This is a genomic window from Pseudomonas sp. IPO3747, from assembly GCF_013385245.1.
GTDB classification, from domain to species: domain Bacteria; phylum Pseudomonadota; class Gammaproteobacteria; order Pseudomonadales; family Pseudomonadaceae; genus Aquipseudomonas; species Aquipseudomonas edaphica.
In genome coordinates, this window is the sequence record NZ_JACAQL010000002.1 from 616250 (window position 1) to 731592 (window position 115343).

107 protein-coding genes (2 of these 107 running past the window's edge) are annotated in these 115343 nt (G+C 60.1%); 43 read left to right on the forward strand and 64 right to left on the reverse strand.

The genetic code is table 11. From position 1 onward, the window contains the following. The 4 genes from HX790_RS04175 to dinG all read right to left on the reverse strand — a co-directional run. A protein-coding gene (locus HX790_RS04175) for an OmpA family protein (protein WP_099548575.1) crosses the window boundary here: on the reverse strand, positions 1–45 show its 5' portion. 1113 nt of this gene lie to the left of the window's left edge; only the first 45 of its 1158 coding nucleotides appear in the window; its start codon is at positions 43–45; the stop codon falls past the left edge of the window. 143 nt (positions 46–188) lie between these two features. Continuing rightward, a complete protein-coding gene (locus tag HX790_RS04180; protein WP_017137194.1) occupies positions 189–1334 on the reverse strand; it encodes an EstA family serine hydrolase in 1146 nt (381 codons plus the stop codon). 82 nt (positions 1335–1416) lie between these two features. After that, positions 1417–3714, reverse strand: a complete 2298-nt coding sequence (locus HX790_RS04185) for a beta-galactosidase (protein WP_176991271.1) — start codon at positions 3712–3714, stop codon at positions 1417–1419. A 114-nt stretch (positions 3715–3828) separates the two neighbouring features. Continuing rightward, the gene (gene dinG, locus HX790_RS04190) at positions 3829–5973 is read right to left on the reverse strand and encodes an ATP-dependent DNA helicase DinG (RefSeq protein ID WP_176991272.1); all 2145 of its coding nucleotides are present in this window, start codon (positions 5971–5973) and stop codon (positions 3829–3831) included. A gap of 99 nt (positions 5974–6072) precedes the next feature. Between dinG and HX790_RS04195 the strand changes: the two genes are divergently transcribed. Beyond that, positions 6073–6537, forward strand: coding sequence for a CopD family protein (locus tag HX790_RS04195; protein ID WP_017137191.1), 465 nt, complete (start codon positions 6073–6075; stop codon positions 6535–6537). 105 nt (positions 6538–6642) lie between these two features. On the opposite strand, the gene HX790_RS04200 is transcribed toward HX790_RS04195, so the two are convergent. From HX790_RS04200 to HX790_RS04210, 3 genes are all read right to left on the reverse strand, one after another. Next, positions 6643–7401, reverse strand: a complete 759-nt coding sequence (locus HX790_RS04200; protein ID WP_026013715.1) for a hypothetical protein — start codon at positions 7399–7401, stop codon at positions 6643–6645. Then, positions 7394–7687 carry a DUF1145 domain-containing protein gene (locus tag HX790_RS04205; RefSeq protein WP_017137189.1) on the reverse strand — a complete coding sequence of 98 codons (294 nt, stop codon included), beginning with the start codon at positions 7685–7687 and terminating at the stop codon, positions 7394–7396. The genes HX790_RS04200 and HX790_RS04205 overlap by 8 nt, the downstream gene beginning before the upstream one ends. Before the next feature lie 132 nt (positions 7688–7819). Continuing rightward, positions 7820–8515, reverse strand: a complete 696-nt coding sequence (locus tag HX790_RS04210; RefSeq protein ID WP_176991273.1) for an OmpA family protein — start codon at positions 8513–8515, stop codon at positions 7820–7822. Positions 8516–8705: 190 nt separating this feature from the next. Between HX790_RS04210 and HX790_RS04215 the strand changes: the two genes are divergently transcribed. The 4 genes from HX790_RS04215 to HX790_RS04230 are packed head-to-tail and all read left to right on the forward strand — an operon-like array spanning position 8706 to position 10390. Next, positions 8706–9203 (forward strand): DUF6231 family protein, encoded by a 498-nt coding sequence (locus HX790_RS04215; RefSeq protein WP_017137187.1) that lies wholly within the window; start codon positions 8706–8708, stop codon positions 9201–9203. Positions 9204–9207: 4 nt separating this feature from the next. Then, positions 9208–9678 carry a YchJ family protein gene (locus tag HX790_RS04220; RefSeq protein ID WP_017137186.1) on the forward strand — a complete coding sequence of 157 codons (471 nt, stop codon included), beginning with the start codon at positions 9208–9210 and terminating at the stop codon, positions 9676–9678. Positions 9679–9698: 20 nt separating this feature from the next. Continuing rightward, a complete protein-coding gene (locus HX790_RS04225) occupies positions 9699–10181 on the forward strand; it encodes an LEA type 2 family protein (RefSeq protein ID WP_017137185.1) in 483 nt (160 codons plus the stop codon). Continuing rightward, positions 10178–10390, forward strand: coding sequence for an SEC-C metal-binding domain-containing protein (locus HX790_RS04230; protein ID WP_017137184.1), 213 nt, complete (start codon positions 10178–10180; stop codon positions 10388–10390). The genes HX790_RS04225 and HX790_RS04230 overlap by 4 nt, the downstream gene beginning before the upstream one ends. Positions 10391–10515: 125 nt before the next feature. Here HX790_RS04230 and HX790_RS04235 read toward each other — a convergent pair whose 3' ends face one another. Both HX790_RS04235 and HX790_RS04240 read right to left on the reverse strand, forming a co-directional pair. Then, entirely contained in the window at positions 10516–11901 is a 1386-nt protein-coding gene (locus tag HX790_RS04235; RefSeq protein WP_099548572.1) for an ATP-binding protein, read from the reverse strand. Next, positions 11898–12608 carry a response regulator gene (locus HX790_RS04240; protein ID WP_056857506.1) on the reverse strand — a complete coding sequence of 237 codons (711 nt, stop codon included), beginning with the start codon at positions 12606–12608 and terminating at the stop codon, positions 11898–11900. The genes HX790_RS04235 and HX790_RS04240 overlap by 4 nt, the downstream gene beginning before the upstream one ends. A gap of 197 nt (positions 12609–12805) precedes the next feature. Here HX790_RS04240 and HX790_RS04245 point away from each other — a divergent pair, with 197 nt between their 5' ends. The 15 genes from HX790_RS04245 (at position 12806) to pdeM (ending at position 32318) form a co-directional block, all read left to right on the forward strand. Further along, positions 12806–15190, forward strand: a complete 2385-nt coding sequence (locus tag HX790_RS04245) for a TonB-dependent siderophore receptor (protein WP_176991274.1) — start codon at positions 12806–12808, stop codon at positions 15188–15190. Positions 15191–15215: 25 nt separating this feature from the next. Beyond that, positions 15216–16334 carry an ABC transporter substrate-binding protein gene (locus HX790_RS04250; protein ID WP_176991275.1) on the forward strand — a complete coding sequence of 373 codons (1119 nt, stop codon included), beginning with the start codon at positions 15216–15218 and terminating at the stop codon, positions 16332–16334. 188 nt (positions 16335–16522) lie between these two features. Continuing rightward, complete coding sequence (locus tag HX790_RS04255; RefSeq protein WP_176991276.1) at positions 16523–17581, forward strand: iron ABC transporter permease; 1059 nt, start codon at positions 16523–16525, stop codon at positions 17579–17581. Next, complete coding sequence (locus tag HX790_RS04260) at positions 17578–18363, forward strand: ABC transporter ATP-binding protein (RefSeq protein ID WP_176991277.1); 786 nt, start codon at positions 17578–17580, stop codon at positions 18361–18363. Before HX790_RS04255 ends, HX790_RS04260 begins: the two co-directional genes overlap by 4 nt. A gap of 93 nt (positions 18364–18456) precedes the next feature. Beyond that, positions 18457–19101, forward strand: coding sequence for a glutathione S-transferase N-terminal domain-containing protein (locus HX790_RS04265; RefSeq protein ID WP_176991278.1), 645 nt, complete (start codon positions 18457–18459; stop codon positions 19099–19101). 206 nt (positions 19102–19307) lie between these two features. After that, positions 19308–21749, forward strand: coding sequence for a penicillin acylase family protein (locus HX790_RS04270; RefSeq protein ID WP_176991279.1), 2442 nt, complete (start codon positions 19308–19310; stop codon positions 21747–21749). 235 nt (positions 21750–21984) lie between these two features. After that, complete coding sequence (locus HX790_RS04275; RefSeq protein WP_017137175.1) at positions 21985–22989, forward strand: ligase-associated DNA damage response exonuclease; 1005 nt, start codon at positions 21985–21987, stop codon at positions 22987–22989. Further along, a complete protein-coding gene (locus HX790_RS04280) occupies positions 22986–24620 on the forward strand; it encodes an ATP-dependent DNA ligase (protein ID WP_176991280.1) in 1635 nt (544 codons plus the stop codon). The genes HX790_RS04275 and HX790_RS04280 overlap by 4 nt, the downstream gene beginning before the upstream one ends. 328 nt (positions 24621–24948) lie before the next feature. Next, on the forward strand, positions 24949–25728 hold the full coding sequence (locus tag HX790_RS04285) for a transporter substrate-binding domain-containing protein (protein WP_017137173.1): 780 nt from the start codon (positions 24949–24951) through the stop codon (positions 25726–25728). 60 nt (positions 25729–25788) lie between these two features. After that, on the forward strand, positions 25789–26517 hold the full coding sequence (locus HX790_RS04290) for an ABC transporter permease (protein WP_017137172.1): 729 nt from the start codon (positions 25789–25791) through the stop codon (positions 26515–26517). After that, positions 26514–27224 carry an ABC transporter permease gene (locus HX790_RS04295; RefSeq protein WP_017137171.1) on the forward strand — a complete coding sequence of 237 codons (711 nt, stop codon included), beginning with the start codon at positions 26514–26516 and terminating at the stop codon, positions 27222–27224. The genes HX790_RS04290 and HX790_RS04295 overlap by 4 nt, the downstream gene beginning before the upstream one ends. Positions 27225–27233: 9 nt before the next feature. Continuing rightward, a complete protein-coding gene (locus HX790_RS04300; protein ID WP_169985394.1) occupies positions 27234–28352 on the forward strand; it encodes a succinylglutamate desuccinylase/aspartoacylase family protein in 1119 nt (372 codons plus the stop codon). A 13-nt stretch (positions 28353–28365) separates the two neighbouring features. Beyond that, positions 28366–29130 (forward strand): ABC transporter ATP-binding protein, encoded by a 765-nt coding sequence (locus HX790_RS04305; RefSeq protein WP_017137170.1) that lies wholly within the window; start codon positions 28366–28368, stop codon positions 29128–29130. 57 nt (positions 29131–29187) lie between these two features. Further along, positions 29188–31668: a ligase-associated DNA damage response DEXH box helicase gene (locus tag HX790_RS04310; protein ID WP_176991281.1), complete on the forward strand. Its 2481-nt coding sequence runs from the start codon at positions 29188–29190 to the stop codon at positions 31666–31668. Next, positions 31668–32318: a ligase-associated DNA damage response endonuclease PdeM gene (pdeM, locus tag HX790_RS04315; protein WP_017137168.1), complete on the forward strand. Its 651-nt coding sequence runs from the start codon at positions 31668–31670 to the stop codon at positions 32316–32318. Before HX790_RS04310 ends, pdeM begins: the two co-directional genes overlap by 1 nt. A gap of 25 nt (positions 32319–32343) precedes the next feature. Here the strand turns inward: pdeM and HX790_RS04320 are convergent, their stop codons facing one another. Further along, entirely contained in the window at positions 32344–32544 is a 201-nt protein-coding gene (locus HX790_RS04320; protein WP_017137167.1) for a hypothetical protein, read from the reverse strand. A 107-nt stretch (positions 32545–32651) separates the two neighbouring features. Next, complete coding sequence (gene dcd / locus HX790_RS04325; RefSeq protein WP_017137166.1) at positions 32652–33218, reverse strand: dCTP deaminase; 567 nt, start codon at positions 33216–33218, stop codon at positions 32652–32654. A 389-nt stretch (positions 33219–33607) separates the two neighbouring features. Here dcd and HX790_RS04330 point away from each other — a divergent pair, with 389 nt between their 5' ends. Next, positions 33608–33817, forward strand: a complete 210-nt coding sequence (locus tag HX790_RS04330) for a cold-shock protein (RefSeq protein WP_002554837.1) — start codon at positions 33608–33610, stop codon at positions 33815–33817. 235 nt (positions 33818–34052) lie between these two features. On the opposite strand, the gene rpoS is transcribed toward HX790_RS04330, so the two are convergent. The 8 genes from rpoS to HX790_RS04370 all read right to left on the reverse strand — a co-directional run bounded on the left by rpoS (position 34053) and on the right by HX790_RS04370 (position 41185). After that, complete coding sequence (gene rpoS / locus HX790_RS04335) at positions 34053–35063, reverse strand: RNA polymerase sigma factor RpoS (RefSeq protein WP_017137165.1); 1011 nt, start codon at positions 35061–35063, stop codon at positions 34053–34055. A gap of 106 nt (positions 35064–35169) precedes the next feature. Further along, on the reverse strand, positions 35170–36012 hold the full coding sequence (locus tag HX790_RS04340) for a peptidoglycan DD-metalloendopeptidase family protein (protein ID WP_017137164.1): 843 nt from the start codon (positions 36010–36012) through the stop codon (positions 35170–35172). A 209-nt stretch (positions 36013–36221) separates the two neighbouring features. Beyond that, positions 36222–36857, reverse strand: a complete 636-nt coding sequence (locus tag HX790_RS04345) for a protein-L-isoaspartate(D-aspartate) O-methyltransferase (RefSeq protein WP_169850588.1) — start codon at positions 36855–36857, stop codon at positions 36222–36224. 41 nt (positions 36858–36898) lie between these two features. Next, positions 36899–37648 carry a 5'/3'-nucleotidase SurE gene (gene surE, locus HX790_RS04350; protein ID WP_017137163.1) on the reverse strand — a complete coding sequence of 250 codons (750 nt, stop codon included), beginning with the start codon at positions 37646–37648 and terminating at the stop codon, positions 36899–36901. Further along, positions 37636–38694, reverse strand: coding sequence for a tRNA pseudouridine(13) synthase TruD (truD, locus tag HX790_RS04355; RefSeq protein ID WP_017137162.1), 1059 nt, complete (start codon positions 38692–38694; stop codon positions 37636–37638). The genes surE and truD overlap by 13 nt, the downstream gene beginning before the upstream one ends. Beyond that, the gene (ispF, locus tag HX790_RS04360; protein ID WP_012722614.1) at positions 38691–39164 is read right to left on the reverse strand and encodes a 2-C-methyl-D-erythritol 2,4-cyclodiphosphate synthase; all 474 of its coding nucleotides are present in this window, start codon (positions 39162–39164) and stop codon (positions 38691–38693) included. The genes truD and ispF overlap by 4 nt, the downstream gene beginning before the upstream one ends. 54 nt (positions 39165–39218) lie before the next feature. Continuing rightward, the gene (fghA, locus tag HX790_RS04365) at positions 39219–40064 is read right to left on the reverse strand and encodes an S-formylglutathione hydrolase (protein WP_017137161.1); all 846 of its coding nucleotides are present in this window, start codon (positions 40062–40064) and stop codon (positions 39219–39221) included. Positions 40065–40072: 8 nt separating this feature from the next. Beyond that, positions 40073–41185 (reverse strand): S-(hydroxymethyl)glutathione dehydrogenase/class III alcohol dehydrogenase, encoded by a 1113-nt coding sequence (locus HX790_RS04370; protein ID WP_176991282.1) that lies wholly within the window; start codon positions 41183–41185, stop codon positions 40073–40075. A gap of 109 nt (positions 41186–41294) precedes the next feature. Here HX790_RS04370 and HX790_RS04375 point away from each other — a divergent pair, with 109 nt between their 5' ends. Further along, on the forward strand, positions 41295–42191 hold the full coding sequence (locus HX790_RS04375; RefSeq protein ID WP_176991283.1) for a LysR substrate-binding domain-containing protein: 897 nt from the start codon (positions 41295–41297) through the stop codon (positions 42189–42191). A gap of 153 nt (positions 42192–42344) precedes the next feature. Here the strand turns inward: HX790_RS04375 and ispD are convergent, their stop codons facing one another. From ispD to rpsB, 23 genes are all read right to left on the reverse strand, one after another. Further along, on the reverse strand, positions 42345–43052 hold the full coding sequence (ispD, locus tag HX790_RS04380) for a 2-C-methyl-D-erythritol 4-phosphate cytidylyltransferase (protein ID WP_017137158.1): 708 nt from the start codon (positions 43050–43052) through the stop codon (positions 42345–42347). After that, positions 43049–43327, reverse strand: coding sequence for a cell division protein FtsB (gene ftsB, locus HX790_RS04385; RefSeq protein WP_017137157.1), 279 nt, complete (start codon positions 43325–43327; stop codon positions 43049–43051). Before ftsB ends, ispD begins: the two co-directional genes overlap by 4 nt. 170 nt (positions 43328–43497) lie before the next feature. Then, positions 43498–44787 carry a phosphopyruvate hydratase gene (gene eno / locus HX790_RS04390; protein WP_017137156.1) on the reverse strand — a complete coding sequence of 430 codons (1290 nt, stop codon included), beginning with the start codon at positions 44785–44787 and terminating at the stop codon, positions 43498–43500. A 157-nt stretch (positions 44788–44944) separates the two neighbouring features. Next, positions 44945–45790, reverse strand: coding sequence for a 3-deoxy-8-phosphooctulonate synthase (gene kdsA / locus HX790_RS04395; RefSeq protein ID WP_010212442.1), 846 nt, complete (start codon positions 45788–45790; stop codon positions 44945–44947). A gap of 5 nt (positions 45791–45795) precedes the next feature. After that, positions 45796–47427, reverse strand: coding sequence for a CTP synthase (locus HX790_RS04400; RefSeq protein ID WP_078741105.1), 1632 nt, complete (start codon positions 47425–47427; stop codon positions 45796–45798). Positions 47428–47700: 273 nt separating this feature from the next. After that, on the reverse strand, positions 47701–49020 hold the full coding sequence (gene tilS / locus HX790_RS04405) for a tRNA lysidine(34) synthetase TilS (protein ID WP_017137154.1): 1320 nt from the start codon (positions 49018–49020) through the stop codon (positions 47701–47703). Between the two features lie 190 nt (positions 49021–49210). Beyond that, entirely contained in the window at positions 49211–50158 is a 948-nt protein-coding gene (locus HX790_RS04410) for an acetyl-CoA carboxylase carboxyltransferase subunit alpha (protein ID WP_017137153.1), read from the reverse strand. A 129-nt stretch (positions 50159–50287) separates the two neighbouring features. Further along, positions 50288–53809: a DNA polymerase III subunit alpha gene (gene dnaE / locus HX790_RS04415; RefSeq protein WP_017137152.1), complete on the reverse strand. Its 3522-nt coding sequence runs from the start codon at positions 53807–53809 to the stop codon at positions 50288–50290. A gap of 78 nt (positions 53810–53887) precedes the next feature. After that, positions 53888–54520 carry a ribonuclease HII gene (gene rnhB, locus HX790_RS04420; RefSeq protein ID WP_017137151.1) on the reverse strand — a complete coding sequence of 211 codons (633 nt, stop codon included), beginning with the start codon at positions 54518–54520 and terminating at the stop codon, positions 53888–53890. Next, a complete protein-coding gene (gene lpxB / locus HX790_RS04425) occupies positions 54517–55656 on the reverse strand; it encodes a lipid-A-disaccharide synthase (protein ID WP_017137150.1) in 1140 nt (379 codons plus the stop codon). The genes rnhB and lpxB overlap by 4 nt, the downstream gene beginning before the upstream one ends. 2 nt (positions 55657–55658) lie before the next feature. Continuing rightward, positions 55659–56435, reverse strand: a complete 777-nt coding sequence (lpxA, locus tag HX790_RS04430; protein WP_017137149.1) for an acyl-ACP--UDP-N-acetylglucosamine O-acyltransferase — start codon at positions 56433–56435, stop codon at positions 55659–55661. Continuing rightward, complete coding sequence (gene fabZ, locus HX790_RS04435; protein ID WP_003172281.1) at positions 56432–56872, reverse strand: 3-hydroxyacyl-ACP dehydratase FabZ; 441 nt, start codon at positions 56870–56872, stop codon at positions 56432–56434. The genes lpxA and fabZ overlap by 4 nt, the downstream gene beginning before the upstream one ends. 111 nt (positions 56873–56983) lie before the next feature. After that, the gene (gene lpxD / locus HX790_RS04440) at positions 56984–58039 is read right to left on the reverse strand and encodes a UDP-3-O-(3-hydroxymyristoyl)glucosamine N-acyltransferase (protein ID WP_017137148.1); all 1056 of its coding nucleotides are present in this window, start codon (positions 58037–58039) and stop codon (positions 56984–56986) included. A 3-nt stretch (positions 58040–58042) separates the two neighbouring features. Beyond that, positions 58043–58546: an OmpH family outer membrane protein gene (locus HX790_RS04445; protein ID WP_003189173.1), complete on the reverse strand. Its 504-nt coding sequence runs from the start codon at positions 58544–58546 to the stop codon at positions 58043–58045. 45 nt (positions 58547–58591) lie between these two features. Further along, complete coding sequence (gene bamA, locus HX790_RS04450; protein WP_017137147.1) at positions 58592–60982, reverse strand: outer membrane protein assembly factor BamA; 2391 nt, start codon at positions 60980–60982, stop codon at positions 58592–58594. A 74-nt stretch (positions 60983–61056) separates the two neighbouring features. Next, positions 61057–62409 (reverse strand): sigma E protease regulator RseP, encoded by a 1353-nt coding sequence (rseP, locus tag HX790_RS04455; RefSeq protein WP_017137146.1) that lies wholly within the window; start codon positions 62407–62409, stop codon positions 61057–61059. 53 nt (positions 62410–62462) lie between these two features. Continuing rightward, positions 62463–63653, reverse strand: a complete 1191-nt coding sequence (gene ispC, locus HX790_RS04460; RefSeq protein WP_026013714.1) for a 1-deoxy-D-xylulose-5-phosphate reductoisomerase — start codon at positions 63651–63653, stop codon at positions 62463–62465. Next, entirely contained in the window at positions 63650–64459 is an 810-nt protein-coding gene (locus HX790_RS04465) for a phosphatidate cytidylyltransferase (protein ID WP_017137144.1), read from the reverse strand. The genes ispC and HX790_RS04465 overlap by 4 nt, the downstream gene beginning before the upstream one ends. Then, positions 64460–65215: a polyprenyl diphosphate synthase gene (gene uppS, locus HX790_RS04470; protein ID WP_017137143.1), complete on the reverse strand. Its 756-nt coding sequence runs from the start codon at positions 65213–65215 to the stop codon at positions 64460–64462. 17 nt (positions 65216–65232) lie between these two features. After that, positions 65233–65790 carry a ribosome recycling factor gene (gene frr / locus HX790_RS04475; RefSeq protein WP_017137142.1) on the reverse strand — a complete coding sequence of 186 codons (558 nt, stop codon included), beginning with the start codon at positions 65788–65790 and terminating at the stop codon, positions 65233–65235. Further along, positions 65787–66530 (reverse strand): UMP kinase, encoded by a 744-nt coding sequence (gene pyrH, locus HX790_RS04480; protein ID WP_003172271.1) that lies wholly within the window; start codon positions 66528–66530, stop codon positions 65787–65789. Before pyrH ends, frr begins: the two co-directional genes overlap by 4 nt. Positions 66531–66741: 211 nt before the next feature. Beyond that, complete coding sequence (tsf, locus tag HX790_RS04485; protein ID WP_017137141.1) at positions 66742–67605, reverse strand: translation elongation factor Ts; 864 nt, start codon at positions 67603–67605, stop codon at positions 66742–66744. 191 nt (positions 67606–67796) lie between these two features. Next, entirely contained in the window at positions 67797–68534 is a 738-nt protein-coding gene (gene rpsB, locus HX790_RS04490; protein ID WP_003189158.1) for a 30S ribosomal protein S2, read from the reverse strand. 387 nt (positions 68535–68921) lie between these two features. Between rpsB and map the strand changes: the two genes are divergently transcribed. The 4 genes from map to HX790_RS04510 all read left to right on the forward strand — a co-directional run bounded on the left by map (position 68922) and on the right by HX790_RS04510 (position 74692). Further along, positions 68922–69704, forward strand: coding sequence for a type I methionyl aminopeptidase (gene map / locus HX790_RS04495; protein ID WP_017137140.1), 783 nt, complete (start codon positions 68922–68924; stop codon positions 69702–69704). A 66-nt stretch (positions 69705–69770) separates the two neighbouring features. Continuing rightward, the gene (locus tag HX790_RS04500; protein WP_017137139.1) at positions 69771–72473 is read left to right on the forward strand and encodes a [protein-PII] uridylyltransferase; all 2703 of its coding nucleotides are present in this window, start codon (positions 69771–69773) and stop codon (positions 72471–72473) included. A 146-nt stretch (positions 72474–72619) separates the two neighbouring features. Continuing rightward, entirely contained in the window at positions 72620–73816 is a 1197-nt protein-coding gene (gene dapC, locus HX790_RS04505) for a succinyldiaminopimelate transaminase (protein WP_017137138.1), read from the forward strand. A gap of 165 nt (positions 73817–73981) precedes the next feature. Then, positions 73982–74692, forward strand: coding sequence for a M12 family metallopeptidase (locus HX790_RS04510; RefSeq protein ID WP_017137137.1), 711 nt, complete (start codon positions 73982–73984; stop codon positions 74690–74692). Positions 74693–74711: 19 nt separating this feature from the next. Here HX790_RS04510 and HX790_RS04515 read toward each other — a convergent pair whose 3' ends face one another. After that, on the reverse strand, positions 74712–76355 hold the full coding sequence (locus HX790_RS04515; RefSeq protein ID WP_017137136.1) for a Na+/H+ antiporter: 1644 nt from the start codon (positions 76353–76355) through the stop codon (positions 74712–74714). A gap of 278 nt (positions 76356–76633) precedes the next feature. Here HX790_RS04515 and HX790_RS04520 point away from each other — a divergent pair, with 278 nt between their 5' ends. The 4 genes from HX790_RS04520 (at position 76634) to HX790_RS04535 (ending at position 79687) form a co-directional block, all read left to right on the forward strand. After that, positions 76634–76942, forward strand: a complete 309-nt coding sequence (locus HX790_RS04520; protein ID WP_231982825.1) for an arsenate reductase — start codon at positions 76634–76636, stop codon at positions 76940–76942. 31 nt (positions 76943–76973) lie between these two features. Continuing rightward, positions 76974–78008 carry a 2,3,4,5-tetrahydropyridine-2,6-dicarboxylate N-succinyltransferase gene (gene dapD, locus HX790_RS04525; RefSeq protein WP_017137134.1) on the forward strand — a complete coding sequence of 345 codons (1035 nt, stop codon included), beginning with the start codon at positions 76974–76976 and terminating at the stop codon, positions 78006–78008. A gap of 63 nt (positions 78009–78071) precedes the next feature. Continuing rightward, positions 78072–79277 (forward strand): aminotransferase class V-fold PLP-dependent enzyme, encoded by a 1206-nt coding sequence (locus HX790_RS04530; protein ID WP_176991284.1) that lies wholly within the window; start codon positions 78072–78074, stop codon positions 79275–79277. Continuing rightward, positions 79274–79687, forward strand: a complete 414-nt coding sequence (locus tag HX790_RS04535; RefSeq protein ID WP_017137132.1) for a SufE family protein — start codon at positions 79274–79276, stop codon at positions 79685–79687. The genes HX790_RS04530 and HX790_RS04535 overlap by 4 nt, the downstream gene beginning before the upstream one ends. A gap of 99 nt (positions 79688–79786) precedes the next feature. Here HX790_RS04535 and tcdA read toward each other — a convergent pair whose 3' ends face one another. Continuing rightward, positions 79787–80602: a tRNA cyclic N6-threonylcarbamoyladenosine(37) synthase TcdA gene (tcdA, locus tag HX790_RS04540; protein ID WP_370589469.1), complete on the reverse strand. Its 816-nt coding sequence runs from the start codon at positions 80600–80602 to the stop codon at positions 79787–79789. 217 nt (positions 80603–80819) lie between these two features. On the opposite strand from tcdA, the gene HX790_RS04545 reads away from it, so the two are divergent. The 4 genes from HX790_RS04545 (at position 80820) to HX790_RS04560 (ending at position 86059) form a co-directional block, all read left to right on the forward strand. Further along, complete coding sequence (locus HX790_RS04545; protein WP_099548548.1) at positions 80820–83411, forward strand: glycosyltransferase; 2592 nt, start codon at positions 80820–80822, stop codon at positions 83409–83411. Positions 83412–83666: 255 nt separating this feature from the next. After that, positions 83667–84818, forward strand: coding sequence for a succinyl-diaminopimelate desuccinylase (gene dapE / locus HX790_RS04550; RefSeq protein ID WP_017137129.1), 1152 nt, complete (start codon positions 83667–83669; stop codon positions 84816–84818). After that, on the forward strand, positions 84818–85627 hold the full coding sequence (locus HX790_RS04555) for a putative RNA methyltransferase (protein WP_170036449.1): 810 nt from the start codon (positions 84818–84820) through the stop codon (positions 85625–85627). Before dapE ends, HX790_RS04555 begins: the two co-directional genes overlap by 1 nt. 54 nt (positions 85628–85681) lie before the next feature. After that, positions 85682–86059, forward strand: a complete 378-nt coding sequence (locus tag HX790_RS04560) for a hypothetical protein (protein WP_017137127.1) — start codon at positions 85682–85684, stop codon at positions 86057–86059. A 137-nt stretch (positions 86060–86196) separates the two neighbouring features. Here HX790_RS04560 and HX790_RS04565 read toward each other — a convergent pair whose 3' ends face one another. Next, positions 86197–86406: a cold-shock protein gene (locus HX790_RS04565; RefSeq protein WP_003219353.1), complete on the reverse strand. Its 210-nt coding sequence runs from the start codon at positions 86404–86406 to the stop codon at positions 86197–86199. Between the two features lie 182 nt (positions 86407–86588). On the opposite strand from HX790_RS04565, the gene plsB reads away from it, so the two are divergent. The 3 genes from plsB to HX790_RS04580 are packed head-to-tail and all read left to right on the forward strand — an operon-like array spanning position 86589 to position 90274. After that, the gene (gene plsB / locus HX790_RS04570; protein ID WP_017137126.1) at positions 86589–89093 is read left to right on the forward strand and encodes a glycerol-3-phosphate 1-O-acyltransferase PlsB; all 2505 of its coding nucleotides are present in this window, start codon (positions 86589–86591) and stop codon (positions 89091–89093) included. Between the two features lie 51 nt (positions 89094–89144). Next, a complete protein-coding gene (locus tag HX790_RS04575; RefSeq protein ID WP_176991286.1) occupies positions 89145–89546 on the forward strand; it encodes a YbaY family lipoprotein in 402 nt (133 codons plus the stop codon). 38 nt (positions 89547–89584) lie between these two features. Continuing rightward, a complete protein-coding gene (locus tag HX790_RS04580) occupies positions 89585–90274 on the forward strand; it encodes a DUF4197 domain-containing protein (RefSeq protein ID WP_017137124.1) in 690 nt (229 codons plus the stop codon). Positions 90275–90787: 513 nt separating this feature from the next. Here HX790_RS04580 and HX790_RS04585 read toward each other — a convergent pair. Continuing rightward, positions 90788–91402, reverse strand: a complete 615-nt coding sequence (locus HX790_RS04585; protein ID WP_169985366.1) for a LysE family translocator — start codon at positions 91400–91402, stop codon at positions 90788–90790. Between the two features lie 194 nt (positions 91403–91596). Between HX790_RS04585 and HX790_RS04590 the strand changes: the two genes are divergently transcribed. Then, positions 91597–92187 carry an Lrp/AsnC family transcriptional regulator gene (locus tag HX790_RS04590; protein WP_232626369.1) on the forward strand — a complete coding sequence of 197 codons (591 nt, stop codon included), beginning with the start codon at positions 91597–91599 and terminating at the stop codon, positions 92185–92187. A gap of 105 nt (positions 92188–92292) precedes the next feature. Here the strand turns inward: HX790_RS04590 and HX790_RS04595 are convergent, their stop codons facing one another. Beyond that, entirely contained in the window at positions 92293–95358 is a 3066-nt protein-coding gene (locus HX790_RS04595) for an efflux RND transporter permease subunit (protein WP_138453031.1), read from the reverse strand. Positions 95359–95364: 6 nt separating this feature from the next. Then, positions 95365–96465, reverse strand: a complete 1101-nt coding sequence (locus HX790_RS04600) for an efflux RND transporter periplasmic adaptor subunit (protein WP_176991287.1) — start codon at positions 96463–96465, stop codon at positions 95365–95367. A gap of 93 nt (positions 96466–96558) precedes the next feature. On the opposite strand from HX790_RS04600, the gene HX790_RS04605 reads away from it, so the two are divergent. Then, positions 96559–97194 carry a TetR/AcrR family transcriptional regulator gene (locus HX790_RS04605; protein ID WP_017137119.1) on the forward strand — a complete coding sequence of 212 codons (636 nt, stop codon included), beginning with the start codon at positions 96559–96561 and terminating at the stop codon, positions 97192–97194. 122 nt (positions 97195–97316) lie between these two features. Here the strand turns inward: HX790_RS04605 and HX790_RS04610 are convergent, their stop codons facing one another. Continuing rightward, positions 97317–98099 (reverse strand): class I SAM-dependent methyltransferase, encoded by a 783-nt coding sequence (locus tag HX790_RS04610; protein WP_017137118.1) that lies wholly within the window; start codon positions 98097–98099, stop codon positions 97317–97319. A gap of 96 nt (positions 98100–98195) precedes the next feature. Between HX790_RS04610 and HX790_RS04615 the strand changes: the two genes are divergently transcribed. Then, positions 98196–98816 (forward strand): energy transducer TonB, encoded by a 621-nt coding sequence (locus HX790_RS04615; protein WP_176991288.1) that lies wholly within the window; start codon positions 98196–98198, stop codon positions 98814–98816. Between the two features lies 1 nt (position 98817). On the opposite strand, the gene HX790_RS04620 is transcribed toward HX790_RS04615, so the two are convergent. From HX790_RS04620 to ppc, 6 genes are all read right to left on the reverse strand, one after another. Continuing rightward, positions 98818–99645 carry an isocitrate lyase/phosphoenolpyruvate mutase family protein gene (locus tag HX790_RS04620; protein WP_138451327.1) on the reverse strand — a complete coding sequence of 276 codons (828 nt, stop codon included), beginning with the start codon at positions 99643–99645 and terminating at the stop codon, positions 98818–98820. A 27-nt stretch (positions 99646–99672) separates the two neighbouring features. After that, the gene (locus tag HX790_RS04625) at positions 99673–100533 is read right to left on the reverse strand and encodes a DUF72 domain-containing protein (RefSeq protein ID WP_099548543.1); all 861 of its coding nucleotides are present in this window, start codon (positions 100531–100533) and stop codon (positions 99673–99675) included. Beyond that, the gene (locus HX790_RS04630; protein ID WP_176991289.1) at positions 100533–100835 is read right to left on the reverse strand and encodes a hypothetical protein; all 303 of its coding nucleotides are present in this window, start codon (positions 100833–100835) and stop codon (positions 100533–100535) included. The genes HX790_RS04625 and HX790_RS04630 overlap by 1 nt, the downstream gene beginning before the upstream one ends. Positions 100836–101089: 254 nt before the next feature. Continuing rightward, on the reverse strand, positions 101090–101773 hold the full coding sequence (tsaB, locus tag HX790_RS04635) for a tRNA (adenosine(37)-N6)-threonylcarbamoyltransferase complex dimerization subunit type 1 TsaB (protein ID WP_017137113.1): 684 nt from the start codon (positions 101771–101773) through the stop codon (positions 101090–101092). Between the two features lie 90 nt (positions 101774–101863). After that, positions 101864–102511, reverse strand: a complete 648-nt coding sequence (gene adk / locus HX790_RS04640; protein ID WP_017137112.1) for an adenylate kinase — start codon at positions 102509–102511, stop codon at positions 101864–101866. Positions 102512–102791: 280 nt separating this feature from the next. Then, a complete protein-coding gene (gene ppc, locus HX790_RS04645) occupies positions 102792–105419 on the reverse strand; it encodes a phosphoenolpyruvate carboxylase (protein WP_176991290.1) in 2628 nt (875 codons plus the stop codon). Between the two features lie 184 nt (positions 105420–105603). Between ppc and HX790_RS04650 the strand changes: the two genes are divergently transcribed. The 3 genes from HX790_RS04650 to HX790_RS04660 all read left to right on the forward strand — a co-directional run bounded on the left by HX790_RS04650 (position 105604) and on the right by HX790_RS04660 (position 107498). Continuing rightward, positions 105604–105948 carry a pilin assembly protein gene (locus tag HX790_RS04650; RefSeq protein ID WP_099548541.1) on the forward strand — a complete coding sequence of 115 codons (345 nt, stop codon included), beginning with the start codon at positions 105604–105606 and terminating at the stop codon, positions 105946–105948. A gap of 283 nt (positions 105949–106231) precedes the next feature. After that, on the forward strand, positions 106232–106657 hold the full coding sequence (locus tag HX790_RS04655) for a DUF4398 domain-containing protein (protein ID WP_017137109.1): 426 nt from the start codon (positions 106232–106234) through the stop codon (positions 106655–106657). A 55-nt stretch (positions 106658–106712) separates the two neighbouring features. After that, positions 106713–107498, forward strand: coding sequence for an OmpA family protein (locus HX790_RS04660; RefSeq protein ID WP_017137108.1), 786 nt, complete (start codon positions 106713–106715; stop codon positions 107496–107498). A gap of 50 nt (positions 107499–107548) precedes the next feature. Here the strand turns inward: HX790_RS04660 and HX790_RS04665 are convergent, their stop codons facing one another. The 9 genes from HX790_RS04665 to HX790_RS04705 all read right to left on the reverse strand — a co-directional run. Then, positions 107549–107722, reverse strand: a complete 174-nt coding sequence (locus HX790_RS04665) for a hypothetical protein (RefSeq protein ID WP_157786501.1) — start codon at positions 107720–107722, stop codon at positions 107549–107551. 118 nt (positions 107723–107840) lie between these two features. Further along, the gene (locus HX790_RS04670) at positions 107841–108167 is read right to left on the reverse strand and encodes a hypothetical protein (protein WP_017137106.1); all 327 of its coding nucleotides are present in this window, start codon (positions 108165–108167) and stop codon (positions 107841–107843) included. After that, positions 108164–109069, reverse strand: a complete 906-nt coding sequence (locus tag HX790_RS04675; protein ID WP_176991291.1) for an alpha/beta hydrolase — start codon at positions 109067–109069, stop codon at positions 108164–108166. Before HX790_RS04675 ends, HX790_RS04670 begins: the two co-directional genes overlap by 4 nt. A gap of 174 nt (positions 109070–109243) precedes the next feature. Beyond that, complete coding sequence (locus HX790_RS04680) at positions 109244–110521, reverse strand: flavohemoglobin expression-modulating QEGLA motif protein (protein ID WP_017137104.1); 1278 nt, start codon at positions 110519–110521, stop codon at positions 109244–109246. Between the two features lie 21 nt (positions 110522–110542). Further along, positions 110543–111103 carry a hypothetical protein gene (locus HX790_RS04685; RefSeq protein ID WP_017137103.1) on the reverse strand — a complete coding sequence of 187 codons (561 nt, stop codon included), beginning with the start codon at positions 111101–111103 and terminating at the stop codon, positions 110543–110545. 57 nt (positions 111104–111160) lie between these two features. Continuing rightward, the gene (locus HX790_RS04690; RefSeq protein ID WP_026013712.1) at positions 111161–111877 is read right to left on the reverse strand and encodes a TetR/AcrR family transcriptional regulator; all 717 of its coding nucleotides are present in this window, start codon (positions 111875–111877) and stop codon (positions 111161–111163) included. Between the two features lie 162 nt (positions 111878–112039). Next, positions 112040–113542: a lysine--tRNA ligase gene (gene lysS / locus HX790_RS04695; RefSeq protein ID WP_017137101.1), complete on the reverse strand. Its 1503-nt coding sequence runs from the start codon at positions 113540–113542 to the stop codon at positions 112040–112042. A gap of 71 nt (positions 113543–113613) precedes the next feature. After that, positions 113614–114709, reverse strand: a protein-coding gene (gene prfB / locus HX790_RS04700) for a peptide chain release factor 2 (protein WP_096236834.1) whose coding sequence is annotated in 2 segments (ribosomal slippage) — positions 113614–114636 and positions 114638–114709 — 1095 coding nt in all. Because the reading frame shifts where the segments join, the coding sequence is not laid out codon by codon here. 233 nt (positions 114710–114942) lie between these two features. After that, a protein-coding gene (locus HX790_RS04705) for a PleD family two-component system response regulator (RefSeq protein WP_017137099.1) crosses the window boundary here: on the reverse strand, positions 114943–115343 show its final stretch. Its footprint extends 601 nt past the window's final position; 401 of the gene's 1002 nt are visible here — the last part of the coding sequence; its start codon lies off the right edge, out of view; the stop codon is at positions 114943–114945.

A 115343-nucleotide genomic window follows, 5' to 3' on the forward strand; every position in this document is an offset into this window, starting at 1 on the left:
AATAGTGAGGCACAGCGCCAGTGCCAAGGACTTGTTCGATAACATGAGGTATCCACAAAATGAGAAAAAAACGGGGGGCCTGGTTGACCCGTTAAACAGACGCTTAGAGAACAGTAAAGTTACACAATTTCGTTCAGCGCCTTCTTATACTTGCCTTTGTAACAAAAAAACGTGAAACAGCAAGCTCTTTACAGACAACCGGCCAATATTCCGACCAACTTCTGCGCACGCGGGTCCATAAGTACATAAGGGCCCAGTGTATTAGTCACGAAACCAAATGCTACATCGCGCTCAGGGTCGGCAAACCCCACCGAACCACCGGCGCCAGGGTGGCCAAACGCACGCGGGCCAAGGCCAAAGGTCGCATTGGGCAGTTGCGGTTGATCCAACATGCACCCCAAACCGAAACGGGTTTGAGTCAATAATGTTTTGTCTGGCCCGATACTGTGTTCGCGGGTCAATTGTTCGAGCATGTCGCTCTCAAGCAAACTACCGTCCAACAATCCGCTATAAAAACCTGCCAGGCTGCGCGCATTACCGTGACCATTTGCCGCTGGCTGCTGCATCCGCCGCCATTCGGGCTTATTAGTGCTGGTCAGAATAGACGGTGGGTTGGCAAATGCACGGGTGGTCATGGCATTAGGTTCGCGCATCATTACTTGAAGTAAACGTTGCGCGGCTTCATCGCCCATATTGCCTTTGCTGCGCGCTATATGCGCAACCCGATAAAACTCTTCGTCCGCCAAACCGACATGGAAGTCCAGGCCCAGGGGCCGCGCAACCCGCGCCACAATCGACTCGCCCGGCCCGCGCCCGTCGGCACGGCGCAGCAACTCGCCGACCAACCAGCCATAAGTGATGGCCTCGTAGCCATGCCCTTCGCCCGGCGTCCACCACGGGGCTTCGGCCGCCAGGGTGTCGACCATCAGTGGCCAGTCATACAGGGCTTCGGTCGGCAGCATCTGGCGAATCGCCGGCAGCCCGGCCTGGTGGCAGAGCAACTGGCGCAGCGTGATGGTTTCTTTACCCGCCGCGGCAAACTCGGGCCAGTAGTCGGCAACTGGCGCATCCAGTTTCAGCTTGCCTTCGGCAACCAGCTGCAGGGCCGTGACGGCAGTGAAGGTCTTGGTGCAGGAGAACAGGTTGACGATGGTGTCGCTGTGCCAGGCCTCGGCACCGTCCTTATCGGCGGTACCGGCCCACAGGTCGACGACGGTTTCGCCGCCGATCTGGATACAGAGCCCGGCACCACGCTCCTGCGGGTCATCGAACAACGCGGCAAAGGCTTCACGTACCGCTTCGAACTGGAGCTCGTAATGACCCTGAATCTGCACCTAAGCCGCCTTGGAAAACACCGTAAGAAGTGGCCGACATTGTTCCAGTCATTGCAGGTTTTGTGAACCCGTCAGTGATGAATCAATGGCCATTTCCAGAGTGTCCACCCGCATGCCCGGCGCCCTGCCCCGCGCCTTTGCCTTCTTGCCCGGACTTGCCGCCTTCGTTCTCGCGAACCTTGCTGGCCGCCTTGGCTTTTTCGGCCTCCTTGCCCAGTTGGTCGACCGCCGCCAGGTTGCTTTTACGCACACTCTCGACAAAGCCCTGGAACGGCACATCGGTGATGCCCACCAGCCCGAAGTGGCCGTTCTCACCATCCAGCAGACGCCCGGTGACCGGCTGGTCCAGGTACTGGAACCAATGCACGCCGACAATCGATGGCTCGGCCATGGCCTGCTTGAGGAAGTTGCTGTACGCCACGCCACGGTCTTCTTCACGGGCCAACTGTGTCACGCCGCCCCAGAACGGGCCACGGTCGGCCGAGCCGAAGTTGAACTCGGTGATCAGCACCGGCTTGTCCAGCGCGCGCAAGGCAGCAAAGTCATAACCGTCCTGCGGCTTCAGGGTGTACATGTTGAAACTCAGCACGTCGCAATACTGGGCGCAGGACGCCACGGCCTCGGGCGTGCTGACGGCATACCGACCACCTAGCAGCAACTGGTTGGGCGCGTGCCATTTCAACGCATCGGAGATGGTTTTGAAGTAGGCATCAGCGAAGGTCTTCTGGAAATATTTGAAGTCAGCTTCGATTTCCGGGTGTTCGGGGCTCGGCATCGGCGGCTCGAAGCCTGGGTCTTCCATCAGCTCCCAACCCGCCAGGTGGATGCCCCAGGCTTTCGACAGGCCTTCTTCGTTACGGTACTTGTCGCGCAGTTGTTTGAGGAATGCGCGTTTGGCCGGTACGTCGGTGGTCATGCGCAACGTGCCATAGGCCAAGGCGTAACGGGATTTTGGATCATCGCCGGGGCCGGCCCAGGCCAGCTCGTTGTCGGCAAAGTAGCCGATCAGCCACGGGTCATCACGGTGGTCGCGGGCGGCAATGGCCACGGCGCGTTCGGTGGCCATGGCAAAGCGCGGGTCGAACGGGTCCGGCATGCCGCCCCACCAGTCGGTGCCAGTGCTGATGCTGGCGTAGTCACCGACAATCGACAGCGGCAAGGTGTAGGGCACACGGTCGGCGCGGGCCAGGTCCTCATCACTCCAGTTGCCCACGGTGTTGAAGCCCCAGGCTTGCAGGCGGTCGAGGGTGTGGCTGACCCAGCGCTTCTGGTCGAAACCTTCGCCGCCATAAGTACGCTGCAAGTTGGCGCCGTAAAAATCGTACCAACGCCCGACATTGAAGCCGCGGCCCTGATCGGCACCGTTGCCGCCCCGGTTATCGCCACTGCCGTAGTACTTGTCGAACGGTTCGCCAGCCTTGGGCAGCGCGGCGAACATCCACTCGCGGCCGGCCACGTAGGTCTGGTTGTTGTCCGGTGCCACGGTGTTAACACCCAACGAATAGAACGGATGGCCTTGCGGCGTCACCAGGTACCAGCGGCCGTCACGCTTCTCGGTACGGAAAAAACCACTGGCGTCGAACGCCGGGCCTTTGTTCCAGCCACCGTATTGGTCCAGAGCGGATTTGTCACGCTCGGCCAGCCAGCCCTTGAGCTGTTGCTGCTCCTTGGCCGCTGCGGCTTTGAGTTGCTCGTCAGTGCTGACCTTTTCCGGCCAGCGCGCACGGGTGGACTGGCCATAAGCGTCCACCAGCTCACTGTAGACCGCCTTCAGCACCGGCTCGCTGTCCTGCACGCCAAAACGCTCAAGCAAAATGCTTTGGGCGACGTTGGGCTTGAGCATCGACAAGGTGACCGAGGCCACTTGGCTGCGGTCGATCTCGCCAGCACTGGCGGCCAGCAATACACGCTGGCCGTCCAGGGTGATCGGCATGGGCGGGCCGGCCTTCATGCCCTGGCTCAGCGGCGAGTTGGCTTGCAACGGGATCAACAGGGTCTGGGCCGGGCCGGCCGGCAGGTCGATACGGCTGAACAGAGTCTTGCCGTCGACGCTCTGTACTTTGACATAGAGGGTCAACGCCCAGTCCATGGCGCTCTGGATACGCAGGCTCATGGCGCCGGATTGCGACCAGTCCCAGCTCCCGGCCTGCGGGCTGAGCACCAGGCTCGGTTCGGCCGCCGGGTTGAAGGTGATGCGGCGCAACACCTCGCCTTCGGGGGTTTGTTCGGCGTTGTATTGCGGCAGGCTGGCGTCCTGAGTCGCCACCTTGACCACATCGGCAGGTCGGACGAAGTTGAACAGCGTTTGTTGCCCGGCAGGCGCGGCCATCAAGGGCGCAGCGAATAACAGGGCAAAAAGAGCAGGCAGCGTGCGAATCATACGAACAAGGTTCTCCCAATCGGCCGATAACTGGCCTGATGACATAAAGCGTTGGCAGTGAGATAGACCACGAAGTGGGCGACTTCGCCCACAGCAGCTTAATAAATGAGTGGCTTAAGAAATTTCGCGCCTGAACGGCGGCAAGGCATTGAGGATAGCTTTGCCATAGCGCTGCGTGACCAAACGGCGGTCGAGCAAGGTGATAGTGCCGCGGTCTTCCTCGGTACGCAGCAAGCGACCGCAGGCCTGGACCAGCTTCAAGGACGCATCCGGCACCGAGATTTCCATGAACGGGTTACCGCCCCGCGCCTCGATCCACTCGGCCAAGGCTGCCTCGACCGGGTCATCCGGTACCGAGAACGGGATCTTGGCAATCACCACGTGCTCGCAATAGGCGCCGGGCAAGTCCACGCCTTCGGCAAAACTGGCCAGGCCGAACAGCACGCTGGAATCGCCGCCATCAACCCGCGCCTTGTGTTTGTTGAGGGTTTCCTGCTTGGACAGGTTGCCCTGGATAAACACCTGTTTGCGCCAGTCACGGTCGAGGCCGTCAAACACGTCCTGCATCTGTTTACGTGACGAAAACAGTACCAGTGTGCCGCGCGAACCTTCGACCAATTCGGGCAGGTCGCGGATGATCGCCGCCGTGTGCGCGGCCGCATCCCGTGGGTCGGCCTTGAGGTCCGGTACGCGCAGCACGCCAGCATCGGCATGGTGGAACGGGCTCGGCACCACGGCCGTCACTGCTTTTTTCGGCAGCCCGGCGCGCATGCGGAAACGGTCGAAAGTGCCCAGGGCCGTCAGCGTGGCCGAGGTCACCAGGCAGCCATAAGCCACGTTCCACAGGTTGCGACGCAGCATTTCGGCGGCGAGGATGGGGCTGGCGTTAACCTCGATATCGAACAGCGCACCGCTTTCCGACAGGGTCAGCCAACGCGCCATCGGCGGGTTGTCTTCCGGGTCTTCGACGGTGAAGGCGGTCCACAGCTCCCAGTTGCCCTGGGAGCGTGACAACAGGCTGCCGAACAGTGGGTACCACTCCTCGGCCTGTTTGCTGGCGATGCCGATATTGACCTCGCCATCCATGCCTTCCTTGAGCAAGTCGGTGAGGCGTGTGAACAGGTCGGTGAGGCGTGAAAAGCCCTTCTTCAGCTCAATACCCATTTCGCGCATATGCTCGGGGATCAACCCGCCAACAAACCGATGGCGCGGCCGCTCACGGCCCTCCACGTCTTCGCCGGGTTTGAAGTCGGCGACCTGTTCACAGGCGCTGAACATGAACTGCTGCTGAGTCTTGATCTCCCGCGCCAGCTCCGGCACTTGCTCGATCAACTTGCCCAAATCGCCGGGCAGCGGATGCTGGGCCAGCAGTTTGGTGAGGTTCTTGGCAGTGGTTTCCAGCCAGTCGGCCGTGGAACGCAGGCGCGTGTAATGGGCGAAGTGGCCAATTGCCTTATCCGGCAGGTGGTGGCCTTCGTCGAATACGTAGAGGGTGTCGCGCGGGTCCGGCAACACCGCGCCGCCGCCCAGGGCCAGGTCGGCCAGTACCATGTCGTGGTTGGTGACGATCACGTCGACCTTGCCCATGCCTTCGCGGGCCTTGTAAAAGGCGCACTGGCCGAAGTTGGGGCAATGGCGGTTGGTGCACTGGCTGTGGTCGGTGGTCAGGCGTGCCCAGTCCGAATCTTCAAGAGCGGTGGGCCAGCTGTCGCGGTCGCCGTCCCATTTATTGCCGGCCAGCTTCTCGATCATGCTGGTAAACAGCTTCTGGCTGACTTCATCCACCTCGATCTTGAAGCCTTCTTCTTCGAACAAGGAGGCAGTGGCGGTTTGCGCATGGCCTTCCTGCAGCAACACGTCGAGCTTGGACAGGCACATGTAGCGCCCACGCCCCTTGGCCAGGGCGAAAGTGAAGTTCAGACCGCTGTTGCGCATCAGGTCGGGCAGGTCTTTGTAGACGATCTGCTCTTGCAGGGCGACAGTGGCGGTGGCGATCACCAGGCGCTTGCCGGCAGCCTTGGCGGTAGGGATCGCGGCCAGGCTGTAGGCCACGGTCTTGCCGGTGCCGGTGCCGGCCTCGACAGCCACAATCGCAGGGTCGCCACTGCGCCGCCCTTCGTCGTCGGTGTCGATATCCCCGAGGACCTTGGCCACTTCGGCGATCATCAGGCGTTGGCCGTAGCGCGGTTTCAAGCTCTTGGCTTCGAGAAAACGCGAATAGGCGCCCTGGATCGTGGTTTTGAGTTCAGTGCTGATCATGGATAGTCGGGCGCAAAAAACGCTGGATAAATTTTCAGTGGTTCGGATCGGCCGCTATCATACCCCGCTAATTAATCCCGCGCAGAACGGAGTACCACAATGACCGCGTTTAGCCTCGCTTACACCCTGCATGTATTGGCCGCCCTGGTTTGGGTCGGCGGTATGTTTTTCGCCTGGATGATCCTGCGCCCCGCCGCCATGGCGGCACTTGAAGGCCCTGCCCGGCTCAAGCTGTGGGCAAATGTGTTTCAGCGTTTTTTTGTGTGGGTCTGGGTCGCGGTGCTGATTTTGCCGATCAGCGGCATCGGCCTGTTGCAACTGCGCTTCAGTGGTTTTGAGACTGCGCCGCGCTATGTGCAGGTGATGATGGGTCTGTATCTGGTGATGACGGCGCTGTTTATCCGCATCCAGGCACTGAAGTTCCCGGAACTGCGCACAGCGGTGGCGGCTGAGGATTGGCCGGCGGGCGCGGCTGCGCTGGGGCAGATCCGCAAATTGGTGGGGATTAATTTGATCGTGGGGTTGGTGGTGGTGGCGATTGCTTCGGCGCGGCCGATGTTCTGAGGCGGCTGTTAGTCCGCCATCGCGGGCAAGCCCGGCTCCCACATATGGAACGCATTCCAACCTGTGGGAGCCGGGCTTGCCCGCGATGGCGTCAGCCCAAACGACTCACAACCGCTGAATGGTCACAGCACCCGCAGCCCCAGCCGGCCCCGGCTGGCCTTCCAGCCCTGGCCGGCCTTTATCACCACCGTCGGCGCGGTACACCAGGCACCCTTTGGACTGCCCGCCTTTGCCCGGTTTGCCCGCCGTACCGGCCAAGCCACCCGGCCCGCCGTCGACCCACACTTTGATCTGCTCGGCCGGGAAGCTCTGTGGCAGCTCGACCCGCACAGTCGCCCCCGACGCGCCCGGCAGGCCGTCGCCGCCGTTATCGCCATTGGCACCACGCCCGGCGGAACCCCAGGTGCAGCCTGGGTCCACACCGTTGGCGCCATCGAGGCCGGCATAACCTTGGGCACCGGCGCCGCCACGCGCGTCCACCGACAGCTCTTCGGCGGTCAGCGCGTTAATGCGCAGCACCAGGTCACGCCCGGCCTTGGCCGGCTTTTCGTGGGTACCGGGGGCGCCGCGCGACGTGATCTGGCTGCCATGTTCCAGTTGCGCATTACGCACCTGCAATTGCAGCGCGGTATTGCCGGGGGCGATGGTGATACGCGCCTCGCGACCCAGGTGCAACTCATCCACGGTCACTTGGCTGATGGTCGCCGGCACCAGCAACGTGCCGTAGTCCGCCACATCCAGGCGCTCCAGTTGTAACACGCTGGTGCTGCTGGGCAGGCGCATCAGCGAGTTGGTTTCAACACTGACGCTCTGCGCCATAGCAATGGGGCTGACCAACAGGGCCAACAGAAAAACCTTACGCATGATTGGCCTCCTCGTTCGTTTCATTAACCGCAGCAGGCGCCGACAGGCCCCGCACATGGAACATCCCCACCAGCAGAATCTGCAAGCGGTCACGCCAAGGGTGGGCACGGTGTTTCAAGCTGCTGTTGAACAACAGCAATTCAAGCAGGTGGGTAAGCATCAACAGACTGCCGGCCAGGCTGACCAACAGGTGAAACGGATTCGTCAGCGGCCGGAACAGGTTGACCAGCACCACTACCCAGAACAACAACGTCAGAAACTTTCCCAGCCCCCAAAACACCTTCATCCCGCATGCCCCTGCCTATTATTCTTTGGGCGCACAGTACCGACTTCTGCAGGCGATTTGCCAGTGAAGGATGAAAAAACTTGCCAGGGCTCGCCGGCAATGCCCCTGCGGTGCCCGCAGGGGCAAGGGCTGTCAGCGGTTGATCTGGATTTCCACGCGACGGTTCAACGTACGCCCTTCAGCGGTTTTGTTGTCGGCCACTGGGTGGCTTTCGCCAGCACCGGTCACCGAGACAAAGTTGCTGCGAGGCACACCGGAGCTGACCAGGTAATCCGTCACCGAATGAGCGCGTTTTTCCGAGAGTTTCTGGTTGTAGGCATCTTTACCGACGCTGTCGGTATGCCCACTGACCCGCAGTTGCGCGCCTGGGGCTTCTTTTTTCAGGCGAGTGGCAATGATGTCGAGCTTGGTTTTGTCCGCTGCCGTCAACTTGGCCGAATCGAACTGGAAGTGCACATCGCGAATCACGATGGTTTCTTCCTTGACCACCACCACTTCCTCAACCACGGCGGCCGGCGGTGCGGGTGGGCAACCATTGGCATCGACCTGCACGCCTTTTGGCGTGCCAGGGCACTTGTCGCGGCTGTCCGGCACACCGTCACCATCTTCGTCGCCATCGCCATGCACCCAGCAATAGGCGCCGGCCATGCCGCCGATCAACAGCGCGCCTGCGCCCGCATAGGCTGAACTTTCAGTGGCGCCAATGGCAGCGCCCGTCACACCACCGACTGCTGCACAGGTGGGCCAATCGGTTTTTTGCAACCCTGCGCAACCTGTCAATACTCCGGTTAGCAGAACCAAGGGTAGAGCTGTCCGCATGATGCTCATGTGATTTCTCCTGAGGGGATCGGCGGGGGCCGACAGGTGGAGTAAAGACCGCTCTTTTCATCTGCGCCAGTACGCCACACCCCCGGTTTCATTGAGGATCGCCGCATTTGTAGGACTTTTCGCTGCCGCCCGCTCTAGGCCCGCACGCTCAGCCGCGCTAGTCTCTAGGGTTCTGATGTGAGGATCTGTGATGACCGCTGGTATTTCTTCCCGTACACCCCAGCAAGCCCTGGCCGCTTTGCTCGACTTGCACCAGCCCAAACGCCTGTTGTTGTTGGGCGCCAGCCAGTTTCCGGCGCTGGAGGCGTTCCAGGCCGAGCACCCGGACACCATCGTGGCCATCGCCCCGCCCGGGCCGTTGCCGGCAGAACTGGCGGCGCAGCGTTTTGACCTGGCGCTGGTGGTCGACTGCCTGGAGCACCTGTCAAAACCGCAAGGCCTGACCTTGCTCGGCGGCATTCGCAACCTTAATAGCAGCCGCATTGCGGTGCTGGTGGACCTGGGCGCCTGCGGCTGGAAAGACACCGACTTCTTCTCCCTGGCCCTGCAAGCCGGCGAGCGTTTCCAGCGCGACGAGCAGGTACTGACACTGTTTACCTATGATCTGCTTGACTACAAACAGGTGCCCGACTGGCTCAACGCCCGTTTCTGGGCCAACCCGGAAAATTTTGGAAAGTATTGGTGGTAACCCGATGAGTACATCCATTTGCCCCTGCGGCAGCGGCAACCTGTTGGATGCCTGCTGCGGCCACTATCACGCCGGCCACCCGGCGCCGTGCGCCACCGCGCTGATGCGCTCGCGCTACAGCGCCTATGTGCTGGGCCTGGTGGACTACCTGGTGGCCACAACCTTGCCCGCGCAGCAAGCCGGCCTGGACCGCATTGCGATCAGCGCCTGGAGCGCGCAGAGCACCTGGCTGGGCCTGGAGGTGGAAAGTTCGGAAGTGTTCGGCGGCCAGCCGGAACATGCATTCGTGACCTTTACCGCACGCTGGCATGACAGCACCGGCGAACACAGCCACCGTGAGCAGTCGTCTTTCGTACAGAATGACGGGCGCTGGTACTTCATCGATCCGACGGTTGAGTTCAAGGCCGGGCGCAATGATGTATGTTTGTGCGGCAGTGGCCAAAAATTCAAGAAGTGCTGTTCCAGCTACCTCTAATCGCCCACAGGGAAAACGCCATGCTTCGGATGTACAGCTTGATGCTGGCGTTGACCTTGAGTCTCAGCGGCTGCGCGTCGTGGTTTGAAGACGATGCGCCTACGCCCCACGTCGCCCTGGTGAAAGTCGAGGTGGTACGGGCCAAACTGCTGGAGCAGAAATTCAAACTGTGGTTTCGCGTCGATAACCGCGACGACGCCGACCTCACGGTGCGCGGCCTGATCTATAAGGTCAGCCTGGGCGGTTTTGTGTTGACCGAAGGCGAGTCCAACGAATGGCTGACCATACCGCCGCGCAGTCATGGTTTTTTTCGGGTGAAGGTGCGCACCAACCTCTGGCCGAAGATCCGCGATGTGGTGCAAATGCTCAAAAACCCGACCAAACCCGTGCCCTATCGCCTGGAAGGCGAGCTGAAAACCGGATTATTCATCGGTAATGACGTGCAGGTCGCCCACAATGGCGAGATAATCCCCGGTGATTTTATTCCGGAGCGACATCGATGACTCAGCAACCCCATGTCCATGGTCCTGACTGCAACCACGATCACGATCAGCATGATCACGGCCATGATCACGACCACGGCCATGTCCACGGCCCGAACTGCGGCCACGCTCACCAGGAGCCGGTGCGCAACGCGTTGAAGGACGTGGGTCGCAACGATCCGTGCCCGTGCGGCAGTGAGAAGAAATTCAAGAAGTGCCACGGGGCCTGATGCCCTGAATGCAGTCAGTGTGGGAGCTGGCTTGCCTGCGATGGCGGTCTGACAGTTAACAATGTGTCAGCTGACCCACCGCCATCGCAGGCAAGCCAGCTCCCACATTTGCTCCGTATTTCAGATCAGAGCTTTCTCTGAAACTGCAACACTACCTCCAACCCCCCGCCTTCCCGATTACTCAAACTCAACCGCCCCTCATGCGCCCGCGCAATCGTGTGCGCAATGCTCAGCCCCAACCCGTAACCGCCCGTGTCGGCATTGCGTGAGCCTTCGATGCGGTAAAACGGTTCCATCACCTGCTCCAGTTGCTCCTGGGGAATCCCTGGGCCACGGTCACTGATGACGATTTTCAAACTGTCCACCTGATCCTCAACCCGCACCACCACTTCTCGGCCATAACGCACCGCATTTTCCAGCAGGTTCTGCACGCAACGCTTGAGGCTGCGTGCATAGCCCGGCAGCGGTTGCCGGGCGCGACCGACAATGGTCACGCTTTCGCCCACGTCTTCAAGGTCGGCCTGCAGGCTTTGCAGCAAGGCATTGATGTCGATGTTCTGCCGCGTCTCGTTGATTTCGCCGCTGCTGACAAAATCCAGGGTGCTGGACACCATGTGTTCCATTTCTTCCAGGTCACTGCGAAACCGCTCCTTGGTGCGCGTGTCTTCGAGCATTTCGGTGCGCAGGCGCAGGCGTGTGATCGGCGAGCGCAGGTCGTGGGAAATCGCCGCCAGAAAGCGCGTGCGCTCGGCAATATTGGCTATCAACCGTTGCTGCATCGCATTAAACGCCTGGGCGGCGCGGCGCACTTCGGTGGGGCCGTCCAACGCTAACGGCGGGCGCTGGATATCCCGGCCCAGGGCTTCGGCGGCCTTGGCCAAGGCATTGAGCGGGCGGATGGCCAGGCGCACCGCCACCAACGCGATGATCACCAGCACCAGCACGCGCAGCAAATAGATGCGCATCACGTAGTCGAACAGCAAGTCCAGCGGCGACGTGCTGGTCCAGCCCTGCTCCTCACTGGCGTCCACCTGCAACCAGCGCCCATCGGGCAGGCGCAGGTCGATCAGGAACTGCCCGATGACCGGCTTGGAACTGAGCAGGGTCGAGAGCCCGGCGCCTTGCCCTTCGCCATCAACCAGAGACAGGCGCAGCAACATCAGGGTCTGGGCAGAACCGGTTTTCTCCGTCAGCACCTGCTTGATCAGCCGCTCGGTGGGCCGGTCACTGTCGGTCAACGTGCTCGGCGTGTTGCTGGCCTGATCGCTCAAGGTCAATTGAAAATGCGGGGTGTTGAGCAGTTTGATCAACTGGTCGGCCTGCTGCGGGTCGCTGTGTACCAGGCGCACCACGTCTGCCAGGCGTGTGGCGATCAACCGCGCAGGAATCTCCAGCACCTGGCCATGCCGACGGTCGTACCAGATGCTGCTGGTCAGCGCCTGGGCCGCGAGCATGCCGCTGACCAGAATCAGCACCAGCCGCCCGAACAGCGAACGCGGCAGCAGTCTCACGACTCCAGCACCACATCATCGGCAGTCAGCATGTAACCCTCGTTGCGCACGGTTTTGATCAGCCCCGCCGGCAGCTGCGAGCGCAGGCGGCTGACACACACGTCGATGGAGCGGTCGAACGGCGTGCTGTCCTTGTCGAAGACATGGTTAAGCAAAAAGTCGCGACTCAACGGCCGGTTGGGGTGCTGCAACAGCAGGCGCAGCACACGGTAATCCGAGTTGCCCAGGCTCACCACCACGCCCTCGGGCGTGAGCAATTGCCGCGCCCGTGTGTCGAGTTGCCAGCCGGCAAAACGAATACTCGGTGCTTCATCCAGGCGTGCTCGATCGGGAAAGCTCTGCACCCGGCGCAACACCACCTTGATTCGCACCAGCAACTCACGCGGGTCGAACGGCTTGGGCAGGTAGTCGTCGGCGCCGATTTCCAGGCCGACGATGCGGTCGATCAACGAGCCTTTGGCGGTGAGCATCACCACCGGCGTGTTGGAACTGACGCGCAGTTCGCGGCACAGGCTCAAGCCGTCTTCGCCAGGCAGCATCAGGTCAAGCACGATCAGGTCGATCACATTCAGCGCCAGGCGGCGGCGCATTTCCTTGCCGTCGGCGGCGGTGGACACCTGAAACCCCGCGTCACTCAAGTAGTCGCAAAGCAACTGACGGATTTGCGGGTCATCATCAACGATCAGCAGGTGGTCAAGCTTGGCCATGGGCAGTCAATCCGAAAACTCAAAACGCAGGAGATAGCCGAAAGTTCATCCAGCGATACACGCAAATGTAATGGAATGTTGTGGGAAACCATAATCACGCATCAGCGATACAAAGCCAGGGTATGGCAGGCGGAATCGCTCTTTAGACTACCGAACCTGAATGAGAGTAATTGTAATTTAGACTCGGATCATCACCTATGTCATTGCCCACGCCCCAACGTCACACGCTGCACACAACCCTGGCACCGATGTTCGGTTTCCTCGCCGCCGGCAGTGTTGCGCCGACCGCCTGGGCCGATGCGCCGGCCGCCACGCCGAATGATTCGGTGGTAAGCCTGCCGCAAATCAAGGTCGACGGCCAGGAAGCCACCTCCACCTTCAAAGTCGACCGCGTGACCTCGGCCAAAATCAGCCAGCCGCTGCTCGACGCCCCGCAAAGCGTGACCATCGTGCCGCAGCAGGTGCTCAAGGAGCAGAACGCGCAGACCTTGCAGGAAGTGTTGCGCAACGTGCCCGGCATCACCTTCATGTCCGGCGAAGGCAACCTGGGCTGGGGCGATCTGTTTTCGATCCGTGGGTTTTCCTCCGAGCAAAGCCTGACCGTCGACGGCGTGCGCGACGCGGGCATGTCCACACGCACCGACACTTTCAACCTGCAACAGGCCGAAGTGTTCAAGGGCACGGGTTCGATCGAGTCCGGCGTTTCCGCCGTGGGCGGCAGCGTCAACCTGGTGAGCAAAGAAGCGCACCTGGGCGATGCCAACAAGGTGTCCGCCGGGATCGGCACCGACAGCTACCGTCGCCTCACCGCCGACCTCAATAAACAGCTGACCGACACCGCCGCCGTACGTATCAACCTGATGAAGCACTACAACCAAGTGGCCGACCGCGACGACGTGGACTACGACCGCTGGGGCATCGCCACCTCGTTCGGCTTCGGCCTGGGCACCGACACGCGCTTTTTCGTCGACACCTTTTACCAGAAAGACACCAACACCCCGGACGGCGGCGTGCCGATCCAGCGCGGCACCGACGGCCACCGCATGCCCGGCGTCAAACGCTCCGACTGGTACGGCGACTCCAGCCTTTATACCCAGGAGAACGAAACCACCTCGCTGACCGCCCGCTTCGAGCATGACTTTGACTGGCACGACGCCCACCTGCGCAACCAGACGCGCTGGGAACGCAGCGACAACTTCGCCGTGCTGTCGCCGGCACGCTTCTTCGTCGCCGATGCCAGCGGTAAAAAAACCTGCACCGGCGCCCGCTGTGCGACCTTGGGCTACACCGGCGTAGGGCCTATCAGCCAAGTGCCCGGCAGCACGGTGAATGCCTACACCGACTACGTGAACAACAGCAACACCGGCTACGGCATCCTGCGGGGCAGCGATTTTGGCCTGTCCAAGCGCTACACCATCCTGGATAACCAGACCGACTTCAGCTTCACGTTCAACACCGGCAGCCTGCAGCACGCCGTGGTCAGCGGCCTGGAGTTCTATCACGAGACCTACGGCGGCCTGAAACGCAACGCCGAAGTGCCGGCCGGCGATCTGCTCTTCAACATGAACGACCCCAGCCACAGCTTCGCCAGCACCTACGTGACCAAAGGCGAAGGCGACCCGCGCTCGGTGATCGATAACGCCGGTGTCTACGCGGGCGACACCGTCACCCTCAACGAGCAATGGCAAGTGCTCGGCTCGCTGCGCTACGACAACTGGCGCGCGCAAACCAGCCAGCGCGGCCAAGCCGACATCAGCAGCACCGACGGCGCAGTGAGCGGTCGCGTCGGCGCGGTGTACAAGCCATTGCCGAACGGCAGCATCTACGTGTCCTACAGCGAGGCGGCGCAACCGTCGGCGCTGGGCGCGTCCACCAACAACCAGATCTACGGCGCGTCCACCACCAGCAACTACAGCCCGGCCAAGTCGAAAACCTACGAGATCGGCACCAAGTGGGACATTGCCCACGACAGGCTCAATGTCACGGCGGCGATCTTCCGCACCGAACTGGACAACGCCTGGGAATACCAGGACGGCGAATCCGCCCCGGTGCGCGCCCTGCCCGCCAAGCGTGTGGACGGCATCGAACTCGGCCTGCAAGGCAACATCACCCCGCGCTGGACCGTCTACACCGGCTTCTCGGCGCTCAAAAGCACGCAGACCAAAGGTATCAATAAAGGCGCGGAAGCCAAGAACGTCCCCGACCTGACCGCCAACCTGTGGACCACCTACGCCGTCACCGACGCCCTGAGCCTCAGCTACGGCGAGCAATACGTGGGCCGTCGCCGCTACAGCGACAACAAGGATGTCGGCGGTTTGAACAACAACAGCAGCTACGCCAACGGCCCGTCCGGCGTGTATGCGATCTACACCCGCGACCACGAAAAAGCCCCGGGTTACTGGCTGAGCAACCTGGCGGCGCAATACAAGGTGAACAAGGACACCACGGTCAACCTCAACCTCAACAATGTGTTCAACACGTTCTATTACAGCCAGGTCGGCGCGTCCCTCGACGGCTTCCAGCTCTACGGCATCCCAGGTGCCGGTCGCACGCTCACCGCCAGTGTCGATTATGAATTCTGATTGCCCCTCACCCGGAGTCCTTTCCATGTTCAAACCTCGTAACGTGCTTAAGCTCGGCGTGCTGTGCGCCGCGCTGGTCCTCGGCCACGCCGAAACTGCCGCTGCCCATGAAGTCACCGACGTGTTGGGCCGCAAGGTCGAGGTCAAAGACCACGTCAAACGTGTGGTGCTGGGCGAAGGCCGCTTGATTTCGGCGTTTGCCTTGCTCGACAAGGACGCGCCGTTCCAGCGCATCGTCGGCTGGCAGAACGATTTGAAGCTGCTGGACCAGCACACTTACAACGCCTATGTGGCGAAGTTTCCTACGGTCAAAGACATCCCGTTGATCGGGCAAGCGTCGGAGCAGAGTGTCAGTGCTGAGGAGATTCTCTCGCTGAAACCGGATCTGGCGGTGTTCAGCATTTCCGGCCACGGCCCGACCGAACACAGCGCGGTGGCAGACGTGCTGGCCAAAGCCGGCATCCCGGTGTTGTTCGTCGACTTTCGCATCAACCCGGTGCAAGGCACCCACACCAGCATGAACGCGCTGGGCCAGGCCTTGGGCCGCGAAGCCCAGGCCAAGGCGTTCCTGGGTTTCTATGACCAGCACATCAAGGCTATCACCGACGCCGTTGCCACCTTGCCTGCCGCCGGCCCGCGCCCGAGTGTGTTCCTCGAATTGCTCGCCGGTGCCTGGCAGGCACCGGGGCACACCACCGGCAAAAGCGGCATGGGTGAAGTGATCAAGCTGGTCGGCGGGCGCAATATCGCCGCCGAGGTGGTGCCGGGTGCGCTGGGGGATATCAGCGTTGAATACGCGCTCAAGGCCGACCCGGATGTGTACGTGGCCACCGGCAACCACAAGCCTGGGCTGATTCTCGGCGCTGGAGTGAGCACCGATGAAGCCCGTGAGGCGTTTGATCATGTGCTGGCGCGGCCGGAGTTCGCCAACCTGCGTGCCATCCGCCAAGGCAATGCCCACGGCCTGTGGCACGATTTCTACAACTCGCCATACAACCTGCTGGCGATTGAAGTATTGGCCAAATGGGTACACCCGGAACTGTTCGCCAAGCTCGACCCGCAAGCGACTATGAAACAGATCAACCAACAGTTTTTGGGGATGCCGCTGCAGGGTGCTTACTGGATTGACGCCAAAACCAAGTAACCCCAATCGCCATGCACAAATGCAGGAATGCAGGAATGCAGGAATGCAGGAATGCAGTCAGTGTGGGAGCTGGCTTGCCTGCGATAGCGGTGTGTCAGTCACTGAATTAATCGACTGGCACACCGCTATCGCAGGCAAGCCAGCTCCCACATGTGGATGTTCATTGTTTTTAAGACCTTGTGAGCCCCATGACCACTCAAACCCTCGACCTTGCCAGCGCCACTCATGGCTATCGCCGTTTGCTGGCCCGGCGTACCTGGCTGCTGGCGCTGCTCGGCATCGCGCTGGTCTGCGCCATTCTGGTGGACCTGGCCAGCGGCCCGTCGGGCATGGGCCTGCTGGCGTTGCTCGACGGCATCCTGCATCCGTCGCACCTGAGCACCACCGACCAGGTGATCATCTGGAACGTGCGCCTGCCCTACGCGCTGATGGCGGTGCTGGTGGGTTGCGCGCTGTCGCTGGCCGGGGCCGAGATGCAGGCGATCCTCAATAACCCGCTGGCCAGCCCGTTTACGTTGGGCGTGTCGTCGGCGGCGGCCTTGGGCGCCTCGCTGGTCATCGTGTTTCCGGTGACCACGCTGTGGGTGTCGGCCAACACCGCGATTTCCATCTCGGCGTTTATCTTTGCCGCCGCCTCGGTGTTTTTGCTGCAAGCCATGTCACGCCTGCGCGGTGCGGGGGTGGAAAGTTTGGTGTTGTTCGGCATCGCGCTGGTGTTCAGTTGCAACGCCGTGGTGGCCTTGCTGCAACTGGTGGCCACCGAAGACGTGTTGCAACAGTTGGTGTTCTGGACCTTGGGCAGCGTGACCCGCGCCAACTGGGACAAGCTCGGCATCCTCGCCTTTGTCGTTACCGTGGTGCTGCCGTTTTCCTTCGCCGCCGCGCCGCGCCTGACCCTGCTGCGCATGGGCGAGGACCGCGCACAAAGCTTTGGCGTGGATGTGAAGCGCCTGCGGTTTTTCTCGTTGCTGCGCATCAGCCTGCTGTCGGCCACTGCCGTGGCGTTTGTCGGCACCATCGGCTTTATCGGCTTGGTGGGGCCGCATATCGCGCGGATTCTGGTGGGTGAGGATCAACGCTTCCTGCTGCCGGCCAGTGCGTTGACCGGCGCGTTGCTGCTGGCGCTGTCGTCGATTGCCAGCAAACTGATCATGCCCGGCGTGATTGTGCCGGTGGGCATTGTCACCGCCTTGGTGGGCGTACCGATTTTTGTGGTGTTGGTGTTCAAGCGCGGGAGGCAGTTATGAGTGCGGGGTTATCGGTACACAACGCCACGGTCAGCTACGGGCGTCGGCAGATTGTGCATGAGCTGAGCTTGCCGACCCTGCCCCACGGCAGCCTCACCGCCTTGATCGGCCCGAATGGCGCGGGTAAATCCACGCTGCTGCGGGCCATCGCCGGGCTGGAAAAGATGCAAGGCGTGGTCAGACTGGGTGACCTCGACCTGTCAGCCATGTCGGTGGCCGAGCGTGCGCGCCGCGTGACTTACATGCCGCAAAACCTGCCGCCGGGCCTGAGCCTCAGCGTGATGGAAAGCGTGATCGCCGCGCTACGTGTGGCCAATGTGGCCGGCATTGCGCTGTCCAGCGAGGCCTGCCTGGGCGAAGCCTTCGAAGCGTTGCAGCGTATCGGCATCGCGCATTTGGCCGATCAGCTGCTGAGCACGTTGTCCGGCGGCCAGCGCCAATTGGTCGGCCTCGCCCAGCTGATTGCGCGTCGCCCGCAAGTGATGCTGCTCGACGAACCCACCAGCGCGCTCGACCTCAATTACCAATTAAAAGTCATGGACTGCGTGCGCGCGCTGGTGCGCGAACACAATTTGATCGCCGTGGTGGTGCTGCACGATATCAATCTGGCTGCACGCTTCGCCGACCATATTGCCGTGCTGCGCCAGGGCAGGTTGTACGCCAGCGGCGTGGCGGATGAGGTGCTCGACCCGGCGTTGTTTGCGCAGGTCTATGGCGTACAGGTGCGCATTGAGCGCTGCTCGCAGCAGTCATTGCAGGTGTTGGTCGATAGCGCGGTGTGATTGGCTTCTAAGGTTAGACGCAAATGTTTGATTGAATTATTGCCCCTTGATCATCACCTATAGAGACAGGCATTCGCTCATTTGGAGAGCTTCATGATCGACCTGTACTACTGGACCACCCCCAACGGTCACAAAGTATCGCTGTTCCTGGAAGAAGCCGGCCTGCCCTACGAGGTGAACCCGGTCAACATTGGCCAGGGCGAGCAGTTCAAGCCGGACTTCCTGAAGATCGCTCCCAACAACCGCATCCCGGCCATCGTCGATCACAGCCCGACCGACGGCGGCGCGCCGATTTCGCTGTTCGAATCCGGCGCGATCTTGCTGTACCTCGCGGAAAAAACCGGCCAATTCATTCCAAAAGACCTGCGCGGCCGCCAGGAAGCGCTGCAATGGCTGTTCTGGCAAATGGGCGGGCTGGGGCCGATGGCGGGTCAGAATCATCACTTCAGCCAATTCGCACCGGAAAAGATTCCTTACGCGATCAAGCGCTATGTGGACGAAACCGCGCGCCTGTACGGCGTGTTGGACCGACGCCTGGCGGACCGCGCGTTCGTGGCGGGTGAGGACTACAGCATCGCCGACATGGCGATCTACCCATGGATCGTTTCCCACAAGTGGCAGAGCCAGCGTCTGGAGGACTTCCCGCACGTGCAGCGCTGGTTCAACAGCATCAAGGAACGGCCGGCGACGGTGCGGGCGTATGAACTGGTGCAGAAAGTGAATCCGCCAAAATCCTGATCTATGTGGGAGCTGGCTTGCCTGCGATAGCATCACCTCGGTGTAACTGACACACCGAGGCGTCAGCATCGCAGGCAAGCCAGCTCCCACATTGTTCTCTACCGGTCTCAAGATCTCACGCTTAACCCAAACTCCTGCTTGCGTCGTTTCGCCGCGCTCACTAACGTAGCGCCTTTAATGACGCTACCCCCCGCAGGAGCTTTGCCATGGCCTCGCCAGCCCTCTCACACTTTATCCCCCGGTTCGGCGTTGCCGCGGCAGTGGCCAGTGCTTTAAGCCTGGCCGGTTGCCAGCTCCAGAGCACCCAGGACACCCTGCCGCCGGTGGCCGGTGTGCAACCGATCAAAGGCCTGGCACAGAATGTGTCGGTGCGCCGCAATGCCCAGGGCATGCCGTTGATCGAAAGCAACACCTTCCATGACGCGCTGTTCAGCCTCGGTTATGTACACGCCAGCGACCGCATCACGCAGATGGTCACTTTGCGCCTGTTGGCCCAGGGCCGCCTGGCGGAAATGTCCGGCCCGCAAGTGCTGGATGTCGACCGTTTCATGCGCGCGGTCAACCTGAAAAAAAGCGCCGGCGAGCTGTATAACGCTTCGTCGCCGCGCCTCAAGCGCTTCTTTGAAGTGTATGCCCGTGGCGTCAACGCCTACCTGTTCCGCTACCGCGACAAGCTGCCGCCGGACCTGGCCCAGACCGGCTTCAAGCCCGAGTACTGGAAGCCGGAAGATTCGGCGCTGCTGTTCTGCCTGCTGAATTTCAGCGAGTCGAGCAACCTGCAGGAAGAACTCTCGTCGCTGGTGCTGGCGCAGAAAGTCGGGGCCGACAAGCTCGCCTGGCTGACGCCGAGTGCGCCGGACGAGCCGATCCCGATGGACGAAGCCGACAAGCTCAAGGGCGTGAACCTCAGCCAGATCACCGGCCTTGCGGGGCTCGAAAGCATCGGCCAGCAGTTGAACAGCCTCAACGCACTGGCCGTCACCACCTCTAACAACTGGGCCATCGGCCCGCAACGCAGCCGCAGTGGCAAAAGCCTGTTGGCCAACGACCTGGCAGCCCAGCCACAAGCACCGTCGCCATGGAACTACGTGCAGATCCGTGCCCCGAAATACCAGGCGGTCGGCGTCTCGATTGCCGGTTTACCGACCCTGCTGTCCGGCTTCAACGGCAAAGTGGCGTGGAGCATGAGCGCGGTAAAAGGCGACACCCAGGACCTGTTCCTGGAGAAGGTCAAACGCCAAGGCAGCGCGTTGTACTACGAGAACAACGGCAAATGGCTACCGGCCGTCGTGCGCAACGAAACCTACTTCGCCAAGGGCCAGCGGCCGATTCGCGAAGTGGTGTACGAAACCCGCCACGGCGCCCTGCTCAACAGCAGCCAGGCACTCACCACCGGGTTCGGCCTGGCCCTGCAAGCCGCCGACCTCAAGGACGACAAGAGCCTGGACGCGTTCTTCGACCTGTCCCGCGCCCAAAGCGCCGGCAAGGCCTCGGACGCGACCCGGGAAATCCGCGCCATCGCCCTCAACATGATCTTTGCCGACGCGAGCAGCATTGGCTGGCAAGTCACTGGCCGCTTCCCCAACCGTCGCGAAGGCGAAGGCCTGCTGCCCTCGCCGGGCTGGGACGCGCGCTTTGACTGGGACGGCTACGCCGACGCGATGCTGCACCCTTACGATCAGGACCCGGCCCAAGGCTGGATCGGCACGGCCAACCAGCGCACCGCGCCACGCGGTTATGGCATGCAGTTGTCCAATTCCTGGGACGCCCCGGAGCGCAGCGAGCGCCTGGCACAACTGGCCAACGCCGGCAAGCATGACAGCCGCAGCATGATCGCCATGCAGTACGACCAGACCACCACGTTTGCCGCCAAGCTCAAGACCATGTTCCAGGCGCCGGGTATGGCCCAGCCACTGAAACAGGCAATCGATGCGCTGCCGGCAACCGAAGCTGTGAAGGCACGCGAAGCGCTCAGTCGCTTGATGGCGTTTGATGGCCGCCTGGCACCGACCTCCGCAGACGCGGCGATCTATGAGTTGTTCCTGCAGGAAAGCACCAAGCAGATCTTCCTCGACGAACTCGGCCCGGAAACCAGCGCCAGCTGGAAAGCCTTTGTCAGCAACGCCAACCTGTCCTATTCCGCCAACGCCGACCACCTGCTGGGCCGCGAAGACAGCCCCTTCTGGGACGACGTGCGCACCGCGCAAAAAGAAGACAAACCGGCGATCCTCGCCCGCAGCCTTGCCGCCGCCATCACCGCTGGCGACAGCCAATTGGGTGGTGATCACAAGGCCTGGCAGTGGGGCAAACTGCACACCACCACCTGGAAAAACACCAATGGCCAGGTGATCCGCGGGCCGTTTGCCAGTGGCGGCGACCACAACACCCTGAACCCGGCGCCGTACAGCTGGGGGCAGGATTTTGTCACCACCCAAGTGCCGGCGCTGCGCATGATCGTCGACTTCAGCCAAATCGAACCGATGATGGGTCAAGGTGGCATCGGCCAATCCGGCAACCCGGCCAGCCCGAGTTATGCGAACGGCATCGATGCGTCGCTCAAGGCGCAATACCTGAGCTTCCCGATGCAGCCGCAGAACTTTGACAAGGTGTACGGGAAAACCCGCTTGACCCTCACACCCGGCAAGTAACCCGGTGATCGTTCCCACGCTCTGCGTGGGAATGCATCCTGTGACGCTCCGCGTCACGCCATCAAAATGTGGGAGCTGGCTTGCCTGCGATAACAGTGTGTCAGTCACTAATTAATCGACTGACACACCGCAATCGCAGGCAAGCCAGCTCCCACATTTGATCGCCTGCATTTAGATAGAACTTCTCAAGTCTCGCTCCCCTCATACCTGATAAGCCCACTGCCCCGGCACGCCCATGGACCTTGTCATCGCCCGCCCCGAAGGCCTCTATTGTACTGCGGGAGATTTCTACATCGACCCATGGCGCCCGGTGGACCGCGCCGTCATCACCCACGCCCATGGGGACCACGCCCGCACCGGCAACCAGCATTACCTGGCCGCCGCTCCCGGCGAAGGCATCCTGCGTTCGCGACTGGGCCAGGACATCAACCTGCAAACCCTGGCCTACGGCGAAAAACTCATCCACCACGGCGTCACCCTGAGTTTCCATCCCGCCGGGCATGTGCTCGGTTCCGCGCAGGTGCGCCTGGAATACCAGGGCGAAGTCTGGGTAGCCTCCGGCGACTACAAAGTCGAACCCGATGGCACCTGTGCGCCCTTTGAGCCGGTGCGTTGCCACACCTTTATTACTGAATCCACCTTCGGCCTGCCGATTTACCGCTGGCAACCCCAGGCGCAGATTTTTGCCGGCATCAATGATTGGTGGCAGGCCAATATCGCGGTCGGCAAAGCCAGCGTGTTGTTCTGTTATTCCTTTGGCAAAGCCCAGCGCATCCTGCATGGCATCGATGCCAGCATCGGCCCGATTCTCAGCCATGGCGCGGTGGAACCGCTGAACCGCGTGTACCGCGAGGCCGGCATCTATATCCCCGAAACCTTATATGCCGGGGACTTTAAAAAGACTGACCCATTGCTGCGTCAGGCACTGATCATTGCGCCGCCGTCCGCCGGTGGCAGCAGTTGGATCAAGCGCTTCGGCGACTACAGCGACGCCTTCGCCAGCGGCTGGATGCGCCTGCGTGGCACGCGACGGCGGCGCGGTGTGGACCGAGGCTTTGTGCTCTCGGACCACGCCGATTGGCCCGGACTGCTGTGGGCCATCGCACAGACCGGCGCCGAACGGGTGATGGTCACCCATGGCTCTGTCGGCGTATTGGTGCGCCACTTGCGGGAAAAAGGCCTGGATGCCCAGGGTTTCACCACCGAATACGGCGATGACGAAGAAGAGGCCACGGCATGAAAGCCTTCGCCGAGCTGTACGCCAACCTCGACGCCACCACCTCCAGCAACGCCAAGCTGGCCGCGCTGCAAGCCTACTTCCGCCAGGCGCCACCCGAAGATGCGGCCTGGGCGGTGTACTTCCTCTCCGGCGGGCGGCCCCGGCAATTGGTGCCGACCCGTCTGCTGCGCGACATGGCCACCGCAGCATCGGGCATAGAACCTTGGTTATTCGAAGAAAGTTACCAGTCGGTAGGCGACCTGGCCGAGACCATTTCCCTGTTGTTGCCCGAATCCTCCTATACCTCGGAAGACGGGCTTGCAGTATGGCTGGAGGAAAAGCTGCTGCCCCTGCGTGGCCTGCCGCCGCTGGAATTGGCCGAACGCCTGCCGGCGTTATGGGCGCAGCTCGATCAGCCGAGCCTGATGGTGTGCATCAAATTGATCACCGGCAGTTTTCGTGTCGGCGTGTCCAAACTGCTGGTCACCCGCGCCCTCGCCGCCATGGCCGACCTGGACAGCAAACGTGTGGCACAACGCTTGGTGGGCTACACCGATTTGTCCAACCGGCCTACGGCCGAAGGCTACCTCAAGCTGATCGCCGCCGAATCGTCCGACGAGCATGCGCAACGCGGCGGTCAGCCGTATCCGTTTTTTCTGGCCCATGGGCTGGCGCAACCGGTGGAGCAGTTCGACGCCTTGCTCGGCGCACCCGCCGACTGGCAGGTGGAATGGAAGTGGGACGGCATTCGCGCGCAACTGGTCAAGCGCGACGGTCGCCTGTGGGTCTGGTCGCGCGGTGAAGAGTTGGTCACCGAGCGCTTCCCCGAACTGCACAGCCTGGTCAGCGGCCTGCCGGATGGCACGGTAATCGATGGCGAAATTGTTGTGTGGAAAGACGCGGTGCAACCCTTCGCGCTGTTGCAACAGCGCATCGGCCGCAAAACCTTGAGCAAAAAGGTCCTGGAGGATGCGCCAGTCGCGGTCCTGGCCTATGACCTGCTGGAACATCAGGGCGACGATTGGCGCAACCACACCCAGGCCGAGCGCCGCGTCCAGCTTGAGCAAGTGATCGCGCAGTGCAACCAGCCCGTGCTGTTGCCATCTCCCTTGCTGACGGGCAAGAGCTGGAAGGACCTGGCGGAGCAACGCGAAGACTCTCGCCGCCTCGGCGTGGAAGGCATGATGCTAAAAGCCCGCGATGGCCTGTACGGCGTGGGCCGCACCAAGGACATGGGCGTGTGGTGGAAGTGGAAAGTCGACCCGTTCAGTGTCGATGCCGTACTGATTTACGCCCAGCGCGGCCATGGCCGCCGCGCCAGTCTGTACAGCGACTACACCTTTGCAGTGTGGGACGGCCCGCCCGGCACTGAACGCACGCTGGTGCCATTCGCCAAGGCTTATTCAGGGCTGACTGACGAAGAAATGCGCAAGGTCGACGCCATCGTGCGCAAGACCACGGTGGAAAAATTCGGCCCGGTCAGCAGCGTAACGCCGAGCATGGTGTTTGAGCTGGGGTTTGAGGGGATTGCCTTGTCCAAACGCCACAAGAGCGGGATTGCCGTACGGTTTCCCAGGATGTTGCGGTGGCGGCAGGATAAGACAGTGGAAGAAGCCGACAACCTCGGCACGTTGCAGGATTTGTTGACCTGACCCCTTCCCCCCAAACACTGCAAAACCCTGTGGGAGCCGGGCTTGCCCGCGATGGCGGTGGGTCAGCTTAGAGAGATTGGGCAGACACACCGCTATCGCGGGCAAGCCCGCTCCCGCATTTTGAATTTCATTTGCTTCAAAATGGTGCGCTGAATTTTCCATGCCCATTTTCGGGCATCTCCTACACTCACATCTCCCTTATCCCACCTTTTAAAACACTCATTCGGAACTATGGTGCAGAAATTGCTACTTGTGATCCGTCTGACACCGTTCAGTAACAGTCCTAACCGCGCCACAAGCGCTTATCTTGGTTTCCAGGGATTACATAATGAAAAAAGCATTGCTGACCCTTTCTGCACTGGCTCTGTGCATGGCTGCTGGTACCGCGCTGGCCAAGGAATACAAGGAATTGCGTTTTGGTGTCGATCCTTCCTACGCGCCATTCGAGTCCAAGGCCGCCGACGGCAGCCTCGTAGGCTTCGATATCGACCTGGGCAATGCGATCTGTGCCGAGCTGAAAGTGAAGTGCAAGTGGGTTGAAAGCGACTTCGACGGCATGATTCCAGGCCTCAACGCCAACAAGTTCGACGGTGTGATTTCCTCGATGACCGTGACCGAAGCCCGTGAAAAGGCGATCGATTTCTCCAGCGAGCTGTTCTCCGGCCCGACGTCCCTGGTGTTCAAAAAGGGCGCGAACTTCTCCACGCCTGAGTCCCTCAAGGGCAAATCCGTGGGCTACGAGCAAGGCACCATCCAGGAAGCCTACGCCAAGGCCGTGCTGGACAAAGCCGGTGTGACCACCAAGGCCTACGCCAACCAGGACCAGGTCTACGCCGACCTGACCTCAGGCCGCCTGGATGCTTCCGTACAGGACATGCTGCAAGCCGAACTGGGCTTTTTGAAGTCGCCAGCCGGCGCTGACTACGAAGTCAGCAAGGCCATCGATGACCCACTGCTGCCATCCAAAACTGCGGTCGGTATCAAAAAAGGTAACAAAGACCTCAAGGCCTTGCTCGATAAAGGTATCAAAGCGTTACACGATGATGGCACCTACGCCACCATCCAGAAGAAACACTTCGGCGACCTGAACCTCTACAGCGGTAAATAACACCCCGGCGCCCACCGGTTTGCGGCGGGCGCTTTTTTATCGCCATTAGGTCCTGAATTCATGTTTGAAGATCTTTTGCAAACCCTGGGGCTGGGTGCCTTCAGTCTGAAGGGGTTCGGCCCGCTGTTGCTGCAAGGTACGTGGATGACCGTGAAACTGTCGGTCGCCTCCCTGGCCGTCAGCGTCTTGCTGGGCCTGCTCGGCGCCAGCGCCAAACTGTCCAGCGTCAGCCTGATCCGCATCCCTGCCCAGCTCTACACCACCTTGATTCGCGGCGTGCCCGACCTGGTGCTGATGCTGCTGATTTTCTACAGCCTGCAAATCTGGCTGACCGGCTTTACCGACTTTATGGAATGGGACTACATCGAGATCGACCCATTCAGCGCCGGGGTCATCACCCTGGGCTTCATCTATGGCGCCTACTTCACCGAGACCTTTCGCGGCGCGATCCTCGCCGTGCCGCGTGGCCAGCTGGAAGCGGCGACCGCCTACGGGCTCACGCGCGGGCAGCGGTTTCGCTTCGTGACCTTCCCGCAGATGATGCGCTTTGCCTTGCCGGGCATCGGCAACAACTGGATGGTGATGCTCAAGGCCACCGCGCTGGTGTCGATCATCGGTCTGGCGGACCTGGTCAAGGCCGCGCAGGATGCGGGCAAGAGTACTTATCAGCTGTTCTATTTTCTGGTCATCGCGGCGCTGATCTACCTGCTGATCACCAGTGCATCCAACGTCGTCCTGCGCTGGCTTGAGCGCCGCTACTCCGCTGGGTCCCGGGAGGCCGTGCGATGATCGAACTTATCCAGCAATACTGGCGGCCTTTCCTTTATAGCGACGGTCAGCACATCACCGGGCTGGCGATGACCATGTGGCTGCTCAGCGCGGCGCTGGTGATCGGCTTTCTGGTCTCGATTCCGCTGTCCATCGCCCGCGTTTCGCGCAAACGCTCCATACGCTGGCCGGTGCAGTTCTACACCTACCTGTTTCGTGGCACGCCGCTGTATATCCAACTGTTGATTTGCTACACCGGCATCTACAGCATCGCCGCCGTGCGCGCGCAACCGGTGCTGGATGCGTTCTTTCGCGATGCGATGAACTGCACCATTCTGGCCTTCGCCCTCAACACCTGCGCATACACCACGGAAATTTTCGCCGGCGCGATCCGCAGCATGGCTCATGGCGAAGTCGAAGCGGCCAAGGCTTACGGCCTGAGCGGTTGGAAGCTGTATGCCTATGTGATCATGCCCTCGGCCCTACGCCGCTCGCTGCCCTACTACAGCAACGAAGTGATCCTGATGCTGCACTCGACCACGGTGGCGTTTACCGCGACGGTGCCGGACATTCTCAAGGTGGCGCGGGATGCCAACTCGGCCACCTACATGACCTTTCAATCATTCGGCATCGCCGCGCTGATCTACCTGACCGTGACCTTCGCGCTGGTCGGGCTGTTTCGTCTGGCGGAACGTCGCTGGCTGGCCTTTCTCGGGCCGAGCCACTAAGGAGTCGTCATGCGTCATCAGGTGCATGAACTGATCGCGCCGGTGCCGGGCACGGCGCGGCAGGTTCACAGTTTCCACTTCGGCCCGGAACAGGCTGAAGGCAAGATCTATATCCAGTCATCACTGCATGCCGATGAGCTGCCGGGCATGCTGGTGGCCTGGCACCTGAAGCTGCGCCTGGCGGAGCTGGCGGCGGCTGGGCGCCTGCGCAGTGAGATCGTGCTGGTGCCCATCGCCAATCCGGTGGGACTTGAGCAGGTGTTGATGGACATTCCGTTGGGCCGCTACGAGCTGGAAAGCGGGCAAAATTTCAATCGCCTGTTTGTCGACCTCAGTGAGGAGGTCGGCAATCAGGTCGAAGACCTGCTGGGCGACGACCCCACGCACAACGTCGAGCTTATTCGCGACGCCCTGAGCCTGGCCCTTGCGGCGCAAACGCCTGCTACCCAGCTGCAATCCCAACGCCTGGTGTTGCAACGCCTGGCCTGCGATGCCGACATGGTGTTGGACCTGCATTGCGACTTTGAAGCCGTGGCGCACCTGTACACCACCCCCGAGGCCTGGCCGCAGGTGGAGCCGCTGGCGCGCTATATCGGCTCGGAAGCCAACTTGCTGGCGACCGACTCCGGCGGGCAGTCGTTCGACGAGTGCTTCACGCTGGTGTGGTGGCAGTTACAGCAACGCTTCGGCGAGCGCTTCCCGATCCCGATGGGCAGCTTTTCGGTGACCGTCGAACTGCGCGGCCAGGGCGACGTCAACCACGGCCTCGCGGCGCTGGATTGCCAGGCGATCATCGATTACCTGACTCACTTCGGTGCCATTAAAGGTGACGCGGCGCCCCTGCCCGAGCTGCCCTACCCGGCCACGCCGCTGGCGGGCGTGGAACCGGTGACCACGCCGGTCGGCGGCTTGCTGGTGTTCAGCGCCCTGCCCGGTGAATACCTGGAAGCCGGGCAACTGATCGCCGAAATCATCGACCCCATTACTGACCGCGTAACGCCTGTGCACTGCCAACATGCCGGCCTGCTTTACGCCCGTTCGCTGCGGCGCATGGCCACTGCCGGCATGGTGATCAGCCATGTTGCAGGCACGCAAGCCTACCGCAGCGGCTACCTACTTTCGCCTTGAGGATGCACGCCCCATGTACAAATTGACCGTTGAAGGCCTGCATAAAAGCTATGGCGACAATGAAGTGCTCAAAGGTGTCTCGCTCAAGGCCAACACCGGTGATGTGATCAGCCTGATCGGCGCCAGCGGCTCGGGCAAAAGCACCTTTTTGCGCTGCATCAACTTTCTGGAAACGCCCAACGACGGCGCCATGACCCTAGATGGTCAGCAGATCCGCATGGTCAGCGATCGCCATGGCATGCGCGTGGCCGACGACGCCGAATTGCAACGCCTGCGTACGCGGCTGGCGATGGTGTTCCAGCACTTCAACCTGTGGAGCCATATGAGCGTGCTGGAAAACATCACCATGGCACCGCGCCGGGTACTGGGTTGCAGCAAGAAGGACGCCGAAGACCGTGCCCGTCGCTACCTGGATAAGGTCGGGTTGCCGGCACGCGTGGCCGATCAATACCCGGCGTTCCTTTCTGGTGGCCAACAGCAACGGGTGGCCATCGCCCGCGCCCTGGCCATGGAGCCGGAGGTGATGCTGTTTGACGAACCCACCTCGGCCCTCGACCCGGAACTGGTCGGCGAAGTGTTGAAAGTGATCCAGGGCCTGGCCGAGGAAGGCCGCACCATGATCATGGTCACCCACGAGATGAGCTTTGCGCGCAAGGTGTCGAACCAGGTGCTGTTCCTGCACAAGGGTCTGGTGGAAGAGCAAGGCACGCCCGAAGATGTGTTGGGCAACCCGAAGAGCGAGCGCCTGCAGCAATTTCTGAGCGGTAACTTGAAGTAAACCTTTGCGACGCCTGGAGGGTCTCTGACATAGAGCCTCCAGAGCGTCAGCTGCCGAATGGCAAAACCCCTCGATTTCGCCAAAACATGGTTTGCCACCAAGGGCTGGAAGCCGTTCGCCTTTCAAAAAGCCGTGTGGGCGGCGGTTAAAGACGGCCAATCAGGCCTGCTGCACGCCAGCACCGGCGCGGGTAAAACCTATGCACTGTGGTTTGCCGCCCTCAACCGCTTCGCCGTCACTCGCCCGCCCGCCACCGGTAAACGCAAAGCGCCCGCTGAGCCACTGACGGTGTTGTGGATCACGCCCATGCGAGCTTTGGCCGCCGACACGGCGCGCGCCCTGGAGGCGCCACTGGCGGCACTGGAGATTCCATGGAGTGTCGGCCTGCGTACCGGCGACACCAGCAGCAGCGAACGCGCGCGCCAGACCCGGCGTCAGCCCACCGCGCTGGTGACCACCCTGGAAAGCCTGACGCTGATGCTTGCGCGCGCCGACAGTGAGACCAGCCTGGCGCACCTGCGCATGGTGATCGTGGATGAGTGGCACGAACTGATCGGCAACAAGCGTGGCGTGCAACTGCAACTGGCGTTGGCGCGCTTGCGGCGTTGGCATCCGGATTTGATGGTGTGGGGGATTTCCGCGACCTTGGGCAATCAGTCTCACGCCCTTGAGGTTCTTGTCCCACAAGGCGGTGGGATCAATGTGCAGGGGCAGACGGCTAAAGAACTGAAGGTCGACACCTTGTTACCGCCGACCACCGAGCGATTTCCCTGGGCTGGCCATATCGGCTTGAAGATGCTCCCGCAAGTGGTGGCCGAAGTGGACGCCAGCAGCAGTTGCCTGGTGTTTACCAATACGCGGGCACAGTCGGAGATCTGCTACCAGGCGTTGCTGGAGGCGCGTCCGGACTGGGCGGGCGTGATTGCCCTGCACCATGGCTCGCTGTCGCGTGAAACACGCGACTGGGTGGAGCGGGCCCTGAAAGACGGCCAGCTCAAGGCCGTGGTGTGTACCTCGAGCCTGGACCTGGGTGTGGATTTCCTGCCGGTGGAGCGCGTGCTGCAAATCGGCTCGGCCAAAGGCGTGGCACGCCTGATGCAGCGCGCCGGGCGCTCTGGTCATGCGCCAGGCAAGCCATCACGGGTGACGTTGGTGCCAACCCATAGCCTGGAACTGGTGGAAGCCGCCGCCGCCCAGGACGCGATAGCGCAGCGGCGCATCGAAGCTCGCGAATCGCCCTACAAGCCATTGGATGTGCTCGTACAACACTTGGTGAGCATGGCCCTGGGCGGTGGTTTTACCCCGGATGCGCTGTTGGCGGAGGTGCGTGATGCCTGGGCTTATCGTGACCTTACTGACGCCGACTGGGCCTGGGCGCTGGGGTTTGTGCGCCATGGCGGCCTGTCGTTGACGGCCTATCCGGATTACCGCCGAGTGGAACCCGACGAGCATGGCGTGTGGCGCGTGCCGGATGCACGCCTGGCGCGGCGTCATCGCATGAGCGTGGGCACTATCGTCAGCGATGCGAGTATCCAGTTGAAATTCTGGAGCAAGGGCGGCGGCGGCAAGAATCTGGGCAGTGTCGAGGAAGGTTTTATCGCCCGGCTCAAGCCTGGCGACGGTTTTTTGTTTGCAGGGCGTTTGCTGGAGTTGGTGCGCGTGGAAAACATGACCGCGTATGTACGGCGCAGCACCGCGAAAAAGGCTGCCGTGCCGCGCTGGAATGGTGGGCGCATGCCGCTATCCAATGAATTGGCGCAGGCGGTGGTCGAGCGCTTTGATGCAGCGGCCCACGGGCACTTCGATGGCCCGGAGATGCGGGCGGTGCAACCCCTGTTACAAACCCAGTTGCGCTGGTCTGGCCTGCCGACACGTGCGTACTTGCTGGCGGAAGCCCTGAAGTCGCGGGAAGGCTGGCACCTGTTTCTCTACCCGTTCGCCGGTCGCCAGGTGCATCTGGGGCTGGCGAGCCTGCTGGCGTGGAGGGTCAGCCAAGGCCAGCCGGTGACCTTTTCGATTGCGGTGAATGATTACGGGCTGGAACTATTGAGCGCTACGCCGGTGGACTGGCCGGTTGTGTTGAATCAAGCGTTGCTGAGCCCAACGAACTTACTGTTGGACGTGGCGGCCAGCTTGAATGCCGGTGAGCTGGCGCTGCGCCGCTTTCGCGAAATCGCCCGCATCGCCGGGCTGGTGTTTGCCGGTTACCCTGGCGCGCCGAAAAGCACACGGCAGGTGCAGGCTTCCAGCGGCTTGTTCTTTGAGGTGTTCAAACAATACGACCCAGAGAACCTTTTGCTGACCCAGGCCGGAGAAGAAGTCCTGCGTGATGAGTTGGATATTCGTCGGCTGGAAGAGACATTGCGTCATTTGTCGGCGCTGAAACTCGACCTGCACATGATCGAACGGCCGACGCCGCTGGCTTTTCCACTGCTGGTTGAGCGAATGCGCGAGAGCATGAGTTCGGAGAAGCTGTCCGAGCGTATTGCACGCATGGTCAAGGACCTGGAAAAAGTCGCGGATACCGGGAAACGTTGATGCATTATTCGCTGACGCTTGAGGGTGAGGAGTTGTGGCTGCTGGCGGAAAAGGCGATTTACTGGCCCGCCCGCCAGTGCCTGCTGATCGCCGATGCGCATTTTGGCAAGGCCTCGGCGTATCGCAGCCTCGGGCAACCGGTGCCGCAGGGCACCACTACCGACAACCTGCAGCGCCTGGACCGCCTGTTATCGGCCCTACCGTGCGCGCAGGTGATCTTTCTCGGTGACTTCCTGCACGGCCCGGGTTCGCACGCCAGCGGCACCCTGAGCGCCTTGAGAACCTGGCGCGAGCGCAATCACGCACTGAACCTGACCTTGATTCGCGGCAATCACGATAAACGCGCTGGCGACCCGCCTGCCGACTTGAGGATTGAAGTGGTGGCCGAGCCGCTATTGATGGGGCCATTTGCATTGCAGCATGAGCCGGATGCCCATCCCAGCCAGCATGTGCTGGCCGGGCATGTGCATCCTGTGTACCGGTTGCGCGGCAAAGGTCGGCAGAGTTTGCGTTTGCCGTGCTTCCAGATCGGCTCGAAGATCAGCTTGCTGCCGGCATTCGGAGCTTTTACCGGCGGTTACTCCGTAGAGAAAAGCGACGATCGGCAAGTATTTGTGATCGGCGATCAAGACGTATGGCCGGTGTGCTGAAGCGCCAGCCATGTCTTTTGATAAGTCAGGCGACAGGCGCGGGAGGCGGCTCATCGGGAAGGACTGGCTCACCGGGCTCGGTGGGCTGCTGCGGCCAATCTTCGTCAGGTTGGCCAGGGATGCCACCCGCATACGCTGGGTCGGCCATCAGGGACCAGGCCAGAACACCAATCTGGTTGGGTTCAAGCCGGGCGAGTTCGGCGCTGATTCGCGGGTCGATCTTCATAAAGTACTCCTCAAGCGTGGCTCGGCGCGTTTTGCACGCACCGAGGCAGTACACCCAATAGAGTCACTTCACGCAGACTAATTCCCTTTGCGTGTAAGACCTTTCGATCAAGCGCGTGGGAGAGTAACGCCACGCTGGCCCTGATACTTGCCGGCGCGGTCTTTATAAGACACTTCACAGGCTTCGTCGGACTGCAGGAACAGCATCTGCGCCACGCCTTCGTTGGCGTAGATCTTTGCCGGCAAGGTGGTGGTGTTGGAGAACTCCAGGGTCACGTGGCCTTCCCACTCCGGCTCAAGCGGCGTCACGTTAACGATGATGCCGCAGCGCGCGTAGGTGCTTTTACCCAGGCAGATGGTCAACACGTCACGTGGAATACGGAAGAACTCCACGGTGCGCGCCAGGGCAAAGGAGTTTGGCGGAATGATGCACACGTCGCTTTTAACGTCGACGAAGCTCTTTTCGTCGAAGTTTTTCGGATCGACGATCGCCGAGTTGATGTTGGTGAACACCTTGAATTCATCGGCACAGCGTACGTCGTAGCCGTAGCTGGAAACACCGTAGGAAATCACGGGAGCCGCGCCTTCGCCACGGATCTGGCGTTCAACGAAAGGTTCGATCATGCCGTGTTCTTGCGCCATGCGGCGAATCCACTTGTCCGATTTGATGCTCATGGCGGGTGTCCTGAATAGCGAGGTGGAAAAATTCTGTTGGGCATCTTACCGGGGCTGGCCCTGGGGTTCAAAGGGCGCAGGGCATTTGTTGATGAATGTGCAGCCGTCTATAAGCGGCAGCCAGCGGGGCCGGGCCCCACATTACAGTGCCAGGTGACTGTAAATACCACCGCCAGTCACGAAAATAGAGAAACCTTCGGAAATACCATTGGCACGTCCCGGAAAAAGGGTTAAGGTGGCGCCACTGTGCTGCTTGTGTCACTGAGAATCTCTACACGATATGTTGAATTTCGATCCAACCATCTCCAAGAATTTTTCCTGCTCTTTGCACTCAGTCTCGGCCAGGGCTTTTCCTGAGTCGCAGTTAACTTTGTCCAAGGAGATACACCATGTCTAATCGCCAAACTGGTACCGTTAAGTGGTTCAACGATGAAAAAGGCTTCGGCTTCATCACTCCACAATCCGGTGACGACCTGTTCGTTCACTTCAAAGCTATCCAATCCGACGGCTTCAAAAGCCTGAAAGAAGGCCAACAGGTTTCTTTCATCGCTACCCGCGGTCAGAAAGGCATGCAAGCTGAAGAAGTTCAAGTTATCTAACTTGTACTGACTTAGTCGAAAAAACCCCGCCTTTAAAAGCGGGGTTTTTTTATGCCTGGGATTTAGTCCCGGCACCCAGGTAATACCAGGCACAAAAAAATGTGGGAGCGAGCTTTATGTGGGAGCTGGCTTGCCTGCGATACTGACACCTCGGTGTATCAGGTACACCGAGGTGATGCTATCGCAGGCAAGCCAGCTCCCACACAAGCCCGCTCCCACATTTTGTACTGCGTCTTTATTGGAACAACGACTCACTCGACAAGCCGTTCTTCTCGAGGATCTCACGCAAGCGCTTGAGGCCCTCCACCTGAATCTGCCGCACCCGCTCACGGGTCAAGCCGATCTCCAGGCCTACATCCTCCAGGGTGCTGCTCTCATGGCCGCGCAAGCCGAAACGGCGAATCACCACCTCGCGCTGCTTGTCCGTGAGTTCGGACAGCCACTGGTCAATGCTTTGGGAAAGATCATCGTCCTGCAACAGCTCACAAGGATCTGTCGGGCGATCATCTGTCAGGGTGTCCAGCAGGGTTTTATCCGAATCCGGACCCAGCGAGACATCGACCGAAGACACGCGCTCGTTCAAGCCGAGCATGCGTTTAACCTCGCCCACTGGCTTTTCCAGCAGGTTGGCGATTTCCTCAGGCGAAGGTTCATGATCGAGTTTTTGTGTCAGCTCACGTGCCGCCCGCAGGTAGACGTTGAGCTCCTTGACCACATGGATCGGCAACCGGATCGTACGGGTCTGATTCATGATCGCCCGTTCGATGGTCTGGCGAATCCACCAGGTGGCATAGGTAGAGAAGCGGAAGCCCCGCTCAGGGTCGAACTTCTCCACTGCCCGGATCAAGCCCAGGTTGCCCTCCTCGATCAGGTCCAACAGCGACAGGCCACGATTGACGTAGCGTCGGGCGATTTTCACCACCAGCCGCAAGTTACTTTCAATCATGCGCTTGCGCCCAGCCGGATCGCCCTTTTGCGACAAGCGCGCAAAATGGACTTCTTCTTCGGGAGTCAGCAAAGGGGAAAAGCCAATTTCATTGAGGTACAACTGCGTAGCGTCGAGCGCCCGCGTGTAGTCAATGTACTTGTGCTGCTTTAACGCGGTGGCGTTTTTGGATTTGGTGCGAACTGAAGGTTTAGCAGCTCCTTCATCATTCGACATCGATTCCTTTTCGGTGAGGATCTCCATTTCAAGGAGAACCTCATCGTCGATGTCAAACTCCGGCGCTTCTTTACTGAGAGCCATTGTTATAGTCCTTTGGTGAGTTCGACCTCAAGCTCAAGCGACGCCTTTATCCTTGGCAACGCTGGAGCCTGTTCCTTCTACGTGAGGGAACAGGCTGTGCAACACATCAACGACGGGGTAGGAATTGCAGCGGATCTACAGGCTTCCCTTGGCGGCGAATCTCAAAGTGCAGTTTCACCCGGTCTGTACCAGTTGACCCCATTTCGGCAATTGTCTGTCCGACTTTGACCTGCTGCCCCTCCCGAACCAACAGCCTGCGGTTATGACCGTAGGCACTGACGTAGGTATCGCTATGTTTGATGATGACCAGCTCGCCGTAGCCCCGTAAACCACTCCCGGCGTAAACCACTGTCCCATCAGACGCAGCTAAAACAGGCTGTCCCAAATCCCCGGCGATATCAATGCCTTTATTCAAACTACCGTTTGAAGAGAATTTTCCAATCAGCACCCCGTTTGAAGGCCATCCCCAACCGGTCGGCGCCGGCCCGGCAGGTGGCAACGGCGTGGCTGCCGGCTTGCTCGCAACCGTAGGCGCAGCGGTGCCTGCAGGCCTGGTGATGATTGTGGTTTTGCTTGAGGACGAGGCCGAAGATCCGGACTTTGTCACAACTGCCGTAGATGCCGAACCGGTACGCCCATCGAAACGGATGGTTTGCCCGGGATGTATCGTATACGGCACAGGAATATTGTTACGAGCTGCGAGCGCCTTGTAATCCCAGCCGTAACGGAAGGCGATTGAGAACATCGTGTCCCCCTTTCGCACTACATATTGCCCGGTGGTGACTGTCGGTTTTTGCGGCACGGCGCTGGCACCGTTTCGGTCGACAACCCGAGCGCCGCTGGACGGAGAGCTTGAGCAACCCACCAATAAGGAACTCAAGACAAGGCCAAGCACCAGTCGCTGAAAACTTGTTTTACTCATACGCTGCGCTAGACCTGTGAGACTCACCCGCCGCTCCCTTTGTGCTGGCCGAACATGAATGCCTGTATCAGGCTTGAAATATGTCGCAAGTATAACTGGGCATTGGCTTTTTACCGGTACACGACTGAAACGAAAAATTCATCGCGTTTAAACCCGGCTTCCAATCATGTTGACTCAATAAGCCCCGCCGTAAGACACATCCCCATCAACAGAATTCACTGTTTGCAAAGAAATGATCAGGCCAGCGGGCCATTGAGCAGCGGAACGAAGCGCACAGCACCCAGTACATGCCGGGAAAAGCCTTCGTCCTCGCGAATAATGAGCATCAATTGTTGCACTTCGCCAGAGCCCACCGGGATGACCAAGCGCCCGCCAGGGGCGAGCTGATCGAGCAACGCCTGGGGCACATCGGTGGCGACCGCCGTGACGATAATGCCGTTATACGGCGCCAGCGCCGGCCAGCCTTCCCAACCGTCGCCCCAACGGAACACCACGTTGCGCAGGTTGAGCTCCACCAGGCGCTCCTTGGCGCGGTCCTGCAGGACCTTGATGCGCTCCACCGAGAACACCCGTTCCACCAGCTGCGAGAGCACGGCGGTCTGGTAACCCGAACCGGTGCCGATCTCCAGCACCTTGTCCAACGGCCCCGCCGCCAGCAGCAGTTCACTCATGCGCGCGACCATATAAGGTTGCGAGATGGTCTGGTTATGGCCGATTGGCAACGCAGTGTCTTCATAGGCACGATGCGCCAGCGCCTCATCCACGAACAGATGCCGAGGCGTGCGCCGGATGACTTCCAGCACCTGGGCGTTGGACAGGCCTTCTTCATACAGACGCTGGATCAAACGCTCGCGGGTACGCTGGGAGGTCATCCCGATACCACGACGCAACAGGTCGTCTTGTTCACGCGCCATTAACGCAACCCCTCAAGCCAGCCATCCAGACTACTGAAGGCATCACTGAAGGTGCGATCGAGCTGCAACGGGGTAATCGAAACATAACCTTGCATCACCGCATGAAAGTCGGTGCCGGGGCCGCCGTCTTCGGCATCGCCGGCGGCGGCAATCCAGTAACCTTCCTTGCCACGCGGGTCGACCACCTTCAACGGTGCTGCCGCACGAGCGCGATGGCCCAGGCGCGTCAACTGGATGCCGCGGATATGGTCGAGGGGCAAATTGGGGATATTAACGTTGAGCACCGTGCGCGGTGGCAAGTCCAGCGAGCCGTGGGCCTCCACCAGCTTGCGGGCGAAATACGCCGCCGTCGCCAGGTTATCCAGTTGCCGTGAGGCAAACGAAAAAGCGAATGAGGTGCGCCCCAGGAAACGCCCTTCAAGGGCCGCCGCCACGGTGCCGGAATACAGCACGTCATCGCCCAGGTTGGCGCCCAGGTTGATGCCCGACACCACCAGATCCGGCTCCTGGTCCAACAAGCTGTTGATTGCCAGGTGCACGCAGTCGGTGGGGGTGCCGTTCACGCTGATAAAGCCATTGGCCAGAACCTGCGGGTGCAGCGGACGGTCGAGCGTCAGCGAACTGCTGGCGCCGCTCTTGTCCTGGTCCGGGGCAACCACCACACACTCGGCGTAATCCTGCAGCGCAGCATAAAGCGCGGCAAGACCGGGTGCGGTGGCACCGTCATCGTTTGATATCAGAATACGCATGGGTTGTCCGTCGGCCCCACCGGCACCAGATCAACAAGCTCGCGCACCAACACAGTGGCGAAGCATCCGGCCGGCAGGACGAATTCCAATTGCAGAATGTCAGGACCGGGATAATGCCACGTCAACCCGCCAATGGGCAGTCGCAGAATGCGACGTTCCTGGCTCATGCCGGCGTTCACCAGCCAATCGCGCAGCTCTGGCTCGCTCGCGGCAATGGTTTGCTCAAGCGTGTGGGTCGCGCCGCCGGCCGGTGAATCACCCTCGCCCCACTGTGGGCCGGTGGGGTGCAGATCCAGAATCGCCAGGCGCGGGTCGCTGCATTCAGCCTCACCCGCCGGAAAAAAACTGCGACTGTCGGTAAACGCCAGCAGGTCACCGACCTGGGCACGTTGCCAGGAGCCGTCCGCGACCCGCGCCGCCAACACTTTGTTAAACAGAAAGCTGCGCGCGGTCGACAGCAGCCGCGAACGCACATTGCGCTGCTCGGGCAACGCCTTGCGCGCCGCCCACTCACGGGCATCCACCACGTTGCCGCCGTTATGCCCGAAACGCTGGGCACCGAAGTAGTTCGGGATGCCGTGCTGGGCGATCAGTTGCAAGCGTGCGTCGATGGCGGCGGTATCGCCGGCCAATTGGGTCAGGCGCAGGGTAAACCCGTTGGCCGAATGCGCGCCGCGTTGCAGCTTGCGCTTGTGGCGGCCCATTTTGAGGATCTTGAGGGTGTCGTTTTCGGCGCCGCTCATGTCCGGGTCGGCCTTGCCCGGCAGTTGCACGCTGAACCACTGACGGGTCAACGCCTGACGGTCCTTGAGCCCGGCATAGCTGACGGTGCGCAAGGGCACGCCAGCAGCCTTGGCGATACGGCGCGCAGCCTCTTCGGTATTCAGGCCGCGCTTTTCTACCCACAGCCACAGGTGCTCACCGTCGCCGCTCAGGGGAATGTCCAGCACTTCGTCGACCTGGAAATCTTCAGCCGTCGCTTTCAAAACCGCGCGGCCCAGAGCCTCGCCATAGGCACGCGGGCCCAGCAATTGCAGATCATTCATGCGCGCAGCAACAAGGCGACGGAGTGCACCGCGATGCCTTCTTCCCGGCCGGTAAACCCGAGCTTTTCGGTGGTGGTGGCTTTCACGTTGACTTGATCCAATTCAATTTGCAGGTCGGCGGCAATCAGCGCGCGCATCGATTCGATGTGGGGTGCCATTTTCGGTGCCTGGGCCACGATGGTGTTGTCGACGTTGCCGACCTTCCAGCCCTTGGCATGGATCAGGCCGACCACGTGGCGCAGCAAGACACGGCTGTCCGCGCCCTTGAAGGTCGGGTCGGTGTCTGGAAAGTGCTTGCCGATATCGCCCAACGCAGCCGCGCCGAGCAAGGCATCGCTCAAGGCATGCAGCACAACGTCGCCGTCGGAATGAGCCAGCAACCCATGGTGGTGTGCAATGCGCACGCCGCCCAAGGTGATGAAATCGCCTTCAGCGAAACGGTGCACATCGTAGCCGTGGCCAATACGCATAAAAAAACGCCCCGATTTAATTCAGGGCGTGATTCTACCTACTTTTGCCTCACATTAACCGAGCAAAGCACGACCATGATGTCGCAAATGATCTTCGATGAAGCTGGCGATAAAGAAGTAACTGTGGTCATAACCCGGCTGCAGGCGCAGTTCAAGCGGATGGTTGGCAGCCTTGGCCGCTTGCTGCAACGCCTCAGGCTTAAGCTGCACGGCAAGGAAATCGTCGCGATCGCCCTGATCCACCAGCAGCGGCAGTTTTTCCGAGGCTTCGCTGATCAGCACGCAGGCATCCCACTCGCGCCATTTGGAGCGCTCTTCGCCCAGGTAACGGGAGAAAGCTTTCTGGCCCCACGGGCAATCCATCGGATTGTTGATCGGCGAAAACGCCGACACCGATTGGTAACGCCCCGGGTTGCGCAAGGCACACACCAGCGCACCGTGACCGCCCATGGAGTGGCCGCTGATGCCGCGCTTGTCTGAAGCCGGGAAATGCGCTTCAACCAAGGCAGGCAATTCCTGCACGACATAATCATGCATCCGATAGTGCTTGGCCCACGGTTCCTGCGTGGCATTCAGATAGAAGCCGGCACCCAGGCCAAAATCCCAGGCGTTGTCCGGGTCGCCCGGCACACCCGGCCCACGCGGGCTGGTGTCGGGTGCGACAATGATCAACCCAAGCTCGGCGGCCATGCGCTGGGCGCCGGCCTTTTGCATGAAGTTCTCATCGGTGCAGGTAAGCCCCGACAGCCAGTACAGCACTGGCAACTTGCCGCCCTGCTCCGCTTGCGGCGGCAGGTAGACGGCGAAAGTCATGTCGCAACCGAGCACATCGGAATGGTGCTTGTAGCGTTTATGCCAGCCGCCGAAGCTCTTCTGGCACGACAGGTTTTCCAGGTTCATGGCCGACCTCAGAAGTGGATGACGGTACGAATGCTCTTGCCTTCATGCATCAGATCAAACGCTTTGTTGATGTCTTCCAGGCCCATGGTGTGAGTGATAAAGGTGTCCAGCGGGATTTCGCCGGTCTGGGCCATTTCCACATAGCTTGGCAATTCGGTACGACCGCGCACACCGCCGAACGCCGAACCGCGCCAGACGCGACCGGTGACCAGTTGAAATGGGCGGGTGGAGATTTCCTGGCCGGCACCGGCCACACCGATGATGACCGACTCGCCCCAACCTTTGTGGCAGCACTCGAGGGCGGCGCGCATCAGTTGTACGTTGCCGATGCACTCGAAGGAGAAGTCCACGCCGCCGTCGGTCAAGTCGACAATCACGTCCTGGATCGGGCGGTCGTAGTCTTTCGGGTTAATACAGTCGGTGGCGCCCAGTTGCTTGGCGATTTCGAACTTGGCCGGGTTGATGTCGATGGCAATGATGCGACCGGCCTTGGCTTTCACCGCGCCAATCACCGCCGACAGGCCGATGCCGCCGAGGCCGAAGATGGCCACGGTGTCGCCCGGCTTGACCTTGGCAGTGTTGATCACTGCACCAATGCCGGTGGTGACACCGCAGCCCAGCAGGCAGACTTTTTCCAGCGGCGCTTCTTTAGGGATCTTGGCCACGGCGATTTCCGGCAACACGGTGTACTCGGAGAAGGTCGAGGTGCCCATGTAGTGGAAAATCGGCTGGCCCTTGTAGGAGAAACGCGTGGTGCCGTCGGGCATCAGGCCTTTGCCCTGGGTGGAGCGAATGGCCTGGCACAGGTTGGTCTTGCCCGACAGGCAGAATTTGCACTTGCCGCATTCCGGGGTGTACAGCGGGATCACGTGGTCGCCAACCGCTACCGAGGTCACGCCTTCGCCGATCGCTTCAACCACCGCACCGCCTTCGTGGCCGAGGATCGACGGGAAGATGCCTTCCGGGTCGGCGCCCGACAAGGTGTAGGCGTCGGTATGGCACACGCCGGACGCAACCACACGCAACAGCACCTCGCCGGCCTTGGGCATGGCGACATCCACTTCAACGATCTCAAGGGGCTTTTTAGCTTCAAAGGCTACGGCGGCGCGGGACTTGATCATCCGGGTTTCTCCAGGGAGTTAAAAACTGAGGCAGTGAGTGTAAAACATGGCTCACTGATGAATAATCCAGGCAAAAGCAAAACATTATTGCTGCACAGGGACAATCAACATGCTGGAAAACCGCTGGGAAGGCATAGATGAGTTCGTCGCCGTGGCTGAATGCAGCCAGTTCACCGCGGCGGCCGAGCGGCTTGGCGTGTCTTCATCGCATATCAGCCGGCAGGTGGCGCGCCTGGAAGAACGGCTGCAAACGCGCTTGCTGTATCGCAGTACGCGCAAGGTGACGCTCACCGAAGCTGGCCAGACCTTTCTGCAACATTGCCAGCGCTTGCAAGATGGTCGTGAAGAAGCGTTGCGCGCGGTGAGCGACCTCACCAGCGAACCCAAGGGCATGTTGCGCATGACCTGCGCGGTGGCTTACGGCGAGCGCTTCATCGTGCCGTTGGTCACGCGGTTCATGGGGCTGTACCCGCAGTTGCGCGTGGATATCGAATTGAGTAATCGCCAGTTGGACCTGGTGCACGAGGGGCTGGACCTGGCGATTCGCCTGGGGCGCTTGCAAGACTCACGCATGGTCGCCAGCCGCCTGGCACCTCGGCGCATGTACCTGTGCGCATCGCCGTCCTACTTAGCGCGGTATGGTCGGCCACATAGTTTGTCGGAATTGAGTCGGCATAACTGTCTGATCGGCAGCTCGGATATCTGGCAACTGGCTCAGGATGGACGGGAATTTTCCCAGCGAGTGCAGGGAAACTGGCGCTGTAACAGTGGGCAGGCGGTACTGGATGCGGCGCTGCAAGGGGTTGGGTTGTGCCAACTGCCGGATTATTACGTGCTGGAACATTTGCACACTGGCGCGCTGGTGTCGTTGCTGGAGGCGCATCAGCCGCCGAATACGGCGGTGTGGGCGTTGTATCCGCAGCAGCGGCATTTGTCGCCGAAGGTCAGGAAGCTGGTGGACTTTTTGAAGGCTGGGTTGGCTGAAAGGCCGGAGTACTGTGGCTGATTATTCGGCGCCTGTACCGGCCTCATCGCGGGCAAGCCCGGCTCCCACAGGGGAATGCATTTCAAAGGTAGAGCTAACTTGCTTCCCACAGGGGAATGCATTTCAAAGGTGGGAGCTGGCTTGCCTGCGATGAAGTCGACACGGTTTAACTGACTACCTGCGGTTAGCCCACCGTAACCTGAGCCATTCAAGATCCTCTGGCCGGGTCACCTTGATGTTGTCCGCACGCCCCTCGATCAAGCGCGGCGCTTGACCGGACCATTCCATGGCCGAGGCTTCATCAGTGATCACCGCATCGGCCACCAGGCTATCGGCCAAGGCACGATGCAACGCACCCAGACGAAACATCTGCGGCGTATACGCCTGCCAGATCAGGCTGCGGTCGACGGTTTCAACCACACGTCCATGTTTGTCGACGCGCTTGAGGGTGTCGCGCGCCGGCACCGCCAGCAGGCCGCCGATCGGATCATCCGCCAGTTCAGCCAGGAGTGTGTCGAGGTCATCCCGGCTCAGGTTTGGCCGCGCGGCATCGTGCACCAGCACCCAATCATCATCACTGGCGCCCAGGGCATTGAGTTGCAACAGCGCATTGAGCACCGAGCCCGAGCGCTCGTCGCCGCCTTCCGCACGCACGATGCGAGGGTCGTTGGCACACGACAGGTTTGGCCAATAGGGATCATCGACAGCAAGGCTGACCACCAGCCCCTTGAGGCCTGGATGGTCGAGAAAACAGCCAAGGCTGTGTTCCAGAATAGTGCGCCCGCCCAGTTGCAGATACTGCTTGGGACGGTCCGCAGCCATACGGGCACCGACGCCCGCGGCAGGAATCACGGCCCAGAAGGCCGGTAAATCGTTACTCATTGGGCCAACTGGTAGAGGGTTTCACCCTCCTTGACCATGCCCAACTCATGGCGAGCCCGTTCTTCAACGGTCTCCGTACCTTTTTTCAGCTCAAGCACTTCGGCATCGAGGACGCGGTTGCGCTCCAGCAGACGTTCGTTTTCGGCATGCTGGTCGGCAATCTGCTGGGTCAACTCTTTTACCTGCGCAAAGCTGCCATTACCCACCCATAGGCGGTATTGCAGGCCAGCCAGCAACAAGAGCAAGACGAGGAACAACCAATTGGGACTGCGCATCGAAATCCGGGTATCCAGTAAAAAAAGACAGCCATGCAAAACTTCTACAGCAACTGATAGCACGAAGCCTGGAAGACCCAGGCTTGTGCTTGATAGCCATCAGATTAGCGCCGAAATACACACTGTCGTGAACTTTCCGACACAATCCTTAGACTTTTACCACTTAACAATCAGCCGCGAAACTCGCTACGACCGTTGTACTTGGCTTTACCCGCCAGTTGCTCTTCGATACGCAGCAATTGGTTGTACTTGGACACACGATCGGAACGGCACAGGGAGCCGGTCTTGATCTGGCCTGCCGAAGTGCCCACAGCCAAGTCGGCAATGGTCGAATCTTCGGTTTCGCCGGAGCGGTGCGAGATCACGGCAGTGTAGCCCGCAGCCTTGGCCATCTGGATGGCTTCCAGGGTTTCGGTCAGGGTGCCGATCTGGTTGAACTTGATCAGGATCGAGTTGGCGATCTTTTTATCGATGCCTTCTTTCAGGATCTTGGTGTTGGTGACGAACAGGTCGTCGCCCACCAGCTGGATTTTCTCGCCGATCTTGTCGGTGAGGACTTTCCAGCCATCCCAGTCGGACTCGTCCAGGCCGTCTTCGATCGAGATGATCGGGTAGCGCTCGGTGAGGCCTTTGAGGTAATCAGCAAAACCTTCCGACGTAAACACGTGGCCTTCGCCGGACAGGTTGTACTTGCCGTCTTCGTAGAATTCGCTGGCCGCGCAGTCCAGGGCCAGGGTCACGTCGGTGCCCAGCTTGTAGCCAGCGTTGGCCACAGCTTCGGAGATGACTTTGAGTGCATCTTCGTTGGACGCCAGGTTCGGTGCAAAGCCACCTTCGTCACCCACCGCAGTGCTAAGGCCACGGGCCTTCAGCACAGCCTTGAGGTGATGGAAAATCTCGGTGCCCATGCGCAGGCCTTCGGAGAAGGTCTTGGCGCCAACCGGCTGCACCATGAATTCCTGGATGTCGACGTTGTTATCGGCGTGCTCGCCACCGTTGATGATGTTCATCATCGGCACCGGCATCGAGTAAACACCCGGGGTACCGTTCAGGTTGGCGATGTGTGCGTACAGCGGCAGGTCCTGGTCCTGCGCAGCCGCCTTGGCAGCGGCCAGGGACACGGCGAGGATGGCGTTGGCGCCCAGGCTGCCTTTGTTGTCGGTGCCGTCGAGCTTGATCATCGCGTGGTCCAGGGCTTTCTGGTCCAGCGGGTCTTTGCCCAGCAACAGGTCACGGATCGGGCCGTTGATGTTGGCTACAGCTTTGAGTACACCTTTGCCCAGGTAACGGCTCTTGTCGCCATCACGCAGTTCCAGCGCTTCGCGCGAACCGGTAGACGCACCGGACGGCGCGCAAGCGCTGCCGATGATGCCGTTATCGAGAAGCACGTCGGCTTCGACGGTGGGGTTGCCACGGGAGTCGAGAACTTCACGACCTTTGATGTCGACGATTTTTGCCATTGTTGTAAACACTCCAAAGTTGACGAAAACGACGCAGCTGTAGGAAATCTTTTGACCGACCGCAAGGGTGGAACAACAGGGCAGACTTGCAGGCGACAAGGCTCAGGCCCGCAGGCCTGAGCGTTTAGCGTGGGATACTTTACCGGAGAAACGCGGCTTACGCGGTCTCTACCGTCGGAAAACTCTTGACCAGTTCGTCCAACTGCTTCAACTGGGCCAAAAACGGCTCCAGCTTGTCCAGGCGCAGGGCGCAAGGGCCGTCGCACTTGGCGTTGTCCGGGTCCGGGTGAGCTTCCAGGAACAGGCCCGCCAGCGACTGGCTGATGCCCGCCTTGGCCAGGTCCAGCACCTGGGCACGTCGCCCGCCAGCAGAATCGGCGCGACCACCGGGCATTTGCAGCGCGTGGGTCACGTCGAAGAATACCGGGTATTCGAACTGTTTCATGATGCCGAAACCGAGCATGTCCACCACGAGGTTGTTGTAGCCGAAGCTCGAACCACGCTCGCAGAGGATCAACTGGTCGTTACCCGCTTCCACGCACTTGTTCAGGATGTGTTTCATTTCCTGAGGCGCGAGGAACTGGGCTTTTTTGATATTGATCACAGCGCCGGTCTTGGCCATCGCAACGACCAGATCGGTCTGGCGCGACAGGAAGGCCGGCAACTGGATGATGTCGCACACCTCGGCGACCACGGCAGCCTGTTCAGGCTCGTGGACGTCGGTGATGATCGGCACGCCAAAGGCTTGCTTGATGTCCTGGAAGATCCGCATGCCTTCTTCAAGGCCGGGGCCACGATAGGAGGTCACGGACGAACGGTTGGCCTTGTCGAAGCTGGCCTTGAACACGTAAGGGATACCGAGTTTCTCGGTCACTTTTACGTACTCTTCACAGACCTGCATCGCCATGTCGCGGCTTTCCAGCACGTTCATGCCGCCGAACAGCACCATGGGCTTGTCGTTGGCAATCTCGATGTCGCCTACGCGAATGATCTTCTGGGCCATCAGGTTTACGCCTTCTTCTGATGTTGCGTCAGTGCTGCTTTAACGAAACCGCTGAACAACGGGTGACCATCGCGCGGCGTCGAGGTGAACTCAGGGTGGAACTGGCAGGCCACGAACCACGGATGATCCGGCGCCTCGACCACTTCAACCAGCTTGCCATCACCGGAGCGACCGGAGATTTTCAGGCCGGCTTCTTTGATCTGCGGCAGCAGGTTGTTGTTCACTTCGTAGCGGTGACGGTGACGCTCGACGATCACGTCCTTGCCGTAGCAGTCGTGAACCAGCGAGCCCGGCTCCAGCAGGCAGTCCTGTGCGCCAAGGCGCATGGTGCCGCCCAGGTCGGAGGTTTCGGTACGGGTTTCAACGGCGCCGGTGGCGTCTTCCCACTCGGTGATCAGGCCCACGACCGGGTGGCCGCTGGTGTGATCGAACTCGGTGGAGTTGGCGTCTTTCCAGCCCAGCACGTTACGGGCGAACTCGATAACGGCCACTTGCATGCCCAGGCAGATACCCAGGTACGGCACTTTGTTTTCACGAGCGTATTGAACCGCGGTGATCTTGCCTTCCACGCCACGCAGGCCGAAACCGCCTGGCACGAGGATCGCGTCAACACCTTCGAGCAGTGCAGTGCCCTGGTTCTCGATGTCTTCGGAATCAATGTAGCGCAGGTTGACCTTGGTACGGTTGCTGATACCCGCGTGGCTCATCGCTTCGATCAGCGACTTGTACGCATCCAGCAGTTCCATGTACTTGCCGACCATGGCGATGGTGACTTCGTGCTCAGGGTTGAGCTTGGCGTCAACCACGGCTTCCCACTCGGACAGGTCTGCGCCATTGCACTGCAGGCCGAAACGCTCGACCACAAAATCGTCCAGGCCTTGCGAGTGCAGGATGCCCGGGATCTTGTAGATGGTGTCGGCGTCTTCCAGCGCGATGACCGCACGTTCTTCAACGTTGGTGAATTGCGCGATCTTGCGACGCGAGGAAATGTCGATCGGGTGATCGGAGCGGCACACCAGCACGTCCGGCTGCAGGCCAATCGAACGCAGCTCTTTTACCGAGTGCTGGGTTGGCTTGGTCTTGGTCTCGCCGGCGGTGGCGATGTACGGCACCAACGTGAGGTGCATCAGCATCGCGCGCTTGGCGCCGACTTCGAAACGCAGCTGGCGGATGGCTTCGAGGAACGGTTGGGATTCGATGTCACCCACGGTGCCACCGATCTCGACCATTGCCACGTCGGCATCGCCTGCACCCTTGATGATGCGGCGTTTGATTTCGTCGGTAATGTGCGGGATCACCTGGATGGTTGCACCCAGGTAGTCACCACGGCGCTCTTTGCGCAGCACGTGCTCGTAGACACGACCGGTGGTGAAGTTGTTGTTCTGGGTCATGGTCGTGCGGATGAACCGCTCGTAGTGGCCCAGGTCCAGGTCGGTTTCGGCGCCGTCGTGGGTGACGAACACTTCACCGTGCTGGAACGGGCTCATGGTGCCCGGGTCAACGTTGATGTACGGGTCCAGCTTGAGCATGGTGACCTTAAGTCCCCGCGCCTCCAGGATGGCCGCCAATGAAGCGGAGGCAATGCCTTTCCCCAATGAAGAAACAACACCGCCCGTGACGAATATGTAGCGCGTCATGAAAAACCCTAGAAGTCTGCGTTAAAGCGGTCCGAGCCGCCGGGGAAAGCGAAGGAAGGCCGAAGCCCCCGATCACCTGCATTAATCACAGTGCACCTTTCAAAAAAACCGCCGCGTGGTGACAGACCAGCAATGAAACACCGGTACGTTGATCGCTACACATTTTTTGGAATCGCCCAGCAAAGACTGCTTGGTAATCGGCAACTGCTGCGATTCAGTTGAATCCACAGAAGTTGTATCAAGAAGGGAGCGTAGTCTACCGGAAAGCCTCTATCAGCTCAAACCTTGATCGCACGTCTGTGGCATCCAATGTAATTGCCACTTGCCAGTCGAGCAGGCCCATAGCCCCGCAAGGGTTGGGACAGCCAGCAATTGCTCGCCCTGATAGAGCAGCGGCAATCTGCCACGGATGAAGCCCGGCAAGCTACTTTCATTCAGCAGGCGCTTCAAGTCCCGCCGGCCCCGACCAGGCACATCGATGATTTCGCCGCCCTGGCGATAACGAATCGCCAACGGGCCTGCAGGCGCCTCTCCGATAAATTCAAGCTGACCATTACCCGGTAACTCTAGTGGGTTTTGCGGATGGGGCCAGCTCACCGGCGTGTCGGAAAACGCTGAATAGGTGGAAGGCAGCCACCACACACGCTCGCCGCAGCGGTGCAATTGACCATCGGCCAGGCGCCACAGCGGTTGCGCATCACCCTTGGCATCCCGCAAGGAATACCAACCGGCCCAGTGGTCGCTGTCGGGCAAGCGCGTCAGCGGCGTGAGCCAGTGGCGCAGGGCATTGCGTTGGCGGGCATCGGAAAGTTCGCGCAAGGGAGCGAGGGCCAATGACGGCAAGGCCAGCCAGGGAAACGGCGAAGGCTGGTCGGCGGTTTGCAGGTCAATGACGGCCAATTCGTCGAGCAAGCCCTGGGCTTCGCTCAAATGCTCGGCAGCGCGGGCCAGGCTGGCGACCGCTTGGGGCCAACGCTCGCTCAGCAGCGGAAACACACGATTGCGCAGGTAATTGCGCGAAAATCGGGAATCGGCGTTGGATGGGTCTTCGATCCACTGCAACTGGTGCTGGTGCGCATAGGCTTGCAGCTCGACGCGTGAGACATCCAGCAAGGGCCGCAGCAAGTGCCCTCCCCCCAATGGGCGATGCACCGGCATGGCCGCCAAGCCTCGCACCCCCGCGCCACGCAACAGGCGAAACAACAGGGTTTCGGCTTGATCGTCACGATGCTGGCCGGTGAGCATCACCTGCCCTGCCCCGGTCACTTCGGTAAACGCCCGGTAGCGCGCCTCCCGCGCTGCGCGCTCAACGCTGGCACCCGACTGGATTTGCACACGCACCACCTGCAAGGGCACGTCCAGCTCGTCACATACGCCCTGGCAATGACTTGGCCAGGCATCGGCGGCAGCTTGCAGACCATGATGGACATGGATTGCGCTGAGGGGCGGCAGGGTTTCGGTGCTTGCCAGGGAGGCCAGGAGGTGCAGCAGGACGGTGGAATCAAGGCCGCCAGAGAAGGCAATATGCCAGGCGGGGGCGTTGCGCCAAGGGGCGAGGTTTCGCAGAAGTTTGGCGGGTAAAGTAGGGCTCATCAAAAATACCGGCGCAGAACTGGAATACGGCAGCCAAGCATACACAAAGCAAATGTGGGAGCGGGCATGTGTGGGAGCCGGGCCTGCCCGCGATGCAGACAACTCGGTTCATCTGTTACACCGAGTTGATGCTATCGCAGGCAAGCCAGCTCCCACACAAGCCAGCTCCCACATAGGGTACTGCGAGGACTTAGAGGCCGTAGCTCATCAGGCGCTCATAACGACGCTTGAGCAGCGCTTCGTTGTCCAGCTTCTTGAGCATCGCCAGTTGCGAACCCAGCTCGGCACGGATAGTCGCAGCAGCGGCAGCCGGATCGCGGTGGGCGCCGCCCAATGGCTCGGCGATAACCTTGTCAACGATGCCCAGGCCTTTCAGGCGATCGGCGGTGATGCCCATGGCTTCGGCAGCGTCCGGCGCTTTTTCGGCGGTTTTCCACAGGATCGAGGCGCAACCTTCCGGCGAAATCACCGCGTAGGTCGAATATTGCAGCATGTTCAGTTGGTCGCAGACGCCAATGGCCAGTGCACCGCCGGAACCACCCTCACCAATCACGGTGGCGATGATCGGGGTTTTCAGACGGGACATGACGCGCAGGTTCCACGCGATCGCTTCGCTCTGGTTGCGCTCTTCGGCATCGATACCGGGGTAAGCACCCGGGGTGTCGATGAAGGTCAGGATCGGCATCTTGAAGCGCTCGGCCATTTCCATCAGACGGCACGCCTTGCGGTAGCCTTCCGGGCGCGGCATGCCGAAGTTACGGCGAACCTTTTCACGCACTTCACGGCCTTTCTGGTGACCGATCACCATCACTGGCTGGTCGTCCAGGCGGGCAATACCGCCCACGATGGCCGCGTCGTCGGAAAAGTGGCGATCGCCATGCAACTCGTCGAATTCGGTGAAAATGTGCTGAATATAATCCAGGGTGTACGGACGGCGCGGGTGGCGGGCCAGGCGCGCGATCTGCCAGCTGGTCAGCTTGCCGAAAATGTCTTCGGTGAGCGTGCTGCTCTTGTCTTGCAGGCGAGCGATCTCATCGCCGATATTCAGCGAATTGTCATTGCCGACCAGGCGCAGTTCTTCAATCTTGGCTTGCAGGTCAGCGATCGGCTGTTCGAAATCAAGAAAATTCGGGTTCATAAGCGTCCGTCTTGGGTCGACGGCCAAGGAGTGCCTGGCCAGCCGGTTGTCTATTCGCGCCCTACCTTAAGGGAGAGGCGCGTTTAGGTCGAGATTAAATGTTCAGCCGAGATCAGACGTATCTGACCGTCAGCGGTATTGGAGGAAGACGTTGTCTCGCCCGAACTGGTCACGCAAAGCTTGAATCAAGCCATCAGCGGGATCAATTCGCCACGTCTCACCAAACTGCAACATCGCCTTGGCGTCATTGCCGGTGTATTCCATGGTCACCGGGCACGCGCCACGGTGACGTTTGAGCAAGTCACCCAACCAGCGTAGCTGATCGCCTTTAAGGGCTTCGGTCTTGACCTTCAAGCGCAGGCTTTCGGCCAGGTTGGTGCGCGCATCTTCCATGCTCATCACCCGCTTGATCCGCAGGCGCAGGCCGCCGGAGAAGTCATCGTTGCTGACCTCGCCTTCCACCACCACCATGGCATCGGTCTGCAGCAGTGACTGCGCGGAGTGAAACGCATCGGCAAACAGCGACGCCTCGATGCGGCCCGAGCGGTCATCGAGGGTGATAAAGCCCATCTTGTCGCCCTTCTTATTTTTCATCACGCGCAGGGCGATGATCATGCCGGCGACGGTCTGGGTATCGCGCGCTGGCTTCAGGTCGATGATGCGCTGACGGGCGAAACGGCGTATTTCACCTTCGTACTCGTCGATCGGGTGACCGGTCAGGTACAGGCCCAGGGTGTCTTTCTCACCTTTGAGACGCTCCTTGAGGGTCAGCTCCTTGGCCTTGCGATGGTTGGCATAAACGTCGGCATCTTCCTCGACAAACAGCCCGCCAAACAGGTCGGCGTGGCCACTGTCATGAGTGCGGGCGGTCTGTTCGGCGGCCTTGATCGCTTCTTCCATGGCTGTGAGCAGCACCGCCCGGTTGCGGTCGATGTTCGCCTGGTAAGCCTTCGGTTCATCATGGAAATACGGGCCGAGACGATCGAGCGCGCCACTGCGGATCAAACCATCGAGGGTGCGCTTGTTGATACGCTTGAGGTCAACCCGTGCGCAGAAGTCGAACAAATCCTCGAACGGCCCATGCTGACGCGCTTCGGTGATTGCTTCAACCGGCCCTTCGCCCACGCCCTTGATGGCGCCCAGGCCATAGATGATGCGGCCTTCGTCGTTCACCGTGAACTTGAACTCCGAGGCGTTCACGTCCGGCGCGTCGAGGCGCAGCTTCATGGTGCGCACTTCCTCGATCAAGGTCACGACCTTGTCGGTGTTGTGCATATCCGCCGAGAGTACCGCTGCCATGAACGGCGCCGGGTAGTGGGCTTTCAGCCAGGCAGTCTGGTACGACACCAGGCCGTAGGCGGCGGAGTGGGATTTGTTGAAGCCGTAACCGGCGAACTTCTCTACCAGGTCGAAAATGTTACCGGCCAGGTCCGCGTCGATATTGTTGGTGGCGCAACCCTCAATGAAACCGCCGCGTTGCTTGGCCATTTCCTCGGGCTTTTTCTTACCCATGGCGCGACGCAGCATGTCCGCACCGCCAAGGGTGTAACCGGCCATGACCTGGGCAATCTGCATCACCTGTTCTTGATACAAGATGATGCCGTAGGTCGGCGCCAGTACCGGTTTTAGGCCTTCATACTGGTAATCGGAGTGCGGGTACGCCAGTTCGGCGCGGCCGTGCTTACGGTTGATAAAGTCATCCACCATGCCCGACTGCAGCGGGCCTGGGCGGAACAAGGCCACCAGTGCGATCAAGTCTTCCAGGCAGTCGGGCTTGAGCTTTTTGATCAGCTCTTTCATGCCGCGCGACTCAAGCTGGAACACCGCGGTGGTTTCGGCTTTTTGCAGCAGCTGGTAGGTAGGTTTGTCATCCAGCGGGATAAACGCGATATCCAGCGGTTCTTCGTCGACCTTGGCGCGCTCGCGGTTAATGGTCTTGAGCGCCCAGTCGATGATCGTCAGGGTTCGCAGGCCGAGGAAGTCGAACTTCACCAGGCCGGCTGCCTCCACGTCATCCTTGTCGAACTGGGTGACCAGGCCATCGCCTTCTTCATCGCAATAAATCGGCGAAAAGTCGGTGAGCTTGGTTGGCGCAATCACCACACCACCGGCGTGTTTGCCGACGTTACGCACCACGCCTTCGAGTTTGCGTGCCATGTCCCAGATTTCGGCGGCTTCTTCATCGATCTTGATGAAGTCGCGCAGGATTTCTTCCTGCTCGTAAGCCTTCTCAAGGGTCATGCCGACTTCAAACGGAATCATCTTCGATAGACGGTCCGCCAAACCGTAGGACTTGCCTTGCACCCGCGCCACGTCACGGATTACTGCCTTGGCCGCCATGGAACCGAAGGTGATGATCTGGCTCACGGCGTTGCGGCCGTATTTCTCGGCCACGTACTCGATCACACGGTCGCGACCGTCCATGCAGAAGTCGACGTCGAAGTCGGGCATGGAAACCCGTTCCGGGTTCAGGAACCGTTCGAACAGCAGGTCGTATTCCAGCGGGTCAAGGTCGGTGATCTTCTGCACATAGGCCACCAGCGACCCGGCACCCGAACCCCGCCCTGGGCCTACCGGCACGCCGTTGCTCTTGGCCCACTGGATAAAGTCCATTACGATCAGGAAGTAACCGGGGAACCCCATCTGGATAATGATATCCAGCTCGAAATTCAGCCGGTCGACGTAGACCTGGCGCTTGGCGTCGTAGTCTTCGGTGGTGTCCTTGGGCAGCAGAACGCTCAATCGCTCTTCCAGACCGTCGAACGACACCTTGCGGAAATACTCATCGATGGTCATGCCATCGGGAATCGGGAAGTTGGGCAGAAAGTGCTTGCCCAGCTTCACTTCGATATTGCAGCGCTTGGCGATTTCGACCGAGTTTTCCAGCGCCTCAGGCAGGTCGCTGAACAGCTCGGCCATTTCATCGGCGCTTTTGAGGTACTGCTCTTCGCTGTAGTTCTTGGAGCGGCGCGGGTCATCCAGTGCCCGGCCTTCGCCAATGCACACGCGGGTTTCGTGGGCCTCGAAATCTTCTTTCTTGATAAAGCGCACATCGTTGGTCGCAACCAGCGGCGCGCCCAGCTTGTCGGCCAGGGCCACGGCGGCGTGCAGGTGTTCTTCGTCATTGGGGCGATTGGTGCGCTGGACTTCCAGATAGAAGCGGTCGGGAAACACGTCCATCCACTCGCGGGCCAACACTTCGGCTTCCTGGGGGTTGCCGCCCAGCAGCGCGATACCGATCTCGCCCTCTTTGGCGGCCGAGAGCATGATCACGCCCTCACTCGCCTCAGCCACCCACTCACGCTCAATGATGATCGAGCCGTTGCGCTGGCCGTCGATAAAACCGCGCGAGATCAATTCGGTGAGGTTGCGATAACCCACGCCATTCATCGCCAGCAGGCTGATGCGGCTCAGGGGGTTATCCGGGTCTTTGTTCGACAGCCACAGGTCGGCGCCGCAAATCGGCTTGATGCCGGCGCCCATGGCGTTCTTGTAAAACTTGACCAGGGAACACATGTTGTTCTGGTCGGTAACCGCCACCGCAGGCATGTTCATGCCCACCAGGGTTTTGACCAGCGGTTTGATCCGTACCAGGCCGTCGACCAGGGAGTATTCAGTGTGCAGGCGCAGGTGAACGAATGAAGCCGGCATAGTGATCCTGTCTAAAAAACTTAGAAACAACAAGGCCCGGGATTGTACCGGGCCTTGAGCAAAACATCAGCCTCGCGACTAAACCTCGCTGAGACTCTCACGCGCCTCGTAAGCCTGACGGACCGGGGCGAACGAACGACGGTGGATCGGCGTAGGGCCCAGGCGAGCCAAGGCTTCCAGATGAACGGGCGTCGGGTAACCTTTATGACCACCGATGCCGTAGCCCGGATAGATCAATTCAAACGCCGCCATTTCGCGGTCGCGGCTGACTTTGGCCAGGATCGAGGCGGCGGCAATCGCCGGGACCTTGCTATCCCCCTTGACCACGGCTTCTGAAGGCATCGCCAGTTTGGGGCAGCGGTTGCCGTCGATCATCGCCATTTTCGGTGTGATGTGCAGCCCTTCGACGGCGCGCTGCATGGCCAGCATGGTGGCGTGAAGGATGTTCAGCTCATCGATCTCTTCGACTTCGGCCCGGGCGATGTGCCAGCTCAACGCTTTTTCGCAGATCTCGTCGTAGAGCTTTTCACGGCGCGCTTCGGTGAGTTTTTTCGAGTCATTGAGACCGAGGATCGGGCGATTTGGGTCGAGGATCACCGCCGCCGTCACCACCGCGCCACACAACGGGCCACGCCCCACTTCATCAACACCGGCGACCAGTGCGTCGGCGTGTGCGACCAGACTGAAATCCAGGCCCATTTGCGTGGTCATAAAGCGTCCTCTTTTTGCCCGATCAAGGTCAGTACGGCATCGGCTGCCTGGTTCGATGCATCACGCCGCAGGGTGCGGTGGATGTCGTCAAAACCACGGGTCTGCTCTTCGCCGCCGTCGATCAAGGGTAGTAGGGTTTGTGCCAGGGCTTCGGGCGTTGCATCGTCCTGCAACAACTCCGGCACCAGCAGGCGTTGGGCCAGCAGGTTAGGCAAGGAGATGTAAGGGCTCTTGACCATGCGCTTGAGAATCCAGAACGTCAGCGGCGCCAGGCGATAAGCCACGACCATCGGGCGTTTGTACAGCAGCGCCTCCAGGGTCGCGGTGCCCGAGGCAATCAATACCGCATCACAGGCGGCTAGAGCCAGGTGCGACTGGCCGTCGAGCAAGGTCAACGGCAGATTGCGGCCTTCGAGCAACGTCTCGATTTGCGCACGCCGTTGCGGGCTGGCGCAAGGTAATACGAAACGCACGCCTGGCTTCAAGGCTTGAAGGCGTTCGGCAGCCTCGAAAAACACACTGGCCAGACGCCCGACTTCACCGCCTCGACTGCCCGGCATCAATGCCACCAGCGGACCGTCAGGCAAGCCCAGTTGGGCGCGCGCGGCGGCGCGGTCAGCTTGTAGCGGGATGGTGTCGGCCAAGGTATGCCCGACAAACCGCACCGGTACGCCCTTCTCTTCGTAAAACCTGGCTTCGAACGGCAGCAAGGTCAGCATCAAGTCGCAGCCTTCGCGGATCTTCAGCACACGCTTCTGCCGCCACGCCCATACGGACGGGCTGACGTAATGCACGGTCTTGATGCCGGCCTGACGCAACTTGAGTTCGATATTGAGGGTGAAGTCCGGCGCATCGATGCCAATAAAGACGTCGGGCTTTTCTTCGATCAGGGTTTGAATCAGCAGCTTGCGGCGCGCCAGCAACTCACGCAGTCGGCCCAGCACCTCCACCAGCCCCATGACCGACAGGCGCTCCATGGGAAAGTAGGATGTCAGACCTTCGGCCTGCATGAGCGGGCCGCCCACGCCAATAAACTCCACCGCTGGATGCTGGGCCTTGAGCGCCCGCATCAGCCCAGCGCCCAGGATATCGCCGGAAGCCTCACCGGCCACCAGCGCAATACGCAGAGTAGCCATGATCAGCGGGTGATGCCGCGCGTCGATGCCTGGATAGAGTCGCGGAACACCGCGACTTCCGGGAACAACGCTGCTGGCTCGGTCAGTTCAGTCAGTGCCTGCTCAACCGTCAGCCCCTGACGGTAAACCGTCTTATAGGCGCGGCGCAGAGCGTGAATCGCGTCTTCACTGAAACCGCGACGGCGCATGCCTTCGAAGTTCATGCTGCGGGCTTCGGCAGGGTTGCCGAACACCGTGACAAATGCCGGAACATCCTTGCCAATCGCCGTGCCCATGCCGGAAAAGCTGTGGGCGCCGATATGGCAGTACTGGTGGACCAGGGTGAAGCCGGACAGGATCGCCCAATCGTCAACGTGCACATGGCCGGCCAGCGCCGTGTTGTTGACCAGGATGCAATGGTTGCCGATCACACTGTCATGGCCGATATGCGCATAGGCCATGATCAGATTGTGATCACCCAGCGTGGTTTCGGCACGATCCTGCACAGTGCCACGGTGAATGGTCACACCTTCACGGATGATGTTGTGATCACCGATTACCAGGCGTGTTTCTTCACCCTTGTACTTCATGTCCGGGGTGTCTTCGCCTACCGAGGAAAACTGGTAGATACGATTGTGTTTGCCAATGCGGGTCGGACCTTTGAGGATCACGTGTGGCCCGATGACAGTCCCCTCGCCGATTTCAACACCTGCGCCGATGATCGACCAAGGGCCGACCTCAACGTCGGCGGCCAGAACGGCCGACGGATCGATGATTGCGCGAGGGTCAATCAAACTCATAGTTTGCGTTCCGCACAGATGATCTCAGCGGAACACACCGGCTTGCCGTCCACCGAGGCCTGGCATTCGAACTTCCAGATCTGGCGCTTGCAGCTGATGAACTTGGCTTCCAGGATCAACTGGTCACCCGGAGTGACCGGGTTGCGAAAGCGCAGTTTGTCGGAGCCCACGAAATAGTAAAGCGTGCCGTCGGCAGGCTTGAGGTCGAGCATTTTGAAACCAAGGATACCGGCAGCCTGGGCCATCGCTTCGATAATCAGCACGCCCGGCATGATCGGATGCGCGGGGAAGTGACCATTGAAGAACGGTTCGTTGATGCTGACATTCTTGTAGGCACGAATGCGCTTTTCCTCGACATTGAGGTCCACTACACGATCCACCAGCAGGAACGGGTAACGGTGAGGCAGGTATTCGCGAATCTCGTTGATGTCCATCATTTCGGGGGGAAGCCTGTAATAAAGATTGGGGGCGGGCGAACTAAACGCACGCCCCGCTAGCAAATCAAGGAGGCAGTCTAGCGGCTGTGCACACTTGATATGGAAATGGTATCAGCCTTCTGATGAAGCATTACCGCCAGGGGTCACGTCCTCGACACGCTTTTCGACCTGCTTGAGGCGTCGGGCCATGTCGTCGATCTTGCGCAAACGTGCCGCACTTTTGCGCCATTCAGCCGCAGGCTGCATGGCCGTACCGGAAGAGTAGGCACCCGGCTCGGTAATCGAGTGGGTCACCATGGTCATGCCGGTGATGAAGACGTTGTCGCAAACTTCAATATGCCCCACCAGCCCAACGCCACCGGCGAGCATGCAATGCTTGCCGATCTTGGTACTGCCGGAGATACCCACGCACGCCGCCATGGCGGTGTGATCGCCAATCTGCACGTTGTGGGCGATCTGGATCTGGTTGTCGAGCTTCACGCCGTTACCGAGTACGGTATCGGCCAAGGCCCCGCGATCCACAGCGGTGTTGACACCGATTTCCACGTCGTCGCCGATCAATACGCCGCCGACCTGGGCAATTTTGTGCCAGATGCCTTTGGCGTTGGCAAAACCGAAACCTTCGCCACCGATCACTGCGCCTGACTGAATGACAACCCGCTCACCAATACGCACGTCGTGGTAAAGGGTGACGCGAGGCGCCAGCCAACCATCGGCGCCGATTTCGCAGCGCGCACCGATAAAGCAATGAGCCCCCACCGTGACACCGGCAGCAATGCGCGCACCACTCTCGATCACGGCAAACGCGCCAATGCTGGCCGCAGGGTCAACCTGGGCATCATCGGCAATCACGGCCGACGGGTGAATACCAGCCGCCGCCCTGGGTTTCGGATCGAACAGGTGCGACGCCCGGGCATACGCCAGGTAAGGGTCGGCAACCACCAGCGCATCCCCGTTAAACCCTTCGGCGTCAGCGGCCTTCAGCAACACGGCTGCGGCTTGGCTGTCGACCAGGTATTTACGGTATTGGGGATTTGCGAGGAAGCTCAACTGAGCTGGGCCAGCCTCCTGCAAGGTGGCTAGCCCAGTAATTTCTTTCTCCTTGGAGCCACGCAAGGTGGCCCCCAGGAACTCGGCCAACTCGCCGAGCTTGATAGTCGCGGTCATGGCTTACTTCAGCTGGTTCATGCGCTCGATCACCTGGCGGGTGATGTCGTATTGAGGCTTGACGTCAATCACGGCGCCGCGCTCGAACACCAGGTCAAAGGCACCTTTCTTGATGACTTCTTCCACGGCGCTGTCGAGCTTAGGCTTGAGCTGCTTGAGCATTTCACGGTCAGCAACGGCTTTGGCTTCGTTCAGCTCCTTGGACTGGAACTGGTAGTCGCGGGCCTTTTGCTTGAATTCAAGCTCCAGACGCTCACGCTCGCCTTGCTGCATTTTGTCGCCACCGGCTACCAGACGATCCTGGATACCCTTGGCACTGCTTTCCAGAGTCTTGAGCTTGGTCAGTTGCGGACCGAACTTCTTCTCGGCATCCACGGCGTAACGCTTGGCCGCGTCGGATTCCAGCAGGGCCATCTGATAGTTCAGGACGGCGATTTTCATTTCGGCGAAGGCCGGGGTGGTTACCAGCACGGTGGCCAGCAGAACCAATTGAGTCAACTTACGCACGATGTACTCCTACAGAATCCGTTGTCGTTATCTTGGGTCAGACGCTTAGAACGTCTGGCCGAGGGAGAATTGGAAAATCTGGGTTTCAGCGTTATCCGGTTTCTTGATCGGCATGGCCAGAGCAAAGCTCAATGGGCCAAGTGCAGTCACCCACGTCACACCTACACCTACGGAACTGGCGAGGTTGGTCAGACTGACGTCATTGCACTGGGTGTTGGACACAGAACCAGGAGTCGGGTTGTTGACCTGTTGGCACTTGGAGTCAAACACGTTACCCACGTCCCAGAAGACCGAAGTACGCAGCGAACGCTGATCCTTGACGAATGGCAGCGGGAACAGAAGCTCGGCACCACCCTGGATCAGTACGTTACCACCGAATGCCAGAGCGTCATTGTTGGAGTCAGGGAGCGTGCCTTGGTTACCGGTTACCGCTTGACCACGACTCGGCGTACCACGCGGGCCCAAGGTACTGTCCTTGAAGCCACGAACCGAGTTGAAACCGCCTGCATAGTAGTTCTCATAGAACGGCAGACCACTGGTCGAACCATAACCGTCGCCATAACCCAATTCGGTGTGCAGGCGCACGGTGTAGTTGTCGCTCAGCGGCTGGAACAACTGGCCACGGTAGTCGAGCTTGAAGAACGACAGGTCGCTGCCCGGCGTGGTGGCTTCAGCAGTCAGGCTTTGGGAATGGCCACGTGTCGCCAGCACACCTTTGTTCAGGGTCGATTCCGACCAGCCAACCGACGCCTTGAAGTTCAGGAACTGGTCACCTTCACGGCGCACGAAGTCGAAAATCTCATCCGTGGTGTACACACCGGTCTTGATTTTGTCCTGTTGCGCAGTAAAACCGAAGGTCAGACGCGAAGTCTCGCTGATCGGGTAACCGATGTTGACACCGGCGCCGAGGCTGTCGATCGCGTAGCTGGCAACGTCAACGTTCAGGTCTTTGTAGTCGGTGGTGCGGTAGAAGGCGTTGTAGCCCAGGCTCACACCGTCAGCTGTCCAGTAGGGGTCGACATAACCGAAGTTATAGCGGCTCTGGTATTCGCTTCGGGTCAGGCCGATGGAGACCTTGTTACCGGTACCGAGGAAGTTGTTCTGGGTGATCGAACCACCGAGGATCAGACCGGCACTCTGTGCAAAGCCGACGCTGGCAGTGATCGAACCCGAGGCCTGCTCTTCAACGGCGTAGTTCACGTCAACCTGGTCATCCACACCCGGTACGGCCGGGGTTTCGACGTTGACTTCCTTAAAGAAGCCCAGGCGCTCAAGACGGGTCTTGGACTGGTCGATCAGGTAAGTCGACGCCCAGCCACCTTCCATCTGACGCATCTCACGACGCAGCACTTCGTCCGCAGACTTGGTGTTGCCACGGAAGTTGATGCGGTTCACGTAGGCACGCTTGCCTGGGTCGACAACGAAGGTGATGTCCACGGTGTGGTCTTCGTCGTGCGGGGTCGGCACGCCGTTGACGTTGGCGAAGGTATAGCCTTCGTTACCCAGGCGACGGGTGATCAGTTCGGACGTGGTGGTCATCAGCTTGCGCGAGAACACCTGGTCTTTCTGCACCAGCAACAGCGACTTCACCTGGTCTTCAGGGACTTTCAGGTCGCCGCTGAGCTTGACGTCACGCACGGTGTATTTCTCACCTTCGTTGACGTTGACGGTGATGTAGACGTGTTTCTTGTCCGGGGTGATGGACACCTGGGTCGAAGCGATATCCATGTTGATATAGCCACGGTCCAGGTAGTAGGAACGCAGACGTTCCAGGTCACCGGAGAGTTTTTCACGGGCGTACTTGTCATCGTTCTTGAAGAACGACAGCCAGTTGGTGGTCTTGAGTTCGAACAGGTCGATCAGGTCGTCATCAGCAAACTTGGTGTTACCCACCACGTTGATGTGCTGGATCGCCGCCACGGTGCCTTCGTTGATCTTGACCTTGAGGCCAACACGGTTACGAGGCTGCGGAATCACTTCGGTTTCCACGGACGCGGAATAGCGACCCTGGGCGACGTACTGACGTTGCAGTTCGTTACGCACACCCTCGAGGGTGGCGCGCTGGAAGATCTCGCCTTCGGCCAGGCCGGATTGCTTGAGACCCTTCATCAAGTCTTCAGTGGAGATCGCCTTGTTACCCTCGATCTCGATACTGGCGACGGAAGGTCGCTCAACGACAGTGATGACCAGGACGTTACCTTCGCGACCCAGTTGGATATCTTGAAAGAACCCGGTTTTGAACAGCGCACGAGTGGATTCCACCAGGCGACGATCATCCGCCTGTTCCCCGACGTTCAACGGCAAGGCACCAAAGACGCTACCGGCGGAAACCCGCTGGAGGCCGTTGACGCGAATATCGGAGATAGTGAAGGACTCGGCGTGAACTTCGGCGATCATCAATACGGTGAGAACCGCAGTTAGCAGCAGACGTTTCATGAAGTCCTTTCTTATTCCAACTGGCAATAAACAAACTGCCGCAAAATGCGGCAGATTCGCAATTCAGCGAAGCGTTACAGTCGTCCCAGATCGTTGACCAGAGCTAACAACATCACTCCAACCACCAAACTGATACCGATCTGTATCCCCCAACCCTGCACCCGATCCGACAAGGGGCGACCACGCACCCACTCGACCAGATAAAACAACAGATGCCCCCCATCCAATACTGGAATGGGCAGCAAATTCAGAACTCCAAGGCTAATACTCAGATAAGCCAGGAAATTCAGGAAATCCGCGACACCCGACTGGGCAGAAGCGCCCGCCACTTTAGCAATGGTTATCGGTCCACTCAAGTTTTTTACCGAGAGCTCGCCGAACAACATTTTCTTGAGCGATTCGAGGGTCAGCACACTCATGGTCCAAGTGCGTTTTGCACCCTCGCCAATCGCCGCCAACGGCCCGAAGCTGACCTCCCGCACCATCGAGGGTGGCCAGTCGACACCTTTCACCCCGGCACCCAGGTAGCCCCCAGCGGCCTTGGCTTCCCCGCGTACCGCCAGGGTCACAGGGACGTCGATTTGAGCACCATCGCGCTCAACTTTCAGCACAATTTTGGTATCAGGGCGTACACGCACCAGATCAACCACTTGCTGCCAGTCGCCCAGCGCCTGGCCATCAAGGGCCAACAAACGATCGCCGGTTTTCAGACCTGCGGCTTGCGCCGGGCCTTTCGGATCCAGCTCGGCCAGTACCGGCGGCAAGGCCGGGCGCCAAGGCCGAATCCCCAGCGACTTGATCGGATCAGGCTCATCTGCGCCCTTGAGCCAGTGATCCAGGGCCAGGGCGCGAGGCGTCTCGGCGGTGGAATCCTGTTCGCGCACCACCACATTAATGGTGCCGCTTTCACCCATGCGGCGTACCAGCTGTAAATTGACCGCGCCCCACCCTGTGGTCGGTTCGCCATCAATGGAAACAATTTCCTGCCCTGCGACCAGGCCGGCCTTGGCCGCCATGCTGTCCGCTTCGACCGCGCCGATGACCGGGCGCACCTGCTGGCTGCCCATCATGGCCAAGACCCAGAAGAACACCATCGCCAAGAGGAAGTTGGCGATCGGACCGGCAGCCACAATCGCGATACGCTGACGAACGGTCTTGCGATTAAAGGACTGGTCCAATTGATCAGCCGGCACTTCGCCTTCACGCTCATCGAGCATTTTGACGTAGCCACCCAGCGGAATGGCCGCAATTACGAATTCGGTGCCACGACGATCGTGCCAACGCAGCAACGGCATGCCGAAACCGACGGAAAAGCGCAGTACCTTGACGCCGCAACGACGCGCCACCCAAAAGTGGCCGAATTCGTGGAAGGTGACCAGCACACCCAGAGCAACCAGGGTGCCGACAATCATGTAGAGCGCACTCATCTAATTTCTCCGCATTCCAATCCAGTGCCTGAAGGCTCAAACCTGCCCACAGGCTAACGCGCGTTGCGGTTCAACCATTGCTCGGCCAGGGCACGGGCCTTTGCATCGGCCTCGAACACTGCACCCAAATCTTCCACTGCCACAACGGGCTCAAGGCTCAAAACTTCCTCGATGATACTCGGGATCTGCGGGAAGCGAATACGCCCGTCAAGAAACGCCGCCACAGCCACCTCGTTAGCCGCATTAAGCATCGCCGGCGCACTGTTGCCCGCCTCTGCTGCTTGCCGCGCCAAACGCAGGCACGGGAAGCGTTGTTCGTCCGGCGCCTCGAAGTCCAGGCGCGCAACGGCGAACAGGTCCAACGGCGCGACCCCCGAGTCAATCCGCTCCGGCCAGGCCAGGGCATTGGCGATCGGCGTGCGCATGTCCGGGTTACCCAACTGCGCCAGCACCGAGCCGTCCACATAGTCGACCAGGGAATGAATCACACTTTGCGGATGGATCACCACTTCAACCTGATCCGGCCGAGCGTCGAACAACCAGCACGCCTCGATCAACTCCAGGCCTTTGTTCATCATGCTCGCCGAGTCCACGGAAATCTTGCGCCCCATGGACCAGTTCGGGTGTGCACAGGCCTGATCAGGCGACACGTGCTCCAGATCAGCCAGTGGAGTTTGCCGGAACGGGCCACCGGATGCCGTAAGAAGAATCCGTCGTACACCCACCTGGCTCAAGCCGCGGGCAAAATCACCGGGCATGCACTGGAAGATTGCGTTGTGTTCGCTGTCGAGGGGCAGCAACACTGCGCCGCTCTTGCGTACTGCCTGCATAAAGAGCGTGCCGGACATGACCAGCGCTTCTTTATTGGCCAGCAGGATCTTCTTGCCAGCACCCACCGCTGCCAGCGTCGGGCGCAAACCCGCTGCGCCGACGATGGCCGCCACCACGGTGTCTACCTCGGCATCGGCCGACACCTGGCACAGCCCTTCCTCACCCACCAGCACCTGCGTAGCCAGCCCGACAGCCTGCAACTGTTGCTGCAAGCCACGTGCTGCCGCCACTTCAGGCACTACGGCAAAGCGCGGCGTATGACGCACGCACAGGGCCAGCAGCTCGGCCAAACGGGTGAACCCGGTCAAGGCAAACACCTGATAACGGTCAGGATGGCGAGCGATCACATCCAGGGTGCTCAACCCCACCGAGCCGGTTGCACCCAGCACGGTCACCTGTTGCAGGCGGCTCACGAAGCCGTCATCCACAACAGCACTGCAAAGATCGGGATAGCAGCGGTAAGGCTATCGATACGATCCAGCACGCCGCCATGGCCCGGCAGCAGGTTGCTGCTGTCCTTGATCCCGGCCTGGCGCTTGAACATGCTTTCAGTCAGGTCGCCCACCACCGAGATGAACACCACGACCGCCGTACCCAGCAGGGCCAGGAGTATTTCCTTCACCGACCAGTCGCGCACAACACCCACTACGAGCGTGATCAGCAAGGTCAACGCCAAGCCGCCGTAGACGCCTTCCCAGCTCTTGCCAGGACTGACAGCCGAGGCCAGCTTGCGCTTGCCGAAGGCGCGACCAGAGAAGTAGGCGCCAATATCGGCGCCCCACACCAATACCATCACCGCCATGATCAGCCAGTTGCCCATCGGTGCATTCTTGATTTCCACCAGGCCTTGCCAGGCCGGCAGCAAAATCAACAAGCCAATCACCAATTTGCTGGCAACACTGGACCACTGGCCACTGGTGCGCGGAAAGGTCAGCACCAGGAAGGTCGCGAGCGCCCACCACAGCACCGCAGCGCCCAATACCCAAGGCACCACGATGCTCGACAGGGTATGCATCAGAAACAGCAACAGCGCTACAACAGCGGCGTAGACCACGCGTGGCAATTGCGCATTAAAGCCCGCCAGACGCGCCCACTCCCAGGCACCCAGGGTCACGACCACGCCGATAAACAGCGCAAAGCCGGAACCATCGAGCAGGAAAAACCCACACAAGGCGACCGGCAGCAGGATCAGTGCGGTGATGATTCGTTGTTTAAGCATTTAAACCCGGGCTCCAGCTTCGATCTGCTCGCTCGTTTTACCGAAGCGGCGCTGACGGGAAGCGAAATCGGCCAGTGCATTACGCATGGCATCGTGTTTGAAGTCCGGCCAGAACAGGTCGGAGAAGTACAGCTCGGTGTAGGCCAACTGCCACAACAGGAAGTTGCTGATGCGGTGCTCGCCACCGGTGCGGATACACAGGTCCGGCAACGGCAGGTCACCGGTCACCAGGCAGGTTTGCAACAATTCGGGCGTGATGTCGTCGGGCCGCAGGTGCCCGGCCTGTACCTCGCGAGCCAGGCGCTGCGCGGCCTGGGCGATATCCCACTGGCCGCCATAGTTGGCCGCGATCTGCAGTACAAAACGGTTGCTGCCAGCGGTGATGGCTTCAGCTTCGCGCATGGCCGCCTGCAGCTCCGGATGAAACCGCGAACGGTCACCGATGATACGCAGGCTGATGTTGTTGTCGTTGAGGCGCTTGGCCTCACGACGCAAAGCCTTGAAGAACAGGTCCATCAAGGCGCTGACTTCTTCGGCCGGCCGTTGCCAGTTCTCACTGGAGAAGGCAAACAGGGTCAACACTTCGACCTTGGCCTCGGCACATACCTCAATCACCGCGCGCACTGCATCGACACCCGCTTTATGCCCGGCGACACCCGGCATAAAGCGTTTTTTCGCCCAGCGATTATTCCCATCCATGATAATCGCGACATGGCGCGGCACCACAGAGGGCACAGTCTGCTTGGTCTTTTCCATGAAGGTGTCCTGACCCCTTATACGGCCATCAGGTCCTTTTCTTTCTCCTCGAAGGCCTTGGTGATCTTGCCTTCGAAATCCTTGATCAGCTTGTCGATATCAGCAGCAGCACGACGCTCTTCGTCTTCACTGATTTCTTTATCCTTGACCAGCTTCTTCAGCTCACCCATGGCATCACGGCGAATGTTTCGCATGGCAACCCGTGCATCCTCAGCCGCAGCGCTCGCCTGCTTGGTGAAGCCCTTACGGGTTTCTTCGGTCAGGGCCGGCATGGAGATCAACAGCAACTCGCCCAGGTTGGTCGGGTTGAGGTTCAAGCCAGCGCTCTGGATGGCCTTGTCGACAGCGCCGAGCATGTTGCGCTCAAAAGCCACGACTTGCAGGGTGCGCGAGTCTTTTACGGTGATGTTGGCCACCTGGGTGATGGAGGTATCTGCGCCGTAGTACGGCACCATCACACTACCCAGGATGCTTGGGTGAGCCTTGCCGGTACGAATCTGGCCAAATGCATGGGCCAGAGACTCCAGGGATTTCTGCATACGCTCTTGAGCGTCTTTCTTGATTTCGTTGATCATTGTTGGCCTTCCTCGATCAGAGTCCCTTCCGCGCCGCCGTGTACGATATTCAGCAGGGCGCCGGGCTTGTTCATGTTAAATACGCGCAGCGGCATCTTGTGGTCGCGGCACAGGCAAATAGCCGTCAGGTCCATCACACCCAGCTTGCGATCCAGCACTTCATCGTAGGTCAGATGATCGAACTTCTCGGCATGCGGGTCTTTGAATGGGTCGGCAGTATAGACGCCGTCTACCTTGGTGGCCTTGAGCACCACGTCAGCATCGATTTCGATGGCACGCAGGCAGGCAGCCGAATCGGTCGTGAAGAACGGGTTACCCGTGCCTGCGGCAAAGATCACGACTTCCTTGGCGTTCAGGTGGCGCATGGCTTTGCGACGATCATAATGATCAGTCACGCCAACCATGGAAATAGCCGACATCACGATGGCCGAGATATTGGCGCGCTCCAGGGCGTCGCGCATGGCCAGGGCGTTCATCACAGTGGCCAGCATGCCCATGTGGTCGCCAGTGACCCGGTCCATACCGGCAGCACTCAGTGCCGCGCCACGGAACAGGTTACCGCCGCCAATCACCAGGCCGACTTGAACGCCGATGCCGACCAGTTGGCCGACTTCGAGCGCCATGCGGTCGAGCACCTTGGGATCGATCCCGAACTCTTCCGAGCCCATCAGGGCCTCGCCGCTGAGCTTGAGTAGAATGCGTTTATAGCGAGCCTGATAACCACTGCCCTGCTGAGCCATTGCGAATCTCTCCTGCGGCGTATTTTTTAAAAATTCTTGGCGAGCCGTTTACGGCTTGCATTCACTCTAGCTGGACGCTATTACAGCGCCATCGGAACACGGCTTTGTAAGCCAGTTCCGAAAGGAAGCCAAATAAAAATTGGCCTTCCCATTTGAAAAGAGGCTGCGCGCGTGAGCGGGCAGCCTCTTTCGGCGACAGTTGAAAACTGTCTTACTGCTTGGCGGCAGCCAGCTGGGCAGCAACTTCTTCAGCGAAGTTGTCGACCGGCTTCTCGATGCCCTCGCCTACTTTGTAGTAGGTGAAGGAAACGATTTCAGCACCGGCTTTCTTGGCCAGTTCGCCAACCTTGATTTCAGGGTTCTTGACGAACGCCTGCTCAACCAGGCTCGCTTCAGCCAGGAACTTGCTGATACGGCCCTTGATCATGTTTTCAACGATGTTTTCCGGCTTGCCGGCGATCTTGTCAGCGTTGAGGCTCAGGAACACGGCTTTTTCGCGTTCAATTGCGTCAGCGGACACTTCCGATGGCAGCAGGAATTCCGGGTTGCTGGCCGCTACGTGCATAGCGATGTCTTTTGCCAGCTCAACGTCGCCGCCTTTCAGGGCAACCACGACGCCGATTTTGTTACCGTGCAGGTAACCACCAACCACATCGCCTTCAACGCGGGCCAGGCGACGGATGTTGACGTTTTCGCCAACCTTGCCGACCAGTACCAGGCGATCAGCTTCTTGAGCTTCGATCAACGGCTCAACGGTAGTGAGCTTGTCGTCGAATGCTTTCTTGACGCTGGCAGCAACGAATGCCTTGAAGTCGTCCTGCAGAGCCAGGAAGTCGGTCTGGGAGTTCACTTCCAGCAGAACGGCAGCCTTGCCGTCTTCAACCAGAGCGATAGCGCCTTCAGCAGCAACGTTGCCTGCTTTCTTGGCAGCCTTGATGGCGCCGGAAGCACGCATGTCATCAATGGCTTTTTCGATGTCGCCGCCAGCCTTGGTCAAGGCCTTTTTGCAATCCATCATGCCTTCGCCGGTACGCTCACGCAGTTCTTTAACCAACGCTGCAGTAATCTCTGCCATTTCAAAATCCTCTTGGATAGGTTTTCAACCATTCCACCCGATCAAACGGGCGATCAATTCTTCCCGAATCACCCTTGTAGGCCGCTGCACGTTACAGAAGTTGTAGCTGCGCTGCCGACAAATGGTTTTCGAGGTGGCAAAAAGGGGGCCAAGCCCCCTTTTTGCTTACTGAGTCAACGCCAGGGCGCTAATTACTCAGCGGCAGCTACCGGAGCTTCTTCAACGAACTGCTCGGTACCACCAGCAACGTGGTTGCGACCACGGATTACAGCGTCAGCCATCGAACCCATGTACAGCTGGATAGCGCGGATTGCGTCATCGTTGCCTGGGATGATGTAGTCAACGCCTTCCGGGCTGCTGTTGGTATCGACTACGCCGATAACCGGGATGCCCAGCTTGTTGGCTTCGGTGATCGCGATGCGCTCGTGATCAACGTCGATAACGAACAGTGCGTCAGGCAGACCGCCCATGTCCTTGATACCACCCAGGGAACGATCGAGCTTTTCCAGGTCACGGGAGCGCATCAGCGCTTCTTTCTTGGTCAGCTTGGCGAAAGTACCGTCTTCGGCTTGCACTTCAAGGTCACGCAGACGCTTGATGGAAGCACGGATGGTTTTGAAGTTGGTCAGCATGCCGCCCAACCAGCGGTGATCGACGTACGGCGAACCGCAACGTGCTGCTTCTTCAGCAACGATCTTGCCAGCGGAACGCTTGGTGCCGACGAACAGGATCTTGTTTTTGCCCTGGGCCAGACGCTCTACGAAAGTCAGAGCTTCGTTGAACATTGGCAGGGTTTTTTCAAGGTTGATAATGTGGATCTTGTTACGCGCGCCGAAAATGTATTTACCCATTTTCGGGTTCCAGTAACGGGTCTGGTGACCGAAGTGCACACCGGCCTTCAGCATATCGCGCATGTTGACTTGGGACATGATAGTTCCTTAATAAGTCGGGTTTGGCCTCCACGTATCCCAATGACCAACCAGCGGCATCAAGGCCTCCGGCACCCAGGTCATCGTGTCGACACGTGTGTGGATTTAAGCTTTGCGGGGTATCCCCGGAAAGCGGCGCATTTTATACCACACGAAGGACGAAAACGAAACCTGCAATCACATTTGCCAGCAACCGTGTTCGTGTAACCCCTTGAATAGAGCCGACATACCCCTACTCTATAGAGAGATGCGATTATCAGAGGATCATGATTTGACGCCATCGTCTGTTAGAATCGCGTTTTTTGAGGCTTGTGCGAATTTCGTAACCATTTGTCGCACGCCCGTAAACCGTATTGATTTCAGCGCGTCGCGCTAGAGAGAGCCTGTATGACCGTTAGTTTGAAAACCGCCGAAGACATCGCCGGCATGCGCATTGCCGGCAAACTGGCTGCCGACGTGCTGGAAATGATTGCCGAGCATGTCAAGCCAGGCGTCACCACCGACACTCTGAACCAGATCTGCCACGACTATATAGTCAACGTGCAAAAGGCCATCCCTGCCCCACTGAACTACAAGGGCTTCCCCAAATCGATCTGCACCTCGGTCAACCACGTGGTCTGCCACGGGATTCCAGGCGACAAGCCGTTGAAGGACGGCGACACCCTGAACATCGACGTCACCGTGATCAAGGACCGCTATTTCGGCGATACCAGCCGTATGTTCCACGTCGGCAACGTGCCGGTCTGGGCTGAGCGCCTGTCCCAGGTCACCCAGGAATGCATGTACAAGGCCATCGAGATCGTAAAACCTGGCTGCCGCCTGGGCGATATCGGTGAAGTGATCCAGAAGCACGCAGAAAAGAACGGCTTTTCGGTGGTGCGCGAATTCTGCGGCCACGGTATCGGCACCGTATTCCATGAAGAACCACAGATCCTGCACTACGGCCGCGCCGGCACCGGCATGGAGCTCAAGGCAGGCATGACCTTCACCATCGAGCCAATGATCAACCAGGGCAAAGCCGACACCAAGGTGCTGGGCGACGGTTGGACCGCTATCACCAAGGACCGCAAGCTCTCGGCCCAGTGGGAACATACCCTGCTGGTCACCGAAACCGGCTACGAGATCTTCACCCTGCGCGCAGACGACACCATCCCTCGCGTTTCGGCGTGATGGTTGCCTCGGTTTTCCAGCTACACCGTTGTGACTGACTCAATAGACAGATAGGAAAGCCGATCGATGCCCCAGGTGGACCCCGAACTCTTCGACCGTGGCCAGTTCCAGGCCGAACTGGCCCTGAAGGCAAGCCCCATCGCCGCCTTCAAGAAGGCTATCCGCCAGGCCCGCGAGGTGCTCGATGAGCGCTTTCGCAGCGGCCGGGACATTCGTCGGCTGATCGAGGACCGCGCCTGGTTCGTCGACAATATCCTGCAAAAGGCCTGGGAGCAGTTCAGTTGGAGTGAAGACGCCGACATCGCCCTGGTAGCGGTCGGAGGCTACGGTCGAGGTGAGTTGCACCCCTACTCCGACATCGACCTGCTGATCCTGCTGGACAGTGCCGATCATGAGATCTTTCGCGATTCCATCGAGCGTTTTCTGACGCTGTTGTGGGACATCGGCCTGGAGGTCGGCCAGAGCGTGCGCTCGGTGGACGAATGCGCCGAAGAGGCACGCGCCGACCTCACCGTCATCACTAACCTGATGGAAAGCCGCACCATCGCCGGGCCGGAACGCCTGCGCCAGCGCATGCTGGAGGTCACCAGCACCGCGCATATGTGGCCAAGCAAGGAGTTCTTCCTGGCCAAGCGTGCCGAGCAAAAAGCCCGGCACCACAAGTACAACGACACCGAATACAACCTGGAACCCAACGTCAAAGGCTCTCCGGGCGGGCTGCGCGACATCCAGACCATCTTATGGGTGGCCCGCCGCCAGTACGGCACCCTCAACCTGCGCGCCTTGGCCGGTGAAGGCTTTCTGGTCGAGAGCGAAAATGCGCTGCTGGCCTCGTCCCAGGAGTTCCTGTGGAAGGTGCGTTACGCCCTGCACATGCTCGCCGGGCGCTCCGAAGACCGCCTGCTGTTCGACCACCAGCGCTCCATCGCCACCCTGCTGGGGTTTGAAGGCGAGGACGCGAAAACCAGCATCGAAAGCTTCATGCAGCAGTATTACCGCGTGGTCATGAGCATTGCCCAGCTCAGCGACCTGATCATCCAGCACTTCGAAGAGGTGATCCTGGCGCCGGAAGACGAAGCCCCGCCGCAGCCGATCAACTCGCGCTTCCAACTGCACGACGGCTATATCGAGGCGCGCAACGACAATGTGTTCCGTCGCACGCCGTTCGCCATGCTGGAAATCTTTGTGCTGATGGCCCAGCAGCCGGAAATCAAAGGCGTGCGCGCCGATACCATCCGCCTGCTGCGGGAAAACCGTCACCTGATCGACGATGATTTTCGCAACGACATCCGTAACACCAGCCTGTTTATCGAACTGTTCAAGTGCAAGATCGGCATTCACCGCAACCTGCGGCGCATGAACCGTTACGGCATCCTCGGCCGCTACCTGCCGGAGTTCGGCTTTATCGTCGGGCAGATGCAGCACGACCTGTTCCACATCTATACCGTCGACGCCCACACCCTCAATTTGATCAAACACCTGCGCAAGTTGCAGTACACCCAGGTGTCAGAAAAATTCCCGCTGGCCAGTAAACTCATGGCCAAGCTACCCAAACCCGAACTGATCTATCTGGCCGGCCTGTACCACGACATCGGCAAAGGCCGGCATGGCGACCACTCTGAAGTCGGCGCGGTCGATGCCGAAGCCTTCTGCCAGCGCCACCAATTGCCGCAGTGGGACAGCCGCCTGATCGTGTGGCTGGTGCAGAACCACCTGGTGATGTCGACGACCGCGCAGCGCAAGGACCTCTCCGACCCGCAGGTGATCCACGACTTTGCCGGGATCGTCGGTGATGAAACCCGCCTCGACTATCTTTACGTGCTGACCGTCTCCGACATCAACGCCACCAACCCGACACTGTGGAATTCCTGGCGCGCCAGCCTGTTGCGCCAGCTCTACACCGAGACCAAGCGCGCGCTGCGCCGTGGCCTGGAAAACCCGGTGGACCGCGAGGAGCAGATCCGCCGCACCCAAAGCGCGGCCCTGGATATCCTCGTGCGCGGCGGCAACGACCCGGATGACGTCGAGCAGCTATGGTCGCAACTGGGCGATGATTACTTCCTGCGCCACACCGCCGGCGACGTGGCCTGGCACAGTGACGCGATCCTGCAACAGCCGGCCGACGGCGGCCCACTGGTGCTGATCAAGGAAACCACCCAGCGCGAATTCGAGGGCGGCACGCAGATCTTCATCTACGCGCCGGACCAGCACGACTTCTTCGCCGTGACCGTGGCCGCCATGGACCAGCTCAACCTGAACATCCATGATGCGCGGGTTATCACCTCCAGCAGCCAGTTCACCCTCGACACCTACATTGTGCTCGACACCGACGGTGACTCGATCGGCGACAACCCGGTGCGCGTGAAAAAGATCCGCGAAGGCCTTACCGAGGCCCTGCGCAACCCTGATGACTACCCAACCATCATCCAGCGCCGGGTGCCGCGCCAGCTCAAGCACTTTGCGTTTGCGCCCCAGGTGACCATTTCCAACGACGCCCAGCGCCCAGTGACCGTGCTGGAACTCAGCGCACCGGACCGCCCAGGCTTGCTGGCGCGCATCGGCGGGATCTTCCTGGAGTTCGACCTGTCGCTGCAAAACGCCAAGATTGCGACCCTGGGGGAACGCGTGGAAGACGTGTTCTTCATTACCGACGCCGACAACCAGCCGCTGTCCGACCCGCAGCTGTGCCTGCGCTTGCAGGAAGCCATCGTGCAGCAATTGAGCGTGAGCCAGGAACCGGGTGTCGAGCTGACCAGACTGACCATTTGATTTTTAACTTCCCAGTGGGCACGGTCCCTGTGGGAGCTGGCTTGCCTGCGATGCGGGCGCCGCGGTGCATCTGGTACACCGCAGCGATGTGATCGCAGGCAAGCCAGCTCCCACAAAAGGCCGCACTCATCTTGATCGAGGCTTACATGAACAACGCCCTGAACCAGCTCCAGCCCTACCCGTTCGAAAAACTGCGCGCCCTGCTCGGCAGCGTTACACCGAACCCGGATAAGCGCCCGATCGCGCTGTCCATCGGCGAGCCGAAGCACAAATCCCCGGCCTTCGTAGCCAAGGCCCTGGCGGATAACCTCGACCAGATGGCGGTGTACCCGACCACCCTGGGCATCCCGGCCCTGCGCGAGGCCATCGGCGCCTGGTGCGAACGGCGCTTCAACGTGCCCAAAGGTTGGCTCGACCCGGCGCGCAACATTTTGCCGGTCAACGGCACCCGCGAGGCGCTGTTTGCCTTCACACAAACCGTGGTCAACCGCGCTGACGATGCACTGGTGGTCAGCCCCAACCCGTTCTATCAGATCTATGAAGGCGCTGCGTTCCTGGCCGGGGCCAAGCCGCATTACCTGCCGTGCCTGAACAGCAATGGTTTCAACCCGGACTTCGACGCCGTTTCGCCAGACATCTGGAAACGCTGCCAGATCCTGTTCCTGTGCTCACCCGGCAACCCGACCGGCGCGCTGATCCCGGTCGAGACCCTGAAAAAGCTCATCGCCCTGGCCGACGAATATGACTTCGTGATCGCCGCCGACGAGTGCTACAGCGAGCTGTACTTCGACGAACAAACCCCGCCGCCAGGCCTGCTCAGCGCCTGTGTGGAACTGGGCCGCCAGGACTTCAAGCGTTGCGTGGTGTTCCACAGCCTGTCCAAGCGCTCCAACCTGCCAGGCCTGCGCTCGGGCTTCGTGGCCGGCGATGCCGATATCCTCAAGGCCTTCCTGCTGTACCGCACCTATCACGGCTGCGCGATGCCGGTGCAAACCCAGCTGGCCAGCATTGCTGCCTGGCAGGATGAGCCCCACGTATTGGCCAACCGTGACATGTATCGGGAGAAATTCGACGCCGTGCTGGCGATTCTCAAGCCGGTGCTGGATGTACAAGCCCCAGACGGCGGCTTCTATCTGTGGCCGAATGTGAAGGGCGACGATGCCGCGTTCTGCCGTGACTTGTTCGTGGAAGAACACGTGACCGTAGTGCCGGGTTCGTACCTGTCGCGCGAAGTCGACGGCTTCAACCCTGGCGCCGGTCGCGTACGCCTGGCGCTGGTTGCGCCGTTGTCGGAGTGTGTGGAAGCGGCGGAACGGATTCGGGACTTCATAAACCGTCGCTGAACACCCCACAATGCCCGCACTGTAATAAAGTGCGGGCAGCGCCACACGATCGACACTGCGCTGCATAAGTAGCCATTTGCTTAAAAACGATAATCGGTGGAATCCTATCAACGACAAGTGCCACTCAATGTTCATTAACGTCTTGAACAATGTAGACATGGCACGATGACAAACCTGAGCACAGCAACTCTCGGTTTCACCTCCACACGCACTCACGACATTGATATATATCAAGCGCCCCCGGATAAATCCCACTCAAGAAAAACCCGTGCTGTTTCAGCACCCGACAAATACTGGCCGCAAAATTCCACGCTGAAGATTGCTGTCTATGATGCCGACGAAGAAGCACTGGAGCACATAAAAAAGGCTGCGAATCTTTGGCTGTCGCATATCAACCTGACCTTTGAATTTGTTTCAGGGGAAGAGGGAGATATACGCATCGCGCTGGACTATGGGGAGACTCAATCAGGCAGCTCTGCACTTGGAACCGACGCGCAAAAAGTGCCCCTCTACCTACCGACCATGGTGTTGCCAAACCCTTACGACAACCCAAGATTCGAAGCCATTGCAGCCCATGAGTTCGGGCATGCCCTAGGGTTGCATCACGAACATAAACACCCCAATAGAACGATTGATTTTAATACGCCAACCATCTACAGGCACTTTAAAGGCCATGGATCGAATGAAGCCATCCATAAAGACATTCTCCAGCGCCTCACTGGAAAAAACGTCGCTGCCTCCAAATACGATAGAAACTCAATCATGCATTACGGCTTCACCAGAGACGAACTATGGAAGCAGCCGGCAATCCCTTGGCCCACCCGATTGACAGAACTGGATAAGTCTTTCATAGCCGAGCAGTACCCCAAACTTTAAGGCACCGCGGTGTGGACAACTACTTCATCACACCCAGATTCGCCTCACTCATATCCAGATCCGCCAAGACCTCGCGCAACACGTCATCACCAATCTGGTGATGACGGCTCAGGCTGTACAACTCCAAGCGCTGCGCGCGCAGGGCCTTGAGGCGCAATTTGCGTTCAAGCAGGTCCATCTGATGCGCCAGTGCCTGGGCTTCGGCTGAATCGTTGAATACTTCCAACTGATGACGGTATTCCGACATCAGCCGCGCCTTTAACTCGGTCGCGAGTGCTGCCTGGGCGGCGTCTGGGGTTTCGGTTTCGGCAGGCTCGTCCGCTTCCAGCGCGTGGATGGCGGCTACGGCGGTTTTTTTCCACGCCTCACGCACTTCGTTATGGCGCTTTTCATCGGGGCTCTGCTCGATGCCACGCAATAGCAGCGGCAACGCAATGCAGGCCGCCACCAGCGACAGTAGGATCACGCCGGCGGCGATAAAGATCAGCAGGTCGCGCTCGGGAAAATCCTGGCCAGGCGCCAGCAATAAAGGCACCGACATCACACCCGCCAAAGTGACCGCACCGCGCACGCCACCCACGGTCAATAGCCAGCAGGACCGGGCCGTAGGCACGAGTGTCAGCTCGCTTTTCCCACGCAGCCGCCGTAACAGGCCCGACAAACGCCAGATGCTTTGCACCCAGATAAAGCGCAGCACCACCAGCACCAGGAAGATCGCAACCACATCCAGGCAGCGATACAACAGCGTTGGCCACAGTGTCGGTTCGTGACTGACCACGGCCTTGATGATGTCCGGCAGTTGCAGGCCCAGTAGCAGGAAGATCAGGCCATTAAACGCAAACTCCAGCAGCGACCACACACTGCGGTTAAGCAAACGCGTGCTGGTCTGGCGTGGCAGCAAGTCGAGCCAGCTTTGCATCATGCCCGCCGCCACCGCCGACAGGATGCCGGATGCACCCAGGCGCTCGGCCAGCACGTAGGCTGCGAACGGCAGCAGCAACATAAACACCACGTGGGTGGCCGGGTCGTCCCAACCACGGGCAATCATCCAGGCGCGTAAACGGCCGACCAACCAGCTCAGCGCCACGCCTACCGCGAGGCCGCCCACCGCCACCAGCACAAAAGTCAGGCTGGCATCGGCCAGGGAAAACACGCCGGTCAACGCCGCCGCCAGGGCGAACTTGAAGGTCACCAGGCCCGAGGCATCATTCATCAATGCCTCGCCTTGAAGCATATGCATCAAAGGTTTTGGCAGGCGATTTTGGGAAATGGCCGACACCGCCACGGCGTCAGTCGGGGACAATACGGCCGCCAAGGCGAAGGCCACCGGCAACGGGATCGTAGGCAATATCCAATGGATGAAGTAACCGGCACCGACCACGGTAAACAACACCAGCCCCACCGCCAACGTCAGGATCGGGCCTCTGAGCCGCCACAATTCGCGCTTGGGCATGCGCCAGCCATCGGAGAACAGCAACGGCGGCAGGAACAAAAACAGGAACAGCTCCGGGTCCAGCGCCACGTGCAACCCCAGCGTAGGCCAGGCCAGCAAGGCGCCGGCGGCGATCTGCACCAAGGGCAACGGCAGGGGAATAATGCGCCCGACAAGGCGCGAAACGCTGACCAGCATCAGCAGGATAAGAACGGTATAGGCGGTTTGCATAACGCGGGTTTCCCGGACAATCGACTTGCTATGACACCGATCTGGCAACAACTGGCCGTTGAAGTGCCATATTAACCGGCTATGTTACCCGCTTGGCTGCGCAACGGCTTTTGCACATAAGTCGCACTGAATCATCGGCAAGTATGACGAGCGGCACCCAAACCCGCTGGTCGTGGCATAATCCGTGACCTTTAACTTTCATACGTCCAAAGGGGGGCAATTCCTTGACCGCTTCAAGCACAACCTTGCACCTTTTCGGCATCAAAGCCTGCGACACCATGAAAAAGGCGCGCACCTGGCTCGATGAGCACGCTGTGAGCTATGAGTTCCACGACTACAAAACAGCCGGTATCGACCGCGAACACTTGACCCAATGGTGCAACGAGCACGGTTGGCAGGTGGTTTTGAACCGTGCGGGCACCACCTTTCGCAAACTCGAAGACGAACGCAAAGCCGATCTCGATCAGTCGAAAGCCATTGAATTGATGCTCGCACAACCCTCGATGATCAAGCGCCCGGTGCTCGATCTCGGTGACAGAACCCTGATTGGCTTCAAGCCAGATAGTTATTCGGCGGCCCTCAAGTAGGCCAGCCTTCCATTTTTGTAGAGGTAACAGCATGTCCAATTCCCTGTTCAGCCTGGGCTTCGGCGTCGGCACTCAGAACCGCCAAGGTGCTTGGCTGGAAGTGTTTTACGCACAACCGCTGCTCAACCCGTCGGCCGAGATCGTTGCCGCCATCGCGCCGATCCTCGGTTATACCGAGGGCAACCAGGCCATTACTTTCACCGTGAGCCAGGCGCTGCAACTGGCTGACGCGCTCAAAGGTGTCGACACGGCCCAGGCCGCGCTGCTCAGCCGCCTGGCTGAAAGCCACACCCCGTTGGTCGCCACCCTGTTGGCCGAAGACGCCGCACTGACCTCCACGCCTGAGGCCTACCTCAAGCTGCACCTGCTGTCCCACCGCCTGGTCAAGCCCCACGGCCTGAGCCTGGCCGGTGTGTTCCCGCAGTTGCCGAACGTGGCGTGGACCAGCCAGGGCGCAATCGACATCAACGAGCTGGCCGAGCGCCAACTGGAAGCACGCCTGCGTGGCGAGCTGCTGGAAGTGTTCTCGGTGGACAAGTTCCCGAAAATGACTGACTACGTAGTGCCGGCTGGCGTGCGTATCGCTGATGCCGCGCGCATCCGCCTGGGCGCCTACGTGGGCGAAGGCACCACCGTGATGCACGAAGGTTTCGTCAACTTCAACGGTGGCACCGAAGGCCCGGGCATGATCGAAGGCCGTGTATCGGCAGGTGTATTCGTCGGCAAGGGTTCGGACCTGGGCGGCGGTTGCTCCACCATGGGCACCCTGTCGGGCGGCGGCAACATCGTGATCAAGGTGGGCGAAGGCTGCCTGATCGGCGCCAACGCCGGTATCGGTATCCCGTTGGGCGACCGCAATACCGTGGAGTCGGGCCTGTACGTGACTGCCGGTACCAAGGTTGCTCTGCTAGACGAGCACAACCAACTGGTCAAAGTGGTCAAGGCGCGCGAACTGGCTGGCCAGCCGGACCTGCTGTTCCGCCGCAATTCCCAGACCGGTGCCGTGGAGTGCAAAACCCACAAATCGGCGATCGAACTGAACGAAGCGCTGCACGCTCACAACTAAGCAGCCACTCGATGCCACTAGCGAGCCCCAAACCTGGGGCTCGCTTATACGAGTCTTAAGACCATGCTTGTGCCCTCCCCCTGGCGCGCCGATTTTCCGGCCATCGCCACCCTGCAACGGCAAGACCAGACCTACCTGGACAACGCCGCCACCACGCAAAAACCCCAAGCCCTGTTGGATGCCATCAGCCATTACTACGCCAATGGCGCAGCCAATGTGCACCGTGCCCAGCATTTGCCGGGTGCCCACGCGACCCAGGCGTTTGAAGACAGTCGCAGCAAGGTCGCGCAGTGGTTGAATGCAGGTGACAGCGGGCAGATCGTGTTTACCCACGGCGCGACGTCTGCGCTGAACCTCCTGGCCTATGGCCTTGAGCACTTATTCAATGCGGGTGATGAAATTGTCCTCAGCGCCCTGGAACACCACGCCAACCTGCTGCCCTGGCAGCAACTGGCCAAACGTCGCGCGCTGACGCTGGTGGTCTTGCCCCTTGGCGAGGATGGCGTGATTGACCTGCAAGCCGCCGCCGAATTGATCAGCCCGCGTACGCGCTTGCTGGCAGTGAGCCAGCTGTCCAACGTACTCGGCGCCTGGCAACCTTTGGAGGTCTTGCTGCCAATGGCCAAGGCCCACGGTGCCTTGACCGTGGTCGATGGCGCCCAAGGCATTGTCCATGGTCGCCACGACGTACAGGCGCTGGGTTGCGACTTCTACGTGTTTTCCAGTCATAAGCTCTACGGCCCGGACGGCGTCGGCGTGCTGTATGGCCGCAACGAAGCGCTGCATCACCTGCGCCACTGGCAGTTTGGCGGCGAGATGGTGCAGCAGGCCGAGTATCAAAGTGCGAGCTTTCGCCCTGCCCCGCTGGGTTTCGAAGCGGGCACGCCGCCGATTGCAAGTGTGATCGGCCTGGGTGCCACGCTGGACTACCTGAACTCTCTGGACCAGCCGGCCGTGGTCGCCCATGAAGCAGCCCTGCATGACTACCTGCTGCGCGGCCTGAAAGCACGCAATGGCGTGCGCGTACTGGGCTCGCCCCAGGTGGCACTCGCCAGTTTCGTGGTGGAGGGCGTGCATAACGCCGACCTGGCTCATCTGTTGACCGAACAAGGCATTGCCGTGCGAGCTGGCCATCATTGCGCCATGCCGTTGCTCAAGGCCATGCACTTGTCCGGAGCGATCCGTGTGTCCCTGGCGCTGTATAACGACTCCGATGACCTGGAGCGCTTCTTTGAAGCGCTGGATCAGGCGCTGGATATGTTGCGATGAGCTTGCCTGCGGATGCCATCAGCGCGCTTGAGTCGTTTCAGGCAGTAGGCAGTTGGGAACAACGCGCCCGCATGCTGATGCAGTGGGGCGAGCGGCTGCCGGCGTTGGCGGCTGACGAAAAGGTCGAGGCCAACCTCGTGCAGGGCTGTGAAAGCCTGGTGTGGTTGGTCGGCCGTTTACAGGACGGCCATTGGCAGTTTGCCGCGAGCAGCGATGCGCGAATGATCCGGGGGTTGGTGGCGTTGCTGCTGGCACGGGTCAATGGGTTGTCGGCAAGTGAGTTGCAGGCGGTTGACTTGCCGGACTGGTTCAATCAACTGGGGCTTTCGCGCCAGCTGTCGCCGTCGCGCAGCAATGGGCTTAATGCTGTACTGCAGCGCATGCAAGAGCTGACCTGTACGCAAAACTAATGTGGGAGCTGGCTTGTGTGGGAGCTGGCTTGCCTGCGATGCAGGCACCTCGGTCTATCAGTCAAAGCCAGCTCCCACATTTTGTTTTGTGCAGGACAGCTAGATCTGGGTAGGTTTAACCCGCTCCGACGGCCTGCGCACCCCGGCCACAATTTTGTCCACCGCCTTGGTCGCCGCCACCATGCCAAACGTGGCCGTGACCATCATCACCGCGCCAAACCCGCCCGCACAGTCCAGCTTCACGCCGTCACCGACAAAACTTTTCTGCAAACAAATGCTGCCGTCCGGCTTGGGATAGCGCAGCTGCTCGGTAGAGAACACACACGGCACGCTGTAATGGCGGGTCACGGTGCGCGAAAAGCCGTAGTCGCGGCGTAGCGTGGAGCGCACTGTCGAGGCCAGCGGGTCATTGAAGGTACGGTTCAAGTCGCAGACCTGGATCAACGTCGGGTCGATCTGCCCGCCGGCACCGCCGGTGGTGATGATCTGGATCTTGCGGCGCTTGCACCAGGCGATCAGCGCGGCCTTGGCGTTCACGGCGTCGATGCAGTCGATCACGCAATCGATATTCGGCGTGATGTACTCAGCCATGGTGTCACGGGTTACGAAGTCCGCCACCGCGTGCACCGTGCAATCCGGGTTGATACCGCGCAGGCGTTCGGCCATTACCTCGACCTTGGGCTTGCCCACGGTGCTGTCCAGGGCGTGCAACTGGCGGTTGCTGTTGCTGACGCAGACATCGTCCAGGTCAAACAGCGAAATCTCGCCCACGCCGCAACGGGCCATGGCTTCCGCCGCCCAAGAGCCCACGCCGCCGACGCCGACGATCGCCACATGGGCCGCTTTCAAGCGTTCCAGGCCTTCAATGCCATACAAGCGGGCGACGCCTGCAAACCGCGGATCTTCTGTGCTCATGACCATTACCCCAAAAACCGGCGCGCATTATGGACTACACAGCGACAAGTTCGAAGCTTCCAGCTACAAGTAAAGAACTTAGAGGGTCTTTCGCTGACTAACGTCCGGCTTTTCTCTGTCTGCTGTACGCTCAGTTAAAGGCCGGTGTAGGATGCGCGCCGTTCGGCGTAGGCCGACACCTCTTTTCGTTCCACACCCTTTGGAACCCGAAATAGCCATGTCATCGCGTAAATTTGGACTCAACCTGGTGGTAGTGCTGGCAATTGCCGCGCTGTTTACCGGCTTCTGGGCGCTGATAAACCGCCCGGTCACCACCCCTAACTGGCCTGAACAGATCTCCGGGTTCTCCTACTCGCCGTTCCAACAAGGCCAGTTCCCGCAGAAAGACCAGTACCCCACCGACGACCAGATGCGCCAGGACCTGGCGATCATGAGCAAGCTGACGGACAACATCCGTACTTACTCAGTCGACGGCACCTTGGGCGATATTCCCAAACTGGCCGAAGAGTTCGGCCTGCGCGTGACCCTGGGGATCTGGATCAGCCCGGACCTGGAACGCAACGAGCGTGAAATCCAGCGCGCCATCGAGATCGCCAACAACTCGCGCAGTGTCGTGCGCGTGGTGGTCGGTAACGAGGCATTGTTCCGCGAAGAAATCACCCCGGAGGCGCTGATCGTGCTGCTGGACCGGGTGCGCGCCGCCGTGAAAGTGCCGGTGACCACCTCCGAGCAATGGCACATCTGGGAAAAGAACCCGCAACTGGCCAAGCACGTCGACCTGATCGCCGCGCACATCCTGCCGTTCTGGGAGTTCATCCCGATGGACAAGGCCGGCCAGTACGTACTGGACCGTGCACGGGATCTGAAAAAGCTGTTCCCGAAAAAACCGCTGCTGCTCTCGGAAGTGGGCTGGCCGAGCAACGGCCGTATGCGCGGTGGCAATGAAAGCTCGCCGGCAGACCAGGCGATTTACCTGCGTACGCTGGTGAACAAACTGAACCGCCAGGGTTACAACTACTTCGTAATCGAGGCCTTCGACCAGCCGTGGAAAGTCAGCGACGAAGGCTCGGCGGGCGCTTATTGGGGCGTGTACAACGCCGCACGCCAGCAGAAATTCAACTTTGAAGGACCGGTCGTCGCGATCCCGCAATGGCGCGTGCTGGCCATCGGCTCGGTGGTGCTGGCGCTGCTGTCGCTGACCCTGCTGATGATCGACGGCTCGGCCCTGCGCCAGCGTGGCCGCACCTTCCTGACCTTTATCGCGTTCCTCTGTGGTTCGGTATTGGTCTGGATCGGTTACGACTACAGCCAGCAATACAGCACCTGGTTCAGCGTCACCGTCGGCATTTTGCTGGCCCTCGGCGCGTTGGGCGTGTTTATCGTATTGCTCACCGAAGCCCACGAACTGGCTGAAGCGGTGTGGACCCACAAGCGCCGGCGTGAATTCCTGCCGGTGGAAGGCGATTCGGACTACCGCCCGAAAGTCTCGATCCATGTGCCGTGCTACAACGAGCCGCCGGAGATGGTCAAACAGACCCTCGACGCCCTGGCCGCCCTCGATTACCCGGACTTCGAAGTCCTGATCATCGACAACAACACCAAGGACCCAGCCGTCTGGGAGCCGGTGCGCGACTACTGCGAAACCCTCGGCCCGCGCTTCAAGTTCTTCCACGTCTCGCCCCTCGCCGGTTTCAAGGGCGGCGCGCTGAACTACCTGATCCCGCATACCGCCAAGGATGCCGAAGTGATCGCGGTGATCGACTCGGACTACTGCGTGTCGCCAAACTGGCTCAAGCACATGGTGCCGCACTTCGCCGACCCGAAAATCGCCGTGGTGCAGTCGCCGCAGGACTACCGCGACCAGAACGAGAGCACTTTCAAGAAGCTCTGCTACGCCGAATACAAAGGCTTCTTCCATATCGGCATGGTCACCCGCAACGACCGTGACGCGATCATCCAGCACGGCACCATGACCATGACCCGTCGCTCGGTACTCGAGGAGCTGGGCTGGGCCGACTGGTGCATCTGTGAAGACGCCGAACTCGGCCTGCGGGTATTCGAGAAAGGCCTGTCGGCCGCGTATTACCACGACAGCTACGGCAAGGGCTTGATGCCGGATACCTTTATCGACTTCAAGAAGCAGCGTTTCCGCTGGGCCTACGGCGCGATCCAGATCATCAAGCGCCACACCGCCAGCCTGTTGCGCGGCAAGGGCACCGAGCTGACCCGCGGCCAGCGCTACCACTTCCTCGCGGGCTGGTTGCCGTGGGTGGCGGATGGCATGAACATCTTCTTCACCGTCGGCGCCCTGTTGTGGTCGGCGGCGATGATCATCGTGCCGACCCGTGTTGACCCGCCGCTGCTGATTTTCGCGATCCCGCCGTTGGCGTTGTTTGTGTTCAAGGTCGGCAAGATCATCTTCCTCTACCGCCGTGCGGTGGGTGTGAACTTGAAAGACGCATTCTGCGCGGCGCTGGCCGGGCTGGCGTTGTCACACACCATCGCCAAGGCGGTGCTGTATGGCTTCTTCACCACCAGTATTCCGTTCTTTCGCACACCGAAAAACGCCGATAACCACGGCTTCTGGGTAGCCATTTCCGAAGCCCGCGAAGAGATGTTCATCATGTTGCTGTTGTGGGGCGCCGCACTCGGGATTTACCTGGTGCAGGGCCTGCCGAGCAATGACATACGCTTCTGGGTGGTGATGCTGCTGGTGCAATCGCTGCCGTATGTGGCGGCGCTGATCATGGCGTTCCTGTCGTCGCTGCCAAAACCTGCACCTAAGGTTGAGCCGGCAACCGCTGAGTAAAAACTTGCGCAATGCACTAAACGGCGGCCTCTGGCCGCCGTTTTGCTATAAGATAACGGCCGTTTTACGAGACTTGGCCAGGCCCTGCTTTCTGTGGGAGCTGGCTTGCCTGCGATAGCAGCGCCGCGGTGTAGCTGCCAGACCGAGGCGTCTGTATCGCAGGCAAGCCAGCTCCCACATTAGATTTGCGCCGATTCAGGTTCTGTATTCCACATTCGTCCTGCGCGCCCATTACACGCTTCCCGGAGTTTTCCCATGACGGCCCATGCCGACCTTTCGCCGACCCTTCAACTTGCCATCGACTTGATCCGTCGCCCCTCAGTGACGCCGATTGATGCCGACTGCCAGAAGCTGATGATGCAGCGCCTGGGCGACGCAGGTTTTGCACTTGAGCCGATGCGTATCGAAGATGTGGACAACTTCTGGGCCACCCATGGCAAGCACGAAGGCCCGGTGCTGTGCTTTGCCGGCCACACCGACGTGGTGCCAACCGGCCCGGTGCAGGCCTGGCAGAACGACCCGTTCGATGCGTTGATCGACGAGCACGGCATGCTCTGCGGGCGTGGCGCAGCGGACATGAAAGGCAGCCTGGCGGCAATGCTGGTGGCTTCGGAGCGTTTTGTCACCGACTACCCGGACCACAAGGGCTCGGTGGCTTTTCTGATCACCAGTGATGAAGAAGGCCCGGCGCACCACGGCACCAAAGCGGTGATTGAGCGTCTGGCGGCACGCAAGGAGCGTCTGGACTGGTGCATCGTCGGCGAACCGTCGAGCACCACGCTGGTGGGCGATGTTGTGAAGAACGGCCGTCGCGGCTCCCTCGGCGCCACCTTGACCGTGCGCGGCGTGCAGGGCCACGTGGCATACCCGCACCTGGCGAAAAACCCGATCCACCTGGCAGCACCGGCGCTGGCGGAACTGGCTGCCGAGCATTGGGACGATGGCAACACCTTCTTCCCACCGACCAGCTTTCAAATCTCCAACCTCAATTCCGGCACCGGCGCCACCAACGTGATTCCGGGTGACCTGACAGCAGTGTTCAACTTCCGTTTCTCCACCGAATCCACCGTCGAAGGCCTGCAACAGCGGGTTGCGGCGATTCTGGATAAACACGGCCTGGACTGGCACGTTGATTGGGCCTTGTCTGGCCTGCCATTCCTCACCGAGCCGGGCGCGTTGCTGGATGCTGTCTCGGCCAGCATCAAGGCAATTACCGGCCGCGAGACCAAGGCGTCCACCAGCGGCGGCACGTCCGACGGGCGCTTCATTGCCACCCTCGGCACTCAGGTGGTGGAGCTGGGCCCGGTCAACGCGACGATTCATCAGGTCAACGAACGCATTCTGGCCAGCGACCTCGATGTGCTGACCGAAATCTACTACCAAACCCTGATCAAGTTGCTCGCCTGATGCTCGCGTGCCCCCTTTGCAGCGCACCGCTCAACGCGGTGGATAATGGCGTGGCGTGCCCCGCTGGGCACCGTTTCGACCGTGCGCGCCAGGGTTACCTGAACCTGTTGCCGGTGCAGCACAAGAACAGCCGCGACCCAGGCGACAACCTCGCCATGGTCGAGGCACGCCGCGACTTTCTCAATGCCGGGCACTATGCGCCAGTGGCCAGGCGCCTGGCCGAACTGGCCGCCGAGCGCGCGCCGCAGCGCTGGGTGGACATCGGGTGTGGCGAGGGTTACTACACCGCGCAAATCGCCGACGCCCTGCCCCACGCTGACGGTTATGCGCTGGATATCTCCAAGGAAGCGGTGAAACGCGCGTGCAAACGCAACCCGGCGCTGACCTGGTTGATCGCCAGCATGGCCCGCGTGCCGTTGGCGTCGGGCAGTTGCCAGTTTCTCGCCAGCGTGTTCAGCCCTTTGGACTGGGAAGAGGCCAAGCGCCTGCTCAGCCCCGGCGGCGGTTTGATGAAGGTTGGCCCGACTGCCGGCCACCTGATGGAATTGCGCGAACGCCTGTACGACGAAGTGCGTGAATACACCGACGACAAGCATTTGGCTTTGGTGCCGCAAGGCATGCGCCTGGCGCACAGTGAAACGCTGGAGTTCACCCTGAGCCTGATCGAGCCCCAGGACCGCGCCAACCTGCTGGCGATGACGCCCCATGGCTGGCGCGCGAGTGCCGAGCGCCGTGCTGAAGTGATCGAGGCCGCCGAGCCGCTGCTGGTCACCGTGTCGATGCGCTACGATTATTTCGTGCTTCAATAACTGACTTTTAAGTATCCGCGAATGGATTTTCGAATCCCGCAACGAGGAACATCCATGCGCCAACCTGATATCGAGATTTACCTGAAAGACGCCGAGGTCGACTACAAGGCCATCGCCGCCTGGCTGGGTGCCGCCCTGGGCCCATGCACCGACTGGGTCCAGAAAGGCCAGACCTACAAGTGCAAGGCCGGCACTGTACCGGTCACTTGGTTGCCAAAAGCCGTGGGCAAGTGGAACAGCCTGTACCTGGAAAGCGACCAGACGCCGTGGGACGACGACATCGCCTGCGCCCGCGCCGCCTTTGCCGCGCTGAACGTCGAAGTGCGCTGCGCGCCGGGTACCTGGGTTGAGGAGGAAGGCGAGGAAAGCGCTGATAGCTGGATTCGCATCAGTGCTGACGGCGAAGAGCAGATCACCTGGAAAACTGCCTGATCCAAACCTGAAAACCCAATCAATGTGGGAGCTGGCTTGCCTGCGATAGCATCACCGCGGTCCGACTGTTAGACCGAGGTGTCTGCATCGCAGGCAAGCCAGCTCCCACAGTTGATTGGGTTGGCAGGACAAGGGTGTTACAGACCCACCACATCCTCAGCCTGCAAGCCCTTCTCGCCGGTCACCACGGCGTATTCCACCTGCTGGCCCTCGGCCAATGAGCGGTGGCCCTCACCGCGAATGGCGCGGTAGTGCACAAACACATCCTTGCCGTCTTCACGCTGGATAAAGCCATAGCCCTTTGCATCGTTGAACCACTTCACATTGCCGGTTTCACGCGTTGCCATCTGTCTTACTCCCACATGCATTTTTATTGTTGAGTCGCTCGCATTGAACTGCCGAGTATAAGACAGGCTCAAAAACGATCAACTCAAGTTTACATCGCTGCTTTTTTGCCGATTTTCGGCGAATACGGCACACTACCCGCCCGAGCACCTGCTCGGTTTTTTCCACTTGAAGCAGCATGCCTATGACCCGCTCCCCGTTCCGCCGTCTGGTGTTTGGCACCTTGCGCCGACTGTTGTACCTCTGGGTTCGCTCGGAGACGATCAATCAGTCGTCCCTAACCCTTAACCTGGACCGCAGCCGGCCGGTGTTCTACGTCCTGCAATCGCCCTCTCTCACCGAATTGGCGGTGGTCGACAAGGAATGCACCAAGGCCGGCCTGCCGCGCCCGGTGCTGCCGGTGTCAGTGGGTTCGTTGATCGAACCCGCCGCGTTCTTCTACCTCACGCCCGAACCCGACTGGCTCGGCCGCCAGGACAAGCGCGGCGCGCCGCCAACCCTGACCCGCCTGGTCAACACCCTGACCGAGCACGCCGAAGAGAATGCACAAATCATTCCGGTCAGCGTGTTCTGGGGGCAGTCGCCCGAAAGCGAGTCCAGCCCGTGGAAACTGCTGTTTGCCGACAGCTGGGCCGTCACCGGCCGCCTGCGCCGGTTGCTGAGCATCCTGATCCTGGGCCGCAAGACACGTGTGCAATTCTCCGCGCCTATCAACCTGCGTGAATTGATCGAGCACAATAAAGGCCACGAACGTACCGTGCGCATGGCCCAGCGCATCCTGCGCGTGCACTTTCGTAACCTGAAGACTGCGGTCATCGGCCCCGACCTGTCTCACCGCCGTAACCTGGTCAAAGGCCTGGTCAACATGCCGCTGGTGCGCCAGGCCATCGCCGATGAAGCCGAGCGCGAGAAAATCACCCCGGAAAAAGCCAAGGCCCAGGCCCTGCGCTACGGCAACGAGATCGCTTCGGACTACACCTACACCGCGATTCGCTTTCTGGAAGTGGTATTGAGCTGGTTCTGGAACAAGATCTACGACGGCATCAAGGTCAACAATATCGAAGGTGTGCAAAAGGTTGCCCAGGGTTACGAGGTGATCTACGTGCCTTGCCACCGCAGCCATATCGACTACCTGCTGCTTTCGTACCTGCTGTTCAAAAACGGCCTGACTCCGCCGCACATTGCCGCCGGCATCAACCTGAACATGCCGGTGATCGGCAGCCTGTTGCGCCGGGGCGGTGCATTTTTCATGCGCCGCACCTTTAAGGGCAACCCGCTGTACACCTCGGTGTTCAACGAGTACCTGCACACCCTGTTCACCAAGGGCTTCCCGGTGGAGTACTTCGTCGAAGGCGGACGCTCGCGCACCGGGCGCATGCTGCAACCGAAAACCGGCATGCTGGCGATCACCCTGCGCAGCTTTTTGCGTTCCTCACGCATGCCGATCGTGTTCGTGCCGGTGTATATCGGCTATGAACGCGTACTCGAAGGCCGTACCTACCTGGGCGAGTTGCGCGGGGCGAGCAAGAAGAAAGAATCGATCTTCGATATTTTCAAAGTGGTCGGCGCGCTCAAGCAGCGCTTTGGTCAGGTCGCGGTCAACTTCGGCGAGCCGATCAAGCTGGCCGAGTTCCTCGACGCCGAGCAGCCGGACTGGCGTGCCCAAGAGCTGGGCCCGAACTACAAACCGGCGTGGCTCAATGAAACCACCAACCGCCTCGGCGAACAGGTGGCACGCCACCTCAACGAAGCCGCAGCGGTCAACCCGGTAAACCTGGTGGCCCTGGCGCTGCTTTCGACCACACGCCTGGCCCTCGATGAACAGGCCATGGCCCGCCAGTTGGACCTGTACCTGGCACTGCTACGCCGTGTGCCCTACTCGCCGCACACCACCTTGCCGGAAGGCGATGGGCTGGCGCTGATCAAGCACGTCAAGGACATGAACCTGCTCTCGGAGCAGAGTGACGCCCTGGGCAAAATTGTGTATCTGGATGAGCAGAACGCCGTCCTGATGACCTATTACCGCAACAACGTGCTGCATATTTTTGCCCTGCCGGCGCTGCTGGCGAGCTTCTTCCAGAGCAGCTCGCGCATGAGCCGCGAGCAGATCCTGCGCTTTACTCGCGCGCTCTACCCTTACCTGCAATCGGAGTTGTTTATCCGCTGGTCGCTGGAAGAGTTGGACGCCGTCGTCGACCGATGGCTGGAAGCCTTTGTCGAGCAAGGCCTGCTGCGTTTTGAAAACAACGTGTACCTGCGCCCGGCCCCGAGTTCGCGGCACTTTGTGCTGCTGACGCTGTTGTCCAAGAGCATCGCCCAGACCCTGCAACGCTTCTACATGGCGATCTCGCTGCTGCTTAACAGCGGCCAGAACAGCATCAGCGCCGAAGAGCTGGAAGACCTGTGCACGATCATGGCCCAGCGCCTGTCGATCCTGCATGGCCTGAACGCGCCGGAGTTCTTCGACAAGAGTCTTTTCCGACATTTTATCCAGACATTGCTGGAGCAAGATGTGCTGCGCCGCGACGAGGCCGGGAAATTGAGTTACCACGACCTGCTGGGTGAACTGGCGGAAGGCGCGGCCAAACGCGTGCTGCCTGCCGAGATTCGTCTGTCGATTCGCCAGGTGGCCTTGCATCGCGTCGACGGCGCAGCTGAAGCGCCTGTGGAACCGGCAGAAAGCCGCTAGATTGACTGAGGCGCCGGGCTGTTTCCGGCGCCGTTGAAAAGGAGCTGTACCATGAAAAAGATCATCCTCCTGGGCCTTACCGCCCTGCTCGGAGCCTGCCAATCCATGACCCCAGCCCCCAAGGCCAGCCTCGACGGCGAAGTGTTCTACCTGCAACGCATCGCCTTGCCGTCCGCCGCCACCCTGAGTGTCAGCCTGCAGGATGTGTCGTTGATGGACGCCCCGGCGGTGACCCTCGCCGAACAGAAAGGCCCGGTCAAAGGCCAGGTGCCGCTGCCGTTTCACCTGAGCTACGACCCGGCCCAAATCAAGCCAGGCCACACTTATTCGGTGAGTGCTCGCATCGAGCTGGACGGCAAGCTACTGTTTATTACCACCGAACGCCACGCGGTGCAGCTCGACGGCAAGGACGAACAGCCACTGCGTCTGCGCGTTGATGCTGTCGCACACTGACCTTTCCAGACCATAAGCCCGAACATAAGGAAGCGCTCATGCTCCGTCACTCCCTTCGCCTCACTGCCCTGTGTGCCGGCTTGCTGCTCGGTGCCAACGCCATGGCCCTGGACCTTGGCAGCCTGTCCCAGGGCGACGCCAGCGGCGGTCTCAAAGACGCCCTGACCCAAGGCGCGCAGATCGCCGTGAAACAACTGGGCGTGCCCGGTGGCTTCAGCAACAACCCCGAAGTGAAGATCGGCTTACCAGGCAAACTCGGCAAAGTCGCCGACAAGCTGAAGATGTTCGGCATGGGCGACCAGGTCACGCAGCTGGAAACCAGCATGAACAAGGCCGCCGAAACGGCCGTGACCCAGGCGCAACCGATCCTGGTCAATGCCGTCAAAAACATGAGCGTGACTGACGCCAAGGGCATTCTCAGCGGCGGCCAGGACTCGGCGACGCAGTACTTGAACAAAAGCAGCCGCGAGCAGATCCGCGCCAAGTTCCTGCCGATCGTCAAGGCCGCTACCGACAAGGTTGGGGTTGCGCAGCAGTACAACGCCCTGGCCGGCAAGGCGGCAGCATTTGGCGCAGTGGATGCCAAAAGTGCCAACGTTGAAAACTACGTGACCGAACAGGCGCTGGACGGCTTGTTCAAGATGATCGCGCAGCAGGAAGAAACCATTCGCAAAAACCCGGCGGCCGCGGCCACCAGCCTGGCCAAGAAGGTGTTTGGGGCACTATAAGCTTCTCAAACACACTGGTCCCACTGCGCCAAGACCGCTTACCACGGGCCTTGGCGCAGTTGTTTCAGGCCAAGCCCATTAACGATTCAGCGTAAAAAGCGGATAGCTAGGCCTGTAGGGTGAAGGTTGCTCGTAGACCGTGTGCTGCTGTGGATACGGCCTGCCATGGTTGGTCTGGGTTGGATAGGTGTGGCCCACGTTCGGCCGGACTGTATGAGGACGATGTTGGGGATAGTGGTGATTGTTTGTTGCGTGCCCCGACCTATACCCATTTCCAAAATTGTTGCGCGGTGCATTATTGCCCAACAGGGCTCCGAGCAGCGCACTTTTGAAAGCAATTACAGCATCAAAAAAAGCCATGTAACTCTCCATAAACTCATTGAATAGGTCGGACTGCCAACTCAGGGAAGTCGAAACCTGCGCCTGTCCATCAGGCAATTCTGAGTGGAGTAAAAAAGGCAAACGTTCCAAAGGCGCAGACGCCTGTTTGCATCAGGATGTGAGTCAGTGCTACTACGTCAGCGTGAATGACCAGGCGACCGTCACTACCATCAAAATCGCGAAGCTTACGTTAAGTCGTCGACTCCAAACGGGGTGGATGAACAACTTGCGCATCCGGCTGCCTGCAAAAAGCCACAAAAAATCGAATACCACGCAAACCAATAAACAAATAAGCGCTTTTGTGCCCTGCTCCCAGCCCGGCGTCGTGCCCAAGGTGAAACTGCCCAGTAACGCTGCAAACGCGGCATACGCCTTGATATTTGCAACCCCCAGCACAAAACCGGCACCCCAGCCCGGCGTGACCACGGCTTGCTGATCCTGAATGGGCGGTGCCGTACCAATGCGGTAAGCCAACCAAAAAATATAAACAATGGAGATGATCGTCAGTGCCACCGCCAACCCGGGAAAGCTGTGCAAGACCACATACAGCCCAGAAACAACCAACGCCATGGCAATCACTAAACCCAGGGTGATCCCGACAAAAAACTGAAACGAGCGTTGCATGCCATACGCCGCGCCGCTGGCAGCCAGCGCCAGAGTCGCGGGGCCGGGGCTGGCCAGTAAGGCGATAGCTGCGAGAGTAAAGGTGAATATCGCCTGGTAAACACTTAGCGTGACATCAAACATGTGAAGCGCCTCGGTAGCCTTATTCAAAACTTAATGAAACCGCACCGCCTTGTAGTTGTAACTCGACGTTAGCACCCCTCACAACCACCACGCACTGGACCGCTTTGCACTTTCATACACCCATTCAATAAAATTTATAGCAAGTTAAAAACACTCACTCAAACACAGCCGCATCGTTTAGCCGGCGGTAACTTTTGAACGCAGCTGTAATTCGCACATTCAAGAATAAAAAAATAGATGGAAAGCTTTTAAAAATCCATTCTTTTGTCAGGGATCTGTGGTATGTAAGATTTTCACGCTATTTCATCAATGTTCGTAAGGTCCATCTAATGAAAAGGCTTACAAAAAACGATCAGACACTCGATGCCATTGATCGCGCGCTGCTGGTCGCCCTGCATCAGAATGCCCGTGCCTCTATCCGCGCGCTCAGCCGGCAGGTGGGATTGTCCGCTCCTGGTTGCAGTGAGCGTCTCAAACGCCTGGAAGTGGCAGGGGTTATAAGTGGGTTCAGCGTAGCGTTGGACGCGCAGGCACTGGGGTTTGCGCTGCAGGCACTGGTGCGGGTAAAACCGCTGACGGGAAATTTTCAAACAGTGGAGCAGCTACTGTCAGACATGCCTGAATGTATTGTCTGTTACAAGATCACCGGGGAAGACAGTTTCGTCTGCCATCTGTACACACATTCCGTTAACCACCTTGATCAAACCTTGCAAAAAATAACGCCGTTGGCCGACACCAACACTTCCATTATAAAAACCGTCGAGAAGAAACTGCCAATATTCTAAATAAACAAGTGGGAGACATTCAGGCTTAAACAGCAGTTATCGAATTTCAGGCTTTTCCCACACCCGTCAATACTATCGATACGCCTTCACGCCTCCCGTTATGAACTAGTGCGCCTCCTTCTTAATGCGAAACCATGCCGCATACAGGGCTGGCAAGAACAATAACGTCAACGCGGTCGCCACAATCAACCCGCCCATGATTGCCACCGCCATCGGCCCGAAGAACACGCTGCGCGACAGCGGAATCATTGCCAATACCGCCGCAAGCGCCGTCAGTACAATCGGGCGGAAGCGTCGGACGGTGGCTTCGATGATCGCCTGCCAGGGCGCCAGTCCCGCCTTGATGTCTTGTTCAATCTGGTCCACCAGGATCACCGAGTTACGCATGATCATGCCCGACAGCGCGATGGTGCCGAGCATGGCGACAAAGCCGAAGGGCTGGCGGAACACCAGCAGGAACAAGGTCACGCCGATCAAGCCCAGCGGCGCCGTCAGAAACACCATTGCAGTGCGTGAGAAACTGCGCAGTTGCAGCATCAGCAAGGTCAGCACTACCACGATAAACAGCGGCACGCCGGCCTTGACCGAGTTCTGGCCACGGGCCGAATCCTCGACGGTGCCGCCCACTTCGAGCAGGTAGCCGTCCGGCAGTTCGGCGCGCACGCCTTCCAGGGTCGGCAGGATCTGCTGGACCAAGGTTGCCGGTTGTTCCTTGCCGTAGATATCGGCACGCACGGTCACCGTCGGCAGGCGATTGCGGTGCCAGATGATGCCTTCTTCAAAGCCATATTCGAGGGTCGCAATCTGCGACAGCGCTACGCTTTTGCCGTTGTCGGTCGGCACCGCCAGGCTCGGCAGCAGCGACAACTCGGTACGTTCATGCACGGTGCCGCGTAGCAGGATCTCGATCAACTCGTTGTCCTCGCGGTACTGGCTGACGCTGGAGCCGGTCAAGGAACTTTGCAGGAACTTCGACAGGTTGGCAGTGCTGACGCCCAGCGCACGGGCACGGTCCTGGTCGATATTCAGGTAGACGATCTTGCTCGGTTCCTCCCAGTCCAGGTGCACGTTGACCACGTGGGTATTTTCGCGAACCTTGGCCGCGACCTTGCGCGCCAGGGCACGGACTTCTTCGATGTGCTCGCCGGTCACGCGAAACTGCACCGGGTAGCCCACGGGCGGGCCGTTTTCCAGGCGCGTGACGCGTGAACGCAGGTCGGGGAATTGTTCGTTAAGGGTCTCGATCAGCCAGGTGCGCAGGCTTTCGCGTTCCTCGATGGTTTTGGCCAGTACCACAAACTGCGCAAAGCTGGCGGCCGGCAGTTGTTGGTCCAGCGGCAGGTAGAAGCGCGGCGAACCGGTGCCCACATAGGCCACATAGTTGTCGATGCCAGCATGTTCCTTGAGCAAGGCTTCCAGGCGCTTGACCTGGTCGGCGGTGTTGCTCAGCGAAGCACCTTCAGCCAGTTTCAGGTCGACCATCAGCTCCAGGCGACCGGAGGCCGGAAAGAACTGCTGAGGTACAAAACGGAACAGCGCCACCGAGCCGATAAACAACAACAAGGTCAACACGATCACAGTTTTGCGCCGACGCACACACCATTCGACCAAGCGTCTTACACGTTGATAGAACGGCGTGCCGTAGGGATCAGGCCCATCGGTGCCGTGTTTGGCCGCATGAATCTTCGCCAGGTCCGGCAGGAGCTTTTCCCCCAGGTACGGCACAAACACCACCGCCGCAACCCACGAGGCCAGCAGGGCAATGGTCACCACTTGGAAAATCGAACGGGTGTATTCACCGGTACTCGATTGCGCGGTGGCAATCGGCAGGAAACCTGCGGCGGTGATCAATGTGCCGGTGAGCATCGGGAACGCGGTGCTGGTCCAGGCAAAACTCGCGGCCTTGAGCCGGTCGTAGCCCTGCTCCATTTTGATCGCCATCATTTCCACGGCGATGATCGCATCGTCCACCAACAAGCCCAGGGCCAACACCAAGGCACCGAGGGAGATTTTGTGCAGGCCGATGCCCAGGTAATACATGGTCGCAAAGGTCATCGCCAGTACTAGCGGAATCGCCAGGGCGACCACCATGCCGGTGCGTACACCAAGGGAGAAGAAGCTCACCAGCAGCACGATGGCCAAGGCTTCAGCGAGTACCTGGACGAATTCACCGACGCTGGTTTTCACCGCCGCCGGTTGGTCCGAGACCTTGCGCAGTTCCATGCCTGCCGGAAGGTTCTTCTGCAGGCGTGCGAATTCGCCTTCAAGGGCCTTGCCCAGTACCAGAATGTCGCCGCCGTCACGCATCGCCACGGCCAGGCCGATGGCGTCCGCGCCCATATAGCGCATGCGCGGCGCCGGTGGATCGTTGAAGCCGCGATGGATTTGCGCCACATCACCGATGCGGAAGGTGCGGTCACCGACGCGGATCGGGAAGTTACGGATCTCATCGACCGTTTTGAAGTTACCCGAGACGCGCAGTTGCACGCGTTCCGTCGGGGTTTCAAAGAAACCGGCGGTGGAGACGGCGTTCTGCTCCTGCAGTGCCTGCTGCACTGCAGCCAATGGCAGGCCGAGGGTGGCGAGCTTGAGGTTGGACAGTTCGATCCAGATCTTCTCGTCCTGCAGGCCCAGTAACTCGACCTTGCCCACATCCGGCACGCGTTGCAGTTGAATCTGGATGCGGTCGGCGTAGTCCTTGAGCACCGCGTAGTCAAAACCGTCACCGGTCAGGGCGTAGATATTGCCGAAGGTGGTGCCGAATTCATCGTTGAAAAACGGCCCCTGGATATCCGGCGGCAAGGTCTGGCGAATATCGCTGATCTTCTTGCGCACCTGGTACCACAGCTCCGGGATTTGTGCCGAGTGCATCGAATCGCGGGCCATGAAGGTGACCTGGGACTCACCGGGCCGGGAGAACGAGACAATGCGCTCGTACTCGCCCGTCTCCATCAGCTTCTTCTCGATACGTTCGGTGACTTGGCGCGAAACTTCCTGGGCCGTGGCGCCCGGCCAGTTGGTCTTGATGACCATGGCCTTGAAGGTAAACGGCGGGTCTTCACTTTGCCCCAGCTTGGTGTAGGACAACGTGCCGACCACTGCCAGCAGGATCATCAGGAACAGTACGATCTGGCGATTACGCAACGCCCATTCGGAAAGATTGAAACCCATCGGGGACTACTCCTTGGCCGCCAGATTCACTACTCGGTTGGCGCGATCCACCGGGCGCACTTGCTGGCCCTCATGGAGCACATGCACACCCGCCGCGATCACCCAATCGGTGGGGGCCAAGCCTTCAAGCACCGGCACGGTTTTTTCACCGAAAGCACCGATGCGCACCGGCGTTCGTTTGAGCGTGTTGTCCGGCTGTACCCGCCAGACGTAGGACGCACCGTTCTCCGCGCTCAGGGCCGACAGCGGCACTGACAGTGGGACGATCCCATCAGCCTGGATGAAGACGCGGGCGCTCTGGCCCAACTCGGCGGGGACTTTGCCGCCGGTGAAGGCAACGCGCGCAGCGAAGGTGCGGGATTTTGGGTCGGCTGCCGGTGAGAGCTCACGAATGCGCCCGGCAAAACGTTGGTCGGGCTGGCTCCACAACTCCACCGATACCGGTTGGCCGATCTTGAAGCGGCCAAAGCCTTGCTCGGGCAGGCTGATCAACACTTCGCGCTCGCCATCGGTGGCCAGGGTAAACACCGTTTGGCCGGCGGCCACCACTTGGCCGACTTCCACCGCACGCTTGGCCACTACACCGTCCTGGGGCGCACGCAGCACGGCATAGCCGGCCTGGTTGCTCGATACGTCGAACTCGGCCTTGATCTGCTTAAGACGTGCAACACCTGCTCGGTAGAGGTTTTCGGAATTGTCGTACTGCGAGCGGCTGACCATCTGACGGTCCATCAGGGTCTTGTAGCGGTCGCGTTCGGCGCGCACCAGGCTCAGGTTGGCTTCGGCGGCGGCAACCTGGGCGCGGGTGGCTTCCAGTTGCAGGCGCACGTCCTGTGGGTCGAGCTCTGCCAATGGTTGGTTGGCCTTGACCCGCTCGCCCTCCTCCACCAGGCGCTTACTGACTTTGCCGCCGATGCGAAAGGCCAGGTCCGGCTCATAACGGGCGCGTACTTCCCCCGGAAAACTGTCCATCGCCAGCGCCGACGGCTGCGGTTGCACCACCATGGCCGGGCGGATGGTGGTTTGGGCCGCTTCTTCATGACCGCAGGCGGTCAACAGGAAGATCAGGCTGACAGGCAACGCAAGGGGCAGGAAAGTACTGCGCATGCTGAAGGACCTTTCGCAAATGGAGCTAGGAATAATTATACTGGCCGGTATGTTATTAATACCAAACTCACCAGTCCAGTATTAAAGGTGAAAATGTCCGACAATCCTGTAAACACCAATAGCCCCGGGCGTCCCAAGGACATGGCAAAACGCCAGGCAATCCTCGAAGCAGCCAAAATCCTGTTTTTGAGCAATGGCTACGCCAGCACCAGCATGGATGCCGTGGCCCTTGAGGCCGGCGTGTCAAAACTGACGGTCTACAGCCACTTCACGGATAAAGAGACCTTGTTCACCGCCGCCGTCGTGGCCAAGTGCGAGGAGCAGTTGCCGGTGATGTATTTCGAGTTGCCCGAGGGCATGCCGGTGCACACCGTACTGCTGAACATCGCGCGCGGCTTTCATCGGCTGATCAACAGCGAAGAATCGGTGAACCTGCACCGCCTGATGATGACCACCGGCAACCAGGACGTGAAACTCTCGCAGATCTTCTTTGAAGCCGGGCCTATGCGCATGCTGCAAGGCATGGAGCGCCTGCTCAGCCGCATTGACCAGAGCGGCGCCTTGAGCATCGACAAACCATTTACGGCGGCTGAGCACTTCTTTTGCCTGCTCAAGGGCACGGCAAATTTTTGCTTGTTGTATGGGTGTGGCGGGCAGCTGAGTGAAGAAGCTGCCGAAGCGCATGTGCAGGAGGTGGTGGGGTTGTTTATGCGGGCGTATCGGCCTTGAGGGTTTGAGCTGCCTGATCGGGCACTATCGCAGGCAAGCCAGCTCCCACCTTTGACTGTGTTTGCAAATCAAAAGGTGGGAGCTGGCTTGCCTGCGATGAGGCCCGATAGAACAACAATGATTCAGGACTTGAGCGCTTTCTTTGGATAGATGTCATACCGGCTGGACTTTCCATCCAACGCATGGCTCGGTTTCGGCCCGTCAATGCACGGCGCCTTGCGCGGGCGCTTGACCACCACGCGGTGGCTGGCCAACGCCAAGGCGGCAGCGAGTAAGGCCGGTGCGTCCGGATCATCACCCACTAAGGGGCGAAACAGGCGCATTTCCTTCTTCACCAGCGCCGTTTTCTCACGGTGCGGGAACATCGGGTCCAGGTAGATCACCTGCGGCGGCTCGCCCTCCCAGTTGCGCATCACCTCGATCGAGTTGCCTTTGAGCAACTGCATGCGCGCCACAATCGGCGCCACTTCAAAGTCGTCCGCACCACGGGCCAGGCCGTCTTCGAGCAAGGCGCCGATCAACGGCTGACGCTCGATCAGGCTCATCTCGCAGCCCAGGCTGGCGAGTACGAACGCGTCCTTGCCCAAGCCCGCCGTAGCGTCCAGCACCCGTGGACGCACGCCTTGGGCAACACCGACCGCCTTGGCGATCATCTGCCCGCTGCCACCGCCGTAGAGACGCCGATGCGCCGCGCCGCCTTCGACGAAGTCCACGCGCACCGGCCCCGGCGCGTCAGGCCCGAGCTGTTGCAGTTGCAGGCCGTGTTCCCCGACTTGCAGGGAAAAGTCCGCCTCCTCCAGCTGTAAAGGCAGGCCAAGCTGCGCGGCCCAGTGCTCGGCGCGGGCCTTGAAACCGTCGGCCAAAGCCTCGACCCGAATGCGGCTGGCCGCTGGTTGTTCGCTCATCAATCGCTACGCTCAAAAATATTAAGGATCGGCAAACAACGGCCGATAAAAACAACAGTCAGGTATTTTGCCAGAGCTGAGCGTCGACCGAGAAAAATGTCAGACATTCTTCCCCTAACCATCGGTGTACTGCCGACCCACAACCACTACGGCCTGCGCAATACTCAAGCGCTGGCTGGGGTGAGCCATGTGTGGCAGGACTTCTTCGCCCGTGCGTTGGCCGAGCAGCTTGGCGATACGCCGGGTGCGCTGGCGGCCAAAGCCCCGGCGCCGAGGGACCCGGCGGTAGAACCCAGCGAAGGCGCCGACCTGTTGTCACAGATCCTCACCCAGCGTGAATGCGACGTACACGACACCGAGGTTGCCCCGCCGGAGCCGCTGTTCCTGCCCATCGCCGAATTTGAAACCGAGCTGCTGCCGCCGCCTGCCACGCCGTTCCCGGCAGAAGAAATCATCGCCCAGCAGCGCCAGCAAAACTTCGAAAGCGGCTGGGTCCGCCCGATTGTGCTCAATGCCGGCAAACCGCCGCCTGAGCCTGGCCCGGCGCCGCAGCCCCAGCCGCTGCACCTGCCGATTGCCGAATTCGAACTGGACCTGCTGCCACCGCCTGCCACGCCTTACCCGGCCGAGGAGCTGGTGGCGCAACAGAAGGCGCTGGACTTCGATTATCACTGGGCGCGCCCGCTGATCCTCAACAACCTGCGCCTGGCGGCCTGATTCAGTCTTTGAAAAAACCGTTGGCCTGGCTGAACGGCATCTTGCGTTCAGTGAAGGTAAAAGTGCCCAGCTCATACACCTCCTGCGCCGCCCGATAGAACTCGCCATACGCCGCCAGCGCCATGGCTGAGCCGACACTGATGCGGCGCACGCCCATTTCGCTCAACTGCGCCACGCTCAGGTTCAAACCACCGGACATCAGCACATTTACCGGTTTGGGCGCCACCGCCTTGACCACCGCGAGCACTTCTTCGGCACTGCGCAAGGCGGGAGCGTAGAGCACGTCCGCCCCGGCTTCGGCGTAGGCTTGCAGGCGGCGAATAGTGTCAGGCAAATCCGGGCGACCATGCAGGAGGTTTTCTGCACGGGCGGTGAGCGTAAAGGCAAACGGCAAGCTGCGGGCAGCGGCGACGGCGGCTTCCACGCGCTCCACCGACAGGTCAAACGGATAGATCGGGTCGACCGCAATGCCCGTGGCGTCTTCGATAGAGCCACCCACAATACCGCTGGCCGCGGCGCGCAGGATGGTCTGGGCGCAGCCTTCGGGGGTGTCGCTGAAGCCGTTCTCCAGGTCAGCCGCCACCGGCAGCGCAGTGGCCCGCACGATCGATGACGCATTGGCCAAGGTGTCTTCAAGGGATAATGCGCCTTCCGCATCCGGTCGCCCGAGGCTGAACGCATAGCCCGCACTGGTCGTGGCCAACGCCTCAAAACCCAGGCTGGCGAGCATGATGGCGGAGCCGGCGTCCCACGGGTTGGGCATCACGAATGCGCGGTCACGCTCATGCAAGGCCTTGAAGGTTTCGGCGCGAAGGGTTTGGGCATCCATGGCTGACTCCTGTCGGAAAAAGGAGCCCTAGAGTAACCCCAGTTGCTCCGCTGCGGGTTCCCGATGCAAGGTTGGCAGCGCTGGCAACCCCGGCAAACGCAGCATCAACTGTTGGTGAAAGCGCAGCGCCAGTTGCGCGGCGAGGCGGTTATCCGAGGTGTGCAGGAACACATAAGGCGTGCGCCCCTCTTCGATCCAGCCAGCAATTTTTTCTACCCACGGGACCAGGAACGGGTCATTGGCCTCCAGTTCCGGATGGCCGATGAAGCGCACCTGGGGAAATTGAGTCAACGCCGCCGGCCGTGTTGGTACCTTGGGCTTTTTCGATTGGGCGTGCAGCACGGCCGCCGACGTTGAAGTGCAACTGAACAGCGCACGTGGATCGAGGCAAATACGCTCCACGCCACGGTCGCGCAACAGCCGGTTGAGCCTGCGCTCGGCATCGCCCTTGGCGAAGAACTCAGGGTGACGCACTTCCACGGCCAGCGGGCGTTCCAGGCCGTCAATGAAACCCGCCAGTTCGCCCAGGCGTTGCGGCGAAAAGCTCGCCGACAATTGCAACCACAGCGGCGAAACCCGCTCGCCCAAAGGGCTCATCAAGCCGACAAAACTTTCCGCTGCCGGCAATTGCTCGCGCAAGTCGCCGCCGTGGCTGATATCTCCGGGGAATTTGGCGGTGAAACGAAAACCCTCAGGCATGATTTCAGCCCAGCGCTGCACCGTGGCGGCCGAGGGGCGGGCATAAAAGGTGGTGTTGCCTTCAACGGCGTTAAAGACCTGGGAATACAGGGCAAGGTAGTCGCTGGAACGGGCATCGGCCGGGTACAGGTACTCGCGCCAGGCGTTTTCACTCCAGGACGGGCAGCCGATGTAGTAAGGCAGGCGCATCAGATGTGGATGTCGAGACCCAGCACTTCCATATCCCATTCGACAAAGCCGGCGGTGGTCAGGTAGCTGGCCAGGGCGGTGGCAACGCTTTTGCTCATGGAACGGGGGAAGACCATGTCTTGCTGACGGGCAGGAAGGCCTCTGATGCGTGCAGCGCCAGAACCTTGGGCACTGGGTTGCGACTCTGACTGAACCTCGATGAAGTCCGGCGAATCTTCGACGGACTCGTCTACCGTGACGTTCGCCTTGCGCGGCTTACGCTTGAGTGGGTAGGACTGTGAGGAAAAGCCGTCTATACGCATACATGCAGACTCGGTATCAATGATGGCAATTTAGCGGCACTTTCCGTAGCGCGCAAATGCTCTGGTGATAACTAGAACACATAATTTGTAAAAGGTTTACAAACCGAGGCAAATTCTGACGATTGGGGATTTTTGCCGGTGCGCTGCACTTACTGTGGCGAGGGAGCTTGCTCCCGTTGGACTGCGCAGCAGTCCCGATCTATTAACAGCGGGGCCGCTTCGCGGCCCGACGGGAGCAAGCTCCCTCGCCACACTTAAAGGCCGCGCTCAGCCTTGGTTTGCGCAACTTTATCGCGCAGGTAAACCGGTGCAGCCTGGTCAGCAGGAATCGCTTCGCCGCGCTCGAAAGCAAAGCGCGCCAAGGTCAGCAAGTCTTCGGCATGCGGCAACATTGTTGCATCCTGGCCAGCCAGCTTTACGTCGATGCGCTCACCGTAACCCCAACCCGTGCCGGCGCCGAACCACTCGCCGCTGGCATCAGCAGGCAACACCGACGATTCCGGAGGCTGTACGGCTTCCACGCCCACTAGACGCATTTCGCCAGCAGTTTCGCGGTAGCAGCCCCAATACACTTCATCCATGCGCGCATCAATCGCCGCCGCCACCTGCGAGGCGCCGTGTTCACGCAATGCACGCTGGGCCAATACCGCAAGGTTGGACACCGGCAACACCGGGCGCTCCAGCGCAAAGGCCAGGCCCTGCACCACACCAATGGCAATACGCACGCCGGTAAAGGCGCCCGGGCCACGCCCGAAAGCAATCGCGTCCACGGCAGACAGCGTGGTGCCCGCCTCTTCCAGCAGTTGCTTGATCATCGGCAACAGCTTCTGCGCATGCAGACGCGGGATCACCTCGTAGTGGCTCGTTACCTTGCCATCGTGCAGCAAGGCGACGGAGCAAGCTTCAGTCGCGGTGTCCAGGGCCAGCAGGGTGCTCATCGGTGTAGGTGTCCAAGTCGAAAAAAAGTGCGCCAGTATAAACAACAACGGCCCGCAAGCGGGCCGTTGTACGCAAAGCCGATCGAAGGATCAGCTCAGTGCTTCAAGCACCTTGGCAGTGATGGATTCTACCGAACCCACGCCAGGGATGTGGCTGTACTTCGGCTTGCCTTGGGCAGCCGAAAGCTTCTGGTAGAAATCCACCAGCGGCTTGGTCTGCGAATGGTAGACCGACAGGCGATGGCGCACGGTTTCTTCGGTGTCGTCCTTACGCTGTACCAGGTCTTCACCGGTCACATCGTCTTTACCTTCAACCTTTGGCGGGTTGTAGACGATGTGGTACACGCGGCCCGAGCCTTCGTGAACGCGACGGCCCGCAATACGCTGAACGATTTCTTCGTCTTCAACTGCGATTTCAACCACAGCGTCCAGCTCAACGCCGGCTTTCACCAAGGCTTCAGCCTGGGGAATGGTGCGTGGGAAACCGTCGAACAGGAAACCGTTCGTGCAGTCTTCCTGGCTGATGCGTTCCTTGACCAGGTTGATGATCAGGTCATCGGAGACCAGGCCGCCGCTGTCCATTACGCTCTTGGCGATCAGGCCCAGCTCGGTGCCGGCCTTGACGGCGGCACGCAGCATGTCACCGGTGGAGATTTGTGGAATGCCGAATTTTTCAGTGATGAACTTTGCCTGAGTACCTTTACCGGCCCCGGGAGCTCCCAGCAGAATGACGCGCATCGATGTGCTCCTCAATTTTTTATAGAGATGACGCTCGGATTCGCCGCGTGGGGCCAATCTCGTAAAAATGTGGGTCCTGGCCGATCAAACGGCCAAAGGCTGATCAAGATACACAGCGGGCTCTATCCATACAAGCCGCCAAAAGTCGCAAGAACCGCGCCCGCCATGCAGTCATAGGTAGGGTGTGCCTGAGTGCAACCCCGCCTCCTAAACGCCGACCGCCCGTTTCCGGGCGGCCGTCGTTGTTTATCTGCAAGCCATTGAGAACACGCAGAAAACCTCAGCCAGTGTTGCGCAAACCGGCGGCAATACCGGCTACAGACACCAGCAGCGCCTGTTCCAGAGGGCTGTCCTGCGCCGCCTCCTGCTGGCGCGAGCGTGCCAGTAATTCGGCCTGCAACAGGTGCAGCGGGTCGAGGTAGGTGTTGCGCAGGCGAATGAACTCAAGCGTGTCCGGGCTATGGGCCAGCAGTTGCGACTGGCCGGTCAGGCCAAGTACCACGTCGCACGCCTGCGACAATAGGTCGCGTAAGTGCGCACCCAATGGCAGCAGGTCCGGCTGCACCAAACGCTCGTCATACAGCCGCGCAATATCGGCATCTGCCTTGGCCAGCACCATTTCCAGCATATCAATGCGGGTGCGAAAGAACGGCCATTGCTCGCGCATCTGGCCGAGCAACTCACCTTCGCCACGCTCCAGCGCCTTGCTTAATGCCGCTTCCCAACCAAGCCAGGCGGGCAGCATCAGGCGGGTTTGGGTCCAGCCGAAGATCCACGGAATCGCGCGCAGGCTCTCGATACCGCCCGCACGGCGCTTGGCCGGGCGACTGCCCAATGGCAAGCGGCCCAGCTCCTGCTCGGGTGTGGACTGGCGGAAGTACTCGACGAACTGCGGATTTTCCCGCACCACGGCGCGGTAAGCACTGACACCGTCTGCTGCCAATTCATCCATCAGATGCCGCCAGGCCGGCTCAGGTGGCGGCGGTGGCAGCAGCGTGGCTTCGAGCACGGCAGCCAGATAAAGGTTGAGGTTCTGCTCGGCAATGTCCGGCAGGCCGAACTTGAAGCGGATCATCTCGCCTTGTTCGGTCGTACGGAAACGCCCCGCCACCGAGCCTGGCGGCTGCGACAGGATCGCCGCATGCGCCGGGCCGCCGCCACGACCAACGGTGCCGCCGCGACCATGGAACAACAGCAACTCCACCTGTTGCTCGCGACAGATATCCACCAGCCGTTCCTGCGCCCGGTACTGTGCCCAGGCAGCGGCGGTGGTGCCGGCGTCCTTGGCCGAGTCCGAATAGCCAATCATCACTTCCTGCGGGCCTTGCAAGCGCGCGCGATAACCCGGCAATTGCAGCAGACGCTCCATCACCGGCCCGGCGTTATCCAGGTCGGCCAGGGTTTCAAACAGCGGCACCACGCGCATCGGCCGTTGCACGCCCGACTCTTTAAGCAACAGTTGCACGGCCAGCACATCCGACGCGGCACCCGCCATGGAAATGACATAAGAACCGAGTGATGCAGCCGGTGCGGCGGCGACTTCCTTGCAGGTGTTCAACACTTCGGCGGTGTCTGCCGACGGTTTGAAATAACCCGGCAGCAGCGGTCGGCGATTGGTCAGCTCTTTGCTCAGGAAGCTGATGCGCGCTTCTTCGTCCCAGTCTTCATAACGGCCCAAGCCCAGGTAATCAGTGATTTCGGTCATGGCCGCCGAGTGACGACTGGAATCCTGACGCACGTCCAGGCGCACCAGGAACAAACCGAAGGTCACGGCACGGCGCAGGCAGTCGAGCAACGGGCCATCAGCGATCACGCCCATGCCGCACTCATGCAGCGACTGGTAGCACAGCTCCAACGGGTCGAGCAGGTCGCGGTTGTTTTGCAACACATCGGCAGGCGCAGGCGTGCTGGCGGTAAGTGAGGTATGCGCCCATTGGCGCGTGGCGCGCAGGCGTTCGCGCAGTTGCTTGAGCAAGGCACGGTAAGGTTCGACGCTATCACCGACCTTGGCCTGCAATGCAGGGCTGGCCTGCTGCATCGACAGCTCAGAGGCCAGATGATCGACATCTCGCAGGTACAGATCCGCCGCCATCCAGCGCGCCAGCAGCAACACTTCGCGGGTGACCGGCGCGGTGACATTCGGGTTGCCGTCACGGTCGCCGCCCATCCACGAAGCAAAGCGGATCGGCGCCGCCTCAAGTGGCAGGCGCAGGCCCGTGGCGGCGTGCAAGGCCTGGTCGGCCTTGCGCAAATAATTGGGAATGGCATGCCACAGCGAATGCTCGATCACCGCAAAGCCCCACTTGGCTTCGTCTACCGGCGTGGGCCGGATGCGGCGGATCTCTTCAGTGTGCCAGGCTTCGGCGATCAGCCGCTGCAAGCGCTGGCGGATCTGCTCGCGCTCGGCGCTGGTGAGGTCGCGGTGATCCTGCAACGCCAGCTGTGCGGCAATCGCATCGTATTTCTGGATCAAGGTGCGGCGCGCCACTTCGGTCGGGTGGGCGGTGAGCACCAGCTCAATCTCCAGGCGCGCCAACTGACGGGCCAGGGACTCATTGCTGTGACCTTCGCTTTGCAGGCGCGCCAGCAACTCCGGTAATACGCGAGACTCGAAGGGCGCTGGTTGCGATTCATCGCGCCGATGGATCAGTTGGTACTGCTCGGCGATATTGGCCAGGTTGAGAAACTGGTTGAAGGCCCGGGCCACGGGCAGCAATTCATCTTCCTGTAACTGATTGAGGCGGGTGCTCAGCTCATCGCCAGCACCTCGTCTGTCAGCCTTGGCGCCTTTACGGATCTGCTCGATCTTGTCGAGAAAAGCATCGCCGTACTGTTCTCGAATGGTGTTGCCCAGCAGCTCACCCAGCAGGTGAACATCCTCACGCAAGCGTGCATCGATATCACTCATCAGCCAATCTCCAGCCAGAAATCCGGGACGCGCAGGCCTTCCAGAGTGCCGCCCGCGTCAGTTTCTGACAAGACACTTTAAACCTTGCGACTTGCAGCTAGTCTCAACAGTGAGTCGTCGTGTTACCCACGCAGGCGACTGGACACCCATCACCGCCTGCCATCGCGGGCTTATTGAGGTTGCCATGAAAATTCGAGAACTGGCCCAACATTGGGAAGAGAACGCGAAGGGTCGCCTGACCAAAACCGAGTACGCGATCCACTTGGACGTCGAGTCCGCTGCGCGCCTGGCCGCTATCGCCGAGATGTACCCCAAGCGCAGCACCGAAGAATTGCTCGGCGAACTGATCGGCGCGGCCCTTGAAGAGCTGGAAGCGAGCTTCCCCTACATCAAGGGCCAGCATGTGATCGCCACCGATGAAGAGGGTGACCCACTGTACGAGGACGTCGGCCCGACGCCGCGCTTTCTGACTCTGTCACGCCGCTATCTGCATGATTTATCAGCCACCGCCGATAAACAGCAACACTGACAAACCTTCGACACCCCCCGTTTAACCCCTGTATTCCGGGCCTCACAGAGGCTCGGAGTACCTCTGCGCAACGCGAAAGTTCAAACTTTTAAACGCTGACCAAACAGTCAGATATTTTTTTAGGCAAATCGCCATCTCCGCTGAACTTTTGAAAAAACGCTCCGGTCACAACCAGTAAGCCATCACTTGGAACGGCCGTTTGAAAAGGGCATTAGGTGCTTTACCGCCGAGCCTGCAACCGCCAACCAATGAAGTGGATTTTGATTTTTTCAGGAGTTATCCAATGGAGTTGAAGACGATGAAGACCAGCACTGCCAAATCCTCGTTTAACCATCTGCGCGGGCTGAAATTGGCCGCGCTGGCAATCGGCACCAGCTTCGTTCTGGCGGGCTGCGCCGGCAACCCTCCGACCGAGCAATACGCCGTGACCCAGTCCGCCGTAAACAGCGCAGTCAGCGCCGGCGGCACCGAGTACGCAGCGGTAGAAATGAAGTCGGCCCAGGACAAGCTCAAAGCTGCCGAACTGGCCATGCATGACAAAAACTACGACAAAGCGCGTCAACTGGCTGAGCAAGCCGAGTGGGATGCCCGAGTCGCAGAGCGCAAGGCCCAGGCTGCCAAGGCTGACCAGGCTGTGAAGGATTCCCAGAAAGCTGTGCAGGAACTGCGTCAGGAAGGCATGCGCCCGGCTGTTATCAAACAGCAATAAGCCGCCGCCACTGATTGCACTGCACCCGATATCGAATTGAAAGGACGACACGACTATGCGTAAACAATTGATGATCCCTGCCCTGCTGGCGATGAGCGTTGCTCTGGCGGCGTGCTCCACCCCGCCGAACCAGAACCTGGAAAACGCACGTACCAACTTCTCGGCCCTGCAATCCAACCCGCAAGCCACCAAGGTAGCGGCGCTGGAGACCAAGGACGCGCAGGATTGGCTGGACAAGGCTGACAAGGCCTACCGCGACAAGGAAGACGAGAAGAAGGTCGACCAACTGGCCTACCTGACCAACCAGCGTGTGGAAGTGGCCAAAGACACCATCTCGCTGCGTGAATCCGAAGCCAAGCTGAAAAACGCCGGCGACGAACGTGCTCGCGCCCTGCTGCAAGCCCGTGATGCACAGATCAAGCAACTGCAAGACAGCTTGAACGCCAAGCAGACTGATCGCGGCACTCTGGTGACCTTCGGTGACGTGCTGTTCGCCACCAATAAGTCCGACCTGAAATCCAGTGGCCTGGTGAACATCACCAAACTGGCTCAGTTCCTGCGCGACAACCCGGACCGTAAAGTGATCGTCGAAGGCTACACCGACAGCACCGGTTCGGACTCGTACAACCAGAGCCTGTCCGAGCGTCGTGCCGCTTCGGTACAACGTGCACTGGCTCAACAAGGCGTGGATATCTCGCGCATCGTGACCCAGGGTTACGGCAAGGAATACCCGGTTGCCGACAACGGCAGCGTTTCGGGCCGTGCCATGAACCGCCGCGTTGAAGTGACCATCTCCAACGACAACCAGCCAGTCAAGCCACGCTCTTCCGTTGCTAACTGATTGATTGACGCAGGATGAAAAAACCACCGGAAACGGTGGTTTTTTTTGCTTCAGAATTGGATCTGACGGTTGCTGTCGTCGCCGCCCGCCAGCTCGAACTCCGTGCGCCGCCTGGTTTCGTCCTGCTCCTTTTGGGAAAGCTCTGCGTCCCACTCGCTGAACTCATCCAAACTTTGCTGCGCCCGGGCCATATCCAACATCCTGTCTATCGCAGCAATATTCACCGTAACTCTCCCTTGGCTGGCCATTCATAAGTTATCCATCAGCAGCGCTGACAAGCCCTTAAGTGGCATCCTACGGAATACGGTTCCAGATATTTCAGTATCGCTGCATTGAAGCGCTTTACTCTTGAAGTTGCGGGGTTTCCTGGCCCATGCAACGCACGGCTTGTTTCTTGTTATTGACCAGTACGCCGCTCAAGCCTTTCTGTTCGGTATCAAACATCACCAATACGCCATCAATGCATTGCGCCACCTGCGCAGCCGGAGTCAGCGATACCTTGTAGTCCTCGCCCGGCACGGTCTTGAGCATGGTGAAGTCGCTGAGCAACAAGGCATCTTCCGGCTTGGCGAAGTGCAAGTAGCCGTAAAACCACAGGCAGCCGACGGTGCCGATGATGGTGCCGATGCCGGTGAGGATCAGCGGGATCATGTTGCGTTCTTCGCTCATTGCGGGCTCTCTGATGAATCAACTTTAGGAATAGGGTAATTCGGTATCTCGCCCAGGCGGCGCAGGCCATTGAAGTGCTGCGGGTCGTCCAGATAGCGCAGCATCACGGTTTGCCAGGTCTTGTCGGCAAAGGTCTGCACATGGCCGCCACGGGTCAACTGCAATACCCTCGGTGGCGGCGCGGCCTGATACAGGCGAATGCCGTTGGCCACCGGCACAATCGGGTCATCCAGGCTGTGGAACAACAGCTTGGGCACGCCGGTAAGCTGGGGCATGGCATTGATCGCACTGTCGGCGTCGGGCACCAGCCACGACAGCGGCACCTGAAACGGCCATGTTAACCAGGAGGTGCTGAGGGCAAATTGTCCTACGTCACGATAACTGGCGGGCACGCCGTCCAGAACCAGAGCCTTGAGCTGGGCTTGACGCTGCGGGTGTGCCGCCAAGTAATGCACCGCCAGCGCACCGCCCAGGCTCTGGCCCAACACGATCAGCGGCTGGCCTTGGGTTTCAGGGGCCTTGTCGATCCAGCCGAATGCCGCATCGATGTCCTGATACACCGCCGGCAGTGACGGCTTGCCTTCAGACAGGCCATAACCGCGATAGTCCAGCAGCAGCACTTGATAGCCCTGCTCCGGCAACCACCAACTGCCGCCCAGGTGCCAGGCCAGGTTGCCGCCATTGCCGTGCAGGTGCAGCATCGTGCCTTTGAGCGGCACACCGGGTTTGGCCGGCAGCCACCAGGCATGCAGCTTTACGCCGTCGGCGGTGGTGAGGGTGACGTCGCGATAGGCCAGGTGGGCTTTTTCCGGCGTGAACGGCAGGCCGGGTTCGGGGTAGAACAGCAGTGAGCTGCAGCCGTTTAAAGTGAGTAGCAGGCAAAGAATGCCGAGGATTCTCATCCGTTGAAGCCTCGCTGATAGGTTGTACTCATTTCTCAAGAACCAATGAGATCAAATGTGGGAGCTGGCTTGCCTGCGATAGCGGTCTTTCAGTTAAAACAGCGGTGACTGATACACCGCTATCGCAGGCAAGCCAGCTCCCACCTTTTTGATTCGGTTGTGTCAGGGAAATCTCTACAGGATATTCGAGTAATCCGCCTCGATCCGGTCCAGGCTCAGGTGGTTGAGGAAGTTGGAGAAGCACATCCACGCCGCCAGGGCGTTCATGTCGCGAAACTGCTCGGGCAGGTACTTGGGTGGCACCACCAGGCCTTCGTCGACCAGTTGGCGCAAGGTGCGCATGTCTTCCAGGGTGGTCTTGCCGCAGAACAGCAGCGGCACTTGTTCCAACTTGCCTTTGCGCACGGCCAACTGGATGTAGTTGTAAACCATGATAAAGCCCTTGAGGTAGGACAAGTCCTTGGTAAACGGCAGACCGGTCGGCGTCGAACCACGGAACACTCGGCTGGCATTGCCATAGCTTTCGGCCATCTCAAAGCCTTGCTCGCGGAAGAACTCGAATACCTGCAGGAAGTCGGCGCCCTCTTCGACCATATGGATGGCGCGGGTGCGGTTGGTCAGTTTGCGCAGGCGGCTGGGGTAGGAGGCAAAGGTGATGATCTCCATCAGAATCGCCAGGCCTTCCTGGGTCACCGTTGACGAGGGCGGCCCTTTGGACAGAAAGGTGCAGATCGGCTGGTTCTGGCCATTGAGCGTGGTGCCGACGTGCACCAGGCCTTCGTGCACTTCCAGCGCGCGCACATCACGCTCGTTGAACATCGCGTCGGCGCGGATCTTGATGTAGTCGGCGCCCGCCGCCGCATCGGCGACGATACCGTCGGACTCGAAGACGCGGATGGTCTCTTCGGCCTCACCGAACACCTTGTTCAAACGGGTTTGCAGCAAGGCCACGGCATGCTTGGCCGTGAGCGTCTTGGCTTCGTCCTTGAGGTCGCCACGGCCGTCGATCTGGTTGAGGTAGTCGGACATCATCAGGCCCAGGTCGGCCAGCGTCGGGTCACCGGCGTGGAACGCGTCCGAGGCGGCGCCGTAGAGTTCCTGGGAAATCAGGCCGAAGTCCTCGGTGCCCCGCGCTTCGAGCATGCGCACCACCATGCGGTACTCGCGGCACATGCGGCGCATGATCTGCCCCACCGGGCTGAACTGGCCGAGACGACGGGTGATGTCGCGCTCGATGTTCTGGAACTCCAGCTTCACCGCGCTGGAGTCAAACGACAGCGGCCGGCCCAGGTAGTAATCGCGGTCCACGGCCGGCATGGCCTTGCCCTTGGCCTTGAGAAAGCCCTGGCGAATGTTCTCGTCCCACTTCACGGCGTCGAGGACGCGAATCGGTGTTTGTGCCAGCACAATGCGATCGGACAAGGTGCGTATCGTCTGCTGGTAATCGTCCACCCGGTGCTTCCTCTTTAAACGTTATTTGCCCGCGCGCCGGTAGCGCACGGCTTCAACGAACACATCGGCATTGGCCGGGTCATCCAGATAGGCAAATACCTGGTCCATGGGGCTGTCGACCCGCACGCCGTCACCTTCGACGGTTTCCACGGTGCTGCCGCGCAAGGCATTTTGGCCTATGGCTTGATGGATCTGCTCAAGGTCGAGGTTGTAGACCACCAATTCACGCGTTTTGTCGCCCTTACCTTCAAAGTCAAAACCGGCCAGGAAGTAATTGCCACCCAAGGCCGCCGGCAACGGCGCAGAAAGGTACCAGCGGTTGCCATGGCGCGACACCGTAAACAGGTACTCATCACGCTGGCCCGGCTTGGCTTTAGGGTAGCTCACGGCCTTGTAATGCTGCTGATCGACACGGGTGATCTGCAGATTCAGCGGTTCGCCCCAGGCGTTTTTACTTGACCAGTGGCCGAGCAAGGCGTCGGGCGCGGCTTCACTGGCCGGCAGCGGGTCCTTGAAGGTGACCAGGCAACCGCTGAGCAGCAGGAACGACAAGGCGATTGCAATGACACGCCAGGCTTTCATTGGGCACCCCATCAAGTGTGGGAGCTGGCTCCCACATAAAGCAGATTGCGCACGGGGCTAGACCGAGGCCAACACCAAATGCATGTAACGCTTGAGAATCTCAAGCATCTCTTCACCCGTCAGAGGCTCAGGGCCGCCGAGCAGGCCCTGATATTCCATCCGACCGATTATCGCCGTCAACACTCTGGCATCCTGTTGCGGCTCGCGGGAACCCAATACCTGGAAAAACTGCCCGGTGCCCTGCAACAGAATCTGCTGGTGCGAGCGCACCAGCTCAGCCAGGCGCGGGTTAAGCAAGGCTTCCTGGCGAAAGGCCTGTTCGGCCATCAAGTGTTCGCGGCGATTGGTCAGTTGGCGCATCACGTAGTCGGCGGTCAGCCGTGCAATGTCATCGGCCAGTTGTGAGCGTGACTGCGGGCTGCCATCGCCATAGGCGACCATCTCGCGCAGCAGGCCTTCATTGCGCACCCACAGCTTGCCCATGAAGGCAGCGCTGCGCTCCACGTATTGGGCGAAGGTATCGGTGAGCAGGTCATCAATGTCCTTGAAGTAATAGGTGGTGGCCGACAACGGCACGCCGGCCTCTGCTGCCACCGCGCGATGGCGCACACCGCGTACCCCATCACGCACGACGATGCGCATGGCCGCATCGAGAATGTCTTGCCGGCGTTGCTCGCTGCCTCGACGGCTGGCCTTGCGGCCCTGGTACTGGACACTATCAGCCACGGCAGCAGCAATGCCGGCGGCGCCTTCTTGAGCCATTACGCGGTTCACGACAGATCTTCCTTTAATGAGTTATGCGGAGCGTCACGGGCTGCATTCCTGTGCAGAGCGTGGGAACGCTCAGCGCGTGCCTCTTGGCGCCGTTCTGCTGACGGCTGAATTCGTCACACAAAAAAGCCGCCTTATAAAAGGCGGCTTCGGATTTCGCTACGGTTACGCTTGTGGCCGCATGTGCGGGAACAAGATCACATCGCGGATCGACGGCGAGTTGGTCAACAACATCACCAACCGGTCGATACCGATACCTTCACCGGCGGTCGGCGGCATGCCGTATTCCAGGGCGCGAACGAAGTCGGCGTCGTAGTGCATCGCCTCGTCGTCACCGGCGTCCTTGTCGGCCACCTGGGCCATGAAGCGTTCGGCCTGGTCTTCTGCATCATTAAGCTCGGAGTAGGCGTTGGCGATTTCGCGGCCGCCAATGAACAGCTCGAAACGGTCGGTGACGTTCGGGTTGTCATCGTTGCGACGTGCCAGCGGCGACACTTCGAACGGGTACTGGGTAATGAAGTGCGGCTGTTCCAGCTTGTGCTCCACCAGCTCTTCGAAAATCATCACCTGCAGTTTGCCCAGGCCTTCGAAGCCCAGCACCTTGGCGCCAGCTTTCTTGGCGATGGCGCGGGCCTTGTCGATGTCGGTCAGGTCGTCAGCGGTCAGCTCAGGGTTGTACTTGAGGATCGAGTCGAACACCGACAGACGCACGAACGGCTCGCCGAAGTGGAACACCTTGTCGCCGTACGGCACGTCAGTGCTGCCCAGTACCAGCTGCGCCAGCTCGCGGAAGAGTTCTTCGGTGAGGTCCATGTTGTCTTCGTAGTCGGCGTAGGCCTGGTAGAACTCCAACATGGTGAATTCAGGGTTGTGACGGGTCGAGACGCCTTCGTTACGGAAGTTGCGGTTGATCTCGAACACTTTCTCGAAGCCGCCAACCACCAGGCGCTTGAGGTACAGCTCCGGCGCGATACGCAGGAACATTTCCAGGTCCAGCGCGTTGTGGTGAGTCTCGAACGGTTTGGCTGCGGCACCACCGGGGATGGTTTGCAGCATCGGCGTTTCTACTTCGAGGAAGTCACGCGCCATCAGGAAGCTGCGGATGTGCGCAATCACTTGCGAACGCACGCGGAAGGTCTGGCGCACGTCTTCGTTGACGATCAGGTCGACGTAGCGCTGGCGATAGCGCTGCTCGGTGTCGGTCAGGCCGTGGTGCTTGTCCGGCAGCGGGCGCAGCGACTTGGTCAGCAGGCGCACGCTGGTCATTTCAACGTAAAGGTCGCCCTTGCCGGAACGCGCCAGGGTGCCTTCGGCGGCAATGATGTCGCCCATGTCCCAGGTTTTCACCGAGGCCAGGGTTTCTTCAGGCAGGGTTTTACGGTTGACGTACACCTGAATGCGCCCGGTCATGTCCTGGATCACCATGAACGAGCCACGGTTAAGCATGATGCGACCCGCCACCTTGACCGGGATTGCAGCCTCTGCCAGCTCTTCCTTGGTCTTGTCCGCGTACTGTTTCTGCAAGGCATCGCAGTAGTTGTCACGGCGGAAGTCGTTCGGGAAGGCATTACCCTTGGCGCGCTCGGCAGCAAGCTTTTCCTTGCGCAGGGCGATCAGGGAGTTTTCTTCCTGTTGCAGGGCTTGCGGGTCGAGTTGTTGGTCGCTCATGTCTTTTGAAATTCCATCACAGGTTCGTTGCCCCCACCGGTGGCAGGGGACTTAAGGTCTTGGCTGACGGTTTACAGCCCCGATTTCAAGCTGGCTTCCAGGTATTCGTCGATATCACCGTCGAGCACCTTGTCGCAATCGCTGCGTTCGATGTTAGTGCGCAGATCCTTGATCCGCGATGCATCAAGCACATACGAACGGATCTGGTGGCCCCAGCCGATATCCGACTTGGTGTCTTCCAGCGCCTGGGAAGCGGCGTTGCGCTTCTGCATTTCCTGCTCGTACAACTTGGCCCGCAGCATTTTCATGGCGGTGTCCTTGTTGGCGTGCTGGGAACGTTCGTTCTGGCAGCTGACCACGGTGTTGGTCGGTACGTGGGTAATACGCACGGCCGAGTCGGTGGTGTTTACGTGCTGGCCACCGGCACCGGAGGAGCGGTAGGTGTCGATCCGCAGGTCGGCCGGGTTGATCTCGATTTCCACCTTGTCGTCGATCTCTGGCGAGACGAAAACGGCGGAGAACGAGGTATGGCGACGGTTGCCGGAGTCGAACGGGCTCTTGCGCACCAGGCGGTGTACGCCGATCTCGGTCCGCAACCAGCCAAAGGCGTATTCGCCCTTGATGTGCACGGTCGCGCCTTTGATACCGGCGACTTCACCGGCCGACAGTTCCATGATGGTGGCGTCGAAACCGCGTTTATCCGCCCAGCGCAGGTACATGCGCAGCAGGATGTTGGCCCAGTCCTGGGCCTCGGTGCCGCCGGAACCGGCCTGGATGTCCAGGTAGGCGTTGTTCGGGTCCATTTCGTGGCTGAACATGCGGCGGAATTCAAGCTTGGCGAGGTTTTCCTCGAGACGGGCCAGCTCGGCGACGACATCGCCCACTGCGCCTTCGTCGTTTTCTTCGACAGCCATGTCCAGCAGGTCGCGGCAATCGCCCAGACCGGTGTTCAACTCGTCGAGGGTGTCGACGATCTGCGCCAGCGCAGCACGCTCGCGGCCCAGTTCCTGGGCGTATTCAGGTTTGTTCCAGACAGCCGGATCTTCAAGCTCGCGATTGACTTCGGTCAGACGCTCATGCTTTTGATCGTAGTCAAAGATACCCCCGAATAGTTTCGGAGCGCTCGGACAGGTCCTTGATGGTGTTAAGGATCGGGTTGATTTCCATGGCGGGCAGCACTCGTTGGCGAACTTTTGAAAGCCGACGAGTATAACGACAAACCGGCGCTAACGGCAGCCCGCTTGGCGAAAAGGCGGGGTTGTTGACGATCTCCAGAACGATTGAGATCAAATGTGGGAGCTGGCTTGCCTGCGATAGCGGTGTATCAGGTACAGATGTGGTAACTGACAGGCCGCTATCGCAGGCAAGCCAGCTCCCACAAGGGTTCGGCGGTGTTCTGCTTACTCGATACCGACCTGATTGCGCCCGTTATGCTTGGCCGTGTACAACCCCTTGTCCGCCGCCATGATCAACTGCCGACAATCCGTACCCTGCAACGGCGTCATGGTCGACAGGCCAATACTGATGGTCAGGCTCGCCCCTTCTGCCGGGGCAATGTGCGGGATCTTCAGCCCCGCAACCGCCATGCGCAGCTTCTCGGCCACCAGGCGCGCACCGCCCGGCGAGGTATTGGGCAGCACCAACGCAAACTCTTCACCGCCGTACCGCGCCGGCAAGTCCGAAGGTCGGCTGCTGGCTTCACGGATGCTCGCGGCGACTTTGCGCAGGGCTTCATCACCTTCGACGTGGCCAAAGCTGTCGTTGTAGGTCTTGAAGAAGTCCACATCGATCATCAACAACG

Coding starts and splice junctions, on each gene's coding strand:
- HX790_RS04185 (WP_176991271.1), bottom strand. CDS start 3,714: ATGATTCGCACGCTGCCTGCTCTTTTTGCCCTGTTATTCGCTGCGCCC.
- dinG (WP_176991272.1), bottom strand. CDS start 5,973: ATGATCAGCACTGAACTCAAAACCACGATCCAGGGCGCCTATTCGCGT.
- HX790_RS04195 (WP_017137191.1), top strand. CDS start 6,073: ATGACCGCGTTTAGCCTCGCTTACACCCTGCATGTATTGGCCGCCCTG.
- HX790_RS04200 (WP_026013715.1), bottom strand. CDS start 7,401: ATGCGTAAGGTTTTTCTGTTGGCCCTGTTGGTCAGCCCCATTGCTATG.
- HX790_RS04205 (WP_017137189.1), bottom strand. CDS start 7,687: ATGAAGGTGTTTTGGGGGCTGGGAAAGTTTCTGACGTTGTTGTTCTGG.
- HX790_RS04210 (WP_176991273.1), bottom strand. CDS start 8,515: ATGAGCATCATGCGGACAGCTCTACCCTTGGTTCTGCTAACCGGAGTA.
- HX790_RS04215 (WP_017137187.1), top strand. CDS start 8,706: ATGACCGCTGGTATTTCTTCCCGTACACCCCAGCAAGCCCTGGCCGCT.
- HX790_RS04220 (WP_017137186.1), top strand. CDS start 9,208: ATGAGTACATCCATTTGCCCCTGCGGCAGCGGCAACCTGTTGGATGCC.
- HX790_RS04225 (WP_017137185.1), top strand. CDS start 9,699: ATGCTTCGGATGTACAGCTTGATGCTGGCGTTGACCTTGAGTCTCAGC.
- HX790_RS04230 (WP_017137184.1), top strand. CDS start 10,178: ATGACTCAGCAACCCCATGTCCATGGTCCTGACTGCAACCACGATCAC.
- HX790_RS04240 (WP_056857506.1), bottom strand. CDS start 12,608: ATGGCCAAGCTTGACCACCTGCTGATCGTTGATGATGACCCGCAAATC.
- HX790_RS04245 (WP_176991274.1), top strand. CDS start 12,806: ATGTCATTGCCCACGCCCCAACGTCACACGCTGCACACAACCCTGGCA.
- HX790_RS04250 (WP_176991275.1), top strand. CDS start 15,216: ATGTTCAAACCTCGTAACGTGCTTAAGCTCGGCGTGCTGTGCGCCGCG.
- HX790_RS04255 (WP_176991276.1), top strand. CDS start 16,523: ATGACCACTCAAACCCTCGACCTTGCCAGCGCCACTCATGGCTATCGC.
- HX790_RS04260 (WP_176991277.1), top strand. CDS start 17,578: ATGAGTGCGGGGTTATCGGTACACAACGCCACGGTCAGCTACGGGCGT.
- HX790_RS04265 (WP_176991278.1), top strand. CDS start 18,457: ATGATCGACCTGTACTACTGGACCACCCCCAACGGTCACAAAGTATCG.
- HX790_RS04270 (WP_176991279.1), top strand. CDS start 19,308: ATGGCCTCGCCAGCCCTCTCACACTTTATCCCCCGGTTCGGCGTTGCC.
- HX790_RS04275 (WP_017137175.1), top strand. CDS start 21,985: ATGGACCTTGTCATCGCCCGCCCCGAAGGCCTCTATTGTACTGCGGGA.
- HX790_RS04280 (WP_176991280.1), top strand. CDS start 22,986: ATGAAAGCCTTCGCCGAGCTGTACGCCAACCTCGACGCCACCACCTCC.
- HX790_RS04285 (WP_017137173.1), top strand. CDS start 24,949: ATGAAAAAAGCATTGCTGACCCTTTCTGCACTGGCTCTGTGCATGGCT.
- HX790_RS04290 (WP_017137172.1), top strand. CDS start 25,789: ATGTTTGAAGATCTTTTGCAAACCCTGGGGCTGGGTGCCTTCAGTCTG.
- HX790_RS04295 (WP_017137171.1), top strand. CDS start 26,514: ATGATCGAACTTATCCAGCAATACTGGCGGCCTTTCCTTTATAGCGAC.
- HX790_RS04300 (WP_169985394.1), top strand. CDS start 27,234: ATGCGTCATCAGGTGCATGAACTGATCGCGCCGGTGCCGGGCACGGCG.
- HX790_RS04305 (WP_017137170.1), top strand. CDS start 28,366: ATGTACAAATTGACCGTTGAAGGCCTGCATAAAAGCTATGGCGACAAT.
- HX790_RS04310 (WP_176991281.1), top strand. CDS start 29,188: ATGGCAAAACCCCTCGATTTCGCCAAAACATGGTTTGCCACCAAGGGC.
- pdeM (WP_017137168.1), top strand. CDS start 31,668: ATGCATTATTCGCTGACGCTTGAGGGTGAGGAGTTGTGGCTGCTGGCG.
- HX790_RS04320 (WP_017137167.1), bottom strand. CDS start 32,544: ATGAAGATCGACCCGCGAATCAGCGCCGAACTCGCCCGGCTTGAACCC.
- dcd (WP_017137166.1), bottom strand. CDS start 33,218: ATGAGCATCAAATCGGACAAGTGGATTCGCCGCATGGCGCAAGAACAC.
- HX790_RS04330 (WP_002554837.1), top strand. CDS start 33,608: ATGTCTAATCGCCAAACTGGTACCGTTAAGTGGTTCAACGATGAAAAA.
- rpoS (WP_017137165.1), bottom strand. CDS start 35,063: ATGGCTCTCAGTAAAGAAGCGCCGGAGTTTGACATCGACGATGAGGTT.
- HX790_RS04345 (WP_169850588.1), bottom strand. CDS start 36,857: ATGACCTCCCAGCGTACCCGCGAGCGTTTGATCCAGCGTCTGTATGAA.
- surE (WP_017137163.1), bottom strand. CDS start 37,648: ATGCGTATTCTGATATCAAACGATGACGGTGCCACCGCACCCGGTCTT.
- truD (WP_017137162.1), bottom strand. CDS start 38,694: ATGAATGATCTGCAATTGCTGGGCCCGCGTGCCTATGGCGAGGCTCTG.
- ispF (WP_012722614.1), bottom strand. CDS start 39,164: ATGCGTATTGGCCACGGCTACGATGTGCACCGTTTCGCTGAAGGCGAT.
- fghA (WP_017137161.1), bottom strand. CDS start 40,064: ATGAACCTGGAAAACCTGTCGTGCCAGAAGAGCTTCGGCGGCTGGCAT.
- HX790_RS04370 (WP_176991282.1), bottom strand. CDS start 41,185: ATGATCAAGTCCCGCGCCGCCGTAGCCTTTGAAGCTAAAAAGCCCCTT.
- HX790_RS04375 (WP_176991283.1), top strand. CDS start 41,295: ATGCTGGAAAACCGCTGGGAAGGCATAGATGAGTTCGTCGCCGTGGCT.
- ispD (WP_017137158.1), bottom strand. CDS start 43,052: ATGAGTAACGATTTACCGGCCTTCTGGGCCGTGATTCCTGCCGCGGGC.
- ftsB (WP_017137157.1), bottom strand. CDS start 43,327: ATGCGCAGTCCCAATTGGTTGTTCCTCGTCTTGCTCTTGTTGCTGGCT.
- eno (WP_017137156.1), bottom strand. CDS start 44,787: ATGGCAAAAATCGTCGACATCAAAGGTCGTGAAGTTCTCGACTCCCGT.
- kdsA (WP_010212442.1), bottom strand. CDS start 45,790: ATGGCCCAGAAGATCATTCGCGTAGGCGACATCGAGATTGCCAACGAC.
- HX790_RS04400 (WP_078741105.1), bottom strand. CDS start 47,427: ATGACGCGCTACATATTCGTCACGGGCGGTGTTGTTTCTTCATTGGGG.
- tilS (WP_017137154.1), bottom strand. CDS start 49,020: ATGAGCCCTACTTTACCCGCCAAACTTCTGCGAAACCTCGCCCCTTGG.
- HX790_RS04410 (WP_017137153.1), bottom strand. CDS start 50,158: ATGAACCCGAATTTTCTTGATTTCGAACAGCCGATCGCTGACCTGCAA.
- dnaE (WP_017137152.1), bottom strand. CDS start 53,809: ATGCCGGCTTCATTCGTTCACCTGCGCCTGCACACTGAATACTCCCTG.
- rnhB (WP_017137151.1), bottom strand. CDS start 54,520: ATGACCACGCAAATGGGCCTGGATTTCAGTCTGGTCGCACACGCCGAC.
- lpxB (WP_017137150.1), bottom strand. CDS start 55,656: ATGGCTACTCTGCGTATTGCGCTGGTGGCCGGTGAGGCTTCCGGCGAT.
- lpxA (WP_017137149.1), bottom strand. CDS start 56,435: ATGAGTTTGATTGACCCTCGCGCAATCATCGATCCGTCGGCCGTTCTG.
- fabZ (WP_003172281.1), bottom strand. CDS start 56,872: ATGATGGACATCAACGAGATTCGCGAATACCTGCCTCACCGTTACCCG.
- lpxD (WP_017137148.1), bottom strand. CDS start 58,039: ATGACCGCGACTATCAAGCTCGGCGAGTTGGCCGAGTTCCTGGGGGCC.
- bamA (WP_017137147.1), bottom strand. CDS start 60,982: ATGAAACGTCTGCTGCTAACTGCGGTTCTCACCGTATTGATGATCGCC.
- rseP (WP_017137146.1), bottom strand. CDS start 62,409: ATGAGTGCGCTCTACATGATTGTCGGCACCCTGGTTGCTCTGGGTGTG.
- HX790_RS04465 (WP_017137144.1), bottom strand. CDS start 64,459: ATGCTTAAACAACGAATCATCACCGCACTGATCCTGCTGCCGGTCGCC.
- uppS (WP_017137143.1), bottom strand. CDS start 65,215: ATGGAAAAGACCAAGCAGACTGTGCCCTCTGTGGTGCCGCGCCATGTC.
- frr (WP_017137142.1), bottom strand. CDS start 65,790: ATGATCAACGAAATCAAGAAAGACGCTCAAGAGCGTATGCAGAAATCC.
- pyrH (WP_003172271.1), bottom strand. CDS start 66,530: ATGGCTCAGCAGGGCAGTGGTTATCAGGCTCGCTATAAACGCATTCTA.
- tsf (WP_017137141.1), bottom strand. CDS start 67,605: ATGGCAGAGATTACTGCAGCGTTGGTTAAAGAACTGCGTGAGCGTACC.
- rpsB (WP_003189158.1), bottom strand. CDS start 68,534: ATGTCCCAAGTCAACATGCGCGATATGCTGAAGGCCGGTGTGCACTTC.
- map (WP_017137140.1), top strand. CDS start 68,922: ATGACCGTTAGTTTGAAAACCGCCGAAGACATCGCCGGCATGCGCATT.
- HX790_RS04500 (WP_017137139.1), top strand. CDS start 69,771: ATGCCCCAGGTGGACCCCGAACTCTTCGACCGTGGCCAGTTCCAGGCC.
- dapC (WP_017137138.1), top strand. CDS start 72,620: ATGAACAACGCCCTGAACCAGCTCCAGCCCTACCCGTTCGAAAAACTG.
- HX790_RS04510 (WP_017137137.1), top strand. CDS start 73,982: ATGACAAACCTGAGCACAGCAACTCTCGGTTTCACCTCCACACGCACT.
- HX790_RS04515 (WP_017137136.1), bottom strand. CDS start 76,355: ATGCAAACCGCCTATACCGTTCTTATCCTGCTGATGCTGGTCAGCGTT.
- HX790_RS04520 (WP_231982825.1), top strand. CDS start 76,634: ATGAAAAAGGCGCGCACCTGGCTCGATGAGCACGCTGTGAGCTATGAG.
- dapD (WP_017137134.1), top strand. CDS start 76,974: ATGTCCAATTCCCTGTTCAGCCTGGGCTTCGGCGTCGGCACTCAGAAC.
- HX790_RS04530 (WP_176991284.1), top strand. CDS start 78,072: ATGCTTGTGCCCTCCCCCTGGCGCGCCGATTTTCCGGCCATCGCCACC.
- HX790_RS04535 (WP_017137132.1), top strand. CDS start 79,274: ATGAGCTTGCCTGCGGATGCCATCAGCGCGCTTGAGTCGTTTCAGGCA.
- tcdA (WP_370589469.1), bottom strand. CDS start 80,602: ATGAGCACAGAAGATCCGCGGTTTGCAGGCGTCGCCCGCTTGTATGGC.
- HX790_RS04545 (WP_099548548.1), top strand. CDS start 80,820: ATGTCATCGCGTAAATTTGGACTCAACCTGGTGGTAGTGCTGGCAATT.
- dapE (WP_017137129.1), top strand. CDS start 83,667: ATGACGGCCCATGCCGACCTTTCGCCGACCCTTCAACTTGCCATCGAC.
- HX790_RS04555 (WP_170036449.1), top strand. CDS start 84,818: ATGCTCGCGTGCCCCCTTTGCAGCGCACCGCTCAACGCGGTGGATAAT.
- HX790_RS04560 (WP_017137127.1), top strand. CDS start 85,682: ATGCGCCAACCTGATATCGAGATTTACCTGAAAGACGCCGAGGTCGAC.
- HX790_RS04565 (WP_003219353.1), bottom strand. CDS start 86,406: ATGGCAACGCGTGAAACCGGCAATGTGAAGTGGTTCAACGATGCAAAG.
- plsB (WP_017137126.1), top strand. CDS start 86,589: ATGACCCGCTCCCCGTTCCGCCGTCTGGTGTTTGGCACCTTGCGCCGA.
- HX790_RS04575 (WP_176991286.1), top strand. CDS start 89,145: ATGAAAAAGATCATCCTCCTGGGCCTTACCGCCCTGCTCGGAGCCTGC.
- HX790_RS04580 (WP_017137124.1), top strand. CDS start 89,585: ATGCTCCGTCACTCCCTTCGCCTCACTGCCCTGTGTGCCGGCTTGCTG.
- HX790_RS04585 (WP_169985366.1), bottom strand. CDS start 91,402: ATGTTTGATGTCACGCTAAGTGTTTACCAGGCGATATTCACCTTTACT.
- HX790_RS04595 (WP_138453031.1), bottom strand. CDS start 95,358: ATGGGTTTCAATCTTTCCGAATGGGCGTTGCGTAATCGCCAGATCGTA.
- HX790_RS04600 (WP_176991287.1), bottom strand. CDS start 96,465: ATGCGCAGTACTTTCCTGCCCCTTGCGTTGCCTGTCAGCCTGATCTTC.
- HX790_RS04605 (WP_017137119.1), top strand. CDS start 96,559: ATGTCCGACAATCCTGTAAACACCAATAGCCCCGGGCGTCCCAAGGAC.
- HX790_RS04610 (WP_017137118.1), bottom strand. CDS start 98,099: ATGAGCGAACAACCAGCGGCCAGCCGCATTCGGGTCGAGGCTTTGGCC.
- HX790_RS04615 (WP_176991288.1), top strand. CDS start 98,196: ATGTCAGACATTCTTCCCCTAACCATCGGTGTACTGCCGACCCACAAC.
- HX790_RS04620 (WP_138451327.1), bottom strand. CDS start 99,645: ATGGATGCCCAAACCCTTCGCGCCGAAACCTTCAAGGCCTTGCATGAG.
- HX790_RS04625 (WP_099548543.1), bottom strand. CDS start 100,533: ATGCGCCTGCCTTACTACATCGGCTGCCCGTCCTGGAGTGAAAACGCC.
- HX790_RS04630 (WP_176991289.1), bottom strand. CDS start 100,835: ATGCGTATAGACGGCTTTTCCTCACAGTCCTACCCACTCAAGCGTAAG.
- tsaB (WP_017137113.1), bottom strand. CDS start 101,773: ATGAGCACCCTGCTGGCCCTGGACACCGCGACTGAAGCTTGCTCCGTC.
- adk (WP_017137112.1), bottom strand. CDS start 102,511: ATGCGCGTCATTCTGCTGGGAGCTCCCGGGGCCGGTAAAGGTACTCAG.
- ppc (WP_176991290.1), bottom strand. CDS start 105,419: ATGAGTGATATCGATGCACGCTTGCGTGAGGATGTTCACCTGCTGGGT.
- HX790_RS04650 (WP_099548541.1), top strand. CDS start 105,604: ATGAAAATTCGAGAACTGGCCCAACATTGGGAAGAGAACGCGAAGGGT.
- HX790_RS04655 (WP_017137109.1), top strand. CDS start 106,232: ATGGAGTTGAAGACGATGAAGACCAGCACTGCCAAATCCTCGTTTAAC.
- HX790_RS04660 (WP_017137108.1), top strand. CDS start 106,713: ATGCGTAAACAATTGATGATCCCTGCCCTGCTGGCGATGAGCGTTGCT.
- HX790_RS04670 (WP_017137106.1), bottom strand. CDS start 108,167: ATGAGCGAAGAACGCAACATGATCCCGCTGATCCTCACCGGCATCGGC.
- HX790_RS04675 (WP_176991291.1), bottom strand. CDS start 109,069: ATGAGAATCCTCGGCATTCTTTGCCTGCTACTCACTTTAAACGGCTGC.
- HX790_RS04685 (WP_017137103.1), bottom strand. CDS start 111,103: ATGAAAGCCTGGCGTGTCATTGCAATCGCCTTGTCGTTCCTGCTGCTC.
- lysS (WP_017137101.1), bottom strand. CDS start 113,542: ATGAGCGACCAACAACTCGACCCGCAAGCCCTGCAACAGGAAGAAAAC.